This window comes from Salinivibrio sp. IB574 (genome assembly GCF_001996205.1).
GTDB classification, from domain to species: Bacteria; Pseudomonadota; Gammaproteobacteria; order Enterobacterales; family Vibrionaceae; genus Salinivibrio; species Salinivibrio proteolyticus.
In genome coordinates, this window is sequence record NZ_MUFN01000008.1 from 1 (window position 1) to 100,787 (window position 100,787).

90 protein-coding genes, 5 tRNA genes, 4 pseudogenes and 1 other annotated feature are annotated in these 100,787 nt (G+C 50.1%); of the genes and pseudogenes, 41 read left to right on the plus strand and 58 right to left on the minus strand.

The features are described from left to right. Both BZJ17_RS05385 and BZJ17_RS05390 read left to right on the plus strand, forming a co-directional pair. The coding region (locus tag BZJ17_RS05385) for an EAL domain-containing protein (RefSeq protein WP_131826798.1) at window positions 1-829 on the plus strand (829 nt) is incomplete at its 5' end. Window positions 830-947: 118 nt separating this feature from the next. Then, complete coding sequence (locus BZJ17_RS05390) at window positions 948-3,020, plus strand: alpha-amylase (protein WP_108743784.1); 2,073 nt, start codon at window positions 948-950, stop codon at window positions 3,018-3,020. A gap of 43 nt (window positions 3,021-3,063) precedes the next feature. On the opposite strand, the gene BZJ17_RS05395 is transcribed toward BZJ17_RS05390, so the two are convergent. The 3 genes from BZJ17_RS05395 to BZJ17_RS05405 all read right to left on the minus strand — a co-directional run bounded on the left by BZJ17_RS05395 (window position 3,064) and on the right by BZJ17_RS05405 (window position 5,383). Beyond that, window positions 3,064-3,140: transfer RNA gene (locus BZJ17_RS05395), tRNA-Pro, on the minus strand. Between the two features lie 107 nt (window positions 3,141-3,247). Further along, window positions 3,248-5,122, minus strand: coding sequence for a DUF3413 domain-containing protein (locus BZJ17_RS05400; protein ID WP_077640043.1), 1,875 nt, complete (start codon window positions 5,120-5,122; stop codon window positions 3,248-3,250). Window positions 5,123-5,164: 42 nt separating this feature from the next. Further along, window positions 5,165-5,383: a YejL family protein gene (locus tag BZJ17_RS05405; protein ID WP_069590037.1), complete on the minus strand. Its 219-nt coding sequence runs from the start codon at window positions 5,381-5,383 to the stop codon at window positions 5,165-5,167. 77 nt (window positions 5,384-5,460) lie between these two features. On the opposite strand from BZJ17_RS05405, the gene yejK reads away from it, so the two are divergent. The 4 genes from yejK to BZJ17_RS05425 all read left to right on the plus strand — a co-directional run bounded on the left by yejK (window position 5,461) and on the right by BZJ17_RS05425 (window position 9,708). Beyond that, the gene (gene yejK, locus BZJ17_RS05410; protein WP_069590039.1) at window positions 5,461-6,477 is read left to right on the plus strand and encodes a nucleoid-associated protein YejK; all 1,017 of its coding nucleotides are present in this window, start codon (window positions 5,461-5,463) and stop codon (window positions 6,475-6,477) included. A 218-nt stretch (window positions 6,478-6,695) separates the two neighbouring features. Next, window positions 6,696-7,676: a TRAP transporter substrate-binding protein gene (locus BZJ17_RS05415; protein WP_077640044.1), complete on the plus strand. Its 981-nt coding sequence runs from the start codon at window positions 6,696-6,698 to the stop codon at window positions 7,674-7,676. A 71-nt stretch (window positions 7,677-7,747) separates the two neighbouring features. Next, window positions 7,748-8,320 carry a TRAP transporter small permease gene (locus tag BZJ17_RS05420; RefSeq protein WP_077640045.1) on the plus strand — a complete coding sequence of 191 codons (573 nt, stop codon included), beginning with the start codon at window positions 7,748-7,750 and terminating at the stop codon, window positions 8,318-8,320. Then, window positions 8,317-9,708, plus strand: coding sequence for a TRAP transporter large permease subunit (locus tag BZJ17_RS05425; protein WP_077455733.1), 1,392 nt, complete (start codon window positions 8,317-8,319; stop codon window positions 9,706-9,708). The genes BZJ17_RS05420 and BZJ17_RS05425 overlap by 4 nt, the downstream gene beginning before the upstream one ends. A 106-nt stretch (window positions 9,709-9,814) precedes the next feature. On the opposite strand, the gene nhaC is transcribed toward BZJ17_RS05425, so the two are convergent. Beyond that, window positions 9,815-11,242 carry a Na+/H+ antiporter NhaC gene (gene nhaC, locus BZJ17_RS05430; protein ID WP_069590047.1) on the minus strand — a complete coding sequence of 476 codons (1,428 nt, stop codon included), beginning with the start codon at window positions 11,240-11,242 and terminating at the stop codon, window positions 9,815-9,817. A 545-nt stretch (window positions 11,243-11,787) separates the two neighbouring features. Between nhaC and asd the strand changes: the two genes are divergently transcribed. Then, window positions 11,788-12,909 (plus strand): aspartate-semialdehyde dehydrogenase, encoded by a 1,122-nt coding sequence (gene asd, locus BZJ17_RS05435; RefSeq protein ID WP_077640092.1) that lies wholly within the window; start codon window positions 11,788-11,790, stop codon window positions 12,907-12,909. A 166-nt stretch (window positions 12,910-13,075) separates the two neighbouring features. On the opposite strand, the gene sodB is transcribed toward asd, so the two are convergent. Next, window positions 13,076-13,660 carry a superoxide dismutase [Fe] gene (gene sodB, locus BZJ17_RS05440; protein WP_069590049.1) on the minus strand — a complete coding sequence of 195 codons (585 nt, stop codon included), beginning with the start codon at window positions 13,658-13,660 and terminating at the stop codon, window positions 13,076-13,078. 283 nt (window positions 13,661-13,943) lie between these two features. On the opposite strand from sodB, the gene BZJ17_RS05445 reads away from it, so the two are divergent. After that, on the plus strand, window positions 13,944-14,282 hold the full coding sequence (locus BZJ17_RS05445; RefSeq protein WP_069590051.1) for a Grx4 family monothiol glutaredoxin: 339 nt from the start codon (window positions 13,944-13,946) through the stop codon (window positions 14,280-14,282). Window positions 14,283-14,366: 84 nt separating this feature from the next. Here the strand turns inward: BZJ17_RS05445 and BZJ17_RS05450 are convergent, their stop codons facing one another. From BZJ17_RS05450 to rnt, 3 genes are all read right to left on the minus strand, one after another. Next, a complete protein-coding gene (locus tag BZJ17_RS05450) occupies window positions 14,367-15,689 on the minus strand; it encodes a Na+/H+ antiporter family protein (protein WP_069590053.1) in 1,323 nt (440 codons plus the stop codon). 313 nt (window positions 15,690-16,002) lie between these two features. Then, window positions 16,003-17,304 (minus strand): porin, encoded by a 1,302-nt coding sequence (locus tag BZJ17_RS05455; RefSeq protein ID WP_077640046.1) that lies wholly within the window; start codon window positions 17,302-17,304, stop codon window positions 16,003-16,005. Between the two features lie 481 nt (window positions 17,305-17,785). Then, entirely contained in the window at window positions 17,786-18,463 is a 678-nt protein-coding gene (gene rnt, locus BZJ17_RS05460; RefSeq protein WP_069590057.1) for a ribonuclease T, read from the minus strand. A gap of 150 nt (window positions 18,464-18,613) precedes the next feature. Between rnt and BZJ17_RS05465 the strand changes: the two genes are divergently transcribed. Beyond that, on the plus strand, window positions 18,614-19,498 hold the full coding sequence (locus BZJ17_RS05465; RefSeq protein WP_077640047.1) for an OmpA family protein: 885 nt from the start codon (window positions 18,614-18,616) through the stop codon (window positions 19,496-19,498). An 86-nt stretch (window positions 19,499-19,584) separates the two neighbouring features. On the opposite strand, the gene gloA is transcribed toward BZJ17_RS05465, so the two are convergent. The 11 genes from gloA to BZJ17_RS05520 form a co-directional block, all read right to left on the minus strand. Continuing rightward, window positions 19,585-20,001 carry a lactoylglutathione lyase gene (gloA, locus tag BZJ17_RS05470; protein WP_069590061.1) on the minus strand — a complete coding sequence of 139 codons (417 nt, stop codon included), beginning with the start codon at window positions 19,999-20,001 and terminating at the stop codon, window positions 19,585-19,587. A gap of 44 nt (window positions 20,002-20,045) precedes the next feature. Continuing rightward, on the minus strand, window positions 20,046-20,687 hold the full coding sequence (gene nth / locus BZJ17_RS05475; protein ID WP_077640048.1) for an endonuclease III: 642 nt from the start codon (window positions 20,685-20,687) through the stop codon (window positions 20,046-20,048). A gap of 12 nt (window positions 20,688-20,699) precedes the next feature. Then, the gene (locus BZJ17_RS05480) at window positions 20,700-21,401 is read right to left on the minus strand and encodes an electron transport complex subunit E (RefSeq protein ID WP_198534098.1); all 702 of its coding nucleotides are present in this window, start codon (window positions 21,399-21,401) and stop codon (window positions 20,700-20,702) included. Beyond that, window positions 21,398-22,033 carry an electron transport complex subunit RsxG gene (gene rsxG, locus BZJ17_RS05485; RefSeq protein ID WP_069590067.1) on the minus strand — a complete coding sequence of 212 codons (636 nt, stop codon included), beginning with the start codon at window positions 22,031-22,033 and terminating at the stop codon, window positions 21,398-21,400. The genes BZJ17_RS05480 and rsxG overlap by 4 nt, the downstream gene beginning before the upstream one ends. Beyond that, on the minus strand, window positions 22,030-23,109 hold the full coding sequence (rsxD, locus tag BZJ17_RS05490) for an electron transport complex subunit RsxD (RefSeq protein WP_077640050.1): 1,080 nt from the start codon (window positions 23,107-23,109) through the stop codon (window positions 22,030-22,032). Before rsxD ends, rsxG begins: the two co-directional genes overlap by 4 nt. Window positions 23,110-23,114: 5 nt before the next feature. After that, window positions 23,115-25,535 (minus strand): electron transport complex subunit RsxC, encoded by a 2,421-nt coding sequence (gene rsxC, locus BZJ17_RS05495; protein WP_077640051.1) that lies wholly within the window; start codon window positions 25,533-25,535, stop codon window positions 23,115-23,117. Continuing rightward, complete coding sequence (rsxB, locus tag BZJ17_RS05500; RefSeq protein WP_077640052.1) at window positions 25,535-26,110, minus strand: electron transport complex subunit RsxB; 576 nt, start codon at window positions 26,108-26,110, stop codon at window positions 25,535-25,537. Before rsxB ends, rsxC begins: the two co-directional genes overlap by 1 nt. After that, entirely contained in the window at window positions 26,107-26,691 is a 585-nt protein-coding gene (gene rsxA / locus BZJ17_RS05505) for an electron transport complex subunit RsxA (RefSeq protein ID WP_069590073.1), read from the minus strand. The genes rsxB and rsxA overlap by 4 nt, the downstream gene beginning before the upstream one ends. 490 nt (window positions 26,692-27,181) lie before the next feature. Then, window positions 27,182-27,257, minus strand: a tRNA-Asn gene (locus BZJ17_RS05510). 222 nt (window positions 27,258-27,479) lie between these two features. Next, a tRNA-Asn gene (locus BZJ17_RS05515) sits at window positions 27,480-27,555 on the minus strand. A gap of 140 nt (window positions 27,556-27,695) precedes the next feature. Beyond that, a tRNA-Asn gene (locus BZJ17_RS05520) sits at window positions 27,696-27,771 on the minus strand. 656 nt (window positions 27,772-28,427) lie between these two features. On the opposite strand from BZJ17_RS05520, the gene uvrB reads away from it, so the two are divergent. The 3 genes from uvrB (at window position 28,428) to BZJ17_RS05535 (ending at window position 32,583) form a co-directional block, all read left to right on the plus strand. After that, on the plus strand, window positions 28,428-30,455 hold the full coding sequence (gene uvrB, locus BZJ17_RS05525) for an excinuclease ABC subunit UvrB (RefSeq protein ID WP_077640053.1): 2,028 nt from the start codon (window positions 28,428-28,430) through the stop codon (window positions 30,453-30,455). A 305-nt stretch (window positions 30,456-30,760) separates the two neighbouring features. Continuing rightward, window positions 30,761-32,206 carry a quorum-sensing sigma-54 dependent transcriptional regulator LuxO gene (luxO, locus tag BZJ17_RS05530; protein WP_069590914.1) on the plus strand — a complete coding sequence of 482 codons (1,446 nt, stop codon included), beginning with the start codon at window positions 30,761-30,763 and terminating at the stop codon, window positions 32,204-32,206. 17 nt (window positions 32,207-32,223) lie between these two features. After that, complete coding sequence (locus tag BZJ17_RS05535; RefSeq protein ID WP_069590917.1) at window positions 32,224-32,583, plus strand: Hpt domain-containing protein; 360 nt, start codon at window positions 32,224-32,226, stop codon at window positions 32,581-32,583. On the opposite strand, the gene BZJ17_RS05540 is transcribed toward BZJ17_RS05535, so the two are convergent. The 3 genes from BZJ17_RS05540 to BZJ17_RS05550 form a co-directional block, all read right to left on the minus strand. Next, window positions 32,545-33,447, minus strand: a complete 903-nt coding sequence (locus tag BZJ17_RS05540) for a YvcK family protein (protein ID WP_077640054.1) — start codon at window positions 33,445-33,447, stop codon at window positions 32,545-32,547. The genes BZJ17_RS05535 and BZJ17_RS05540 overlap by 39 nt on opposite strands. 240 nt (window positions 33,448-33,687) lie before the next feature. Then, window positions 33,688-34,260: an LON peptidase substrate-binding domain-containing protein gene (locus BZJ17_RS05545; RefSeq protein WP_077640055.1), complete on the minus strand. Its 573-nt coding sequence runs from the start codon at window positions 34,258-34,260 to the stop codon at window positions 33,688-33,690. A gap of 190 nt (window positions 34,261-34,450) precedes the next feature. Then, complete coding sequence (locus BZJ17_RS05550; RefSeq protein ID WP_069590921.1) at window positions 34,451-34,855, minus strand: MerR family DNA-binding transcriptional regulator; 405 nt, start codon at window positions 34,853-34,855, stop codon at window positions 34,451-34,453. A gap of 586 nt (window positions 34,856-35,441) precedes the next feature. On the opposite strand from BZJ17_RS05550, the gene BZJ17_RS17185 reads away from it, so the two are divergent. The 5 genes from BZJ17_RS17185 (at window position 35,442) to BZJ17_RS05570 (ending at window position 42,149) form a co-directional block, all read left to right on the plus strand. Next, complete coding sequence (locus BZJ17_RS17185) at window positions 35,442-35,606, plus strand: hypothetical protein (protein ID WP_157893162.1); 165 nt, start codon at window positions 35,442-35,444, stop codon at window positions 35,604-35,606. Between the two features lie 645 nt (window positions 35,607-36,251). Continuing rightward, window positions 36,252-37,922 carry an ABC transporter substrate-binding protein gene (locus tag BZJ17_RS05555; protein ID WP_077640056.1) on the plus strand — a complete coding sequence of 557 codons (1,671 nt, stop codon included), beginning with the start codon at window positions 36,252-36,254 and terminating at the stop codon, window positions 37,920-37,922. Between the two features lie 121 nt (window positions 37,923-38,043). Next, window positions 38,044-38,964: an oligopeptide ABC transporter permease OppB gene (gene oppB, locus BZJ17_RS05560; RefSeq protein WP_069590926.1), complete on the plus strand. Its 921-nt coding sequence runs from the start codon at window positions 38,044-38,046 to the stop codon at window positions 38,962-38,964. A gap of 10 nt (window positions 38,965-38,974) precedes the next feature. After that, window positions 38,975-39,886: an oligopeptide ABC transporter permease OppC gene (gene oppC / locus BZJ17_RS05565; protein WP_069590927.1), complete on the plus strand. Its 912-nt coding sequence runs from the start codon at window positions 38,975-38,977 to the stop codon at window positions 39,884-39,886. A gap of 151 nt (window positions 39,887-40,037) precedes the next feature. Next, window positions 40,038-42,149: a methyl-accepting chemotaxis protein gene (locus BZJ17_RS05570; RefSeq protein WP_077640057.1), complete on the plus strand. Its 2,112-nt coding sequence runs from the start codon at window positions 40,038-40,040 to the stop codon at window positions 42,147-42,149. Window positions 42,150-42,165: 16 nt separating this feature from the next. Here the strand turns inward: BZJ17_RS05570 and BZJ17_RS05575 are convergent, their stop codons facing one another. From BZJ17_RS05575 to BZJ17_RS05595, 5 genes and pseudogenes are all read right to left on the minus strand, one after another. Then, entirely contained in the window at window positions 42,166-43,314 is a 1,149-nt protein-coding gene (locus tag BZJ17_RS05575; protein WP_077640058.1) for a cupin domain-containing protein, read from the minus strand. Between the two features lie 110 nt (window positions 43,315-43,424). Further along, window positions 43,425-44,792, minus strand: a complete 1,368-nt coding sequence (purB, locus tag BZJ17_RS05580; RefSeq protein ID WP_069587347.1) for an adenylosuccinate lyase — start codon at window positions 44,790-44,792, stop codon at window positions 43,425-43,427. A gap of 25 nt (window positions 44,793-44,817) precedes the next feature. Next, on the minus strand, window positions 44,818-45,462 hold the full coding sequence (gene hflD / locus BZJ17_RS05585) for a high frequency lysogenization protein HflD (protein ID WP_069587346.1): 645 nt from the start codon (window positions 45,460-45,462) through the stop codon (window positions 44,818-44,820). A 13-nt stretch (window positions 45,463-45,475) separates the two neighbouring features. Next, entirely contained in the window at window positions 45,476-46,348 is an 873-nt protein-coding gene (gene mnmA, locus BZJ17_RS05590; protein WP_077640094.1) for a tRNA 2-thiouridine(34) synthase MnmA, read from the minus strand. Between the two features lie 384 nt (window positions 46,349-46,732). Next, a pseudogene (locus BZJ17_RS05595) lies at window positions 46,733-47,362 on the minus strand (pseudouridine synthase); the annotation flags it as partial. Window positions 47,363-47,501: 139 nt separating this feature from the next. Between BZJ17_RS05595 and icd the strand changes: the two are divergent. Further along, on the plus strand, window positions 47,502-48,752 hold the full coding sequence (gene icd / locus BZJ17_RS05600) for an NADP-dependent isocitrate dehydrogenase (RefSeq protein ID WP_077640060.1): 1,251 nt from the start codon (window positions 47,502-47,504) through the stop codon (window positions 48,750-48,752). Window positions 48,753-48,833: 81 nt separating this feature from the next. Here the strand turns inward: icd and pseI are convergent, their stop codons facing one another. From pseI to BZJ17_RS05695, 19 genes are all read right to left on the minus strand, one after another. Then, window positions 48,834-49,880 carry a pseudaminic acid synthase gene (gene pseI / locus BZJ17_RS05605; RefSeq protein ID WP_077640061.1) on the minus strand — a complete coding sequence of 349 codons (1,047 nt, stop codon included), beginning with the start codon at window positions 49,878-49,880 and terminating at the stop codon, window positions 48,834-48,836. Next, window positions 49,867-50,442: a UDP-4-amino-4,6-dideoxy-N-acetyl-beta-L-altrosamine N-acetyltransferase gene (gene pseH, locus BZJ17_RS05610; protein ID WP_077640062.1), complete on the minus strand. Its 576-nt coding sequence runs from the start codon at window positions 50,440-50,442 to the stop codon at window positions 49,867-49,869. The genes pseI and pseH overlap by 14 nt, the downstream gene beginning before the upstream one ends. Then, window positions 50,433-51,509, minus strand: a complete 1,077-nt coding sequence (pseG, locus tag BZJ17_RS05615; protein WP_077640063.1) for a UDP-2,4-diacetamido-2,4,6-trideoxy-beta-L-altropyranose hydrolase — start codon at window positions 51,507-51,509, stop codon at window positions 50,433-50,435. The genes pseH and pseG overlap by 10 nt, the downstream gene beginning before the upstream one ends. Next, a complete protein-coding gene (gene pseF / locus BZJ17_RS05620; protein ID WP_077640064.1) occupies window positions 51,506-52,210 on the minus strand; it encodes a pseudaminic acid cytidylyltransferase in 705 nt (234 codons plus the stop codon). The genes pseG and pseF overlap by 4 nt, the downstream gene beginning before the upstream one ends. 3 nt (window positions 52,211-52,213) lie before the next feature. Next, entirely contained in the window at window positions 52,214-53,359 is a 1,146-nt protein-coding gene (pseC, locus tag BZJ17_RS05625) for a UDP-4-amino-4,6-dideoxy-N-acetyl-beta-L-altrosamine transaminase (protein ID WP_077640095.1), read from the minus strand. Window positions 53,360-53,371: 12 nt separating this feature from the next. Continuing rightward, window positions 53,372-54,367: a UDP-N-acetylglucosamine 4,6-dehydratase (inverting) gene (pseB, locus tag BZJ17_RS05630; RefSeq protein WP_077640065.1), complete on the minus strand. Its 996-nt coding sequence runs from the start codon at window positions 54,365-54,367 to the stop codon at window positions 53,372-53,374. A 173-nt stretch (window positions 54,368-54,540) separates the two neighbouring features. Further along, window positions 54,541-55,164 carry a bifunctional phosphoribosyl-AMP cyclohydrolase/phosphoribosyl-ATP diphosphatase HisIE gene (gene hisIE, locus BZJ17_RS05635; protein ID WP_077460403.1) on the minus strand — a complete coding sequence of 208 codons (624 nt, stop codon included), beginning with the start codon at window positions 55,162-55,164 and terminating at the stop codon, window positions 54,541-54,543. Continuing rightward, window positions 55,161-55,637 (minus strand): HisA/HisF-related TIM barrel protein, encoded by a 477-nt coding sequence (locus tag BZJ17_RS05640; RefSeq protein ID WP_077640066.1) that lies wholly within the window; start codon window positions 55,635-55,637, stop codon window positions 55,161-55,163. The genes hisIE and BZJ17_RS05640 overlap by 4 nt, the downstream gene beginning before the upstream one ends. Then, entirely contained in the window at window positions 55,619-56,356 is a 738-nt protein-coding gene (hisA, locus tag BZJ17_RS05645) for a 1-(5-phosphoribosyl)-5-[(5-phosphoribosylamino)methylideneamino]imidazole-4-carboxamide isomerase (protein WP_077640067.1), read from the minus strand. The genes BZJ17_RS05640 and hisA overlap by 19 nt, the downstream gene beginning before the upstream one ends. A gap of 6 nt (window positions 56,357-56,362) precedes the next feature. Continuing rightward, on the minus strand, window positions 56,363-56,962 hold the full coding sequence (hisH, locus tag BZJ17_RS05650) for an imidazole glycerol phosphate synthase subunit HisH (protein WP_077480805.1): 600 nt from the start codon (window positions 56,960-56,962) through the stop codon (window positions 56,363-56,365). Beyond that, window positions 56,962-58,044, minus strand: coding sequence for a bifunctional histidinol-phosphatase/imidazoleglycerol-phosphate dehydratase HisB (gene hisB / locus BZJ17_RS05655; protein WP_241836766.1), 1,083 nt, complete (start codon window positions 58,042-58,044; stop codon window positions 56,962-56,964). The genes hisH and hisB overlap by 1 nt, the downstream gene beginning before the upstream one ends. Continuing rightward, a complete protein-coding gene (hisC, locus tag BZJ17_RS05660; RefSeq protein ID WP_108743785.1) occupies window positions 58,041-59,093 on the minus strand; it encodes a histidinol-phosphate transaminase in 1,053 nt (350 codons plus the stop codon). Before hisC ends, hisB begins: the two co-directional genes overlap by 4 nt. 2 nt (window positions 59,094-59,095) lie before the next feature. Beyond that, window positions 59,096-60,319, minus strand: a complete 1,224-nt coding sequence (gene hisD / locus BZJ17_RS05665) for a histidinol dehydrogenase (RefSeq protein ID WP_077640070.1) — start codon at window positions 60,317-60,319, stop codon at window positions 59,096-59,098. Window positions 60,320-60,325: 6 nt separating this feature from the next. Then, window positions 60,326-61,222 (minus strand): ATP phosphoribosyltransferase, encoded by an 897-nt coding sequence (hisG, locus tag BZJ17_RS05670; protein WP_077640071.1) that lies wholly within the window; start codon window positions 61,220-61,222, stop codon window positions 60,326-60,328. Window positions 61,223-61,256: 34 nt separating this feature from the next. Beyond that, window positions 61,257-61,395, minus strand: a sequence feature (His leader region). Window positions 61,396-61,556: 161 nt separating this feature from the next. Continuing rightward, window positions 61,557-61,763, minus strand: a complete 207-nt coding sequence (locus BZJ17_RS05675; protein ID WP_077640072.1) for a hypothetical protein — start codon at window positions 61,761-61,763, stop codon at window positions 61,557-61,559. Window positions 61,764-61,844: 81 nt separating this feature from the next. Beyond that, on the minus strand, window positions 61,845-62,321 hold the full coding sequence (locus BZJ17_RS05680) for a YchJ family metal-binding protein (protein ID WP_077640073.1): 477 nt from the start codon (window positions 62,319-62,321) through the stop codon (window positions 61,845-61,847). A gap of 29 nt (window positions 62,322-62,350) precedes the next feature. After that, window positions 62,351-63,085: a UDP-2,3-diacylglucosamine diphosphatase gene (gene lpxH / locus BZJ17_RS05685; RefSeq protein ID WP_077640074.1), complete on the minus strand. Its 735-nt coding sequence runs from the start codon at window positions 63,083-63,085 to the stop codon at window positions 62,351-62,353. Between the two features lie 65 nt (window positions 63,086-63,150). Next, window positions 63,151-63,648, minus strand: coding sequence for a peptidylprolyl isomerase (locus tag BZJ17_RS05690; protein ID WP_069587326.1), 498 nt, complete (start codon window positions 63,646-63,648; stop codon window positions 63,151-63,153). Window positions 63,649-63,739: 91 nt separating this feature from the next. After that, window positions 63,740-64,297 (minus strand): MarR family transcriptional regulator, encoded by a 558-nt coding sequence (locus BZJ17_RS05695; protein ID WP_077455431.1) that lies wholly within the window; start codon window positions 64,295-64,297, stop codon window positions 63,740-63,742. A gap of 238 nt (window positions 64,298-64,535) precedes the next feature. Between BZJ17_RS05695 and cysS the strand changes: the two genes are divergently transcribed. After that, entirely contained in the window at window positions 64,536-65,933 is a 1,398-nt protein-coding gene (cysS, locus tag BZJ17_RS05700) for a cysteine--tRNA ligase (RefSeq protein ID WP_077640075.1), read from the plus strand. A gap of 141 nt (window positions 65,934-66,074) precedes the next feature. Here cysS and BZJ17_RS05705 read toward each other — a convergent pair whose 3' ends face one another. Next, window positions 66,075-66,923, minus strand: a complete 849-nt coding sequence (locus BZJ17_RS05705) for an ion transporter (protein WP_077640076.1) — start codon at window positions 66,921-66,923, stop codon at window positions 66,075-66,077. A gap of 103 nt (window positions 66,924-67,026) precedes the next feature. Next, window positions 67,027-67,665, minus strand: a complete 639-nt coding sequence (locus BZJ17_RS05710; protein WP_077455429.1) for a YchE family NAAT transporter — start codon at window positions 67,663-67,665, stop codon at window positions 67,027-67,029. 582 nt (window positions 67,666-68,247) lie between these two features. Here BZJ17_RS05710 and adhE point away from each other — a divergent pair. Continuing rightward, window positions 68,248-70,956, plus strand: a complete 2,709-nt coding sequence (gene adhE, locus BZJ17_RS05715; RefSeq protein WP_077640077.1) for a bifunctional acetaldehyde-CoA/alcohol dehydrogenase — start codon at window positions 68,248-68,250, stop codon at window positions 70,954-70,956. 215 nt (window positions 70,957-71,171) lie between these two features. Here the strand turns inward: adhE and BZJ17_RS05720 are convergent, their stop codons facing one another. The 8 genes and pseudogenes from BZJ17_RS05720 to BZJ17_RS05755 all read right to left on the minus strand — a co-directional run bounded on the left by BZJ17_RS05720 (window position 71,172) and on the right by BZJ17_RS05755 (window position 79,073). After that, window positions 71,172-71,825, minus strand: a complete 654-nt coding sequence (locus BZJ17_RS05720) for an SDR family NAD(P)-dependent oxidoreductase (RefSeq protein ID WP_157893163.1) — start codon at window positions 71,823-71,825, stop codon at window positions 71,172-71,174. A gap of 264 nt (window positions 71,826-72,089) precedes the next feature. Next, window positions 72,090-72,602: a VC2046/SO_2500 family protein gene (locus tag BZJ17_RS05725; RefSeq protein WP_077640079.1), complete on the minus strand. Its 513-nt coding sequence runs from the start codon at window positions 72,600-72,602 to the stop codon at window positions 72,090-72,092. A 116-nt stretch (window positions 72,603-72,718) separates the two neighbouring features. Further along, window positions 72,719-73,726: an alpha-L-glutamate ligase-like protein gene (locus BZJ17_RS05730; protein WP_069591045.1), complete on the minus strand. Its 1,008-nt coding sequence runs from the start codon at window positions 73,724-73,726 to the stop codon at window positions 72,719-72,721. Window positions 73,727-73,766: 40 nt separating this feature from the next. Further along, window positions 73,767-75,272 (minus strand): annotated as a pseudogene (locus tag BZJ17_RS05735) (inactive transglutaminase family protein); the annotation flags it as partial. A gap of 9 nt (window positions 75,273-75,281) precedes the next feature. Then, a complete protein-coding gene (locus BZJ17_RS05740; protein ID WP_232112024.1) occupies window positions 75,282-76,073 on the minus strand; it encodes an ATP-dependent zinc protease in 792 nt (263 codons plus the stop codon). Between the two features lie 295 nt (window positions 76,074-76,368). Then, window positions 76,369-77,340, minus strand: a complete 972-nt coding sequence (gene cmoB, locus BZJ17_RS05745) for a tRNA 5-methoxyuridine(34)/uridine 5-oxyacetic acid(34) synthase CmoB (RefSeq protein ID WP_077640082.1) — start codon at window positions 77,338-77,340, stop codon at window positions 76,369-76,371. A gap of 22 nt (window positions 77,341-77,362) precedes the next feature. Further along, window positions 77,363-78,091: a carboxy-S-adenosyl-L-methionine synthase CmoA gene (gene cmoA / locus BZJ17_RS05750; RefSeq protein ID WP_077455422.1), complete on the minus strand. Its 729-nt coding sequence runs from the start codon at window positions 78,089-78,091 to the stop codon at window positions 77,363-77,365. Window positions 78,092-78,194: 103 nt separating this feature from the next. Further along, window positions 78,195-79,073, minus strand: a complete 879-nt coding sequence (locus BZJ17_RS05755) for a DUF72 domain-containing protein (protein ID WP_077640096.1) — start codon at window positions 79,071-79,073, stop codon at window positions 78,195-78,197. 271 nt (window positions 79,074-79,344) lie between these two features. Here BZJ17_RS05755 and aspS point away from each other — a divergent pair, with 271 nt between their 5' ends. From aspS to nadA, 17 genes and pseudogenes are all read left to right on the plus strand, one after another. Next, entirely contained in the window at window positions 79,345-81,120 is a 1,776-nt protein-coding gene (aspS, locus tag BZJ17_RS05760) for an aspartate--tRNA ligase (RefSeq protein WP_077455421.1), read from the plus strand. A 198-nt stretch (window positions 81,121-81,318) separates the two neighbouring features. Continuing rightward, on the plus strand, window positions 81,319-82,065 hold the full coding sequence (locus BZJ17_RS05765) for a YebC/PmpR family DNA-binding transcriptional regulator (protein ID WP_069591057.1): 747 nt from the start codon (window positions 81,319-81,321) through the stop codon (window positions 82,063-82,065). Continuing rightward, window positions 82,066-82,587, plus strand: coding sequence for a crossover junction endodeoxyribonuclease RuvC (gene ruvC / locus BZJ17_RS05770; protein WP_069591060.1), 522 nt, complete (start codon window positions 82,066-82,068; stop codon window positions 82,585-82,587). Between the two features lie 404 nt (window positions 82,588-82,991). Then, complete coding sequence (gene ruvA / locus BZJ17_RS05775; protein ID WP_069591062.1) at window positions 82,992-83,621, plus strand: Holliday junction branch migration protein RuvA; 630 nt, start codon at window positions 82,992-82,994, stop codon at window positions 83,619-83,621. 3 nt (window positions 83,622-83,624) lie between these two features. After that, complete coding sequence (gene ruvB, locus BZJ17_RS05780; protein WP_069591064.1) at window positions 83,625-84,638, plus strand: Holliday junction branch migration DNA helicase RuvB; 1,014 nt, start codon at window positions 83,625-83,627, stop codon at window positions 84,636-84,638. A gap of 487 nt (window positions 84,639-85,125) precedes the next feature. Then, window positions 85,126-86,709 (plus strand): cytochrome ubiquinol oxidase subunit I, encoded by a 1,584-nt coding sequence (gene cydA, locus BZJ17_RS05785; protein WP_198532181.1) that lies wholly within the window; start codon window positions 85,126-85,128, stop codon window positions 86,707-86,709. 11 nt (window positions 86,710-86,720) lie between these two features. Beyond that, window positions 86,721-87,857 (plus strand): cytochrome d ubiquinol oxidase subunit II, encoded by a 1,137-nt coding sequence (gene cydB / locus BZJ17_RS05790; RefSeq protein ID WP_077640083.1) that lies wholly within the window; start codon window positions 86,721-86,723, stop codon window positions 87,855-87,857. A gap of 15 nt (window positions 87,858-87,872) precedes the next feature. Then, window positions 87,873-87,980 (plus strand): cytochrome bd-I oxidase subunit CydX, encoded by a 108-nt coding sequence (cydX, locus tag BZJ17_RS05795; RefSeq protein WP_069591070.1) that lies wholly within the window; start codon window positions 87,873-87,875, stop codon window positions 87,978-87,980. Next, a complete protein-coding gene (locus BZJ17_RS05800; RefSeq protein ID WP_157893164.1) occupies window positions 87,973-88,269 on the plus strand; it encodes a cyd operon YbgE family protein in 297 nt (98 codons plus the stop codon). The genes cydX and BZJ17_RS05800 overlap by 8 nt, the downstream gene beginning before the upstream one ends. A gap of 252 nt (window positions 88,270-88,521) precedes the next feature. Then, window positions 88,522-88,935, plus strand: a complete 414-nt coding sequence (gene ybgC / locus BZJ17_RS05805; protein ID WP_077640097.1) for a tol-pal system-associated acyl-CoA thioesterase — start codon at window positions 88,522-88,524, stop codon at window positions 88,933-88,935. Continuing rightward, the gene (tolQ, locus tag BZJ17_RS05810) at window positions 88,925-89,611 is read left to right on the plus strand and encodes a protein TolQ (protein WP_069591074.1); all 687 of its coding nucleotides are present in this window, start codon (window positions 88,925-88,927) and stop codon (window positions 89,609-89,611) included. Before ybgC ends, tolQ begins: the two co-directional genes overlap by 11 nt. Before the next feature lie 3 nt (window positions 89,612-89,614). After that, complete coding sequence (gene tolR, locus BZJ17_RS05815) at window positions 89,615-90,061, plus strand: protein TolR (protein ID WP_069591075.1); 447 nt, start codon at window positions 89,615-89,617, stop codon at window positions 90,059-90,061. 9 nt (window positions 90,062-90,070) lie between these two features. Then, window positions 90,071-91,114 (plus strand): cell envelope integrity protein TolA, encoded by a 1,044-nt coding sequence (gene tolA / locus BZJ17_RS05820; protein WP_077640085.1) that lies wholly within the window; start codon window positions 90,071-90,073, stop codon window positions 91,112-91,114. A gap of 103 nt (window positions 91,115-91,217) precedes the next feature. Next, window positions 91,218-92,564: a Tol-Pal system beta propeller repeat protein TolB gene (tolB, locus tag BZJ17_RS05825; protein ID WP_077455468.1), complete on the plus strand. Its 1,347-nt coding sequence runs from the start codon at window positions 91,218-91,220 to the stop codon at window positions 92,562-92,564. A 50-nt stretch (window positions 92,565-92,614) separates the two neighbouring features. After that, the gene (gene pal, locus BZJ17_RS05830) at window positions 92,615-93,133 is read left to right on the plus strand and encodes a peptidoglycan-associated lipoprotein Pal (protein WP_069591079.1); all 519 of its coding nucleotides are present in this window, start codon (window positions 92,615-92,617) and stop codon (window positions 93,131-93,133) included. 34 nt (window positions 93,134-93,167) lie between these two features. Further along, window positions 93,168-93,896, plus strand: a complete 729-nt coding sequence (gene ybgF / locus BZJ17_RS05835) for a tol-pal system protein YbgF (RefSeq protein ID WP_077640086.1) — start codon at window positions 93,168-93,170, stop codon at window positions 93,894-93,896. Window positions 93,897-94,173: 277 nt separating this feature from the next. Beyond that, a pseudogene (gene nadA / locus BZJ17_RS05840) lies at window positions 94,174-95,070 on the plus strand (quinolinate synthase NadA); the annotation flags it as partial. 169 nt (window positions 95,071-95,239) lie between these two features. Here the strand turns inward: nadA and BZJ17_RS05845 are convergent. Continuing rightward, window positions 95,240-95,818, minus strand: a complete 579-nt coding sequence (locus BZJ17_RS05845) for a UPF0149 family protein (protein ID WP_077640088.1) — start codon at window positions 95,816-95,818, stop codon at window positions 95,240-95,242. Between the two features lie 257 nt (window positions 95,819-96,075). Here BZJ17_RS05845 and BZJ17_RS05850 point away from each other — a divergent pair. After that, window positions 96,076-96,163: transfer RNA gene (locus tag BZJ17_RS05850), tRNA-Ser, on the plus strand. A gap of 142 nt (window positions 96,164-96,305) precedes the next feature. Here BZJ17_RS05850 and BZJ17_RS05855 read toward each other — a convergent pair. Then, window positions 96,306-96,749, minus strand: a complete 444-nt coding sequence (locus BZJ17_RS05855) for a hypothetical protein (protein WP_077640089.1) — start codon at window positions 96,747-96,749, stop codon at window positions 96,306-96,308. 188 nt (window positions 96,750-96,937) lie between these two features. On the opposite strand from BZJ17_RS05855, the gene BZJ17_RS05860 reads away from it, so the two are divergent. The 3 genes and pseudogenes from BZJ17_RS05860 to BZJ17_RS17395 all read left to right on the plus strand — a co-directional run. Then, entirely contained in the window at window positions 96,938-99,250 is a 2,313-nt protein-coding gene (locus BZJ17_RS05860) for a S8 family serine peptidase (RefSeq protein ID WP_077640090.1), read from the plus strand. Window positions 99,251-99,290: 40 nt separating this feature from the next. Next, window positions 99,291-99,794 (plus strand): hypothetical protein, encoded by a 504-nt coding sequence (locus BZJ17_RS05865; RefSeq protein ID WP_077640091.1) that lies wholly within the window; start codon window positions 99,291-99,293, stop codon window positions 99,792-99,794. Window positions 99,795-100,451: 657 nt separating this feature from the next. Continuing rightward, window positions 100,452-100,787 (plus strand): annotated as a pseudogene (locus tag BZJ17_RS17395) (glycosyltransferase); the annotation flags it as partial.

Consider the following 100,787-nt stretch of genomic DNA (forward strand, 5'->3'; position numbering starts at 1 on the left):
CAACACGTATGCGTTTTATAATGATGCGCTAACCGTCGAAGCCAACAATAAATTGCGCTTAGCGGTCGAGCTACGGCAATGCGTGCAAAACGAAGAGCTTGAGCTTTTCTATCAGCCACAAGTGGATCTTGTGACCGGCAACATTATTGGTGTTGAGGCGCTGCTGCGTTGGCACCATCCTGAACGAGGCGTGCTCTCGCCGTTTCATTTTATTGATGTGGCTGAAGAGCGCTCGATTATTCACGATATCACCCAGTGGGTGGTGGAAACTGGGTGTCGTCAGTTAAAACAGTGGCAAGATTCGGGTCTGATGGTCTCGTTGGCGGTAAATATCTCACCACGCAATCTAGCGGATATTACCTTTACGCAGGTCGTGGCTGAAGCACTGGAAAAAACGGGCGCCGATCCGCGCTTTCTCGAGTTGGAGATCACCGAAAACACCCTAATTGAAAATCAAGCCAGTGCACTGAAAGTGTTGGAGCAGTTACGAGAAAAAGGGGTGGGTATTGCGATTGATGACTTTGGGACTGGGTATTCGTCGATGGCCTATTTAAAACGATACCCGATCTCTAAGTTGAAAATCGATCGACACTTTATCAAAGATATCCAAAGTGAAGCACCGGATGAAGAGGAAGTGGCGATCGTGTCTGCGATGATCGCAATGGCCGATAGTCTCGGCATGGGCGTAGTGGCAGAAGGGATTGAAACCACTCACCAACAAGCGATATTGCGTGAGCTGGGCTGTACCTTCGGACAAGGCTTTCTGTATAGCCGACCTGTGCCCGCAGACGAGATCGCCGAGCTATTCGGCATTGATGAGAGTCTATGAAAACCGATTAACTCCGCCCTCTCTGGTTAGCCCTCACACTTTTAGGGCTGAGCGCCAAGAATGATGTTATCACCTTGCTGTTTTTTTACCCTAGTAGAAAATGGCAAGGAGCACGATCATGATCCCCTTATTTTCTTGGCGGCGCATTGCGCTGGCTGTGGCGGTTGCTTGTTCAGCCTCGGTGTCTGCAGCGCCACATATCACAGTTTCAACGTCAACCACGCAAACGGATGGGCCGCTTACTGACCAGCATCCCACTGTGTTCTCATTGGGTAAAAACACTTACAAGGTCTCGGTCAGTGGGCTTGACGGTGAATGCGACGCGACCTCACCGAGCCGCGTCAAATTCAACACGCCAATTCCTTTATCGTGCCACGCGGAGAGCCACTTTGAGGTTAATATTCGCTTTGCCGGTGACTATGGTTTCTATTTCGATCCTAGCACCCACACACTGAGTATTAAGCGAGAACCTAAAAAAAACGCGACTGTGTTTAAACGGCCTTTGCCTGATGTGCAATGCCCAGTTTATCGCGGTGGCCCTGTCACCCTTACTGTTGGTGAGGCATTCGCCGATGGCACACTATTGAAAGAGGCGCTCAGCGGTCAGGTTGTACGTGTTCGCGACCATCAGGTGACGCTGACACCAGCATCAAATAGCGGTGGATTGATATTATTAGCGCCGACCGAGCGCGAACCTCAGGCATTTACCTACCGCAATGCCAATATCTACTTTGTGATGGTTGATCGCTTTCACAATGGCGATCCAAGCAATGATCACAGCTACGGTCGCCACGCCGATAATCAACAGAACATTGGTACCTTCCATGGTGGTGATTTACAGGGGGTACTCGAAAAGCTCGATTATATTCAATCACTGGGTACGGATGTGATTTGGCTGTCACCCATTGTCGAGCAGGTACACGGCTTTGTTGGGGGCGGCAGTAAAGGCGCGTTTCCTTTTTATGCTTATCACGGCTATTGGGCGCGAGACTTTACGCAAGTAGACCAAAACTTTGGCGATGATGCGGTGCTGAAAAAACTGGTAGAGGCCGCACATCAACGTGGCATGAAGGTCTTTCTTGATGCAGTGGTTAACCATCCTGGTTACGCCACCTTAGCTGACTTACAACAAGATGGCATTGAGGTGGTGAATGCGGACGCGTTACCAACGCAATGGCAAGATTGGCACCCCAAAAAAGGGCAAAGTTGGCATGATTTTCACCAAGCGGTGGATTATCAAAGCGCAAACTGGCAGCACTGGTGGGGTAAAGATTGGGTACGTGCGGGACTACCGGGCTACGATGCACCCGGATCGAGCGATCAAACCCTGACTTTGGCAGGGCTTCCTGACTTTAAAACTGAATCGACTCAGTCAGTGACGCCGCCTCAGTGGTTGCTCGATAACCCTGGCACACGTGTAAAAGCCCAAGATGGCTATACGGTTAGCGATTATTTACTTGAGTGGCAAACTCAGTGGGTTGAACGCTTTGGGATAGATGGGTTTCGCGTCGATACGGTTAAACATGTCGATGGTGAGATCTGGCGAGCGCTCAAACAGAAAGCCAGTGCCGCTTTGGCATCGTGGCGACAGAAGCATCAGCAGTCCGGCGCGCCTTTTTGGATGATGGGAGAAGTGTGGGGCCACAGCGCCTATCGCAGCCCGTATTTCGATCAAGGTTTTGATGCGCTCATCAACTTTGACCTGCAAAAACAGATGGACAAAGGTGCGTACTGTCTTAGCCAAATGGAAGACACTTATCATGCTTACGCCCAAACCATGCAAAACGAAGCGGATTTTATTCCAGTGAGCTATATGTCGTCACACGATACCGAGCTGTTCTTTAGCCGCTTCAAAGATATGGCGATGCAACGCGGCGCGGCTAATGCACTCTTGCTCACACCGGGGGCTATTCAAGTGTATTATGGCGATGAGGTTGGGCGAGACTTGGGTCCCTATGGAGACGACTTCCATCAGGGCACGCGATCTGACATGGTGTGGTCACGTACTCCAGAGCAACAGCGTTTGTTAGCCCATTGGCGTAAGGTGGCTCAGTTTAGACAGCAGCATCCCGCCGTAGGCGCAGGGGTACATCGGGCCATTGCCCAAAACAATGCTTATGTCTTTTCCCGACAGCTAGGCGATGACACCATTGTTGCCGCCTTTGTCGGTCGAACTACACGCGAACCGTAGAAATGAAAAAGCCCGCCACTCAGAGAGTGGCGGGCGAGAAGATTGGTCGGTCTGACTGGATTTGAACCAGCGACCCCTGACACCCCATGACAGTGCGCTACCAGGCTGCGCTACAGACCGACTAAGCGCTATATTACGAATCACCTTCACAGCTGTCAATTACTCAACGGCATTGTTTTCCTGTTTTTCAATCGTTTGGCTATTAATGCGCCACTTCGTGATTGAAATTAACGGTCATGCTCTTCTGGGTGATAGAAACGCTTCAATTCATGCATGACTTGCATCAATACAGACAGCTGCGGTTTACCTTCCGGCAAAGGGGTATAGTGCTTGTCATACACTTTATAGTTACCGAATTTGTCTACCACCGTGGTCTTTTGTGGCTGCACGACCACGATATCACGGCTATCTCCAGCAATAACCCATTTACGCGGGCGATTTTTCAGCTCGAACAAATTGGTCCCACTGCTGTAGTTTTCAGCGGGTGAGCTCACTGACAGCATGGACTCCATCAAGGTGGGGGCCACATCTAGGTGACTGCTGTAATGGGTAATTTGTTCTGGGGCTTGGTTTGGCCAATGCATGACCAAGGGCACTTGCAACTGATAACGGCTGTAATTGGTATTGGAACCCCATGTATTTAAACCTGTTTCGTTAAACTCCATACCATGGTTGGACGTAATCATAACCACTGTGTTTTCGAGCTGTCCCGATTGTTTCAAGTCTTCCAATAAAGCGCCAAGCTGATCATCGATATAGTGCGCGGCATTGTTGTAGCTGTTTTTCAATACCAGCGCCGTTTGGGTATCGACGCCGGCCATCGCGCTATCTAATGACGGCTGGAATGGTTGTGGATAGTCACCGCTTTGCTCGTAGTCACTCACGGTAGCGAGCTCCAGATAACCAAACCAAGGCGATGTATCACGCGCCGCAAGCCATTCTTGCATCTGAGAGACCGCTTCGGCATCGGCTTGCCAAGCGGGGAGCTCGGGCAGATCATCGCTTTGTAAGTCGGCGCTAAAGATACTTTGGTAATAAATTGGATTGGTAAAACCATCGCCACTGAATAGTCCAATCTGGTAGCGACGATTATTCAATGTATTCATGAGTACCGGACGCAGGCCTTCCGTGCGTGCACTTTGTGCATAGCTGCCAGGAAGACCATAGAAGAGCCCAAACAGCCCAGCCATGTCGTCATTGCTGCTGCTGAAGTGATTTTTAAACCACAGGTTCTCATTGGCAAACTGGTAAAGATGCGGCATGGTCACTGGGTTGAGCATGTCGGCGCGCAGCCCCTCGATCATTACCATCAATAGGTTTTTCTGATATTTACTCGCATCCGGTGCAAACGCGAGAGGCTCTAGGGGATAGCGAATGACTTCGCTATTTTCCTGACCCCGCTGTTCGCGGAGACGTTGGTATTCTTGCCTATCCAGCAAGCCATATTTTTCCATAAAGGTCTTCGCTGTCATTGGATAGGAGACAGGGAAGGTCGAGCGTTGCGCAGTCACGGGACTATAGATAAATGCGTCGGCCCAAATATGGATCAGATGGCTAGAAATAAAGCAGATTGCAAACACGGTCGCGACCGGGATCCCGATGCGCTTGCGCGTCAGTTTACGAAGTTTACGCCACACCCATTCTGACATGATTAATTGGAGAATAAAGATAGCTGGCACGGCAACAAAGAGGTATTGCCAGTGTGCATTCATGTCAGTTTTTTCGCCGCTTAACAACAGCTCCCACACCAAGGGGTTAAGATGGAGGTGGAGGGTTTCGTAGGCATAAATATCGAGCAGCAACACCATCATACCCGTGGTCGCCACCAGTACGGCAAACAAGCGCATTAAGCGCTGTGAGGGAATGATAAAACTCGCCGGGAAGATGATCAGTATGTACAACGCAAACACAAGAAAGCCAAAATGGCCGACCCAGTTAAAAATCAGGTACGTTTGTCCTAACAGTGTTTCGGGCCATCCTGACTGGCTGATATAGCGTGTGCCAAGCAACATAGCGGCAATGATGTTAAAAAAGCTAAACCAATGCCCCCAGCTAATCAGCTGAGATACTTTGTCACGATACGATGTTCCGCTATCAACCATACGTCTTTATTCTTCTCTTTTAAGATGCTGCTGCACGGTGCGTTATTGTTTGTCGATAGAAGACAACAACGCTTGGGCGAATTTCTCGGCAAAAGCCTGACGTTGCGCGGCAGGAATATTCTGATTCAGGATATTGGTGGCGACGTTACCGACCACCATGAGCGACAAATCTGTTGACGCATCGTGTTGTTCTAACACATTGACAACATCACTGATGATGCGTTCCACTTGTTTGTCGTCATACTTTGAAGTTACAGGCATAAATTCGTCTTGTCGTAATAAAACTAAAGCTGCGTATAATAACCCACACTTTAGTCTTACTGAAAATCTTTTCAATCATGAGCCTCACGCTTTCTAACGTAATATTGCATCAAATCGTTAAGCAAGATGATGATTCGCTTAACGTTCATCTTCGTGACGGACCGTTACCGCTCAACGATCAAACTGACAATCTGATGGCCGATGTACATCGGGTATATCACGCAAAAGCAGGCAAAGGGTTTGCTTTATTTGACACTGACAGTGAATTTCAGCAGTGGTTAAAGGAATATCGTGACCAAGCCCTCGACTTTCGCACTTTTTCTGAAAAAGCTGTCGAACGTTTGCGTAATGAACTTGCTAAGTACCCCTTTGCCGACAGCGGTACATTAATCATGGCGCATTATCGTGCGCTTGCGACCGATTATCTGTTTATTGGAGTGGTCGAATCTAAGCACAGTTTGCGGGTGACGGATGAGCTTGACGTCAATGCGACTGAGTACCTTGACGTGAGTAAGATGGATATTGCGGCGCGCATCGATCTCTCCACATGGGAGACTGACGCAGACTCCAACCGATATTTGTCCTTCATCAAAGGCCGAGTCGGACGCAAAATTGCTGACTTTTTCCTCGACTTCTTGCAAGCGCAAGTGGGCATGGACAGTAAACAGCAAAACCAAGTGTTGATGCAGGCCGTGGAAGATTACTGCGATGATGCGCGTTTGGAAAAAGAAGAAAAGAACGCGTATCGCAAGCAGGTCTTTGATTATTGTAATGATCAACTTAAATCAGGCGATGAAGTGGTAGTGAAAGAGCTTGCTCAAGAATTACCGCCAACACCTGACGGTGTCGATTTCTACCAGTATGCCAATCAACAAGGTTATGAGCTTGAAGAGCAATTTCCTGCCGATCGGACGACCATGCGTAAACTTACCAAATTTGTAGGGGCTGGTGGCGGCTTATCGGTAAACTTCGATGCCATGCTGTTAGGTGAACGCGTCTTTTATGATCCAGAGACCGATACCCTGACTATCAAAGGCACCCCGCCTAATCTGCGTGATCAACTGCAGCGACGATTAACCAGTCGCGACGACTAATCATCAAGACCAAAGTGATCGATGAGGCTAATTAGTAATGGGTGAATTTTCACCCATTTCTTTTTGGTCCGATCCCGTTTTCGTCGATTCACGCTGAATTGTTCCTTCTTCCTTGTTCACAGATTGACCTTGAGTGCCTAAAACGTAAATGAAACGTTATTTAAACGTCACTCAAATGTCATGAGTGACCTCACTGGCACAAGGAAAGAGGTTGAACAATGAAAAAGCTGACATTGTCTGCAATTGCACTATCGGTCACGTTAGCGAGTGCAGCTCACGCTGCTCCTGAAGTGATTAAGTTCTCCCACGTAGTGGCAGAAAACACGCCCAAAGGACAAATGGCGCTGCATTTCCGAGATCTTGTCGCTGAGCGTATTGGTGACAAATACGAAGTGGAAGTGTACCCAAACTCACAATTGTTTGGTGACGGCAAGGAGATGGAAGCGCTCCTACTTGGTGATGTCCAGTTTATTGCCCCTTCTTTATCTAAATTCTCCAAGTACACCAAAAAACTCCAAGTCTTCGATTTGCCATTTTTGTTTGAGGACATGGAAGCGGTTGACCGTTTTCAGCAATCAGATGCGGGGCAATCGTTGCTGCAGTCGGTCAAAGGTAAAGGCATGATCGGGCTGGGCTATTTGCATAACGGCCTCAAGCAATTGTCTGCCAGTGAGCCACTGCGGGTACCGAGTGATGCGTCTGGTAAAAAATTCCGTATCATGAGCTCGGATGTGTTGGCGGCACAATTTGATGCGGTAGACGCGGTGCCGCTTAAAAAGCCCTTCTCAGAAGTCTTTACCCTTCTACAAACCCGAGCCATTGATGGCCAAGAGAATACCTGGTCAAACATTTATTCGAAGAAGTTCTTTGAAGTTCAGCCTTATATCACAGCCTCAAATCATGGTGTGCTTGATTACATGGTTACCACCTCGGCGGAATTTTGGATGCAACTCCCAGATGCTGACCGTGAAGTGCTGAAAAAAGCGTTGGATGAGTCAGTGGCTTATGGCAATCAAATTGCGCAACAAAAAGCAGATGATGACCGCCAGAAGATCATTGACTCAGGACGCAGCCAAATTCTCACTTTGACCGATAAAGAGCGCGGTGAGTGGGTCGAAGCTATGCAGCCAGTGTGGCAGCAATTTGAGGATGAGATTGGTGCTGACTTGATTCAAGCGGCGGTACAAGCCAATCAATAATATCTAGCCGGGGATACCCCGGCTTTTGTTTTATCTCCGGTCTGACCGGGTTCATCCGTAGGGAGTGTAGGATGATCAAGTTCTTGCATCGATTCGAAGAAACCGTCATTGGGCTACTGCTGGTGGCGACGACCTTGTTGGTCTTTGTGGAGGTGGTGCTGCGTTTCTTCTTTAACGAAGGCTTACTTTGGGCACAAGAGGCCACCTTGTATTTATCGGCCTGGATGGTGCTGATTGGCGCGTCATGGGGGATCCGAGAAGGCGCGCATATTGGGGTAGATGCCTTGGTGAAAACCTTTTCACCGTCACTGCAAAAGACAATGACCTTAATTGCACTGGCGCTCGCCATGGTGTACTGCGTGCTGTTTTTCTATGGCAGTTGGGTTTACCTGAGCAAGATGAAGCTGATTGCGATTGAAATGGAAGATATTCCGATAGAAAAGTGGAAAGCCATGCTGTGCTTGCTGATCGGGTTCGCTTTGCTTGGACTGCGCATGATCACTGTGGCTATCGAAGTCATTCAAGGCAAGCGTCTGGGTTTTGGCTTTGCTGATGAAGCGAAGGAGAGCATGCATCTCGCTGAAGAAGGTGTTGAGGGTATGCCAACACGCCGCCCAGTGGAAGGCAAGGAGGAATCAAAATGACCATTGCGGTTTTGTTTGGGTTATTGTTTTTGTGCATGTTCATGGGCATGCCCATTGCCATTGCGCTGGGGTTATCGAGTGTCAGTACTATTTTGCTGTTCTCCAATGATTCCCTGGCCTCGATTTCTCTGAAACTTTTTGAAGCGACGACGCACCATTACACGCTGTTGGCGATTCCTTTTTTCATCCTCTCTTCTGCCTTTCTCTCAACTGGAGGAGTGGCGCGTCGGTTAATTAATTTTGCGGTTGATTGCGTTGGCCATGTACGTGGTGGATTAGCGATGGCATCTGTTATGGCGTGCATGCTGTTTGCAGCAGTCTCTGGTTCATCGCCTGCAACGGTTGCAGCCATTGGCTCGATTGTGATTGTTGGGATGGTAAGAGCAGGCTATCCAAAAGCGTTTGCCGCTGGGGTAATCGCCAATGCGGGCACCTTGGGGATATTGATCCCACCGTCAATTGTGATGCTGGTATATGCGGCGGCAACGGAAGTGTCTGCCTCGAAGATGTTTATGGCAGGCTTTATTCCGGGCTTAATGATGGGCGGGATCCTGATGGTCGCGATTTACATTGTCGCACGCATTAAAGGTTTACCCTCGCAACCTTTCCCAGGCGTTAGCGCAGTGCTTGGCTCAGGGGCGCGAGCGATGGGCGGACTCATGCTTATCATCATTGTGTTGGGCTCTATCTATGGTGGCATAGCCAGCCCGACTGAAGCGGCTTCAGTTGCGGCTGTGTACGCATGGTTGGTAAGTGTGTGGGGATACCGTGATATCGGACCGCTGAAAGACACCCCGTGGCGTGTTGAGGGCGAGTCATCAATTCGTGCTTGGGGGCGTAATATCGTCCAGCTGCCGTGGGTGATGATACGATCGGTAACCGATAAAGAAGTGGCCCATGTGGTAAAAGATGCCGCCAAGGTTAGCATTATGCTGCTCTTTATCATTGCCAATGCGATGTTGTTTGCTCATGTTCTGACCACTGAGCGTATTCCACATACCATTGCTGAAAGCATTGTGGCATGGGGGCTGCCTGCATGGGGCTTTTTAATCGTGGTCAATATTCTGCTATTGATTGCGGGAAACTTTATGGAACCGTCGGCGATTTTGTTGATTATGGCGCCGATTTTGTTCCCTATCGCCATGCAGTTGGGCATCGACCCCATTCATTTGGGGATCATTATGGTGGTCAATATGGAAATCGGGATGCTGACCCCACCGGTTGGGCTAAACCTATTTGTGACGGCGGGGATTACTGGTGAGTCCATTGGTTGGGCAATCAAGGCGGCGCTGCCTTGGCTAAGCTTGCTACTGGTGTTCTTAATGCTGATTACCTACATTCCGCAAATTTCGCTCTTTTTACCTGAGTACCTCGATTCATTGCGCTAGCGAGAGTTGAGTACTTGGTATGCAAACAAAGAAGGCGCCGATTCGGCGCCTTCTTTATCTTCAGATTGCCCGCGGCGAGCGTGCTTCGCCGCGTGACAAAAAAAGATTATGCTTTCTCTGCTGCAGGCGTCATGGTTTCCGCCGCAGTTTGTTTGTCATCTACTTTGTCAACAAACCATCCCATGTAGCTGGTTACGATGGTGACAGCGATACACACAAAGCTTAACCACATGAACGGGGCGTAAGACAGGGTTGCAACACCCAGAATGCTGGCCATGTAGATACCATTATCACTCCACGGCACCATGCCTGATGTCAGCGTGCCGCCGAACTCAGCATTTCGCGATAGGTTTTTGCGTTGATAACCTAAGCGGTCGTAGTTTTTGGCACAGATTTTTGGTGTCAGAATCAGTGATACATACATCGCTGAGCCAAAAATGTTCCCCATAAACGCCGTACCAATGGTTGAGGTGGCGAGGCTACCTGCGCTGTTAACGCGACGCTCAAACAGATTTGCGATGGTATGTAAAACGCCAACTTTTTCCAGCAATCCGCCGAAACCAAGACCAAACACGATCACCGCAACCGAGCCCAGCATCGATTCCATGCCGCCACGGTTTAAGATGGCATCAATAAAATCGACGCCCGAGGAGATGTGAAAAGGCGCCCACGCGGTGTTGATTGCCTGCACGGGAGTCATGTCTTGCAGCATCACAGCCCATACAATACCCAGTAACGAGCCAAAGCTAATCACAGGGAACGAGGGTAGACGCATCGCAAGCAATACCAATACCGCCAAAACTGGAATGAAAGAGAGCGGGGTGATGACAAATTGATCTTCCATGGCCAACATCACGGTCTCAACTTGGCCCATGTCCACGTTGCCCGCGTAGTGCCACCCTACAGCGGTAAAGAGGATACCGGTGATGATGTAGCTGATCAGTGCAATAGGCAGCATGCCTTTAATGTGCTCAACGATCTCAACGCCTGACATTGATGAGGCCAAAATCACCGAATCTGAGAGCGGCGACATTTTGTCACCAAAGTAACAACCAGAAAGCACGGCGCCTGCGGTCATGGGGGCAGGAATACCCAACCCTTGTCCAATGCCCATCATGGCGATGCCGGCTGTACCTGCCGAGCCCCAAGAGGTTCCGGTAGCCAATGCGGTGAGGGAACAAATCAACATGGTCGCAAGAAGGAAAATAGAAGGGTGAATTGCTTTTAGACCATAGAAGATAATGGTTGGAACGATACCGCCTGCAATCCATGTACCGACTAAGGCACCGACCGAAAGCAGAATAAGCACAGCGCCTAAACCATTTGAGATCCCTTTCGTGGCAGCAGCCTCAAGGTCTTTATATTGATGACCGAGTTTTAGGCCTAATACCATGATCACGAACCAGCCGATAAACAGGGCCAATTGGATCGGGAGATCGAGTTTTGCCGTAAATGAAAACGCTAGCGCGAGAAATATACCGAGCGAGAGAATCACTTGAAAGACTGATGGCAGTCTTGCTTGTTGTGTTGTCATAACCTTAACCTTCTTCACGTCGCACTCCTTGCAAAGCCGTGGGGCGAACGTATCGACATCATTATTGGAAGGTGGACCTAATGTGATAACGCGACTACTCCCTGCGCAATTTACCCCCTTTAACCAGGGCTAAACTCACATCACTCTCCGTGTGTCAGTATCCTATTCCGTTTGTGAGGCGACATACTCTAGCTAACACCACAAAGAGATGGGAAACATTTTTGCCAGTAATGTGAGTCTTCCGCGAATTAGGTTGCGATTACCGTATTCAGGTTAACCCTGGGGAAAGAGTTGGTTTTAAATTGATTAAAATACGGTTTTCATTTTGTTGCCGGCTGTATGTTTTTTCGTCGTGCATACGTTAAATGTCTTCATACACGTCTGTCTGGATTCCTTTGGTTTGATGAGGAATTGAACAGTTAACGACCTTGACCTGACTATCGTAAATCGACGTGTTAGTATCAAAAGCGTTTTTTCACTGACCGAACCGTGCTTATCTGGTTAAGCGTTTGGTTCAGTCACACAACATGGAGTGTGAAATTATGATGCGAGTAGGTTTAATTGGCTGGCGTGGCATGGTGGGATCTGTGCTGATGCAGCGTATGGGAGAAGAAAAAGACTTTGACCATATTGAGCCTGTCTTCTTCAGCACCTCACAAGTTGGCATCGCGGCCCCGAATTTCGGCAAAGATGCGGGCATGCTTAAAGATGCTTACGACATTGAGGCCCTCAAAACCCTAGATGCTATTATCACCTGCCAAGGCGGGGATTACACCAACGCGGTTTATCCTAAGTTGCGTCAAGCTGGCTGGAAAGGCTACTGGATTGATGCAGCCTCATCATTGCGAATGGCAGATGATAGTATCATCACCTTGGATCCGATTAACTTTAAACAGATTCAAGCGGGGATCCACGGCGGTACACGCACCTTTGTGGGCGGTAACTGCACCGTTAGCTTAATGCTAATGGGCCTAGGCGGTCTTTACCAATCAGGTTTAGTCGAGTGGATGACGGCACAAACCTATCAAGCCGCGTCTGGCTCTGGCGCCAAGCATATGCGCGAGCTGATCAGTCAAATGGGCGTGATTAACGATGCCGTTAACACCGATCTGGCAAGTCCCGCGACTTCGATTCTCGACATCGACCGTAAAGTCGCCCAGACCCTTCGCTCCGATGATTTCCCTGCCGATAACTTTGGCGTGCCACTAGCGGGCTCACTGATCCCTTGGATTGATGTGAAACGTGATAATGGTCAGAGCAAGGAAGAGTGGAAAGCGACTGTTGAAACCAACAAAATCTTAGGTCTACAAGACAATCCAATCCCTATCGATGGCACTTGCGTACGTATTGGTGCAATGCGTTGTCACAGCCAGGCCCTAACGGTGAAGCTTAAAAAAGCGGTACCAATGGATGAAATCGAAGAGATGATTGGTTCGCACAATGATTGGGTGAAAGTGGTACCTAATGAACGTGAAGTGACCATGACTGACTTGAGCCCAGCGAAGGTGACAGGCACGTTATCGATCCCAGTAGGCCGCCTACGTAAACTGGCAATGGGTGATGATTTCCTCAACGCCTTTACGGTGGGTGACCAACTGCTTTGGGGGGCGGCTGAGCCACTGCGTCGCTCGCTGCGCATTATCTTAGCGGAAACCGCGCAAGATTAATGATGACTATTTCGCCAAACCAAGCCGCCTATTTGGGCGGCTTTTTATTGCCCATCATTTAATGGTCGTCGCCGGTGAGCTTTAGCCATTGTGTAATGATGAACACGAACCACAAAAAAGGAGGCGATAATCGCCTCCTTTTGACTGGGTATGTGACGTTACGTCATTAAGCGGCGAAGTTTTTCGCGACAAATTCCCAGTTGATCAGTTTCCAGAACGCAGCCATGTAGTCTGGACGTACGTTACGGTAATCGATGTAGTAAGCGTGTTCCCAAACATCAACAGTCATCAGTGGCGTTTCACCGTCGTGAGTCACTGGTGTTTCAGCATTTGAGGTGTTCACGATTGCCACAGAACCGTCCGCTTTTTTGACCAGCCAAGTCCAGCCAGAGCCAAAGTTGTTCACTGCTGAGGTAGTGAACTGAGTTTTGAACTCTTCGAAAGAGCCAAACGCTTTGTTGATTGCGTCTGCTAGCTCACCAGTTGGCTCGCCACCGCCGTTCGGGCTTAGGCAATGCCAATAGAAGGTGTGGTTCCACACTTGAGCTGCGTTGTTGAAGACACCGCCTGAAGAGGTTTTGATGATGTCTTCAAGTGATTTACCTTCGAATTCAGTCCCTTCGATCAGACCATTCAGCTTAACCACGTAAGTGTTGTGGTGTTTGCCATAGTGATACTCGAGGGTTTCTTTTGAAATGTGTGGCTCTAGCGCGTCTTTCGCGTAAGGCAGTTCAGGTAGTTGGAATGACATTGCTTATATCTCCGTTTTTATATGGGGAGTGCTTCCTGTAGTCCGACACCGACAGTATCTAAAGAGGGAATGCTCTCAGCTGATACCACTGTAAAACATTACCTCATGGCGGTGTGGCTACTCTTTTTCGTTTTGCTCCGCCTAGTTTAGCAAGTTTTTACTTTATTAAAAGGATGGCGGCAAAATTTTTGTTGCTAATCCCACAATGGATTTAGGCATTTTTTTCCAATCGGTTAGCAAGTAGAATCAAGGGTAAGACTCAAAGACAGTGTTCGAGGAAGCAATGGAAACGATTGATAAGATTAAGCAGCAAATCGAAGAAAATGCGATTCTGCTGTATATGAAAGGCTCTCCTAAGCTGCCAAGTTGTGGTTTTTCATCACAAGCATCACAAGCGCTGATGGCATGTGGTGAAAAGTTTGCTTATGTAGACGTACTCCAAAACCCAGATATCCGCGCTGAACTACCCGTTTATGCCCAGTGGCCAACCTTTCCACAGCTTTGGGTTGAGGGTGAATTAGTCGGCGGTTGTGACATTATTTTGGAAATGTTCCAAAAGGGTGAGTTACAGCCACTCGTCAAAGAAGCGGCAGAGCGTCGTGACGCGAGCGAAAATGAGTGATTGAGAAGACACTCATTCGCTGAAGCATGCAAAAAGCCACGTTGATAAACGTGGCTTTTTTATCGCTGACAGAGGCCTTTGCGATTACAGCACCATCGCCGCTAACCAGCCAAAGGCAATCAGAGGTAGGTTATAGTGGATAAAGGTAGGAACCACTGTATCCCAAATATGTTCGTGCTGTCCGTCGGCATTGAGCCCTGATGTTGGACCTAACGTCGAGTCGGATGCCGGGGAGCCCGCATCACCAAGCGCGGCAGCCGTGCCGACCAATGCGATAGTCGCCATTGGTGAGAAACCAAACGCCAAAGACAATGGCACATAGATGGTTGCGATAATCGGAATGGTCGAGAACGATGAGCCAATGCCCATGGTCACCAACAAGCCAACGACCAACATCAGAAACGCGGCTAGCGGCTTGTTGTCGCCAATTGAGCCAGATAAGGAGCTGACGAGCGATTCAACCCCGCCGGTGGCCTTCATCACTGCCGCAAATCCCGCTGCCGTAATCATGATAAAGCCGATCATGGCCATCATATGGACCCCTTTGGTGAACACATCTTGGGTGTCTTTCCAGCGGATCACGCCGCCAAAGGTGAATACCATAAAGCCGGCTAATGAGCCCACAATCATTGAGCCCGCCATCAACTGAACGCTTAGAGCGGCGACAATTGCGACGCCAGCGACCCAAAGATTTCGTGACTCAACCTGATTGTTTTCAGGTTCGGCATCGAGAATTGCGCCTTCCTGATACTGCCGTGGCTTGCGATAGCTAATAAAAGTGGCGATCAGTAAGCCCACGACCATGCCAGCGGCGGGAAGCAACATTGCAGTTGGTACTTGAGCAGCAACCACATCGAGGCCATTTTCATTCAGGTTTTTGAGCAAAATGTTGTTCAAAAAGATGCCACCAAAGCCAACGGGTAATACCATATACGGCATAATTAAACCGAAGGTCAGCACACAAGCCACCAAGCGGCGATCGAGCTTTAAGCGTTGGAACACATGCAGTAACGGTGGGATCACAATAGGAATAAATGCAATGTGTACGGGGATCGCGTTCTGAGAAGAAATGGCGAGTAAGCCGAGTAAAATTAAGACAAGATACTTGAATGTGGTTGTCGCAGCGTCGGTTGGGCGTGCATTGAGTTTACGGATCACCGCATGGGCGAGCACATCTGTTATCCCTGAGCGGCTAATCGCCACGGCAAATGTGCCAAGCATGGCATAACTTAGAGCAATAGTGGCGCCGCCACCTAGTCCACCTTCAAAGGCGCTGATGGTGTCTGACAAGCTCAAGCCGCCAACCAATCCACCTAAGACGGCGCTAAATGTCAACGCAACCACGACATTGACGCGCATTAGCGCCAGTGCCAGCATGACACAGACCGAAATAACTACCGGGTTCATGAAAACTTTCCTGTTATGGGCATTGTGACTGCAGCTATGCTGCGGGGTCTATCTATGGTTTTGTAATTAAGCCACCCAGTTTGCGCAAAAATTTGTCTGTGTCGAGGGGGAATCGACTTTTTTTGTTATTTTATTTCATCAAAAAAAGTGAAGGTCGCTAAAGCGCTAAAAAATTGGCTTGCCAGTTTACTTGATTGTCTACCTATGCGGCAGGTTGATTGATGCAGCAGAAAAGGTTTTTATTATTTCGACATGAACAAAAAAACGGCCAACATAAAGCTGGCCGTTTGATACGAGTATTTACTGATTGAGGTTAGAACAAGTAGTTCAACTGCAACCCGTAGATATACGCGTCACCACCGGCTGAGAAAGCAAAGCCATCTTCGCTCCCGTCTACTTGGTCACCATCCAAGTATGCAAAACCTGCATCGATAGAGAGATTATCGTTTGCGGTGTACGTCGTGCCCAGGCTCCACCAGTGGCGATCAGAATCTGGGATACTCAGTGTGCGATCCTCTGCACTGACAGGGCTCTCATCATAAGCATAACCCGCACGGAACGCCCAATGTTTATCCATGGTATAGGTAGCACCCAGCGCATAGCGCCAGCTATTATCCCAGTTTTCATCTTTCTGTAAGCACTGCCCAGCGGTACCATCATTACAGTTGGACGCGGAGCTGGTTGCTTTTAGTTCTTGGAAGCTATCCCAGCCGATATACATGGCACTGTAATGAAGGGCAATCTGTTGATTTAACTGATGGAAGCCTGAAAACTCAATGATCTCGGGAAGGTTGAGTTCAAGCTCCCCTGATACGGATTGCCCAGGCTTGCCTACAGAAGCGGTAGCTAGCCCTTCATAGTTGCCCTCAAGGGTAATATCAGACTGTGAACGATAAGAAAGTCCGAAACGATTATCTTCGTTAACTTCCCATAAAGCGCCGAGGTTCCAGCCAAACCCCCAGCCATCACCTTTAAGATGCGCGATGCGATCCGTTGGTGACGTAATTCCAGGTATCATACCGGCAGCAGCACCGGCAAACCGATTTAATTCTGCATCCGCATAAATTGCACTGATACCAGCACCAACACTCCATTGATCGTTGAGTTTATAAGCGATATTAGGGTTAAAGTTCATCGTGACGAGTGCTGTATCCCCTGCACCGACGCCAGCCGCGAAATCTTTCGGGTATTCAGTAGATAGGCCAAAATTAGAGAAAGCGGAAAAGCCAACCGCAAGTTTATCATCGATAGGGTGAATCAAATGAAAGCTAGGCACATACTCAGTCGGTGCAATGTCTTGTGCTTCAGTAGAGAGGCCAGAAGCTTCCAACATTGCTTTTGATATAGCGCCATTGCCGGCGCTTTGAACATCCGCATGGACATCAGGAGCGATAATGCTTAAGCCACCCGAAAACGCGGTGGTATTGAAGCGGGTTAGGGCGGCAGCATTTCGTGCGCCGACTGCTGCATTATCCGCAATCGCGGCTTCACCTGCAAAGGCTCGCCCCAAACCGGATACCGAGGTTTCTGACACTTGGAAGCCGGCACTATGAGCTTGCACGGCTAGCAAAGATAAACTGGTTGCCACTAGCGATTTTTTAAATAGTGATGACATAGCGCGCCTCACTCCTTGATTAATTTAGCTTCTTGTCCTTTGGGGCCGCCCCCTTCCGCGCCCATGTTCTCTGAGCTACAAAAGTGGTCGGATGTTATTCACGACTAATAGTGGCACCGATTTGCTATTTGTTAAAGGGAGGTTTCAAAAGGGAAAACTAAGTGATATGCGATAACTGTTAGCATGCGTTTGTATTGGACGTTTTAAGTAAAAACTCTACTCAGTGATTTAGTGAAATCTTTATTGATTTTACGCCTTTTTTCTCGCTGTGCTTTGTTGCGCATGCTTTGTGTGCCTGTTTAAGTTCTCTCTGTGGAAGTGTTTAGGTAAGGTGATAATTAGATCGCAAAAATGTGACGCCAAACATATTGTTAACAAACTGAGTAGGGCGTATTTAAGGCTTAAGAGCGCAGAGTCGAGGGAAGGTGTCTGAGTGAAAAAAGCGACCCGATTGGGTCGCGTCATGCATGGATTAATAATCTTATGTCTCCGATGTGGTCGATGCGTCGCTGTTCTCGGGCGTGATGGCAAGTGGCCAGCCGCCTAGGCGTTTCCAGCGATTAACTATCTCACAGAAGAGCTCTGCGGTGCGCTCAGTATCATAAAGGGCGCTATGTGCTTCTTTATTATCGAATGCTATCTCAGCGGCTTGGCAGGCTTTTGCTAATACCGTTTGCCCGAGCGCAAGCCCACTGAGAGCTGCCGTATCAAATGTCGCAAAAGGATGGAAAGGGTTGCGCTTTAATTGCGCGCGTTCAGCGGCGGCCATGACGAAGCTGTGATCAAAGTTTGCATTGTGGGCGACCATGATCGCGCGCTGGCACTCTGCCGCCTTTTGCTCTTTGCGGATCAGCTTAAAAATTTCGCGCAGTGCTTCCCCTTCATCAACCGCGCCACGCAGTGGGCTAAATGGATCACGAATACCGGTAAATTCGAGCGCCGCAGGCTCAAGGTTTGCGCCTTCAAATGGCGTGACATGAAAGTGAATAGTTTTATCTTTGGTCAGCCAGCCTTGTTCATCCATTTTTAGGGTGACGGCGCAGATTTCTAACAAAGCATCGGTTTTTGCGTTAAATCCTGCGGTTTCTACGTCCACAACAACAGGAAAATAGCCGCGGAAACGGGCTTTAAGACTATTTGGATCGAGATCTTGGCTCATGCAGTCGTCACTTTACTGGGAAGAATAAAAGCGTGATTATCGCAAATCGCGGCGTTAAGCTAAAGTCGGCGTGACTCACGTCGATATCTTAAGTTACACACTGCGCTAAAGCGTAAAGAGAGTATGATGCGAAAATCGGTTTTTAGGACAATGAGTCGCCCGTCGGTGCTCGGGATAGTGTTTGCAGTCAGCGGCCTATGGTTGGCGTCACCGGTGTGGGCGAACAAGCTTTACGTCGCGCCATTAGGGGCGTCTAATTGGACGGTCACGATAGATACGCCGATTGAGTGTCGCTTGGAGCACACCATCCCTCGCTATGGGCAAGCATCATTTACCTCTCGCGCCAGTAAAGAGATGAATTTAGACTTTGAGCTGGATATGCAACGTCCGATGGGAAAAACCGCAGATGTTTCTTTGCTCTCTATGCCCGCAGACTGGATGCCTGGTGAGCCGGCGAAATATATGGATCAACTGAAGTTCTTCAAGCAATTTGATGGTTATGTTGGCGGACAAACGGCGTGGGCGATGCTCAGTGAATTAGAAGATGGGCGCTTCCCTACCTTTAGCTTTCGAGATTGGCAACGACAACAGCAGCGTGTTGATATTGCGCTGTCTGCAGTGGCGTTTGGTGCGCCATATCATGAGTTTAGCCGTTGCTTAAATAGCCTACTGCCGTATGCGTTTGAAGATATTTCATTTACGGTGCTGCGGTATCAGGAAAACAGTGATGAACTGACGAAAGCGAGTATGCACCGCCTGACACAGATTGCAGAGTTTGTTCGTTACAGTGACGATATCGATCTTATCCTTGTGGCAACGTATTCGGACTCTCGTGGGACACGTGCCGCTAACCAGCAAATGTCTGAACGGCGAGCCAAAAAGCTACGCGACTATTTTACGTCTCTTGGACTTCCTGAAGATAGGATTACGGTGGAAGCCTATGGGGAGCGACGTCCAATTGCGGATAATGAAGACCCGATTGGGCGAAGTAAGAACCGACGCGTGGTGATCTCTTTGGGACGGACCTTGCTGTAGCCCTGATTGAATGTCAAAAAGCCCAGCATGACTGCTGGGCTTTCGATTCTCACCACGGTCTAAGTCGTGGTAATTAACCGCGTGAGTTAGCCGTTTAGGCCGGCAGACGCGCTTTTGTTCTGGATCAGCTCGAGCTTGTAACCGTCTGGGTCAGTCACAAAGGCAATTTCAGTACTGCCACCTTTTACTGGGCCTGGCTCACGGGTAATGTTTCCACCAGCCTGACGGATTTGCTCACAGGTCGCGTAGATGTCGTCGACACCAATAGCGATATGACCAAATGCGTTGCCATGATCATAGTCGCTCTCGCCCCAGTTATAAGTGAGCTCAATCACCGCCCCTTCAGATTCATCACTGTAGCCGACAAAAGCCAAGCTATATTTGTATTGCTCATTTTCATTGGTGCGCAGTAGGCGCATTCCCATCACCTCAGTGTAGAACTTGATGGCACGATCAAGGTCTCCTACACGGATCATGGTATGTAAAATTCTGCCGTTCGACATGACGTTGCTCCTTTTTTCGTTTACCAGTCACTAACCTGTAGCGGTTAGCTTTCGGGGTAGACTTTCTCTTTGTATTCACACAGATCTTCAATGATGCAACTCCCGCAGCGCGGCTTGCGCGCTAGGCAGGTGTAGCGTCCATGCAGAATAAGCCAATGATGAATATCAACTTTGAATTCTTTTGGCACCACCTTGAGCAGCTTTTCTTCTACGTCGTTCACATTTTTGCCCACAGCAAACTTGGTGCGATTGGAGACGCGGAAAATATGYGTATCGACCGCAAWAGTGGGCCAACCGAATGCCGTATTGAGCACCACGTTGGCCGTTTTACGACCGACACCGGGTAGGGCTTCCAAGGCTTCTCTGTTTTCAGGCACTTCGCCTTGGTGCTTTTCGACCAAGATACGGCAGGTTTTAATCACGTTTTCTGCTTTTGAGTTAAACAGTCCGATGGTCTTGATGTACTGTTTAACGCCTTCAACGCCTAAATCCAATAACCCCTGTGGTGTATTGGCTACCGGGTAGAGCTTTGCCGTGGCTTTATTCACGCTCACGTCTGTTGCTTGTGCTGAGAGTAACACTGCAATAAGCAACTCAAAAGGGGTTGACCAGTTCAACTCCGTTTGAGGATTAGGGTTATTGTCTCTCAGTCGTTCTAGTATCTCTTGACGCTTTTGTTTGTTCATCGTGCTACTCAGTTACTGATTCCCTGTGATCCGCGCGCGCTCGATAACAGGTTTTTGGTCTTTTTCTGTTTTGCTGGCCAAGTGCTTATCAATAATATTTTTCAGCGCAATGAGAAACCCGACCGCAAGGAAAGCGCCGGGGGGCAAAATGGCGAGCAAAAAGCTGGTGTCAAATTGAAAAATCTCAATCCTGAGCTCAGCGGCCCAGTCCCCGAGCAATAGGTCAGCACCATCAAATAAGGTGCCATTGCCCAAGATTTCGCGGATGGCGCCAAGAATCACGAGAGCGGCGGTCATTCCTGTTCCCATCCAAAAGCCATCACTGATTGATAGTCCTACAGGATTTTTAGAGGCGAAGGCCTCTGCACGACCAATAATGATGCAGTTGGTGACGATTAACGGGATAAAAATCCCAAGCGATTGATAAAGGTCAAAAGCATAGGCATTCATCACCAACTGAACACAGGTTACCAAAGAGGCAATAACCATCACGAAAATCGGGATGCGGACTTCTTTGGGCACCCAATCACGAATGACAGACACAATAAGGTTTGAGCCGACGAGGACCGCGAGGGTGGCCACTCCCAAACCGAGAGCATTAGTAACGGTTGCTGATACCGCCAACAGCGGGCATAGACCTAACAGTTGCACGAAGGCCGGGTTGTTGCTCCACAAGCCGTTTTTCATCAACTCTTTATGGGCGGCGTTCATCATTGACCTCCACAATTAATCGGCTGATTGATCAGTACATCTTGATTTTGGCTGACATACCAAGCAGCCTTTTTCACCGCTTTAACCACGGCTCGAGGCGTGATTGTCGCACCGGTAAATTGGTCGAATTGTCCTCCATCTTTGCGCACAGCCCAACGATTATCGTTCTCTGCCGTCACTTTTTTACCCGCAAAGCTTTGCACCCAATCTGAAACACGAATATCGACTTTATCACCCAGCCCGGGTGTTTCGTTGTGGGCAAGAACACGCACACCCAGTACATTATGACTGGTGGCGTCCATCCCAATGAGCACGCTAATCGCGCCATTGTAACCATCGGGAGCAATGGCTTGGATGGCCACTGCGGTGACTGTGTCATTTTGGGTGGCTACGTAAAAAGGCTGTGCTTCGTCGGTGCCTAGTGCATCGGCATTTTGAATCAAACGACAGGTCTTGTGTAAGGCGTTGTCGTGCATTGACTCAGGGATCACTTGGTTCAGAGCCTTCGCCAATTGTCTTTGTTGTTGCTCTTGAATCGTGTCTTCGGTGAGCGTATGCGTAATAGCAACTAACGCGGTGGAGAGCAGTGCCGCTATCGCAAGGATCCCACCGTGTTTGCGAATGGTTTCAATCATGATTGTGACTTCTTCTCTGCACGTTTATGGGTGTGGCCATAGGTACGTGGCTTGGTGTAATAATCAATCAAAGGGACGCACAAATTGGCAATAATCACGGCGAAAGCGACACCGTCTGGGTAACCGCCCCAAGTACGAATTAAGAAAACCAATACCCCAATAATACCGCCAAACCACAAACGCCCTTTATCGGTGGTGGAGGCAGAAACAGGATCCGTGGCGATAAAAAACGCCCCGAGCATGGTTGCACCCGATAAGAGGTGAACGAGCGGAGAGGCTAACTGGTCGGGCGCAATCAAATGGCCGAGTAACGCGCTGGCCAGCAAGGCGGATAGCATAGCAACTGGAATATGCCAGTTGATGATACCGCGTTGAATCAGCACCAATCCGCCCAACAAATATAGGGCATTTACCCATGCCCAACCTTCGCCAGCAATGGCACTGAAAATAGGCTGTTGAAGCGCTTCGCTGACCGTTTTACCCCCAGCGAGTGCTGTTTTAATCGTATCGAGTGGCGTGGCCATAGTGATGCCATCAGCGGTCATGCGTAATTGGTTAACGCTAAAGCCGTCTAAGGTGAAACCACTGAAAATTGCAGATAACGCATCGCCTAAGGTGAGTGGATAGGCGGCGAGACTCTCTGGCGGAAGCCAAGTGGTCATTTGAACAGGAAATGAGATCAAAAGTACCACATAGCCAACCATGGCAGGGTTGAATAGATTCTGCCCCAAGCCGCCATAAATATGCTTCGCTACAACAATTGAAAACAGCGTACCAATCACGATGACCCACCAAGGCGCGAGCGATGGAATGGCCACAGCGAGCAGAAATGCGGTGAGTAGCGCACTATTATCACGCAAATAAGCAAGCGGGGAGCGTTGACGAAGTCGCATAACGACCGCTTCAGCTGCCCATGCTGTCGAGATGGCAAGTGCCAACTGAATGATGACTCCCCAACCAAAGAAGTACCACTGGGCCGCCAAACCAGGTAGCGCACACAGAAGGACTGTAAGCATGATTTGTCTGGTTGAGCGCTTGTTGTGGGCGTGCGGAGAGCTAGCAATAAAAAACGCCACGGCAATTATTCCTTATCTTCACTGGTTTGTTGGGCAGCTTTTTTCGCTTTAGCGCGCGCAACGGCGGCTGCGACAGCTGCTTTCTTGTCATTTTGTGGCTCAGCGGATGGTGTAGGCGCTTGATGACTCGCCTCACTATCCGTTGATTCTTGCTGTGCTGCTTTACGGGCTTTAGCACGGGCGACGGCTGCGGCTACTGCAGCTTTTTTATCACCCGCATCAGTGCCGTCTGGTGTCGCGGAAGCGGGTTCCGCAGGCGCATCGGATTGCTCAGCCGCTTTGCGCGCTTTGGCACGGGCGACGGCCGCGGCTACTGCAGCTTTTTTATCACCCGCATCAGTGCTGTCTGGTGCCGCGGAAGCGGGTTCCGAAGGCGCATCGGATTGCTCAGCCGCTTTGCGCGCTTTGGCACGGGCAACGGCCGCTGCGACTGCAGCTTTTTTATCACCCGCATCAGTGCTGTCTGGTGCCGCGGAAGCKGGTTTCGCAGGCGCATCGGATTGCTCAGCCGCTTTGCGCGCTTTGGCACGGGCGACGGCCGCKGCSACTGCMGCTTTTTTATCWCYTGCATCGGTGCTGTCTGATGTCGCRGAAGCTGGTTTCGCAGGCGCATCGGATTGCTCAGCCGCTTTACGCGCTTTGGCGCGGGCGATTGCAGCGGCGACTGCATCTTTCTTTTCGCTGCTTTGATCTGCCTCTACAGAAGTTGCGGCTACTTTTGCTGCTTTTCGCTCGCGAGCTTGCTGCTTGCGAGCCTCTCGCAGCTTCATCATTTCGCTATTGTCGGGCGATTCTTGTCCCGCTTTAGCGGCTTCCGCTTGTTTTGCTTTGGCGCGAGCAATGGCTGCAGCTACGGCAGGTTTTACGTCACTGTTTTGCTGGGCGGCTTTTTTCGCTTTAACACGTTCAACAGCGGCTGCGAGTGCATCATTGTTGCCTGCATTCTGCTGAGCGGCTTGCTTACGCCGTTCTGCAGCTTGGCGGTGTCGCTCTTCTCGCTCTTGCTTTTCGCGCTCCATACGTGCTTTTTTAGCCTCAAAGCGCTGACGTGCGCGCTCGGCGGCTTCTTTCTCTGCTTCTATTTCACGTATTTCAGCTTTTGCTTGGCGATAGTATTGCACCAAGGGGATTTCGCTTGGGCACACGTACGCACAAGCTCCACACTCGATACAGTCAAATAAATCGTAATCTTGGCATTTGTCGTAGTCTTGATCTTTGGCGTACCACTGCAATTGCTGAGGAAGTAAATTAACAGGGCAGGCATCAGCACAGGCGCTACAGCGAATACAGGCCATTTCCTGTTGAGCTGGGGCGATTTCTCGGCGAGTGGGGACCAATATACAGTTAGTGGTTTTGGTCACAGGAACCTCGTCATGAGGTGCCGTAAAGCCCATCATTGGGCCGCCGATAATCACACGGGGTAATTTTTTATCTTGCTTGTAGCCATGCTGGGCAAGCAAAAACGCAATGGGTGTGCCTAATAATGCCCAGCGGTTCTGCTGCGTTTGTAACGTTTTCCCTGTAAGGGTGACCACACGTTGAATCAAGGGCTCGCCATCGATCACCGCACGCTTAATCGCGTAGGTCGTTCCGATGTTTTGCATCAGCACACCAATACTGGCGGGGAACGCTTTGGCGGGCACTTCCTTACCCGTGATCAGTTTGATCAGTTGCTTTTCACCGCCTGATGGATACTTGGTGGGCACTACTTGAATTAAGATCTCTTGCTCAGCTTGTGCTGCCGCTGCTTTTAATGCTGCGATGGCCTCGGGTTTATTGTCCTCAATGCCAATGACGGCAAGTTTGGGTTTGACAATATGCATGAGGATCTGGGTGCCGGTGATGATTTCGTTGGCACAATCTTGCATCAAACGATCATCTGCCGTGATGTAAGGCTCGCACTCTGCCGCGTTGATAATCAGGATCTCGGTGCGGGCGACGCCACTTTGTAGTTTGCGTGCAGTCGGGAAGCCTGCGCCTCCCATGCCGGCAATGCCCATGGCACGAATATGGTTGATGAGCTGTTCCGGAGCTTGTTCGCGGTATTGACGTAAATGTGGCTTTGGTCCCCAAATATCTTTGCCATCCGGTGCGATAACCACACATTGATCCGATAAGCCCGATGGATGCGCGATGGTTCTGTCTTCAATCGCGATCACTTTTCCTGACGTTGGGGCGTGGATGGGAACGCATTGCTGCATATCGGTTTCGGTCATTGGCTGGCCGGCTAAGACCTGATCGCCAACCTTAACCAGCAGTTTACCTTTGCTGCCAATGTGTTGTTTAAGCGGTAGCACCAAGGTTTCTGGCATGGCTACCGGTAAAATGGCGCCATGATTGGACTGTTTTTTGTTTTCAGGAGGATGAATGCCGCCATGGAAGTCCCAAACTTGGCCGTGTTTGATTTGCTCAATAAGGCTTAACATCAAGCTTGTGCTCCCTGTTTATTTGTTACGTCAACCACAGGAATTTGTTCCAGTTTCCACTTCCAAGTTTCCGGTGTGTCTTGTACCGGAATCATTTCAATACAATCCGTGGGGCAAGGGGCTACACACAGGTCACATCCGGTACAGTCTTGCTCGATAACGGTATGCATCGCTTTTGTACTACCCACGATGGCATCCACTGGGCAGGCTTGGATACACTTGGTGCAACCAATACAGTCTTCTTCGTGGATAAAGGCGACTTTTTTGACGCTTTTTTCTTCGTCATGCGCAAGTTCTGTTGCTTCGACACCCATCAAGTCGGCTAGGTTCTCAATGGTTTGTTGGCCGCCGGGCGGGCACTTATTGATATCGTCGCCGTTTGCAATGGCCTCGGCATAGGGACGGCAGCCCGGATAGCCACATTGGCCGCATTGGGTTTGGGGTAAAATCGCGTCAATTTGATCCACGATTGGGTCCGCATCCACTTTAAAGCGGATCGACGCAAAACCGAGGATGGCACCAAAGATGGCTGCCAGTGCCGCAATAACCATAACGGCAATAACAATTCCACTCATGACAACTTCACCAATCCTGTAAAGCCCATAAAGGCGAGAGACATTAACCCGGCCGTGATCATTGCCACTGAGGCGCCGCGAAATGGAGCGGGTACGTCAGCGGCCGCAATACGCTCACGCATGGCGGCAAAAAGCACCAGCACCAGCGAGAAACCACAAGCTGCACCGAACCCATAGATGATGGATTCGATAAAACTGTGTTGTTGCTTGATATTAAGCAGCGCGACCCCAAGAACGGCGCAGTTCGATGTAATCAAAGGCAGGAACACGCCAAGCAAGCGGTACAGAGTGGGACTAGTTTTGTGCACTACCATTTCGGTAAATTGCACAACGACTGCGATGACCAAGATAAAACTCAGCGTTCGCAGATAACCCAGTTCAAGTGGGACCAGTATATAGGTTTCAACCAAATATGAGCTCACCGAGGCAAGGGTCAGCACAAACGTCGTTGCCAGACCCATACCTATTGCAGTTTCCAGTTTTTTTGAAACGCCCATAAATGGACACAGGCCCAAAAACTCCACCAGTACGAAGTTGTTGACCAATACCGTGCCCACTAAAAGCAACAAATACTCAGCCATGCTGTTTAATCATTTAATGTTTTTGTGATCTGCCTATTATCGGCCTTTGGCGCGGCTATAACAACCGCTGTAAAGCAGGGTTTTTGTGTTGGCTCGTGTAAGGACTACGTAACGGACCACCACAACGCTTACTTGAGGGTAGTGGATGGAACAATAAGACGATCAGTTTTGTGGTGATGCAAAAAAGCGCAGCGGCTTGGAGAGTGATTAAGAAAGACCTGCGACATAATCTGCGCAGCAGATAGGGTAAATACTTAGAGACAATATCGATGCGATAAGGAAAGTGGCTCCCCCTGCGGGAGTCAACGGGGACGCCTAGTCCTGCGACATAATCTGCGCAGCAGATAGGGTAAACACTTACCGACAATATCGGTGTGATAAGGGAGGTGGCTCCCCCTGCGGGAGTCAACGGGGACGCCTAGTCCTGCGACATAATCTGCGCCGCAGACAGGGTAAACACTTAGAGACAATATCGATGCTATAAGGAAGGTGGCTCCCCCTGCGGGACTCGAACCTGCGACATACGGATTAACAGTCCGCCGTTCTACCAACTGAACTAAGGGGGAACAGATTTTTTGAAATTGGCTCCTCCGATTGAACTCAACGGGGGCGCCTAGCCCAGTGACATATTCCGCATAGCGGAACGGTTAGCTTGCATAACTAAGTCTGTCATCGGACACAAAATTGGCTCCCCCAACTGGACTCAACGGGGGCGCCCAGCCCAGTGACATATTCCGCATTGCGGAACGACTAGCTTGAATAACTAAATCTGTCATTGGACACAAAATTGGCTCCCCCAACTGGACTCGAACCAGTGACATACGGATTAACAGTCCGCCGTTCTACCAACTGAACTATGGGGGAATTGCTTTTCAAGAATAACTTCCACCATATGGTGAAAAGTGGTTCCCCTTTGGGACTCAACGGGGACGCCTAGTCCTGCGACATATTCTGCGTAGCAGAAATGATACAGGCAATGCGAAACGCATAATTTCTCACAAAAGTGGCTCCCCCTGCGGGACTCGAACCTGCGACATACGGATTAACAGTCCGCCGTTCTACCAACTGAACTAAGGGGGAATTGCCTTGAAAGCGGGGCGAATCTTAGCGAGCAGATTTAGGGGTGTCAACGGGATGCAGTGAAGAATTTTGACCTTTTTGACTGAGTGTTGAAAAGGTGAACGCTATATGTTGACAATTCGTGCAAAACGGCAAGTTTTCCATCTTTGGCTTGTATGGTATGTCTTGACTGGTGAGAAGGCAGAGTGCACAAGGCTTCTACGGAGTTACCCACAAATTCTGTGGATAAGTGTGTGTGCAGATCTTGAGGAAGTCACTATGGTGTTGATTTTATGCGTGCGGCGAAAATCAATCCATTTATATTTTTTGGTTAAGGTAATGAAAATTGGTGTTTTTTTCCTAAGAATGAACGTTGTGAGAGTACGGCCTGATGTATGCTTATGCACAGTATGAAAAACAAGCGATAAGTGAATAGCGGGGATAGATTATCGAAAAAAGGCGGTGACTTCGCCTAGATATTGGCGTTTTGAAAGTGTCTTTAGCGGGGATTTCCTAAAGCGGAAAGACAGTCTATCTAGGTCGTTTTTTAAGGTCAACGTTTATGGATAAAAAAGATCGATTTGTCGTTCGCTTTGGTAAAATGGCTCGACAGATTGACTCGATAAAGTGAGTCCGGACAATAGCGTGATTGGCTTGTGGCCCAAAAGGATAGCTTGATGAGTAAAACATTTTCTCTTCGTTCTTCGTTCCAACCATCCGGTGATCAACCTGAAGCAATCCATAAATTATGTGAGGGGTTGGAAGCTGGGCTTGCACATCAGACCTTGTTAGGGGTCACGGGGTCGGGAAAAACCTTCACCATGGCGAATGTGATTGCAGAGCTTAATCGTCCGACCATGATTCTTGCCCCTAACAAAACATTAGCGGCGCAACTTTATGGCGAGATGAGAGAGTTTTTCCCTGATAATGCGGTTGAGTATTTTGTTTCCTACTACGACTACTATCAGCCGGAAGCCTATGTACCCTCTACCGATACTTTTATTGAGAAAGATGCATCAATAAACGATCACGTAGAGCAGATGCGACTCTCTGCAACAAAAGCGCTGATGGAGCGACGTGATGTGGTAATCGTGGCCTCTGTGTCAGCTATTTATGGTTTGGGGGATCCCGATTCCTATTTAAAAATGATGCTGCATATTCGCCGAGGCGACTTGCTTGATCAGCGTACTATCTTAAAGCGGCTCGCCGAGCTTCAGTATACGCGCAACGATCTCGCGTTTGAGCGAGGCACATTTCGGGTGCGCGGTGAAGTCATTGATATTTTCCCCGCCGAGTCTGATCAAGATGCCATCCGCGTTGAGCTATTTGATGATGAAGTTGAAACCATTAGCGTATTTGACCCCTTAACTGGCCAAGTCAGTGCCAGAGATATTCCGCGGTGTACGATTTATCCCAAAACGCACTATGTCACACCGCGAGAGCGGATTTTGGATGCGGTCGAGAAAATCAAAGTCGAGCTTGCTGAGCGGAAAAAGTATCTACTCGACAATAACAAACTTCTCGAAGAGCAGCGCATTACTCAGCGGACGCAGTTCGATATCGAAATGATGAACGAGTTGGGTTATTGCTCAGGAATTGAAAACTATTCGCGCTATCTGAGTGGACGCGCTGAGGGTGAGCCGCCTCCGACGCTGTTCGATTATCTGCCTGCCGATGGACTGTTGATTATCGACGAGTCGCACGTGACTGTCTCTCAAATCGGGGCAATGTTTAAAGGCGACCGCTCAAGAAAAGAAACCCTGGTAGATTATGGCTTTAGGTTGCCATCAGCACTCGATAATCGCCCGCTAAAATTTGATGAGTTTGAAGCTCTGGCACCGCAAACGGTCTATGTCTCCGCAACGCCGGGTAATTATGAGCTTGAGAAGTCCGCGGGAGATGTGATTGATCAAGTAGTGCGTCCTACCGGACTGATTGACCCTGAGATTGAGGTACGGCCTGTCGCGACGCAGGTCGACGATTTGCTTTCCGAGGTTCGAGCGCGCCGAGAGCGCGATGAGCGGGTGTTAGTGACCACGCTTACCAAACGCATGGCCGAAGATCTGACTGAGTATATGCAAGAGCATGGCGTTCGCGTTCGGTATCTTCATTCTGATATTGATACGGTGGAACGTATGGAAATCATTCGTGACCTACGCTTGGGGGAGTTCGACGTATTGGTCGGGAYCAACTTGCTTCGTGAGGGGCTCGATATGCCAGAAGTCTCTCTGGTTGCTATTTTGGATGCCGATAAAGAAGGCTTTTTGCGCTCTGAGCGTTCTTTGATTCAAACCATCGGGCGGGCGGCGCGTAACCTCCACGGTAAAGCGATTTTATATGGCGACAGTATTACAAAGTCGATGAAACGGGCGATTGACGAAACCGAACGACGTCGAGCTAAACAAATTGCCTATAATAATGAACATGACATCACCCCGCAGAAATTGAACAAAAAAGTCATGGATGTGATGGAAATGGCGGCGGGTAAACGCGTGAAGAAAGGTAAGCCAGCCATGAAGTCGCTTCGCGCTGTGGCAGAGCCGGATGCAGATTATACACTGCAATCGCCTCAAGCCATTGATGCTCAGATTAAGAAGCTGGAAGGACAGATGTATGAAGCGGCGCAAAACTTAGAGTTCGAAAGCGCGGCACAATTACGCGATCAAATTCAAGTGCTGCGAGAGCAGTTTATCGCGAATAGCTAAATAAAAAAAAGCCAACCTAAAACGACAGGTTGGCTGTAGTGTTTCAGTGAGCATGTACTCACAAACAACGTCAGTTGGCTAGGTGACCCCAAAAGGGTCATCCTCTGTTATGCATTCAGCGTGCCAACTATTATAATGCGGCTTTACATGGACAAACCGTGTGGTTTTAGTGAGTTGTTATCATTAAACTGCAAATGTGATTGCATAATGCAACGCATTTCGCATACGCTCGCGCAATTATTATGAGCGTGACGCATAACAATTTCATCGATTATGGGATGCGAGACGCCACCCTCGGAGGACAAATGCCAACACTATCACACAGTAAACGCATACTGATGGTAGAAGACACCGCGTCAGTGGCTGCCCTTTACAAATCTTACCTAAACCCACTTGATGTGGAGGTAGAGATCGTTGGGACGGGTCAGGAAGCGCTGAATTTCTTTGCACAACAGGGTGATCAGCTCGCGCTAATTATACTCGATCTTCGTTTACCGGATATGTCGGGGATCGACGTATTGGCTCATGTCCGTGCGAACGCGCCAAGTTTACCCGTGATCATTATGACCGCGCATGGGTCTATTGACGCGGCGGTGGATGCGATGCGCAATGGCGCCAACGATTTTCTGATCAAGCCGTGTGAAGCAGATCAACTTAGGGTGACGGTGAATAAATCACTCAAGCCAAAAGTAGCGAGTCAATCCCAGTCTGAACGGCAAGAGGGAGAATATCATGGCTTCATCGGTCGCAGTTTACCCATGCAAGCGGTCTATCGAGTTATAGAATCGGCGGCGCCCAGTAAAGCCACCGTCTTTATTACCGGGGAAAGTGGCACGGGTAAAGAAGTGTGTGCCGAAGCCATCCATGCGGCAAGTACGCGCAGCAATAAACCCATTATTGCCTTGAACTGTGCGGCGATTCCCAAAGACTTGATTGAAAGTGAGCTATTTGGTCACGTGAAAGGCGCGTTTACAGGTGCAGCGGCTGAGCGTGATGGGGCAGCGGAGTTAGCGGATGGCGGCACCTTGTTCTTGGATGAGATTTGCGAAATGGATTTGGATTTGCAATCCAAATTGCTGCGATTTATCCAAACCGGCACGTTTCAAAAAGTCGGCTCTTCCAAGGTAAAAAAAGTGGATGTCCGTTTTGTGTGCGCCACAAACCGGGATCCTTGGTTAGAGGTTCAGCAAGGAAAGTTTCGTGAAGATTTGTACTACCGACTCCATGTGATCCCTCTCGCGCTTCCGCCATTAAGAGACAGAGGCAGTGATGTTCTAGAAATTGCCAATGCTCTGTTGGCGCTGTTTTCTGCCGAGGAAGGGAAAGACTTTTGTCGCTTTAATGACGCCGTTGTAAAACAACTGCTTGAATATGATTGGCCCGGAAATGTTCGCCAACTTCAGAACGTAATCCGCAATATAGTGGTGCTGCACAATGGTGAGGAAGTCACTGCCGAAATGCTTCCACCTCCTTTCGCGCGCGCATCTGGTGTCGAAATTGCATCGTCCCATCCGAACACTCGGTCAGAGGTGGCACTGCAAACGTTGACGGCACGCGAACAGAGTGATGATAACCTGACTGCAATCAGTAAATCGGATATCGAACCGCTGTGGAAAACGGAAAAACGTGCCATTGAAGTTGCGATTGATGCCTGTAATGGCAACATTCCGCAAGCAGCAGGATTATTGGAAGTTAGCCCCTCGACCATTTATAGAAAATTACAAGCTTGGCAAAAAACTGCGGCGAATTAATGATAGGAAGCGGATGTATGGCCACCACAGTGAACACTGAAACATTACGTCGACTGGCTTTGGAAGTAGGGGAAGATACTGTCACCGTGCTTTTAACGGTATTCAGCGATGAGCTTTCCCAATATCATTCTCAGCTTTCAGGCTCACCGTCGATTGAACAGGTACGAGAAATTAGTCATGCGATTAAAAGCAGCGCCGCTAGCTTTGGCGCAGACGATTTAGCGGAAATGGCCCGTGAGTGCGAATCTCGTGTCCGTCAAGGACAAGATGAGTGGATGTCACACCATTTGGACGAGCTGACCGATATGCTACGCGGCACAGCCTCGACTTACCGAGACTTAGCTGTTGAGCAGGACTTCATCAATAGCTTGACGTAGCTTGTCTCTGTCATGACGCCAACTGTGATTTGAAGAGGCCAATTGGGCCTCTTTTTGTTGATAACGCTCAGCTAAACTCGCCTCTGCCGTTTCACCCAACACCCAGTCGATTTCTCGTCCGCCCATCGCTCGTTCACACCATGTCAGCATGGTTGCCAAGGGCATCGCGCCGGCGGGCCCCAACTCTTTACCTAGGTTACGAATAAAGACGATTTTGGCTTGGCTCTGTTTGAGAGCGCGACTGAGTTCAGGAACCAGTAATGGGGGCATGACGCTGGTCAGAAAGCTTCCTGGTCCGAGCAAAATGACATCCGCCAACTCAATCGCTTCGACGGCCTCGCGTGTCGCAGGCACTGTCGGTGATAAGAATAGTCTTGATGGTGGTTGAGGAAGCTCATCAATATGGGTTTCTCCAGCCACCGTCTCCCCATCGGCGGTCAGCGCAGCGAGATCAGAAGGGTGCTCTGACATAGGGAGAATATGTGTTTTTACATTCAGCAAATCACGGATCAACTGAATGGCTTCGAGCGGACGAACCGACAGGTTATCTAATGCGGTTAGGATCAAGTTCCCGAGGTTGTGACCGTTTAATTCCCCTTTACCTTTAAAACGGTACTCAAAGAGCATGGAGCCGACAGACGGTTCCGTGATGAGTTGATTAAGACAGTTACGCATATCTCCCCATGCGATCCCGCCTTGGCAAGCACGGATACGGCCCGTCGAGCCGCCATTATCTGTAGTGGTGACTATGCCTGTGACACGACTGCCATGCTCGCTTAGCGCCGACAGCACGCGACCAAGTCCGTGTCCGCCACCAATGGCGACAATGCGGGTTGTTCGATCAGAAAGAGGCGATAAGGTCATGAGTAACCGTTCGATGTGCTATGTACGTAAACGCCGAGTTTACTGAATAAGTGACCGAAAGTGTAAAAGTCAGAGCAGGGTTTTGTGAATTGGCAATAAAAAAGGGTAACTGTGGTGGTTACCCTTGCCTATAAAATCACCAAATCAAGTGAATAGGCCAAATCGCAAGGCAGCACTAAAAATAGGGGGATAAAGGGGTGACGCTCGAAACGTCACCGCTTTTCCGTTTGTTTGGCCGCGTTAATGCGGATCTTGCATCATGCTAAGAAGGTAATCCCGCGTGGTGCCACAAGAGTTGTTGGCCATCAGCTGCTGTTTCTCTGTAGTAGGAAGTGGCAGCAATTCGAGCCAACGCTGGCACAGCCAGCTCAGGTTAGAAAACTCGGTTTGGCGGTGCATTTTTTGCAACTCTGGATACCGTTCAAACATCGACTGTAATCGCTCGACAAGGGGTTGGCTTTGGTCGTCTACTTGACAATCGGGCCAGCGAGGCAGTGCACGCACAGAAGCAAACAGCATCTCGCTCTGTTGTTGGTTAAAAGTTTGGATTGAAAAACGTGCAGTGCCGCGGGCGGTGACAACTAAACATCCATCTTCCTGGCTGGTGGTGAAGTCTTCGATATCGACAAAGGTGCCAATATTGGTGTGTTGCCATTGGCTGTTGCTGTCCGCCATACACACGCCCAACGGTAACCCATGCTTCATGGCGAATACGAGCGTATTCAGCGCATTACCCGCAGGGATACGAAGCGGAATTCTACCTCCAGGTAGAATGTGGCGGTCGTTAAACAAAATCGGTGTAGATTGAGCCATAATGCACCCCCTGACGAGCAAATAAATCGGTCTAGTAATCTAGATACTGCAAAAGGGGTGCCTACTTTTCTAAATGCCTATGTATCCTAGTAAGGACAAGGGAAGCCGGTGTTTTTAAGACAAGTAGAATCGGTTTAGTCGCATTTTGCGACGCAAATGTATGAGCTTTTGTACTATTCTGCAATGACGCTTATGAAGACGGTTGGCGACTCCACTTGCTGAGTTGACGATAACACTGAGTTTCGGCGCGATTGAGCTCGTCCATGATGGCTTGGATGTCTTCTTGTTGTTGCTGCAAGCGACGTTGACGTTGCTGAATGGCTTGAATCATTTGTTGGAGTGCGCGCGGTGTGTTTTTTTCCGCGTCGTACAGTTCAAAAAGCTCTCTCATTTCTGCCAAAGAAAAGCCGAGGCGTTTTCCCCTCACAATAAGAGACAGGCGCAAATAGTCTTGATATCGATATAAGCGCTGCTGACCTTTACGCTCAGGCGCGATTAATCCTTCAGCCTCATAATAGCGAATGGCTCGATGTGACAGGCCAAAGAGTGTTGCCAGTTCAGAAATTTTGTAGCGATGGTTGACCGAGGTTGCCATGGCATCAATGTCCCTATTGTTGCACGTTGCTGCATAGTAACCGAGCTCAGCGACATCGCAAGGTATGGCGTCGGTATTTTTGGATAAAAAAATAGCCTCCAAGGGAGGCTATTAATTATTTACTTTCAATCGCAACTGTTAGCTGTCGCGTTGTGGTTTTTTGCCCTTATTTGGGTTGTAACCATGACGAACGCGCGCGCACAGTGGGCGAGAGGTTGAACCTTGTGGTCTCATTGTCAGTTGTAGCTCTTTGTCGGAAGTGAAAACTGTGATGGTGTCGGGAACAACTCACCATCACGTGTATGATGGGCTAGATGTAATCGAATAACAATCTTATTTGCTCAAAAAAGCAACGATATTGGTATTTCGTCTAAACAGAGACTTATTATCATTTAATGTTATTAAAACAATCCGGTAAGCGGTCGATAACGCGCGGTGGAGTATCCATTGACAGTGTTTTGCTTTTCCTGTGACAAAGGTGTAGCTTAAATGTTGCACAAGCGGTTTGTACTCAAACGACTTTTAGGGCTCCAATCGCCTTAGTTTGAGTGTCTGTGCCGAATGGCTACTTGTTCAGGAGGACACAATGAAGCACAAGCGCTATAGCAATAAGAAAATCAAAGAAATGATCCACGACGCAGTACCACAAATGGAAAAAGCCCGGGAAGAAGGGCGTTCTTTATACGATCAGGATAGAGACTCGGCTCAGGAGGACCATCCCGCTTTCGAAACCGATGAAGCCAAAAAATAGAGTTTGATTTCTTTGACCTAGCCAGCGAAATTCGCTGGCTTTTTTATATCTAGGCTGAGGTGAAGACTCACTGCTCCTAACTAACATATTGATGAATATGTTATTTATTTGGTCGCTCCTATCAGCGCTGAGAGCGGTTGTTTTGTGACCGTGGTACCTCTCTGACATTATGGTAAAGCGTTAGGGTTGAGTTTTATTGACAAATAGCGTTTAGTGGCATCATTTACATATGAGTAACATTTTCGGGTTTGAGTTGAGTGTGATCGTCTGCAGATAAATAGTGTCATAGCGGTTTGTCCGTTTTTCGAGCGGAATGATAGCCGCAAATGGCTAGCCAGTACGCAGAAACAGTATAAATGGAAATTTATTCGGTTTTTTTATTCTTTCTGTGAATAAAGTGCTATCTGCTCCAGCTCTTACCAGCTCAATGTTCTTATTCTATGTTTTTATCTAGTTAAATATGAGTTTTTATTGCCGTTTTATGGCAAAATACTTCAGTGTTGTGGCAAAACACAGCGCTGATTGGTAATGTTTTGCCATTAATCCGCACAGGTCGGTGAGCAATACGTGTTTAGGCACGAAGGACGCTTTATCCCCTGTGTTGATTGTCACGGATGCATATAGCGATTGTTATGGAGTTACACGATGAAGCTAAACACGATCACCCGAACCCTCTTTATGGGCGCTGGCCTATCTCTGGCTCTTACAGGATGTAGTGAACCAGAGCAAAAACAAACCTCCCAAACGAGCCCTGAAACGAAAACCGAAGCGCCTGCTGGTGAGCCGAAACTTGCTGAAGTGCAAGAGTTGGTTCGTGGTAATGGTGCAGAAGTCGCTTCACTCGACCCGCACAAGACTCAAGGCGTACCTGAATCCCACGTCATTCGTGATTTGCTGGAAGGCTTGGTTAACCAAGACGCCGACGGCAATGTGATCCCTGGGGTCGCAGAGCGCTGGGAAAACAAAGACAACAAAGTGTTCACCTTTTACTTGCGTAAGGATGCTAAGTGGTCAAATGGCGATCCTGTCACCGCACACGACTTTGAATACAGCTTTAAACGTGTTGTCGATCCGAATACCGCGTCACCATACTCATGGTATGTTGCTTATACCCATATGCTCAATGCCAAAGACATTGTTGATGGTACCAAAGACAAAGACACTTTGGGTGTGAAAGCGCTAGACGATCACACCCTGCAAGTCACCTTAGATACCGCGGTACCTTATTTGGTGAAAATGATGGGTCATACCACCATGAAGCCAGTCAACCAAAAAGTCGTTGAGAAGTATGGCGATCAGTGGACAAAACCCGAGCACTTTGTGGGTAATGGCGCCTATGTCGTGGATAACTGGGTAATCAATGAGCGCATTGATCTTAAGCGTAACGAACAGTATTGGGATAATGAAAACACGACGTTAGATAAAGTGACTTTCTTACCCATTGAAAACCAAGTTTCGGAAATGAATCGTTTCTTGGCCGGTGAGATTGATATGACGTATGAAATTCCCAACGAGCATTTCCGTCGTCTTAAACAGGAGCACCCTGAAGATCTTTCGATCGTCGGTAACCTGTGTAGCTACTATTACCTGTTCAACACTAAACGCGAACCCTTTGATGACGTTCGTGTACGTAAAGCCTTGTCTTACGCCATTGACCGTAATGTCGTGACTGACGCACTACTTGGCCAAGGCCAAAAGCCTGCTTACTTCCTCACGCCAGAAATTACAGCGGGCTTCTCACCAGAGTTACCGGCTTATGCGAAAATGACCCAAGAAGAGCGTGATGCAGAAGCAAAACGTCTTCTCAAGGAAGCCGGTTTTGACGAAAGTAATCCACTTGATTTCTCATTGCTCTACAACACCAGTGAGAACCACAAAAAACTGGCCGTTGCGATTGGTCAAATGTGGAAAGACAAGCTGGGTGTGAATGTAGAACTCAATAACCAAGAGTGGAAAACCTACCTGAGCACCAAGGATGAAGGTGACTTTGATGTGGCACGCGCAGGTTGGTGTGGTGACTATAACGAAGCCTCTACCTTCTTAACATTGATGCGCAGTACCAATACATCAGGCGGTGTGCATTACGACAGCAAAGCCTACGATGCCATCATGCAAAAAGCGATGGAAACCACGGACGATGCTGAGCGTGAGCAACTGTACCTAGACGCAGAAGCGCAAATGGCGAAAGACATGCCGATCGCGCCTATCTATCAGTATGTTAAAGCGCGTCTCCTTAGCCCGAAAGTGGGCGGGTTCCCTGCGAATAACGCTGAAGAGAAGATCTTCTCTAAAGATCTTTACATTAAAGCGGAATAAACTCCTGACTCACAGCTAACTGAGGGAGTCGCCACAGGCGACTTCCTTGGCTGGCTGTCGCTGTCTGTGAGGTCTATTCAGACAGCGCTCGCTGTGATTCTCAAAACGATACGGTACAGCTATGTTGAAATTTATCGCTAAGCGAATTTTGGAAGCCATTCCAACTTTGTTGGTATTGATCACTGTTTCCTTTTTCTTAATGCGGTTTGCGCCCGGCAACCCTTTTTCAAGTGAGCGTCCGTTACCCCCAGAGGTAATGGCCAACATTAATGCTAAGTATGGCTTGGATAAGCCGGTGTTCGAACAATACACCACCTACCTTGGCAATATTTTACAGGGTGACTTTGGTCCCTCATTTAAATACATCGATTTCTCGGTGAACGAACTGATCGCGGGGGCATTTCCAGTCTCTGCCCAAATCGGCGCATTGGCGTTTTTGTTCACTTTAGTGTTTGGGGTCACGATTGGCACCATTGCGGCACTCAAGCAAAACACTTGGATTGACTATGCCATCATGTCGACAGCCATGCTTGGGGTGGTAATGCCATCATTTGTTCTCGCTCCAGTGTTGATTTATATCTTCTCGATTAATCTCGGTTGGCTTCCTGCTGGTGGCTGGCAAGGTGGTGGCTGGCAATTCATGATCCTACCCATGATAGGCATGTCGCTGCTTTACGTGGCAACATTTGCGCGTGTTACTCGAGGCAGCATGATTGAAACCTTGAATAGTAACTTCATTCGTACCGCTCGCGCGAAAGGGCTGAGCTACCCCAAAATTATTGTTAAGCATGCACTTAAGCCGGCGATGCTACCGGTTGTTTCCTACATGGGGCCTGCGTTTGTGGGGATTATTACCGGTTCGGTTGTGATTGAAACCATCTTTGGGTTGCCTGGCATCGGTAAGTTATTCGTGAACGCAGCGTTTAACCGCGACTATTCACTGGTACTGGGCTGCACCATCTTAATTGGTACGCTCACCATTCTGTTTAACGCTATCGTCGATATCCTGCTGGCGTATATCGATCCTAAGATCCGTTACTAGGGGTGACATAATGCTGACGAAAAAAGAAAATATTGACGCCCTCGAGAGCTTCTCTGAACAAGTCGATGTGAAGGGTCGAAGCTTATGGCAAGATGCTGCGGTGCGTTTTCGACGCAACCGTGCGGCGATGGCAAGTTTGGTCATCCTGTTTTTGATTGGTCTTAGTGTGATTATTGGACCACACCTAAGTGCCTATGCCTACGATGCGACCGACTGGTATGCTATCCATGCTGCGCCATCATTTGGTATGGAAGGGCATTGGTTTGGTACCGATGCGCTAGGACGTGATTTGTTTACCCGCACCATGATGGGCGGACGCATTTCAATTATGGTCGGTGTCATGGGGGCACTCGTCGCGGTGTTGATTGGTACTCTATATGGTGCCACATCAGGCTTTATTGGCGGCCGCACGGATGCTGTCATGATGCGCTTAGTCGAAATCCTCCAATCTATTCCATTCATGTTCTTCGTGATTGTATTGGTTACCTTCTTTGGCCGTAATATCGTTCTGATCTTCGTGGCTATCGGCTGTATTGCGTGGCTAGATATGGCACGTATTGTTCGTGGTCAAACCCTGAGTTTACGCAGCAAAGAGTTCGTCGAAGCCGCACACGTTTCAGGGGTGAGTACACGCCATATTATTACGCGCCATATCGTGCCAAACGTGCTCGGTATTGTTGCGGTTTACTCGACCTTGCTTGTGCCCAATATGATTTTGTTTGAATCATTCCTAAGTTTCTTGGGACTAGGGGTGCAAGAGCCGATGACCAGTTGGGGGGCGTTGTTGCAAGAGGGCTCTCAAACGATGGAACTCGCGATTTGGCAATTGCTTTTCCCTGCGGCCTTTATGGTGATGACACTGTTTTGCTTTAACTATGTCGGCGATGGTTTACGCGATGCGTTAGACCCGAAAGACAGATAAGTCATTTAGGGTTCTTACCGTAAAAAAGCAAAAATATGGGAAAGCGCAGGTTTATCGCCTGCGCTTTTTTGTTATGGTCTAGTTACAAGTGTTTCAAGGATGAGAATAGCGCTGGCGTTATGCGAGTGCGTTGTAATGACAAGGAGCTGTCATGAAATCCCTTTCGATCCAATGGAAAGTCACGTTGGTGGCTGGCGCCTGTGTCGCCATTACGGCAGCAGCGCTGCTGAGTTTTTCGTCGTACGTGAATCAGCAATTCCATCAAACCGTCAGCGCTGCGAGTACGCAGAGCTTAAAACAATCCGCACAGCGCTTAGCGACAAGCCAAGCACAAGTGCAAGCCACCCATGTTCAACGTTCGCTTGATGAGGCGGTGTACCGCGCACAAATGCTGGCCCAAAGTGTGGTGTATTTACAGTATAACGCGGAGCAAAATTTTACGGACAGTGGTGAGCTTCGCGGCTCGATTAATGAACTCGTCCGTCGCTCGGTCGTGAACTTCGACACTGTGCAAGCAGCGTTTGTCGTGTTTAAGCCCAATGCACTTGACCAAGAAGATGAGTTTTACCAATTAGACAGTGAACGCGGCGCCAATGCCGCAGGTCGCTTTGCCAGTCTATGGCAAAAGCGTGGTGACCAGTTGACGCCATCAGTGCTGAGCGAATCACAAATTAATGATACCGCCCGCACCGCCTCCGGGCAGTCCAGCAATTATTGGTATCAATGCCCGCTCAGCCAAGGTACAGCTTGTGTGTCTGCCCCCCAAAGCGATACAGAAGGTTTACATGTTACGATTTCCTCACCGCTGATGCGTGATAGTGACGTGCTCGGTGTACTGGGGATTGAGATCCAATTGAATGATCTACAAGCCTTGATTGAGCAAGCGGACCAAGCACTCTTTGACGGCCGTGGGCATATTAGTGTGATCAGCCAGCGTGGTCAGCTAGTGGCAACCGATGAGCCGAATGCATTGGGGAGTGATATCTCGCAATTGCGTTATGCACCATCTCAGCTGTCAGAGTGGATAAGCGCAGGGGACGCGAAAACGCAGTGGCAGCAAGGCCAATTAATGACCTATGTGCCGATTGCGTTACCCAGTGCAACATGGGGAGTGCTCATTTCGCTGCCGGAACAAGCATTGCTGGCGAGTGCGACACAGCTAGCGTCGCAGATAACCGCGCAACGCGCGCAAGCCGCCACAACTGAGCGTACCTTGGGTGTGATTGCCATTCTACTGGCTTTAGTCGTCGTGAGTCTTGCTGCACGGCAAATTGTTAAACCATTACGCCTTTTAGCCTCTCGGTTAGCGGAGATTGCGGATGGTGATGGCGACCTGACTCAGCGCATTATCCTCAAAAACCGCGATGAAATTGGTGTATTAGCTGGGCGGTTTAATCGCTTTCTCGATAAGCTCCAGCCCATCATGGCAAACGTGATTGATAGCGTTAAAGAAGCGGAACACACCGCTAAAGAAGTATCACGCGTGGCGGCGCAAACTCGAGATGGTAGTCGTGAACAAGTCTCAAGCTTGGACGCGGTGGCAACGGCCTCGGAACAAATGACGCAAACGGCGACGCAAGTCGCCCGCCATACCGAATCCGCGCTAAGCGCGGCCAGTGCCGTGAACACTGCGACGGAGCGTGGAGAGGCGATTGTCACAACCTCGTCTGAAGCGATGGCGCGCTTGGTCGAGACCCTCAATGGTGCCACGCATGATGCGCAAGCTTTACATAAAAGCAGCCAAGACATTACCGAGATTTTAACCGTTATTGATACCATGTCAGAGCAAACCAATTTACTTGCGTTAAACGCGGCCATTGAAGCGGCGCGCGCAGGGGAGCAGGGACGCGGGTTTGCGGTGGTCGCAGACGAAGTCCGAGAATTGGCCCAGCGAACCAACCAGTCTATCTCGCAGATCCGTACTGTTATTGACTCGCTGCAGTCAGGGGCTGACTCCGTTGTCTCTGCTATTCACGATGGTAATCAACTGGCAGATCATACCGCGGAAAAAGTGCAAGAAACCGTAACCAGCCTAGATCAAATACGTGCGGCGATGCAGGAGATGATGGATCTGAATAGTGAAATAAGTGCTGCGGCTGAACAACAAAGTGCCGTCTCAGGCGATGTCACCCAAAACGTGACGCATATTCGTCAGCGCAGTGATGAACTCTTGTCGCATGCTGAATCTACCGCCAGCATCGCTAGCCAGCTTGAAGGGTTAGCAGGCCGCCAGCGTGCGCTCACGGCCCAATTTAAAGTATAACCTTGATGAGACGCGGTTACTCTGGTGCTTCCTCGAGAGGATACCAGTAGCCGCGATTGACCCAAAGCGTGAGCATCGGCCAAAACAGGCTATTGTCAGCGGCATCGCCGAGGGTTTCCCAATCAATAAAGCGCTGATTACATAACGCTGGGGTGAGTGACTCACACCCTGCGGGTAAATTAAAGCTTTCACCGAGCATAAAAATCATTTCAGGCTGGTCTGGGTGATAAAACGCACGCAAGCCACTGAGTTTTTCTAAGCAAAGCCCATCTTGCATGGCGGCTTTGAGGCTATCAGGCTGCCACTGCGGATCGGGGCTGAGCAAGTCGAGCTCGTGTCGAGCCTGAGAGAGAAACTCGCCAATCCAGCGCTTTTTACGGGTTTCGTCGTGCATTAACGCCATCATCATCTCATCCATTTGCGCGAGATGTTGTGGATCCAATGCTGCCGGCGCGTCGGGTTGTGCTTGCATGGCTGGCCAATGGAAATGATGGTCGCCTGCTTCATCGACGATAACTTGGTCGGCATAGCTACTCAATAGCTCGCGGGCTTTTGGTGAGCGATAGCCAATTGAGTAACTGAGCGAGGGCTCTAGCGTATCCCCTTCATGCGGAAAGCCTGGTGGGATATAAAGAATGTCGCCCGGCTCTAACACCACATCGATGATGGCATCGAAGCCGGTAATTTGCTTGAGACCTGTTTCCAAATTGGCTTCTTGATACTGCCCCTTGGGCCCCACACGCCAGCGACGACGCCCTTGGCCTTGCACAATAAAGACATCATATTGATCAATATGAGGACCAACGCCGCCATGCGGTTGGGAATAGCACACCATAAGATCGTCGAATAACCACTGAGGCAGTGTCGAAAAGGCACTGGCTAACTCGCGGGCGCCCGGGTGCCAGTGGTTGGCTGCCTGAACAATCAGTTGCGCGTGAGTATCAGGAAAGTCGCTAAAACCCTCAAACGGTCCGTGGGCAACCTGCCATTGCCCATTCGCGTGTGTCACCATGCGAGAATCAATATCGGCTTCCATCGCCAAGCCTGCGACTTCCTCTGGGTCGATGGGATCCTCGAAATCTATAAAGCCTTGACGGATAACGGTAGGCGCTTGGTGCCAATAGGTGGACATAAAGTCGGCAATGGAAAATTGAAACTGATACATAGCATCACAGGTTAAGAAATTTGCGGCAGTATAACGCGCTGAGCGGGGCGGTGCGAGGGGGAGAAAAAACGGCCCCCAAATGGAGGCCGTTAGGTATGGGAGCGCTTTGCTTAAAGTTTGTCTGTGAGCTTGACCGCATCACCAATATAATTGGCAGGCGTCATTTGTTTAAGACGAGCTTTTTCATGCTCCGGCAAATCAAGGCCGTCGATAAACTGGCGCATGCCTTCACCGTCGACACGTTTCCCGCGCGTGAGCTCTTTCAGCTTCTCGTACGGCTTCTCAATCCCATAACGACGCATTACGGTTTGAACGGGCTCTGCCAGTACTTCCCAGTTTTTATCCAATTCAGCTTCGAGCGCCGCTTGGTTCACTTCCAGTTTGCTGATCCCTTTTAGGGTCGAGGTATAAGCAATCAAGGTGTAGCCTACACCCACGCCCAAGTTACGCAGCACGGTGGAGTCAGTCAGATCTCGCTGCCAACGAGAAATCGGTAGCTTTTGGCCCAGATGAGAGAAAATCGCGTTCGCCAACCCTAGGTTRCCTTCCGAGTTTTCAAAATCAATCGGGTTCACTTTATGTGGCATGGTTGATGAACCAATTTCGCCCGCAACGGTTTTTTGCTTAAAGTGGCCGAGTGCAATATAGCCCCAGATATCGCGGTCAAAATCGATCAAGATAGTATTAAAGCGCGAGACGGCATCGAAAAGCTCGGCAATGTAATCATGCGGCTCAATTTGGGTTGTATACGGGTTCCAATCAATACCAAGCGAGGTGACAAAGGCTTCGCTGTAGGCGTGCCAATCAATCTCTGGATAGGCTGAGAGGTGCGCATTGTAGTTACCGACTGCGCCGTTGATCTTACCGAGAATTTCAGTGCTCTCGACTTGTTTGATTTGGCGCGCCATGCGGTAGGCAACGTTCGCCATCTCTTTACCCATGGTCGAAGGAGACGCAGGCTGGCCGTGGGTGCGAGAGAGCATAGGCACATCACGGAACTGCTGAGCCAGATCTTTCACCGCCGCTTCCAGGCGCTTCATCTCAGGTAAGATAACGGTATCGCGGGCTTCTTTAAGCATCAGCGCGTGAGACAGGTTATTGATGTCTTCAGAGGTACAAGCGAAGTGGATAAATTCGTTAACTGCATTCAGCTCAGGGTTGTCAGCCACTTTTTCTTTTAAAAAGTATTCAACCGCTTTGACGTCATGGTTGGTGGTGCGCTCAATCTCTTTGATGCGCGCAGCGTCTTGCTCACTAAATTCAGCGGCAATGCGATCCAATAATGCATTGGCCTCATCACTAAACGCAGGCACTTCTGTGATGCTGTCAGTCGCAGCAAGCTTTTGCAGCCAGCGGATCTCGACGATGGTACGATACTTCAATAATCCAAATTCACTAAAAATCGATCGCAACGCAATCGTTTTCGTGCCATATCGGCCATCGACCGGGGAAACAGCAGTCAGCGCTGACAGTTCCATTTTTTGTCTCCTGAGTTCAATCTGATTAGGTACGGGCTAGAATGATTTTGGCCTGTTCAACCATGTTTTTACGGCCAAAGATGAGGTGTCTGCGTTTGCCGCCAACTTGGCGCCATAATACAGCACTGCGGATCCCTGACAGCAAAATGGCACGCACGCGATGTTGAACACCGGTTTGTTGTAAATGCTGAGGATCACCAGAAACTTGAATCCGTGGGCCCAGAGGGCTGATCACGTCGAGGTAAATGCTGGCAAGGTTACTGATCATCTGCTCATCGAGCAAATCGAAATGGCTGACTTGGCGCTCGATGGTTTCAATACGATCACCGAGCTGGGCCATCGCATCACGGCGACTGGCAAGCTTGCGCTCTAAAGCCAATAGGTTGATGAGATAGCGCGTCAGCTCCGTCCCATTACGGCCGTTATCGAGTTGATGGATCAGTGTTTCCAAGCCAATACGTAGGCCGCGTTCGCCATCACCTGTGATTTCCCCCGCCTCACCACGAAAGACGTCGAGGGTCGAGGAAGGGTTGGTCACAATTATGCTGCTTAAACTGGTGCGCAGCGCATCTTGGTCGCAATATCCCTGACGGGATACATCTTGCACCAACTTGGCTGCTTGACAAATGCTCGCAAAGGCGAGGGTGCGATCATAAATCGTCTCTGCCACTGATCACGGCTCCTTAAATGCGTTGCTCGATGATGCCACCGCCAAGACACACGTCGCCATCATAAAACACGGCAGATTGGCCAGGCGTAACGGCAATTTGCGGTTCATCGAAAGTAACTTTAATCGTGTCATTATCGATAGGCGTGATAGTACATGATATATCATGCTGACGGTATCGTGTTTTCACCGCACAGCGACGTGGCTCAGTGATAACTTCGCGATCGACCCAGTGCAATTGGGCGGCAATTAAGCCTTCTGAATACAAACGAGGATGGTCGTGACCCTGACCGACAATCAGTACATTGCGTGCGACATCTTTATCGACCACATACCAAGGCTCTTCGCTACCATTACCGCCTTTCATGCCGCCAATCCCCAGCCCTTTTCGTTGGCCGAGTGTGTGATACATATATAAGAAATAGCTTTGATCTTTATTGCCATCTAGGCCGCGCAACATTTGTGCTTTTTCGCCATTTTCTGGGAACGAACGGCGTACATAGTGACCCATAGCAATGTAGTCAGCGTCTAGCACTTCGTCAGCAAATTCGAGAAATGCCTTAAATTTGATTTCTTTGTTACAAAGAATGTCTGGATTAGGCGTACGGCCTGCTTTGTACTCCGTTAGGAAGTGCTCGAAAACATTATCCCAATACTCAGCGGCGAAGTTGATGGTGTGCAGTTCAATGCCTAGCTTATCGCAAACGGCTTGTGCATCGGCCAAGTCTTCTGCAGCAGAGCAGTATTCTTCGTTGTCATCCTCTTCCCAGTTTTTCATAAACAGGCCTTCGACCTGATAACCCTGTTGTTTCAACAAGTAGGCAGAAACGGACGAATCAACACCGCCGGACATTCCGACAATCACTTTTTTGCTGCTGTTATCTGACATGGTGATCACAAATGCTGCTATCAATAAACGGACGCTGAGTTTAACAGAATCCATTCGTCGGATACAGATGTGATAAGGCTCACACGTTAGCCGTTTCCCAAAGTGAGTAGATGGGTAGGTAGATGGTCGCGTGACCTGTGACCGATCCGGCATATGTTAATACTATTCATAGCAATGAGGGTTCATACTTGGGATTGGATGCGCGCCATCCTTGGCGCGGAGGGGCTGTGTGCGCAAATCGATCGATGGTGTGTTCAGGTATTCCTAGTACTCATTGCGTTTCTTCGACGGTGCGCGCTTGGACGAGCGAGTGCGCCCACGTGGTGCTTTCCCTTTTGCGCCTTTGGGTTTAGGGGTGAATTGCTCAAAGCCTTTCGGGGGAGCGACTTCACGCCACTGGCCCGGCTGTAAATCTTCCAGTTGCCACGGGCCCAGCTGAGCGCGGATCAAGCGCAGCGTCGGGTGGCCGATATGCGCAGTCATGCGGCGCACTTGCCGGTTTCGCCCTTCACGCAAAACCACTTTTAACCAAGTGGTAGGAATGTTTGCGCGATAACGAACCGGGGGATGGCGTTCCCAAACGGTGGGTGGTGCCATTTTGGTGACATCGGCAGGCAGCGTGAGGCCATCTTTTAATTCGACACCGTCGCAAAGTGCTTGGATTGCCTCTTCGCTGGGTTCGCCTTCAACTTGCACCCAATAGGTTTTGTCAGATTTGGAGGACGGCTGGGTCAGTCTTGCTTGTAAGGCGCCATTATTGGTAAGGACCAGCAACCCCTCGCTGTCCTTATCAAGCCGACCGGCTGGATAGACATCTTTGACTGATACGATGTCGGCCAGTGTGCTATCGGCGGGTTCGCCACTGAATTGCGTTAACATATTATACGGTTTGTTAACGAGAATAATGCGTGTAGTGCGTGGGGATGAAGCTTGAGTGGGCGGTGCTGTTAGCGCTTTTTTCGTTGTGTTTAAAACAGTGTTCGATGCTGGCTTGGCGCGGGGTTTCTTGGTCATAAGGACTGTCAAATAGATTAAACGGCAAATGAGACTTCCGTATTATACACGTAATAATCTGTTTGGCGTGTTGCCTGAATTCAAGTATCCTCAGTGCGCATCTTACACAAAGATAACAAATGGACGCTAGGAGATTAAAATGGAAAGTAAAGTAGTTGTACCGGCGGAAGGTCAGAAGATCACGCTCGACGGCACAAAACTGGTAGTCCCTAACCACCCAATCATCCCTTACATTGAAGGGGACGGCATCGGGATGGATGTTAGCCCTGCAATGATTAAAGTTGTTGATGCAGCAGTTGTTAAGGCCTACAACGGTGAGCGTAAGATTTCATGGATGGAAATCTACACCGGTGAGAAATCCACCAAGGTATACGGTGATGATCAATGGCTGCCTGCTGAAACACTTGATTTTATTCGTGAATACAAAGTTGCCATCAAAGGCCCACTGACAACCCCTGTGGGTGGTGGTATTCGTTCTCTGAACGTAGCCCTTCGTCAAGAACTCGATCTCTACATCTGCGCGCGTCCTGTTCGCTACTTCACTGGCGTTCCTAGCCCACTGAAAAAGCCAGAAGACACGGATATGGTGATCTTCCGTGAAAACTCAGAAGACATCTACGCGGGTGTCGAGTTTAAAGCAGGCACCGCGGAAGCGGATAAAGTGATTAAATTCCTGCGTGAAGAAATGGGCGCCAACAAAATCCGTTTCCCAGAGCAGTGTGGCGTAGGCATTAAGCCAATCTCAGAAGAAGGCACTAAGCGCCTGGTTCGTGCGGCGCTTGAGTACACCATCGATAACGATCGCGACTCACTGACTATCGTCCACAAAGGTAACATCATGAAGTTTACCGAAGGGGCGTTTAAAGACTGGGCGTATGAAGTGGCCAAAGAAGAATTTGGTGCTGAGTTGCTGGACGGCGGCCCTTGGATGACGATGAAGAATCCAAAAACCGGCAAACAAATCACGATTAAAGACTCCATCGCGGATGCGTTTTTGCAGCAAATCCTGCTGCGTCCGGCGGAGTATGATGTGATTGCCACCATGAACCTGAATGGCGACTACATCTCCGATGCACTGGCAGCGCAAGTTGGTGGTATCGGTATTGCTCCTGGTGCCAACATTGGTGACGGTGTGGCGCTGTTTGAAGCTACCCACGGCACTGCGCCGAAATACGCCGGTCAAGACAAGGTGAACCCAGGTTCACTCATTCTGTCTGCAGAAATGATGCTGCGCCATATGGGCTGGTTTGAAGCTGCTGATCTGGTGATCAAAGCAATGGAAAAAGCGATTGCGAACAAAACAGTGACCTATGACTTTGAGCGTCTGATGGAAGGTGCAAGCCTGCGTAAGTGCTCTGAGTTCGCAGATGACATGATTGCGCAAATGTAATCGCATTATCGCACGATGATAAAACCCGGCTCGCTAGCCGGGTTTTTTGTTTGTGGTCTTGGGAATAATCCACTCAGGCTATCAGTCTATATCTTCCCACGACAACGGCGTGCCTTTGGTTAACGCGCGTGTTGCGCGCTTTCCGAGCACGGCATCATAGTGTTTCGGTGCCAACCCAAAGCCCGGACGAATACTGCGCACATTATTGGGCGTCAGTGGCTCACCGGGTGCGATATCCTCACAGACATACAAAGAACGTCTAAATTGACGGTTGCTCGACTCGGCCTCTCGTGTGGTTAGGGCGCTTTCTCCTAACGCTTGCCACGCCGCGTGGGTTTGCTCACAAAGCGCACTGAGTGCAGGTGGGGTAAGCGAGAAAGCGGCATCCGGGCCTCCCGAATCTTCAGAGAGCATCACATGTTTTTCAATCACGCACGCGCCGAGTGCGACGGCTGCGATCGCGGCGGTGTTAGTCAGCGAATGATCGGATAAGCCCGCCAAGGTTTGATAGCGGGTGGCTAAGGTTGGAATGGTTCGCAGATGGCTTTGTTCAATCGGCGCAGGGTAGGCGCTGATACAGTGAAGCAACACCAGCTCACGACAGCCGTTATCACGGGCGGCCGCCACCGCCTCGGCAATCTCTGTTTCGTCAGCCATGCCGGTTGAGATGATCATCGGTTTACCGGTTTGCGCGGCATAGCGAATCAAGGGCAAATCAATCGCCTCGAACGAGGCAATTTTATAGGCAGGAGCGTTAAGATCTTCGAGCAAATCAATCGCTGAGCAATCAAAAGGAGAGGAGAATAAGGTGATGCCTTCTTTTCTGGCGTGATCAAATAACGGCTTGTGCCACTCAAACGGGGTTTGTGCCCAGCGATATAGCTGGTGGAGACTATAACCATCCCATAGTCCGCCTTTGATCTGAAACTCATCGTGGTCGCAATCAAGGGTAATGGTATCGGCGGTATAGCTTTGCATTTTGACGGCATCGGCACCGCAAGCTTTGGCCATGGAAAGGGTTTGTTTGGCAAGCTCAAGGCTACCATTATGGTTCGCCGACATTTCGGCAATGATATAGGGAGGATGCTGGGGGCCGATCAAACGGCCTGCAATCTTAATGTCGTTCATAAACCGTATCGATATTCAGTTTGGTTTGAAGGGCGCTGGCGCCTTGCTGCCACTCATCCGCGGACAAAGACAGGCATACAATCTCGACGGTTTTTCCCTCAGGCAGGGAAAAGGTGCGTTGCCGACTTTGCGGCGTTTCACGAAAGCCAAAGCGTTGATGTAGCCGAACCACCCCCTGATTATGACTGAGCACCTCACAGTTCAATTGGGTCACGCCCAAGGTCTCAAATGCTAAACTTAATGCGCCAAACTCCATGAGTGCGCCGCTGCCACGCGGTGCATCCGGAGCCGCATAAAAAGCCCAGGTCGCACTTGTCCTATTTTCGCTATCGAGGTCAAGATTGACCACGCCAAGTGGCTTGTCCGGTTGGCCGTCTACGCGTTTGTAAACGATATAGAAATAACGGTGCGTGTTGGCGAGCATATGGCTGAACCATGCTTTGTGCTCATCATGGCTAATTTCATGCTGGGTGTACATAAACTGGCGGACAGTGGGACGGTTGCGCCAATGCCATAAAGTGTCACTGTCCGCGTGACTCACCGCTTTAAAAATCAGTTGCATAAGTGATTCTCCAAGGCCGCGACCACGCGCTCTGCGCCTTTTCCATCAGTGATCGCTGGTAGGTTAGGAAGCTGATGCCAGTTTGCCGCAAGGTGCTGCAGTGCAGATGCGTAATCTTGCCAGCGGGTGTGCTCACCGCGTCCTAAGTATTGATAGCCCGGCTGTCCGGCGAGATACTCGGCCATGGCGTGTTGGTTTTCCGCCACACACACCAAGGTGCTCGGGACCCCCAAGCAGCTGCGCTCAATGGCGGTCACACCGGCCGCCCCAAACGCGTAGCGTGCCCGTGCCATGTGGGCATCAAAGTCCGACAGTGCTTCCACTACGCGAACCCCATCGGGGACAGGCGCTTTACACAATGCATCGCGGTCTGGGTTACGCCGGCCGGTGACAATTAACAGAGAGAAAGGCAATCTTTCGCGCTTCTGCTCTTGTGCTAGGTGTTTGACCGCGTCCACGAGCTTGCGGCTTTCACCGGTCGGATCCGTGCCGGAGAAAAAGGCGATCACCTTATCTTCCCGCGGCGGTGGAGACTGATGTAAGGCGGCAAATGCTGGACGCAATAGTGCATAGTCTGGCCCCAATAAGCATCGGGCTTGTGGGTTTACAAGCTGTGATGCGTAGCGCGTGGTGAGATCAGGCCAAGGATTTTGATCGAGTAAAAACGCGCAATCGTGGGGCCGATTGGCTAAATCATCGACCACCATCACCGGACAGCCCAAGTGGGCGTGAATCGATTGTTCCCAGCGGGCATCGAGGGCGTAATGATCCACCACCATCAAATCCACCGGCTGGTTAGCCACGCATGCGGTTGTATCTTCGGCATCTTGCCACTGGCTCACACCCAGCCAATCGGTGTTGCTAAGCGAGTGTTTGGGGGCAGGCAACGCCGCCACCGTCAAGCCTTGCTCTTGGCTGACCGCTATCAAGTTACCGGGTAAGTCGCGACATACCAAGGTTACCTGATGACCCGACGCTTGTAGCATGCTAGCCAACACGTGCATGCGGCTGACGTGCCCGGTGCCTATCGCTTGGGAGGCATCGACTCGAATGGCAATATGGCTCATAGCAAGGCTTGTTGCTCCAACAGTTGATACATTAGCTCAGCGCGTAGCCAGTCATCCGGTTCATCAATGTCTTGCACGCGGTAATGAGGGATCAACACGGCTTTAGAATGGGGGGCAAAAACCGGCTCGCGCGCTAAAAACGCACTTGGTGTGCCCCAGTAAAACATTCCCGCATCGTGGTACGCCGGTTGTAAGTCTTGTGAACGGGTGGTGAAGTGCTCCGGCCACAACATGCTGACACTGCCATCGGCATCGACATGAATACTGCGCTGAATTGGAAAGGCGTAGCGGGTGGCGGCAAAACTGTATTTGACGGTGTCGCCGTCCAGTAACGCTAAGCCTTGGCGCAAGTCATCCGTGGTGACAAAGGGGGTGGTAGCATACAGGCAGCACACCGCGTGCAAAGGCGTTTGCTGTGGCGACTGGTTCAGCCACTGGATCGCATGCTCAAGCACATCCAAGGTCGTGGCGTGATCACCGGCAATCTCGGCGGGACGTACAAAAGGCACTTCAGCTCCTGCATCGCGTGCCACACTGGCAATGTCGTCGCAATCGGTGGAAACCAAGACGCGATCGAATAACCCACTTTGACGTGCTGTCGCAATGGCATAAGTGATAATGGGCGCACCGTTAAACAGTTTGAGGTTCTTGCCCGGAATGCGTTTGCTGCCACCGCGGGCGGGAATAATACATACATTCATCGGTCACGCGTCCTCAATGGCTTTTTGTAGCGCAGCAATCACTGTATCTTGCTGTTGCTTGGTTAAATCGGGGTAAAGCGGCAAAGTGAGTGCGCCCGCGTAATACTGTTCGGCAAGCGGGAAGTCTCCGGGCTCGAAGCCCAGTGCCTGATAGTAAGGTTGCGTATGCACAGGAATATAGTGCACGTTCACGCCAATGCCTTGCGCACGCATTGCTTCAAAAACGGCGCGGCGTGTATCGGCGTGCTCAAGCTCAATCAAATACAAATGCCATGCTGACTCAGGATCTAAAACGGGCCGCTTGACGGGCAAATCCGCCAGTGCCTGATGGTAACGCTCGGCGAGTGCAAACCGTTTGGCGATAAAGGAACGAAGCTGGGTTAACTGTGAACGGCCAAGCGCGGCATGAATATCCGAGAGGCGATAGTTCATCCCCAATGCATGCTGCTCATAACCCCAAGGCGGTAAGCTAGCGTGGCTATCTTCTGCGTCACGGGTGATCCCGTGACTACGCAACTGACGCAGTGCTTTCGCCAATGTGGCACTTTGGGTGGTGGCAACCCCAGCCTCTCCCGCGGTAACCACTTTGACCGGATGAAAACTAAACACGCTAATATCGCTGTACTGGCATCCACCCACCGCCGCTTCTTGATAGTGGGCGCCCATCGCATGTGACGCATCCTCAATAATGGCCACCTGATAACGCTTAGCGAGCGCGGCAATCTCGGCCATTGGCGCACTGGCACCGGCCATATGCACCACCACCAGCACTTTGGGCAAGGTGTGAGTAGCGGCCGCTTGCGCTAGCTTTTTCGCGAGCTGCTGGGGGCATAGGTTACGTGTGTTCGGGTCGATATCGACAAAGTCCACCTCGGCACCACAGTATCGACCACAATTGGCTGACGCGACAAAGGTAATGGGCGAGGTCCATAAACGATCGCCTGGGCCTAGTTCTAGGGCCAGACAAGCGAGATGCAGGGCAGATGTCGCGCTATTGACAGCGACCGCATGCGCAGCCCCGGTGAGTTCGGCGACGGCGGCTTCAAAAGCCGGAACTTGCGGGCCTTGCGTCAGATAATCACTTTTTAGCACCTCAAGCACAGCGGCGTAGTCTTGCTCACTAAGATGCTGCTTTCCGTATGGGATCAACGCCATACTCCTTTACTGCTCGGCGTCGAGTTGCAAAATGGCCTCGACGGTTAACACATCTGGGTTAGTGCCTGATTGATACTCAAAGCCCTCTGGCACGGGCTGTCCTTTTTCGCCCAACGCATTTTCTCGGTAGTCATAATCGGCGTCGTAGAACTTAATGGTGGGGCAAATCACGTAATGATCGGCAAATTCGAGCGTCAGATGGGCATCGTCAGCCGGACACATCACTTCATGCATTTTTTCGCCGGGGCGAATGCCTATCACCTTGACGGGTGTGTTCGGGGCATAGGCGCTGGCGAGATCCGTCAGGCGAACTGATGGGATCTTAGGAACAAATATTTCTCCGCCATACATGCGCGAAAAGTTTTTCAGCACGAAATCCACCCCTTGCTGCAAGGTAATCCAAAAGCGGGTCATTTCAGGGTGAGTAATGGGCAAATGATCCGCGCCTTCCGCTGCCTTTTTCTTAAACAAAGGCACCACAGAGCCGCGCGAGCCGACCACATTGCCATAGCGCACCACCGAAAAACGTGTCTTTTGGCCCCCGGTCATATTGTTAGCGGCGACAAACAATTTATCTGAACACAGTTTGGTGGCGCCATAGAGATTATTGGGGCTGGCGGCTTTATCGGTCGAGAGCGCAATCACCTTTTCGACCCCGTTGGCAATCGCGGCACGAATCACATTCTCTGCGCCATGAATGTTGGTTTTGATACACTCCATCGGGTTGTATTCGGCGGCAGGTACCTGCTTGAGTGCAGCAGCATGAATCACATAGTCAATGCCTTGCATCGCTTGCATTAAACGATCGCTATCACGCACATCGCCAATAAAATAGCGCATGCAAGGGGCGTTAAAGGTTTGCTGCATTTCATATTGCTTGAGCTCATCGCGAGAAAGCACCACGAGGCGACGTGGTTGATAGCGTTCAAGCAGGGTGCGGACGTACTTTTTACCAAAAGAACCAGTACCGCCGGTGATCAGAATGGATTTGCCGTTAAACATAGGACGCCTTGTCACTAACTGTCGGGAATACAGGCAGTTTAACTGATCTGAGCAGGATTTGGCGATCTGCTACGGTGTTCTGGTGTGGGATTGGCAAAATTCACTGGATCCAAAGCGCCGAATGTGGGCGGCGCTTTGGAGGGACCATGTTTAGGTTAACACGCGCGTGGGCGTTAGCCTTGATGGCGAGAGGCGAGGACTTCGGTCACTTGATGGAGGCTGAGCTCTTGGTCTTGCAGTAATACCAACAGGTGATAAAGCAAGTCGGCGCTTTCGTTTAATAGCTCGGCCTTATCGCCTGCCGTGGCAGCGAGGGCGACTTCGACCCCTTCTTCTCCCACTTTTTGCGCGATACGCTTGGTGCCTTTGGCAAATAAGCTTGCGGTGTAAGATTCATCAGGCGCGGCGTCTTTGCGGCTGGCAAGGACTTGCTCTAGGCTCGACAAAAAGCCGGGGCCGGTGTGTGGCGGTTTATTGTCACTGTCAAAGCAGGTGGTCGTGCCGAGGTGACAGGTGGGCCCGTGAGGCGTTGCCGTGACCAACAAGGTGTCTTGATCGCAATCGAGTGCAATGTGCTCAAGGCTCAACACATGGCCGGAGCTTTCGCCTTTTACCCAAAGGCGTGATTTACTGCGTGACCAAAAGGTGACGCGACCGGTTTCGAGCGTCGCGTTCAGTGCATCGGCATTCATGTAGCCCAGCATTAACACTTGGCCGCTATCGCTGTGTTGGATAATCGCAGGCACCAAGCCGGCGTTTTTCTCCCAATCGATACGTTCTACCCATGCTGCCGTCATACTCTTACCTCGATCCCTTGTTGTTTTAATACTTGTTTTAATTCGCTTATCGCGATGATTTGCTTGTGAAACACCGAAGCGGCCAGCGCGCCATCGACATTCGCTTGTAAAAAGGCGTCGGCGAAATGGGATATTTCACCGGCACCACCGGAGGCAATCAGAGGCACCTGACAGCGCTCTCTCACCATGTTGAGTTGGGTTGAGTCATAGCCTTGGCGCACGCCATCGCGGTTCATCATATTGAGTACGATTTCGCCCGCGCCTCGCTGTTGGACTTCCTCGACCCACGCGGCGGTTTGCCAAGGCGTAGCCTGAGTGATGTCATAAAACACCAACTCGTCAGCACCTTCTTCGGCGTAGCGTTTGGCGAGCGGGACGATATCGCCGATGATTTCGTGATTGCGAAATTGCACGCCTTTAACCACTTGTCCGTCGCGGACGTCCAAACAAGGAATTATCCGTTTTGCCAGCATGCGATCGCCTCCTCTGCGCTAAAGTTGCCTTCCAGTAGAGCGCGGCCGACGATCACGCCTGCGACGCCAGTGTTGCGTAAGGCGCGAATGTCTTCGAGACTGCCAATGCCGCCTGATGATTGAAACGCAATGTTCGAATAGCGCTGACACAAGTCGCGGTAAAGCGCCACATTGCTGCCTTTTAAGGTGCCATCGCGGGAAATATCGGTGCACAGCACATGCTTGAGCCCGACGGACAAATAATCGTCGAGGAGCGCTTCAATGGTGACGCCGGAGTCTTGTTGCCAGCCGGACACCGCCACGCGTCGCGTCCCGTCGCTGTCGATATGAATGTCGAGTGCCAATACAATGCGGTCAGGGCCGTAGGTTTGCATCCAGCCTTTAACCAAATCGGGGGATTTAACCGCGGTGGAGCCGATCACTACGCGCTGCGCACCGGTGTTTAGCAGCTCAATCACGTCCATTTCGGTGCGCACGCCACCGCCAATTTGGATGTTGGCAGGCGTTGATTGCAAAATCTCGGTGATTAAATCGACCTGACGCGCGGTTGGGTCTTTGGCACCGGTTAAATCCACGAGGTGCAACCAATCTGCTCCCGCTTGATGGTAACGTGCAAACTGCTCACGCGGGTCAAAACTGTAGTCGGTTTTTTGCTGATAATCTCCTTGATAAAGGCGCACCACTTGGCCGTCTATCAAGTCGAGTGCTGGTATAATCATCCTTGCTTACATCTCCAAAAAATTCTGAATCAAACGCGCGCCCACTTTGCCCGAACGCTCGGGGTGAAACTGAACCCCGAAGTAATTGCCTTGATTAATGGCCGCACTGAACGCATGACCATAATGACATTGTGCCAAGGTGTAATCACCGACCGGCATCGCGTAACTGTGGACAAAGTAAAAGTGGCTGCCTGCGGGAATGCCATCGAATAAGGGATGGTCATTGACGGTGGCGACTCGGTTCCAACCCATATGAGGCAGAGGCTGCCCAGCGGTATCCATCAGTTTGGTCGGCGCGGGGATGTGGCCGAGGCACTCAACGGGACTATCGCCTTCATCGGAGTGCGTCCCCAACATTTGCATACCAAGACATATTCCCAGCAGCGGTTGCTCTACTTGCTTAACCAAATCTACCAAGCCGCGCTCGGTGAGGTTTTTCATCGCTTCGCTGGCCGTGCCGACGCCGGGCAAAAAGAGTTTATCTGCCCCTAGCACCACGTCCGGATCGCGGCTTAGTGTGGCTTGATACCCCAAACGCTCAACAGCAAAGCGCACTGAGGCCACATTGGCGCAGCCGGTATCGATAATGACAGTCTGTTTGCGCATTACAGCACTCCTTTACTGCTTGGCAGGGCGTCGCCTTCGACCTTGATGGCTTGACGCAAGGTGCGGCCAAAGGCTTTAAATAAGCTTTCCACCAAGTGGTGGGTGTTTTCGCCCGACACCGTCAGGTGCAGAGTACAGGCCAAGGTGTCGGTCAACGAGCGGAAGAAGTGTCCCACCATTTCGGTCGACATATCGCCCACTTGTGGCTGTGGAAAGCTGGCCTCAAATTTCAAATAGGGGCGTCCGGATAAATCCAACGCACATTGCGCCAAGCATTCATCCATCGGTAGGCTAAAGCCAAAACGGCCAATGCCGCGCTTATCTCCCAGCGCCCGTTTGAGCGCGTCGCCCAACGCGAGGGCGGTATCTTCAATGGTGTGGTGGTCGTCGATGTGCAAATCGCCTTTAACGCGAACGTTGAGCTGAAAACCGCCGTGGGTGGCAATTTGATCTAACATGTGGTCAAAAAAGCCCAGTCCGGTTTCAATGTGGCTGCCACCACTCTTATCCAAGTTTACATCCACCTGAATGTCGGTTTCTTTGGTGGTGCGAGTGACACTGGCCAGTCGCGGCTGCTGGGTGAGACGCTCGACAATCTGTGGCCAGCCCATCACGTCACGTTGATATTTGATGCCTTGTAGCGCCATATTGTTCGCTAAGGTGATATCGGTGTCGCGATCGCCAATCACCGCCGATTGGGCGAAATCAATTCGGCCTTGCTGTAGATAGTCTTTCACCAAGCCTAGTTTGGGTTTGCGACAGCTACAGTCATCGCTATCAAAGTGCGGGCAAATCAGTACGTCTTCAAAATGGATCCCTTGTGAGCGAAACAGGGCCATCATCATGTTGTGTGGCGCATCAAAGTCCGCTTGCGGGAAGCTCTCGGTTCCCAGACCATCTTGATTGCTCACCATCACCAAGGTGTACCCCGCCGCTTGCAGGCTGAGTAGTGCAGGGATCACGTCCGGCTCAAAGGCCAATTTATCCAGACGATCTACTTGATAATCTTCAGGCGGCTCCACAATTAAGGTGCCATCACGGTCAATAAATAAAATCTTGTCTTTCACAGTGGTTGTCCTTATTCACTGAGTTGCTGGCGGATAAAGGCCAGCACTTTTTCACATTCGTCACGGTTACCAATGCTGATGCGCAAGCTGTTGGCAACGGCGGTCTGACGCACAATCATGCCGGCACGCCCTAAACGTGCGAACACCGCGTCAGCGTCATCTAGCGTGATGAGCAGATAATTACCAAAGCCCGGATGCACCTCAACGCCGGGCAGCATACTGAGACCGGCTTGCAGGTAGGCACGGTTGGCGGTTAAGTCTAAAACTTGATATTTCATCCGCGCTAAACCGGCCTCGGAGAGTGCTTGTTCGGCAATGTCTGCTACGGGGACCGGCACCGGGTATGGCGGGATCACCTTGAGCATCAGGTTAATAATCGCGGGACTGGCGAGGGTAAAGCCGCAACGCAGTCCCGCCAGAGCGAACGCTTTTGATAGGGTGCGCAAAATGGCCAGATTATCAAAGCGTGCGAGCAAGTCGGTGCAGGTCGCTTCTGGACTAAATTCAATATAGGCTTCATCCAACACCACAATCGCGCGATCTTGAGTGCGGGTGAGTAGCGCTTCTATGTCGTCGCGGTTAATGAGATTGCCGGTCGGATTATTGGGGCTACACACGAAGATAAGCTTGATGCTGGCATCTGCCTCCAAGGCGGTATCAATCCCTGCCATGTCCAGCTGCCAGTCCGCGGTGAGAGGCACTTGGGTGGTGGCGATCCCTTGGTTTTCCGCACTGACCGCATACATGCCATAGGTAGGCGGGCAAATCAGCACGCTATCTTGGTTTGGCTCGCAAAAGGCACGCAGCAACAGATCAATCCCTTCATCGGCGCCACGAGTGGTGATGACTTGGTTCGTTGCTACGCTGGCATAGTCTGCATAGGCATTAATCAATGATGCCGGCTGGCAGCTGGAGTAGCGATTGAGCCCTTGTCCACATACGGTGTAAGCATTGTCAAAAGGTGATTCGTTGGCATTGAGCCAGACATCCCCGCTACCGCCGATACGGCGGGCTGACTGATAGGGAGTAAGCGCTTGTACTTGCTCACGGGCGAGTTTTTCGATGCTCATGCTAACGGGTCCTCTGAGGCTTGAGTTTGTTGTAGTTTAGTCAGACGAATTTCGACCGCTTGGCGGTGTGCATCCAAGCCTTCTGCTTCGGCAATACGCATCACCGTATAACCATAAGTGGGGAGCACGTGATTGGTGCCAGAGGCGTAATCGCCCACTGACTCGGGCGAGTATGCGCCTAAGAAAATCGAGCCAGCGTTATCCAACAGGGGCAATAAATCCCTTGGCTGTTGAGTTTGCACAATCAAGTGCTCTGGCCCATAACGGTTAGAAATCGACACGCACTGAGTGAGGGTGTCGGCAATAATAATCACACTGCTGCCCAGCGCTTGTTTGGCAATCTCAGCGCGGTTGAGCGTAGTTAATTGCTGCTGCACTGCATCCGCCACTTTCTCTGCCATTTCTGGCGCGGGGGTCACCAGCACCACTTGCGAGTCGGGGCCGTGCTCCGCTTGGCTGAGTAAATCAGCGGCAACAAAGTCCGGATCTGCGCCAGCATCAGCAATCACTAACACTTCCGAGGGGCCAGCAGGCATATCCATGGCCGCACCATTAGCGGCGAGGCTCACTTGCCGTTTGGCTTCGGTGACATAGGCATTACCCGGGCCAAAAATTTTATCCACCTTGGTCACGCTTTGGGTGCCAAAGGCCATCGCCGCCACCGCTTGTGCGCCGCCAAGGGTATAAATCTCATCAATCTCGCACAGTTTGGCACAGTATAAAATTTCATCGGCCACCGGCGGTGGGGTACACAGCACTACTTTACGACAGCCGGCAATTTGTGCGGGTACGCCCAACATCAATACGGTAGAAGGCAAAGGCGCGCTGCCACCGGGAATATACAGCCCCACGCGGTTAATCGGRCGGGTAATGGATTCACACACCACCCCTGGCATGGTTTCGACTTTCAACGGCTGCGCTTTTTGCGCACGGTGAAAGGTGCTGATGTTATCGTAGGCTTGGCGTAAGGCGAGTTTGATATCTTCTCCCAAGCGCGCTTCAGCCTCGGCCAAGGTCCCTTTGTCGAGTTTGATGCTATCCAGTTCGACACCATCAAACTTTTGGGTCAATGCTTTTAAGCTTTCATCTCCCCGCTCACGGACATCGGCGATAATCTCCGCGACGCTCGCTTGGGTTTGGGCGCCGGTTGTGATTGCAGGGCGGCGCATTAAGCCCTCTTTTTGTGACTCTCCGAGTGATTTCCAGACTACTGTACGCATGGCGACTTACTCCATCATCTTTTCAATCGGCAGGACCAAAATTGAGCTTGCGCCCAACTGCTTTAATTTTTCCATGGTTTCCCAGAACAGATTCTCAGTGCTCACAAGGTGTACAGCAACACGGTTTTTCTCGTGAGCCAACGGCAAGATGGTGGGATCTTCCGCGCCAGGAAGTAGCTCGACCACTTGCTCTAGGGTGTCGCTGGGCGCGTGGAGCATGATGTATTTAGACTCTTTGGCTTGGATGACCCCTTGCATGCGAGTGAGCAAGCGTTCAATCAATGCGGTTTTTTCCTCACTGAAGCTGCCCTCGCGCTGAATCAATACCGCTTTGGAGCGAAAAATGACTTCCGCTTCTTTCAAGCCATTGGCTTCTAAGGTGGCACCGGTTGAAACGAGGTCACAAATCGCATCAGCGAGCCCTGCACGCGGCGCGACTTCGACTGAGCCATTGAGCATACAGGTGCTAAAGCTCACACCTTGTTTATCCATGTAGGCTTTGAGGATGTTGGGGTAGGTAGTAGCGATGCGTTGGTTGGCCAGATCTTGTGGACCGTTATAGCTTTGGTCTTTATCGAGGGCGATGGAGAGACGACAGCCGCCGAAATCGAGTCGGCGCAGCAGTTGATATTGGCTAGGCTCGCCCAGCTTGATGCGCTCAAGGCGTACTTCCTCTAGTTCGTTTTCGCCAATTACCCCTAAATCAACCACGCCGTCCATGATAAGGCCCGGGATATCATCGTCACGGACCAGCAGCAGATCGAGAGGCATGTTTTCGGCGTGGACCACTAAACGTTCACCGGTGTAATTGATTTTGACCCCGCAGCGTTTAAGAAGCTCTTGGCATTCTTTGGCGAGGCGCCCCTTTTTTTGGATGGCGATACGTAGGCGTTGTGTTTGCATGTGTGCTTCCTTGTCTAAAAATGAAAAGCTAAAAAAGAAAAAACCCTCGGAAGACGGTGCTCCCGAGGGTCTGAATTTGTTAGCTGGCTAATGACCGACGGAAGCGCTTCTTACTCGTCTTCCAGTCGAAACCATTCCTCCCGAAAGACTAGTCAGGATGATGGTGGTGATGCATTGTCATTAGCGTTGAAGTCATTTTTTGATGTCCATTTACGTTGGTCAATCTCGTTTCTTTTTCGACAATATCAAAGTGAGCTTAGATTGCAACTCCCAATGTGGAGATTTTTTCACCGCCTACAGCGGTAAGCGGTGACGCCGAATCAAACGGTGGCGCCTATACGTAGACATCCAGCGAACCATCATCTTTTTTGCGTGGCGCGTTCTCTTTTTCAGTTTGTGGTGACGCATCATGATCCGATGGGTCATCCAAGCGGCGTTGTTTGCGCTCTTCAATGCTGGCCTGTTTCTTAATCGCCCAAACTTTGGTGGGTGGTGCAGAGGGCTTTCGGTACACAGGACTTAGGTTGCCAAGCCAATTCATAGTGCGTCCTCCTAGCGTCTTAATTAGAGTATCGACCAGAGAACGCAAAACTTGATTGTTTTTTGAGCAGTTTAGGGTGGGTTAGCCACAACACTTTTTAAATTTGCGTCCGCTGCCACACGGGCAGGGGTCATTACGTCCCGCTTTGACATGACCGGGGAAGACACCATCGATATATCGCCACTGAAGCTGTCCATCGATCGTTTCTTTGACAAAACGAGAGCGCTCGAACAGGCACTGGGGCTCACCGTCGGCAATAAAGTGAGCTTTGAAGGTCACAAAGCCAAGTGCACCTTGTTGCAACACCTCGCTATCGAGCACCTCGAGAGACTGCCACTGATGTTGGGTCATGGTGGTAATGTCTTCACGAAACGAGCTGGCGCCACATTCACTGTGATAGGTCGCAACAATAAAATCCACCAAGCCTTTGGGATGTGCACTATAACGAGCGCGCATCAATTGCTCAGGATGAGACGCATTGGCAGGGTTTTGGTGAATAGGGGCGCAACAGTCTTGATAGGTTTTATGACTGCAACAAGGACATAAGTCAGTTTGCATAGCTTTCTCTTCACAATAGGCTGAATGGCTTAGCGATGGGTAAAGTTGCGGGTTTGTAAGTCACACCCTTGGGCACTACACATCAAGACAGAACCGTGATCATACCAGTCGCCTAACACAATCCGTTGGTATGCGGTGCCGTGTTGATGCCATTGATGAATATGAGGGCGATGGGTGTGGCCGTGAATCATGTTAACCACTCCCGCGTTATCCAACTGGCGCTGCACTTCTTGCGGCGTCACATCCATGATGGTGGATGACTTTTGCTGGTTGGCATTGGCACTGCCTGCACGCATTTTGGCCGCAATCTTACGGCGCCATGTTAGCGGCAAGCACAAAAAGAGTCGCTGCAACCAAGGCTGGTGGACTTTGCGGCGAAACGCTTGATAGTCAACATCCTCTAAACACAAGGTATCCCCGTGTAAGATCAGGGTAGGGATGCCATATAAATCGATGCACTCAAGCTCGTTTAACAGGGTTACGCCAGTTTCCATAGCAAAGCGTTGACCAATCAAAAAATCGCGATTGCCATGAATAAAATATACCGGCACGCCGCGCTCTGTCACCGCAGAAAACGCCGCTTTAATTTGTTGGTGAAACGGGCTGTTATCATCATCACCAATCCATGCTTCGAATAAGTCCCCGAGTACATAGAGCGCGTCGGCGTGTATCACTTCCTGCTGCATAAAACGTTCAAAGCAGTCGGTAATATCAGGCCGCGTTGGGCTTAAATGGAGATCGGCAATAAAGAGGGTATGTGGCATGCGTTGGCTTTATGATGGTAATAAAAGAAAGGGTAGCCTGAGCTACCCTTGTTGACGAGTGCGGCTTAGTCTTCGATAGTCACGCTATCGATCAAGACTTCTTCAACCGGCACGTCTTGGTGGACATAACCCCAGTTACCGGTGGCAACGCCTTTAATTTTGTTCACGACGTCCATGCCATCAACCACTTCTGCGAATACACAGTAGCCCCAGCCATCTGGCGTTTTAGCTTTGTGATCGAGGAACAGGTTGTCATTAACGTTGATGAAAAACTGCGAGCTTGCTGAGTGCGGCTCCATCGTGCGCGCCATCGCAACCATACCTGTGCGGTTGCTTAAGCCGTTATCCGCTTCGTTTTTAATCGGTGCGCGGGTTGGCTTTTCTTCCATGCCAGAGGCCATGCCACCGCCTTGGACCATAAAGCCGTCAATCACGCGGTGGAACAGGGTTCCGTTGTAAAAGCCGTCACGGCAGTATTGTAAAAAGTTCTCGACCGTAGCCGGTGCTTCGTCCGCAAACATGCGTAATTTGATGTCACCGAACGTGGTATGAAGAGTCACCATGATGTAATCCTGTCATTGGCTTGGCTATAAGAAGCCAAGATTTTAGCCTAACAACGTCTCTGATCAAGCTCGATCCGTGATACAAACCGAATTAATCCATATTCTCTGGTTCAAAATGATGCAGCAAGGTCTTCAAAAGGCCGGACAATTGGTCTTGTTGTGCTTGACTCAACGGGCTCAACATTTTGTGTAAGTTATCGGTGTGCGCCACCACTGCATCATCAATCAATTGCAGTCCAGCGTCGGTCAATGAAACATAAACACCACGGCGGTCATTGGGATCTGGACTGCGTGCAACCAACCCTTTCTGCTCAAGGCGATCAATTCGATTGGTCATTGCACCTGAGGTGAGCATCAGCGATTGCAGCAGCTGGTTGGGGGTAAGCGTGTGCGGTTTGCCTGAACGGCGCAGCGTTGCGAGGACATCAAACTCCCCCGGGTTTAAGTTGAATTGATTGAACACCTGCTGAAGGCGCGGATTGATATGCCCTACCACGCGCGCCAACCGCCCGGTAATGGCCATTGGAGAGGGGTCGATATCAGGGCGCTCTTGATGCCACTGAGACAAAATCATATCGACTTTATCGGGCGAACCGAACTCGGCTGAGGATGGCGTGGCGACTTGGTGTTGCTTGGTTGATCGTGTCATGAAAATACCGTGGTTTATTTATCGGTAAAGATTCTTTACAAAAAGCTAAGCGATCTTATCCATGAGCTCAACCTCTCATGACAGTTTTTAGTAACGAGATGTGAGTGAGATCGTAGACAACAATTCGGGCAAGACAGCCTGTTGCGTGTCTGTCGTGCTTGCGTCAAGCAGGTATAAAAGGTGTAATAGTCCATTCATTCTAATTTTGTCACTATCGTAACGAGTAACCAAAACCACTATGTCGACGCCAACTAACACGTTAAAGATATACAACTCATTGACGCGAGAGAAAGAGATCTTTCAACCCATCACGCCGGGAAAAATCGGCATGTATGTCTGTGGGGTGACCATTTACGATCTTTGTCATATCGGTCATGGGCGTACTTTCGTGGCGTTTGACATGATCTCACGTTATTTGCGCCATCGTGGTTATGACTTAACGTTTGTCCGCAATATTACCGACATCGACGATAAAATTATCAAACGTGCGGCGGAAAACGGCGAAAGCTGTGAGTCACTGACTGAGCGTTTGATCAGTGAAATGCATCAAGACTTTGATGCGCTCAACATGGCACGTCCCGATATCGAACCGCGCGCCACCGACTACATTGATGAAATTATCTCGCTAGTCGAAAAGTTGATTGAGCGAGGCTTTGCTTACGTTGCAGACAATGGCGATGTGATGTTCGAAGTCGCGAAATTTGACGATTACGGCAAGCTATCCAAGCAAGATCTTGAACAACTGCAGGCCGGTGCCCGTGTTGATGTGGAAGCGGCGAAGCGTAGCCCTCTCGATTTTGTGTTATGGAAAATGTCTAAGCCGGGCGAACCAACTTGGGAGTCGCCATGGGGAGCCGGCCGTCCGGGCTGGCACATCGAGTGTTCGGCGATGAACTCCGCGATTTTAGGTGATCACTTTGATATTCACGGTGGCGGCTCTGACTTGCAGTTCCCTCACCACGAGAACGAAATTGCACAGTCTTGCTGCGCGCACAACACCCAGTATGTGAATACGTGGATGCACAGTGGCATGGTGATGGTTGACCGTGAAAAGATGTCCAAATCTTTGGGGAACTTCTTTACTATCCGCGACGTGTTGGCGCACTACGATGCCGAAACCGTGCGCTACTTCTTGCTGTCCGGTCACTATCGCAGCCAGCTCAATTACAGCGATGAAAACCTCAATCAAGCCCGTTCAGCGCTCGAGCGTCTGTACACTGCATTGCGAGGGCTCGACGAGGCAACACCAGCCGGTGGCGATGAGTACGTGGCACGCTTTGAAGCGGCGATGGACGATGATTTCAATACGCCAGAAGCCTACTCCGTGCTCTTTGATATGGCGCGTGAGGTCAATCGCTTACGCGGCGATGATATGGCAGCGGCATCCGCACTGGGTGCGCAAATGCGTAAATTGGCGTCGGTTCTTGGTTTGCTCGAGCAAGATGCCGATAGCTTCTTGCAAGGCGATGCAGGCGCGGACGATGAAGTGGCAAAGATTGAAGCCCTCATTCAAACACGTAATGACGCCCGTAAAGCCAAAGACTTTGCGGCTGCCGATGCGGCGCGCGATGCGCTCACCGCGATGGGCATTGTGCTAGAAGACGGTCCTCAAGGCACCACTTGGCGTCGTAAGTAAGCCAAAGCATAGCGCCCTCGGACGACTCACCCAAAAAACGGAGCCCCAAAGCTCCGTTTTTTCTTATCCGAATCGCATGCTTTTATTGGCACTCATGTTTTACTCGCGATAGTGGCGGTGCTATTCCAATCAAAGCAGCTGTTACAGTCCGGGTGTCACCACGCGTTTGTCGGCTTCCGGCAGCTCACTACCGCAATGCTTACAAAATGACGCATCGGATTCATGACCGCTTTTTGAACAATTCGGACATTTTACTAAGTTGCGATGCAGTGACATCTGCTGGCCAATCTCAGCGGTGATTATCCCGGTAGGCACGGCAATGATCGAGTAGCCCATCAACATGGTGAATGACGCCAAGGCCTTACCCACATCGGTTTGCGGTACAATATCACCATAGCCGACCGTGGTGAGGGTGACGATCGCCCAGTAGATGGCATAGGGAATACTGGTAAAGCCGTTTTCTGGCCCTTCAATCACATACATGAGTGCGCCGAACACGGTGACTAGAATTGCCACGGAGAAAAAGAAAATCATCACCTTGCGCGACGATAGCATCATCGAACGGAGTAAGATGTTGGAGTCTTCCAAAAAGCGCATCAACCTCAGAACCCGAAAGATACGTAAAACCCTTAGCAGGCGTACGACCATTAAATAGGTGGTGCCGGGAACAAAAATCGCGATATAGGTCGGCAAAATTGCAAGTAAATCGACGACACCATAAAAGCTACGCGCGTAAGCAGAGGGACGAGGAGAGCAGTAAAGGCGCAGTATGTACTCAATGGTAAAGATGCCGGTAAAGCTCCACTCAATCCAATACAACCAGTTGGACCACTTAGCGTGAAAGCTAGCAATCGACTCCAGCATCAGTACCACCATCGAGGCGAGGATCAGTACAATCAGCGCGATATCAAATGCTTTTCCATGCGGTGTGTCAGTGCCAAAAATGGTGGTATATAAATAGCGTTGTACTCGGTTTTGCGCGTCGGCCATAAGAGGTCCTCGCTATGAATGACCGTGATATTGGGCCGAAAAAAAACCGGCACTGCAACCTTTGCTGCGTGCCGGTTATACGTAACTGTGGCTCGGATTACATTTAGCTCAGTCCGGGGAACAACGCCCGCATTCCTGAGGCAATAAACTCAATGCCTAACGAGCCTAGAATAAGGCCCATRATCCGAGTAATGACGTTGATACCCGTTTGGCCGAGAAAGCGCACTACCGCAGGACCCACACGGAACAGTCCCCAAATGCCGGCGGCAAAGATCACTAAGGTGGCAATCAGTGTCAGCGTGCTCCACGTATCCGGGTATTGAGAGCCGTAAACAATGGTGGAGCTGATCGCGCCCGGGCCAGCCAGCAAAGGCATCGCCAGCGGCACTACACCGACTTGTTCCCGACTGATCGACTCAGACTGCTCTTGCTTGTTTTGCTTACCTTCGCCGAGCTTCCCGTTCATCATGGTAAAAGCAATACTCAGCAATAGCATGCCTCCCGCCACGCGGAACGAGTCCAGCGAAATACTGAACAAATCCAACAACATTTGTCCGGCCAGCAAGGAAACAATCAAGATGACGGCGACGGCGATCGCGGCAGTATAGGCCGTGCGATTGCGTTCTTGTTCATCGAGATGGGCGGTCAAGGTGACAAAAACGGGCATGATACCAATGGGGTTAACAGCGGCAAAAAGCCCGACAAAAAACTGTACGAAGATCATGGGGTCGAAGGCTGCCATGGCGACTCTCGTGATGCGGTGAGGAAGTCCAGTTTCTCTCGGGTTAATGGTTGCGTCAGTATAGCGAGCTCAGCCCAAAAACCAACCGCTTGAGCTTGCATTTTATGCATTTACTGATTGCGTTTCTTTAAACGGATTTGTTGATGTGCTACAGGTGGGTGGCCACTGTCACGCAACTTTCTCTCAGCAAACTATACTGAGGGTCGAGTGACGTGGACATAAATAACAACTTTAGCGGCTATTTGTTGAAAATTTCATACAACACCCGCCTTTGGCACTGAGGTGTAATGTAAATTAGATGTTGCATTGGTGAAAAAATTAGACACATACTCAGTGTGCTACAAAAATAATAAACCCAGTAACAATGGGGATTAAACGCAGAGATTATTGATATTGATTTGATAACAAATGATCGAGATCAAGTTGTTGATGCTGTGAAAATTTATACTCAGTTTTGAAAGTTATTTACTAAATGCCACGCACCAAACCGCGTCGCTAACTGTCAGAAACATCGGTTAGCTGGCCACAATGCTGCGGCAAGCAATTACTAAATGATTTTCAAATATGAACCAGGAGATGACTATGCCTGTCACTAATATTGCTGAACTCAACGCCATGGTTGAGCGTGTCAAAAAGGCACAAAAAGAATTTGCCACCTACTCACAGGAGCAAGTTGACAAAATCTTCCGTGCAGCCTCGCTTGCCGCGAACAATGCGCGTATCCCTCTGGCCAAACAAGCTGTTGAAGAGTCAGGCATGGGTATCTTGGAAGACAAGGTAATCAAAAACCACTTCGCGTCTGAGTTTATCTATAATAAATACAAAGATGAGAAAACCTGCGGCATTCTAGAAGAGAATGACGAGTTCGGCACCATCACTATCGCTGAGCCTGTAGGCCTTATCTGTGGTATCGTTCCAACCACCAACCCGACCTCTACTGCGATTTTCAAATCACTGATTTCTTTGAAAACCCGTAACGGTATTATCTTCTCGCCACACCCACGTGCGAAAAACTCAACCAATGATGCGGCTAAACTTGTGCTGGAAGCAGCGGTTGCAGCAGGTGCACCGAAAGACATCATCGGCTGGATTGACCAACCTTCAGTTGAGCTTTCTAACGCATTGATGAAGCATGATGATATCAACCTGATCCTTGCGACCGGTGGTCCAGGCATGGTTAAAGCGGCTTACTCATCAGGTAAACCTGCGATTGGTGTTGGTGCGGGTAACGTGCCGGTCGTGATTGACGAAACAGCGGATATCAAACGTGCGGTTGCATCTGTCTTGATGTCGAAAACCTTCGATAACGGTGTGGTCTGTGCATCAGAGCAAGCGGTTATAGTGATGGACGAAGTGTACGACGAAGTGAAAGAACGTTTTGCTTCTCACAAAGCCTATGTCCTGAGCAAAGCTGAAGCAGACAAAGTGCGTAAAGTTATCCTGATTAACGGTAACCTGAACGCAGACATCGTTGGCCAGCCCGCCACCAAGATTGCCGATATGGCAGGTGTGAGCGTGCCGTCTGACACCAAGGTACTGATCGGCGAAGGCCTTGAAATCAGCATTGAAGAAGAATTCGCTCACGAGAAACTCTCGCCAACCTTGGGTATGTTCCGTGCGAAAAGCTTCGAGCACGCCGTGGATATGGCATGCAAAATGGTAGAAATGGGCGGTATCGGTCATACCTCTGGCCTATACACCAACCAAGATGTTAACCAAGATCGCATCAAGTACTTCGGCGACCGCCTGAAAACAGCGCGTATTCTGGTGAACATCCCAACCACTCACGGTGGTATCGGTGACCTGTACAACTTCAACGTTGCACCATCACTCACACTGGGTTGTGGCTCTTGGGGCGGTAACTCGATTTCTGAAAACGTTGGGCCTAAACACCTGATGAACAAGAAAACTGTTGCGAAGCGAGCTGAGAATATGCTGTGGCACAAACTACCAAAATCTATCTACTTCCGTCGCGGCAGCCTGCCAATCGCGCTGAGTGATTTGGAAGACAAGAAACGTGCGATGATCGTGACTGACCGCTTCTTGTTCAACAACGGTTACTCTGACGATATCGAAAAAATGCTCAAAGCGCAGGGCATGGATGTGACCACCTTCTTTGAAGTGGAAGCCGATCCTACTTTAAGCGTGGTACGCAAAGGTGCCGACGCGATGAAGAGCTTCCAGCCAGACGTGATCATTGCCCTAGGTGGTGGTTCACCAATGGATGCAGCGAAAATCATGTGGGTTATGTACGAGCACCCTGAAACTGCGTTCGAAGAGCTCGCAATGCGCTTTATGGATATCCGTAAACGTATTTATAAGTTCCCGAAAATGGGTAAAAAAGCGGAGCTGGTTTGTGTAACGACCACATCAGGTACAGGCTCAGAAGTAACGCCGTTTGCAGTTGTTACCGACGACGAAACCGGTGCCAAATACCCACTGGCTGATTACGAGCTGACACCACAGATGGCGATTGTTGATGCCAACTTGGTAATGAACATGCCGAAGTCTCTGACTGCCTTTGGTGGTTATGATGCGATTACACACGCTTTGGAAGCTTATGTGTCAGTACTGGCAAGCGAATACTCTGACGGTCAAGCGCTACAAGCACTGAAACTGCTGAACGAGTATCTACCAGCGAGCTATGCGCACGGTGCGAACGACCCAATTGCACGTGAAAAAGTACACAATGGTGCGACCATTGCCGGTATTGCGTTTGCTAACGCCTTCTTGGGTGTGTGTCACTCAATGGCGCACAAAATCGGTGCTGAGTTCCACTTACCACACGGTCTTGCTAACGCACTGCTGATTTCAAACGTGGTTCGTTTCAACGCCAATGACAACCCAACCAAACAAACTGCGTTCTCACAGTACGACCGCCCACAAGCACGTCGTCGTTATGCAGAAGTTGCGGATCACTTAGGTCTGTCTCAAGACGGTGACCGCACAGCGCAGAAGATTGAGCGTCTCCTCGCTTGGTTGGAAGAAATGAAGTTGAAACTGGATATCCCTGCGTCTATTCAAGCGGCCGGTGTCCCAGAAGCTGACTTTATTGCCAAACTTGATGAGCTTGCGGAAGAAGCGTTCGATGACCAATGTACTGGTGCGAACCCACGCTACCCACTGATCAAAGAGCTGAAAGAAGTGCTGTTGGCTTCTTACTACGGTAAGCCATATGTTGAAGGTGAAACCTTCGAAGGCACCACGGTTATCAAGAAAAAAGATGACCAACCAGCGGCAGCGCCAACCAAAGCGGGCGCAGACAAAAAAGGTGCGAAAGCAAAAGCCTAATCGCGACGCTTTCACCGAATAAAAATCCAGACCCGCCTCGGCGGGTCTTTTTTTTGTGCGTTTAATGGCTTAGCCTGGCGGGGTGAACATACGTCTCAGCATCAGGCCTGAATCGGGATCTTGAATACGGAAAGAGACGAAATGCTTCGCTGTCGGAATACGGGAAAAGTGTAACGCCGTTCCTAGGCCCTAGGATTCTAGGACCTAGATCCCTCTCATCCACTTGCCTCTAATAATCGGCCGTTAAAAGAATCGTTGGAGACGATGTATTCCGCATTGCGAATCAGCTCGTCATCCATTCCTCCGCTTGCGCGATTCATCGTACGTCCGCGAGGAACAATACCGCCAACGCGGATTTTGAGCCCAGACAATTCTTTGGCCCACCGCTGAGTGAGCCCTCCAATCATGGCATTGGCGACGGTATCTGGGGTTAAATGATGGCCGGCAACATTAATAATCACACCGGGGCGTCCACGCTGTTGCATACAAACGGCGGCGCGTTGCACGACGACGTAATAATGTGAGGTGGAATCGGCGACCGTTTGTGGTATCTCACCCAAATTTCCATTATCCAAAAGGCTAGGCAGTATATCCCCTTGCCAATGATTGATGAGCACATCAATACCACCAAACAGTGTGACGATTTGAGCAAAGGCATCATTGATGGATTGAGGCTGATAATCAGCTAAACAGATCGGCTGGATCCGGCCGGGATAATCTCGGCACTGATCGGCGCTTAGGCGTAGCGTCGGCCACTCGGTATCAAGCAGTACGACATCGGCGCCTAATGAGCAAAAATGTTCAGCCATGGCACGCCCGGATGGCGAGCCGCCTGCTGTGATGACGACCACCGCGTTATCTATCTTCATGGTCATTTCCTCAATCACATCAATCCTTTACGAAAAATCACTGTCTCTACAATATGTTACGAATTTCATTCACGAGAAAGTGACAACTTACCCCCAGCTTGTTCAGGCGTGGGAAGTTAATACTGGTACATAAATACGCGGGGTGCGCAAAAAATGTTCAAAACAAGTGGGTAAATTGGGGATCGATTGCTCGGAATATATAGAGGATCACATTTTGGAAAAGGATCGCTATTTATCGTCGGGATCGACTTGCGATCTTGGTGGTTATGCGCTCACACGCATTTTGTCTTGGCAGTGTGCGGTGGTGAGATTTTCATACAAGGTCGTCGGGTTGAGTGAGAGTCGTGCTGACTCGCGATCTGCCAATTTACGACGCTGGTGGCCAGATAAATTATGATAGACCGCCTCATCAAATCCGTGAGTGCCTTGGGGCGGGTAGTGCATGGCAGCAGGTGCGAGCTGAAAGCGCAGATGTGCACTGGCAATCCCGCCACGGTGAAAGGCGTCAGCTTGCGCACCAGCACGAACGTAATCCTCTTCATTACTGGCAGACAACGGCTGAGGTGGGGCAAGCTGAAATTGACGACGTAAAACCTCGTCATTAATGGTCTTTTCGTCAAGCGGTGTGAGTGGTGTTGACTCATTGGCATCACCAGACATCAGCGCGAGCATCAACGCAAAATCAGAGCGACGTCCTTGCGTCACTGCATGATTCAGATTGTCTCCAAACTGCACATCACTGATGATGCGTGCTTTGTCGATGGTGTGCACTGTCACTGTGGGCGCCTTACCTTAAGTATCAAACCAATGAGCCGGTTATTTTGGTTATCGGCAAGGCGCAGAGAACTTTAGCTTTTTTTCGCCGATTGAGCGTTTTAGGGCGATTTAACCTTTTAGCTGACTTTCGCTAACCGCGGCTTCAGGGGCTGAGTTTGTTGGCCGGCAAAGTGACGCATGGAAAACGCAACGCGCGCTTCGGGTAACGGTGGATAGCGACATGGCGGTAAAGACTCGATCAACCGCAGTCGGGGCAACAAGCCACAGCCATTGGCGATTTGAATCGCAAGCCCGGGGCGGGCATTTAACTCTAACACCATTGGGCCTTTGTCTTTATCAAGCACCATATCGGTGCCCATGTAACCGAGCCCAGTCATCTCCCACGCACTGGCGGCAAGGGTGAGCAATTGCTGCCAATGTGGGACCCTAAGCGTATACAAGTCTTGGTGCGTATCAGGGTGGTGAGTGATGGGGCTGTTAAATTGCACCGCTTTTAATGCATGACCGGTCGCAAGATCCAGCCCAACCCCAACCGCGCCTTGGTGCAGGTTAGCCTTACCGTCTGACGCCGAGGTTGAGAGACGCATCATCGCCATCACAGGATAGCCTTGAAACACAATCACACGAATATCAGGCACGCCTTCATAACTAAAGCCGCTAAAGCTGTCATCGAACGCGATTAGATTCTCGACCACCGCCACATCGGCTTTACCGCCGAGGGAAAACAAGCCCGCCAATGTGTTGGTAATATGGCGCTCTACATCGTCATGACTGACTTCTTTGCCGGAGGCTTTAAAATAGCGCCCTTGGTGATTTTGCGTGATCACCATGATCCCTTTACCGCCAGAGCCTTGGGCCGGTTTAATCACAAAGCCCGGCCAGTTTGCGACCATGGCGTGAATGCGTTTAACATCCGCTTGGCTATCAATTACCCCAATCAAGTCCGGCACCGTCGCGCCGGCTTGTTGTGCAATCAGTTTGGTTTTGAGCTTATCATCCACCAGTGGATACAAGCGTCTATCGTTGTAACGACCAATATAACGAATATTACGTTGGTTCATGCCCATCACGCCCGCTTCATTGAGACGGAAGGGTGACGCCAGTTTAGCGAGGAGTGTTCGCATCATCACCTCCCGAGGTGGGCGCAAGGCCGAGATTTTTTTCATTAGCAGCAAGTGGGCGGAAGCGCTTCAGCTCAGAGAGGCGATAGCCCGTGTAGTTACCCAGCATTAAGATCAGGGCCAGAATCACTAACTGCACACCAATGAAATTAAAGGTCAGATGGCGAACTAACTCATTGGTCATCGCGAGATAGACCAGCACGGCGGTGAGAAGCGAGCCGCCGCCTTGAATAACCACCTCTTTAGCGCCTTCTTCTTCCCATAGAATCGACATCCGTTCAATCGTCCATGACAAGATGATCATCGGGAAGAAGGTAATGGTTAGTCCTTCGATTAGGCCGATGTGGAACGCAATCACACTGAACACGGCGATAATCAAAATCACGGTAATAATCACCGCGGAGATCCGCGCCACCAGCAATAAGTTGAGCCGGGAGAGATAACTTCGGATCACCAAGCCCGTACCGACAATCAGTACAAAGCCAACAATGCCGGTGATTAATTGGGTTTGTACAAACGCGACCGCAATCAGTACAGGCATAAAGGTGCCAGACGTTTTTAAGCCAACAATGACCCGTAAGAACACCACAATCAGCGCGCCAATTGGGATCAGCATGATGGTTTTAAACATTGCTTGCTCTTCAATCGGCAAGCTATGAATCGAAAAGTTGAGCAGATCGTCGGCGTTCACTTTGGCGGTGGTCGCCTGCTGCGGACTGATATCCTGAGAAATGATCGAGAAGTTGACATGACTGTGCTCACCGCCTGTCACTTCCAGCAAAGGACCGCCTCGTTGGTTCCACAGGAGAACGTCGTCGCGATGGCCATTTTGTCCGGTAGTGAGATCGAATAAATGCCACTGTGTGTCTTGCCACACTTGGATCATTGGTGAGATGCTTTGGCGACGGCGACCGTCTTCTAACTTCAAACCACCTACAACGCGGGCATGGATCCCTTCTAGCGCCAATGTCTTTTGAACCGCATCTGGCTTATCAAAGGCGTTAAGCAACAATGCCGCGTTTTGGCTGTCGGTGCTGTTAAATTGTTTGATCAGTTCACGGGTCAGGGTGATGTTATCCGCCGAGCGGGCGCGAGCACGATCGAGTAAGGCGAGCGCAGCGTTTTTAGCCGCATTGTCCATTACCGGGGCCGCAACGGTGTCGTGCTCCGGTGGCGTCATGGTATAGCGAGCACTGTCATCCACCAGCATTTGGTTTTTGAAATAAAGGGTTTGTTCGCCGGTGGCGGTGCGTGTTGACCATTGCGCTTGGCGGCCGTAGTCGGTATCAAGCAAAGAAAACCCATAGCCAGATGACGAGGTGCTTTCGTCAATCAAAGTCAGGCCGGGTTGGCTATCGGGCGCGGCAAGATTCACCTTCACCGGCCCACCGGTGGCATCAAAATTGATGCGTGCTTCAATCTGCCACACTTGGCGAGTTTCATCAGCGAGCCATGGCACGCCATAAACCATATGACGGTATGCGCTTAACGCAATACCTGCCAAGACCAGAAAACCGATTAAAAAGTAAAATGGAACACGTGAAACCATAAAGGTGACCTATTTTTGGTTAGCGTCGTTACTGCTAGCATCCGGTTGCGTTTCAGGCTCGTACTTGGGATGAATATGCTCTTGGCTGACATCGACCACTGCGAGATCTTTGAAGAACTCTCGGCCCAGTAGGACGGGATATTCCATGTTGGTTCGATCAGCGAGCGTAAATTGGGTTTTTTCGTGGATACTGCCGACACGGATCCAGGCTTCTACAACTGGACGACGGTCGGTTTTATCGGTGGAAGATTGGCGAATACGCACCCAGCGTTTCACCGGCATTTCCATAAACACGGGCTCGTCATTATTTTCGCTATGGTTAACGTTAAACTTCACCCAAGTATCACCATCGCGTTCAAATTCTTGAATATCCACAGCATTCAATGAAGATGTTTCTGCGCCAGTGTCGACGCGAGCTTGGAAAGTGCTTTCTACTGCGTCAAACCATACCCATTCACGGGCACCCAATAAGACTTTGTCATCGTTGACCGGGACACGAACCACTTTCTCTTTCACCTTTACTTCCGGTTTGGCATCCGCCATGTTGGCGTACACTTTCGCTTGGGTACGCTGCATCACTTTCAGTTGGCTTTCGATCGCACTGATTTTGTCAGACAGACGAGAAAGCGCATCATCATGATTCGATAATGACGTGGATAGAGTTTGCTGTTGCTGATTGGTTTGTGCGGCAACATGGTCAATTTTGTCCAATGTTTCTTGGTGTTGGTGCTGTGAGGTGAGGGTACAACCTGACATCGTTAACAAGAGCGCACTAATCAGTGAGCAGCGAAATAACATCATAATCTCCAACCGGTGCAAAAATGGCTCAGCTGCGTTTTGGTCAAGGTGCTGAACGGTGAGCGCAAATTCTAATCGATGCGGCGAAGATGGGTAGAGGGATTCTGTCAAAAGTTAGTCAGGATTGACTGAGTGATGGTTTTATCGACGTTTTCTGTCACTTTTTTCCCGTTATCTTTTTGATCTGGATAGAAAATATGGCGTGAACGGGAAAGAAAATCGAGGCGGTTAAATAATGTTCTGCTTGCTGAACGTCAAGCCAAGGTACGCCTCTTGTCAAACCAGAGGCGCACAATCATTAATCAGGGTTACGTGCGACCAAAATGGCACGTTTAGGGGCGGGATAGCCTTCTACCGTAAGATGCGGATTGGCAGGGTCAAGGTAATCGGGCAGCGAATTATGGGTCATCCACTCGGTGCTACGTTGCTCGTCAGTGGTAGTGACACACTCATCGACAATCCGAACGTCTACGAAGCCGACCTTTTCGAGCCAGACTTTCAGTGCGCGCGCAGAGGGGAAGAAATACACATTACGCATTTGCGCATAGCGGTCAGTCGGAACCAACACCGCGTTTTCATCGCCGTCGATCACTAAGGTTTCCAACACCAGCTCGCCATCTTTACGCAATTGATCTTTAAGTTGCATCAGATGATCGAGGGGGGAGCGGCGGTGATATAACACACCCATACTAAACACAGTGTCGAATGCACGCAGCGCCGGCAGTTTTTCGATTCCCAAAGGCAAAAGGTGGGCGCGTTGGTCGTTGCCCATCAAGCGACGTATGGCATCGAACTGCATCAAGAAAAGCTCTGATGGGTCAATACCGACGGTCAGCGCAGCGCCTTCTCCCAACATACGCCACATGTGATAGCCATTACCACAGCCAACATCCAAGATGTAACGGCCTTTCAGTGGCGAAATATGAGGAAGTACACGATCCCATTTCCAGTCGGATCGCCATTCGGTATCAATATCAATGCCATGAACCTGATATGGCCCTTTGCGCCACGGATGGAAGCTGCGCAATAGGTTTTCGAGCTTTTTGCGTTCACCGGACGGCAGGCTTTGGTCATCGCCAATACGTACCGCGTCTTTCAGCTCAACCGTCTCGGGCGTGGTGGTTGGGATCTTATTAAGCACCTTAATCCACTTCGGCATATCGCCATGCGGCTGGTTTTGCCACTCCGCTAATTGGGCCGGGAGAACCTCCAGCCAGTGGCTTAGGCGATTTTTGGCAATAAGCTGATAGAAGTCAGAAAAATCAAACATGAAACTACTCGTACCGGTTGGCTTACTTGATGGCTAGCATAGAGCCGAAGTTAAAACACTGGAACCACATGGCAACACTACTAAAACCGATATCACTCAATCGGGCTTTGTGGGTGCCAATACTGTCTGGACGCATAACGTTTTCAAGGGCGCTACGCTTTTGGCTAATTTCCAGCTCGCTGTATCCATTGGCACGTTTAAAGTCATGGTGTAGGTCAATCAAAAGCTCGTTGGCGGTGTCATCATCAAAGCAGTACTTTTCCGATAAAATCAGGATGCCACCGGGATTAAGCCCTTGGTAAATTTTGCTTAACAAGGCTTGGCGGTCGTCAGGACTTAAAAATTGCAGGGTAAAATTAAGCACAACCATAGACGCATTTTGGATCTCGATATCTCGAATATCCGCTTCTTTGACCTCTACGTCAGCAGCACCACGGTATGCGTTCACATGGAGACGACAGCGTTCGACCATCGCCGACGAGTTATCTACCGCGATAATCTGGCAGCTTGCGTGTTCGATATGGCGACGCATCGATAAGGTGGCCGCGCCCAATGAACAACCCAAATCGTAGATATTGGTATTTGGCTTGGCAAAACGCTGTGCCAACATCCCAATCGCCGAAATGATATTGCTATAACCCGGTACGGATCGTTGAATCATATCCGGAAAGACTTCGGCGACGTTCGCGTCGAAGGTAAAATCACCCAGTTTTTCAATGGGCGCCGCGAAAATTTTATCCTGATTAGCCATGAGAGCCCCTACAAATCAGCCAATGCCCAGCAGTAAAAGCGGCGTATTGTAGTGAATTTTTCCCCGTCTGTCTTTATTCTGCCTTGCCATTGTCCGTAGGTGATTACAGCAACGAGAACTGCTGTGACTGTGCCGCGCGTTGCACACTCGCGAGAGGGGTTGATAATTCAAGGCGTTGGTAGAGCGCTGCGGCAAGCGCAGGAGCCTGATCATTATCTGAAGTGTGGATCATTAAATAAGGTGTTTTCCCTTCATTCATCCAGTGCTGCAATTTGGCGATCCACGGCGTAAAGAACGCGGCATTTTCATCGAGAGAGGGGTGACCGATAAAGCGCACCATGGGCGCTTCATGGGTAGCGATCGCATGAACCGGCACGCGTGGCTTTTTCTGTTGTGCGTCAATAATCGCCGGCGAGTCCGGTTTGGCGGCGAACACGGGGCGGCTGTCCATGATCACCCGATTCGCTTTCTGTTCGAGTAGTAGGCGATTCAATTGACGCTCGGCGTCGCCTTTGGCAAAAAATGCTGGGTGACGGACTTCCACGCCAACCGAAAAGTCCGCGGGTAGTTGCTGTAAGAAAGTAGCCAATGCCGGCAAGCCCTCGGGACCAAAACGGGCAGGGAGTTGGATGGTCCATTGCCCCACCTTTTCATGGAGCGGCGCCATCAGGGTGATGAAATCTTGCGTCAATGTCTGTGCATGGCGCAACTGGCACTGATGGGTAATGGTTTGCGGAAATTTAAAGGTAAACCGAAACGCATCCGGCGTGGCCGCGGCCCAATTGGCAACTGACGAGCTTGAGGGTGAGGCATAAAAGGTCGTATTGCCTTCAACCGTATTAAACACCTCCGCATAGCGCGCTAAACGATCGGCCGTTTTGGTGCCCGGAGGATAAAAGTGATGTTGCCAGCTGGGGTGGGACCACTGTGTCAGCCCAAGGCGTAGGGGCGGTACGGAAACGTGATTTAACGTCAGGGACATGGCTTGGCTTTTATCGGTCAATCGAGATGGTGATAGCCTAATCGGAAGTGCGCCAAAAAACCATTCATCGGCCAAACAGAATAAAAAAGCGCGATCGCTTTACCAAGGGAGGGGCTTTTCCTTTATAATGGCAGGTCTTTGACAGTAACGGCACCAATGGGGGCGTACCGTCAGGTACGACAGACGCTGTTACCCGAATTCCCCTCAGTATTTGGCAGGCTTGTGCCCAAGGGGGCAAGCGGAATAATCAGAATCAGATCAGGAATACTCTATGCGCACCCAATATTGTGGTCACCTGAATAAAGCCCATGTCGGGCAAGAAGTAAGTCTTTGTGGTTGGGTTAACCGTCGTCGTGATTTGGGCGGATTGATTTTTATCGATATGCGAGACCGTGAAGGGCTCGTACAGGTCGTGATCGATCCTGATATGGGTGACGTTTACGAGCAAGCGAACAAGCTACGTAACGAGTTCTGTATCCAAATTCGCGGTGAAGTGCGTGCGCGTCCAGACAGCCAAATCAACCGTGATATGGCGACCGGTGAAGTTGAAGTGGTGGCAACTGGGTTAGACATTATCAACCGCAGTGCCCCGTTACCGATCGACTTCAACCAATTCATCTCTGAAGAACAGCGTTTGAAGTACCGCTATCTTGACCTGCGTCGTCCAGAAATGAGTGACCGCATCAAATTGCGTGCGAAAGCGACCAGCTTTGTCCGTCGTTTCTTGGACAGCAATGACTTTTTGGATATCGAAACGCCGGTATTGACCAAAGCAACGCCAGAAGGCGCGCGTGACTACTTGGTTCCTAGCCGTGTGCACAAAGGCAGCTTCTATGCCTTGCCGCAATCGCCTCAGCTGTTTAAGCAGTTGTTGATGATGTCTGGCTTTGACCGTTACTACCAAATCGTGAAGTGCTTCCGTGATGAAGACTTGCGCGCTGACCGTCAGCCAGAATTTACCCAGATCGATATCGAAACCTCGTTCATGAGCGCCGAGCAAGTGCGCGAAGTGACCGAGAACATGATCCGCGAAATGTGGCAGTCGCTGCTTGACGTCGACTTGGGTGCCTTCCCAATCATGAAATATGAGGAAGCGATGCGTCGCTTTGGCTCTGACAAACCGGATCTGCGTAACCCGCTAGAAATCGTCGATGTGGCGGATCTGGTCAAAGACGTTGAATTCAAAGTCTTCTCAGGCCCGGCCAACGATGAAAAAGGCCGCGTTGCCGTCATCCGTGTACCGGGTGGTGCCAGCCTGTCTCGCAAGCAAATTGACGAATACACCAAGTTTGTGGGTATCTATGGCGCCAAAGGACTTGCATGGCTGAAAGTCAATGACCGTGACGCGGGCTTGGACGGTGTTCAGTCACCGGTAGCGAAATTCCTTAATGCGGACGTGGTTGAAGGGATCCTTTCACGTACTGAAGCACAAACCGGTGATATCATCCTGTTTGGCTCAGATAAAAAGTCGGTAGTCACCGAAGCGTTGGGCGCATTGCGCGTGAAACTTGGTCTGGATCTCGAACTGACAGACACCCAAGCATGGGCACCGCTGTGGGTGGTTGACTTCCCAATGTTTGAGGAAGACGACGAAGGTAATCTTCATGCAATGCACCACCCATTCACCGCGCCAACTGACGTGACCCCAGAAGCGCTGAAAGCGAATCCGGCAGCAGCGAACTCGAATGCTTACGACATGGTTATCAATGGCTATGAAGTGGGTGGCGGCTCGGTGCGTATCCACAACCCAGAGATGCAAGCGGCAGTATTCGAAACCCTTGGTATTGGCGAACAAGAGCAGCGCGAGAAGTTTGGCTTCTTGCTGGATGCACTGAAATTTGGTACTCCACCACACGCAGGTTTGGCGTTTGGTATGGACCGTTTGGTGATGCTGCTGTCGGGTACTGAAAACATTCGTGACGTGATTGCTTTCCCGAAAACCACGGCAGCGGCTTGTTTGATGACAGATGCGCCTAGCATTGCTAACGAAGCGGCGCTTGAAGAACTGGCGCTTAGCATTACTGCGGCGGCGGAACAAAGCGAGTAACGTCATCCAGAGACGATAAGTCCGATCACGGGCAACAGCGTTTGCCCGTTGACCCCATGACTAAGCGCGATGCCTATCTCGCGGTATGGCCTTAGCATGCGGGAATTTTCATCAACGCGCCTCCGACTGCAAAGCCAAGGCGCGTTTTTTCTTATTACTCCTTTCACGTGAGGGGAGCGCAAAAAACGGAGAGTCGATATGGCAGGTCACAGTAAGTGGTCGAACATTAAACACCGTAAAGCCGCTCAAGACGCGAAGCGCGGTAAGATTTTCACCAAACTAATCCGAGAAATTGTGGTGGCAACCAAAGAAGGTGGCCCCGAAGCAGAAACCAATCCTCGCCTGCGTGCCGCGGTGGATAAAGCGCTGTCTAACAATATGACCCGTGACACCATCAATCGTGCGATTTCGCGTGGTGCGGGCGGTGATGGCGACGACAACATGGAAACGGTGATCTACGAAGGCTACGGTCCGGCAGGGACGGCGGTGATGGTAGAATGCATGACTGACAACCGTAACCGTACCGTGTCTGGTGTGCGTCACGCATTCTCAAAATCAGGTGGTAATCTGGGTACAGATGGTTCAGTGAGCTTCTTATTCGAGAAAAAAGGCGTGATCACCTACGCTTCAGGGCTTGACGAAGATGCGGTGATGGAAGCTGCATTGGAAGGGGGAGCCGATGATGTGGTGACTTACGACGATGGCTCGATGGATGTCTACACCACGCCAAATGATTTCGGCAATGTAAAAGATGCCTTGGACAAAGCGGGTTTCGAGGCAGAGCGTGCTGAAGTCACACAAGTGCCATCGACCAAAGCGGAGCTGGATGCGGACACCGCCCCTAAGCTACTGCGTCTTATCGATATGCTAGAAGACCTTGACGATGTGCAAGAAGTCTACCATAACGGTGATATCTCCGACGAAGTGGCAGCGAGCTTAAGTTAAATGGCAATCATACTGGGCATTGACCCAGGTTCGCGGATCACCGGCTACGGCGTGATCCGCCAACAAGGCCGGCATTTGGAGTACCTTGGCAGCGGCTGTATTCGTACCGACAGTGAGGATTTACCCGGCCGGCTCAAGCAAATTTATGCGGGGGTGAGTGAAGTGATCACCCAATTTCAGCCGGATAACTTTGCGATTGAGCAAGTGTTTATGGCGCGTAATGCCGACTCCGCGCTGAAGCTGGGTCAAGCTCGCGGTAGTGCCATTGTCGCTGCCGTGAATGCAAACTTACCGGTGTCAGAATATGCGGCCCGTTTGATCAAACAAGCCGTCGTGGGGAAAGGCAGTGCGGATAAAAAGCAGGTGCAGCACATGGTCACCCATATGTTGAAACTCAATGCTACTCCACAAGCCGATGCTGCCGATGCGCTTGCCGTGGCGATTTGTCATGCGCATACCTATCACACCATGATAGCGATGGCGGGCAAAGCCAGCTCTGCGCGTCGCGGGCGGTATCGATAAAAGCGCTTTTTGTTCTTGAATACAGAGCGCTTCGCTTACGGAGTACGGAAAGAGACGAGACGCTTCGCTTCTAGAGACTAGAGGCTAGAAACTGGATAAAGCAGATCATGCTCGCACTGAGGCTATTGCTTTTTCTGTACTCTGTATTCCGTCATCGGTATTCGGGATCTTGAACACAGAGCGCTTCGCTTACAGAATACGGAAGAGCAGGAAGTAGTGCCTAGGATCCTAGGACCTAGGCCCTTTTTCTGCAGGGACAGGCACGATATGCTTTTCCGTATTCCGTATTCCGTATTCCGTATTCCGTATTCCGTATTCCGTATTCCGCCCGTCGTCAATCAGACTGGATATAGATCCAGTTATTATTTATCCTTGTCGACAAAGTAAAAAACTGAGAGCACATTGTGATAGGCCGATTACACGGAACCCTGCTAGAAAAGCAGCCCCCTGAGATTTTGATTGATGTGAATGGCGTTGGCTATGAAGTGAGTATGCCGATGAACTGTTTGTATCAATTGCCCGAAGTCGGTGAGGTGGCCACTATTTATACTCATTTCGTGGTGCGCGAGGATGCGCAGCTTTTGTTTGGCTTTAGTGGTAAACGTGAGCGTGCCTTGTTTCGAGAAGTGATTAAGGCCAATGGCGTCGGACCCAAACTGGGCTTGGCGATTTTGTCCGGCATGACGGCTCACCAGTTTGTCGATAGTGTTGAGCACAACGATGTGTCTACCTTGGTCAAAATTCCCGGTGTGGGTAAGAAAACGGCAGAGCGGCTGGTGATTGAAATGCGCGATCGGTTGAAAAACTGGGAAGCGTTTGATCTCTTTACGCCTTATACCGATGCCGCCGATGGAAGCGGCGCACCGACGCGTCAGGCGCCGACCACTGTCTCATCTGCTGCTGATGAAGCAGTGAGCGCGCTGGTGGCGTTGGGCTATAAAGCCGCGCAGGCCGAGAAAGTGGTGAAACAAATCGCAACCGACGAAATGAGCAGTGAAGACGTTATCCGACACGCACTGCGTTCAATGGTGTAATCCATGATAGAAGCTGATCGTTTAATCTCCGCGCAAGCCAATCATGATCGGGAAGAAGACGTGATTGACCGCGCGATTCGTCCCAAATTATTGGACGATTACCAAGGGCAAGATCATGTCCGTGATCAAATGGAAATCTTTATCCATGCTGCACGTAAGCGACAAGAGGCGTTGGATCACCTGTTGATTTTCGGCCCGCCGGGGCTGGGGAAAACCACTTTGGCAAACATTGTCGCCAATGAAATGGACGTTAATATTCGTACCACTTCAGGCCCTGTGTTAGAAAAAGCCGGCGATCTGGCGGCGCTTTTGACCAACCTTGAACCGCATGATGTCTTATTCATTGATGAAATTCATCGCCTAAGCCCTGTGGTTGAAGAGGTGCTTTATCCGGCGATGGAAGACTACCAATTAGATATTATGATTGGTGAAGGGCCGGCGGCGCGCTCCATCAAGATTGATTTGCCACCGTTTACCTTGGTTGGTGCGACAACACGGGCAGGCTCGTTGACTTCGCCACTACGCGATCGTTTCGGGATCACTCAACGGCTTGAATATTACAATGTGCATGACTTAACGGGAATCGTAAAACGCAGTGCTCATTGCCTCGCGCTGTCGATGGAAGACGAAGGCGCAGTAGAAGTAGCACGCCGCTCTCGCGGCACACCACGTATTGCGAACCGCCTGTTGCGCCGTGTACGAGACTATGCCGAAGTGAAAGGCAGCGGCCACATTTGCGCAGATATAGCGCAACGAGCACTGGATATGCTGGATGTGGATAGCCAAGGGTTCGATTACATGGACCGTAAGCTACTCAATGCCATCATTGAAAAGTTTGATGGTGGACCGGTTGGGTTAGATAACTTAGCGGCCGCGATTGGCGAAGAAAAAGACACCATTGAAGATGTGATTGAGCCGTATTTGATCCAACAAGGCTATTTGCAGCGCACGCCGCGAGGACGCATCGCCACCCAACGCGCTTACCTGCACTTTGGCTTTGATCTACCGCAGCCCTAAAACAGGTCAAGCAAAATAATTGATAAATCGCCCTATTGGCCGCCAACCAATGGGGTTTTTTGATCTAGATTAAGGTTATGTAGCACGTGACCCCGTATTGTGGCGACAACTGCCCGTGTCAGTCGCATCGCGTGAGTGAGAGCTAGCTTCAAAGGCTGCGCCATCATCATCGCTTTTCTTTGTGGTTAATCACATTTTTATAAATTATCGTCATTAGCATGCTGGTTTTGCAGCTTGCTCGACAAACCGATAACGACAAAGTTAACGACAACACATTGTGCGTCTAACATTAGAAATAGCTTAATTAGATTTATTTTAACTATAAAGCAACGTTAGCGTTTCAAGCGTGTAACAAGCGAGCGGTTATTGAGAAAGTGTGTGTGGCTTTCCCCGCGTCAGCAGTGGTGACAACTGCGCGCAGGGTGAGAAAGAAAAACGAACGATACCTCGTATCGGCACCGAGAAACGGTGTGAAGGAGTGACCATGATTACCGATATCGTCGATTTATCGCGGCTGCAGTTTGCGCTGACCGCGATGTATCACTTCCTGTTTGTTCCCTTAACACTCGGCATGGCATTTTTGCTGGCCATCATGGAATCCCTGTACGTGATGACCGACAAGCAAATCTACAAAGACATGACCAAGTTTTGGGGCAAATTGTTTGGTATTAACTTTGCGCTCGGTGTGGCAACAGGCCTCACCATGGAGTTTCAATTTGGTACCAACTGGGCGTACTACTCCCACTATGTAGGAGATATTTTTGGGGCCCCACTTGCCATTGAAGGACTGATGGCCTTCTTCCTTGAATCCACTTTTGTGGGCCTATTCTTCTTTGGTTGGGACCGGCTCAGTAAGCGCCAGCACCTGATGGTGACTTGGCTGGTGGCCTTAGGCTCAAACTTTTCTGCGCTTTGGATCTTGGTGGCTAACGGTTGGATGCAAAACCCAGTCGGCGCTGAGTTCAATTTTGAAACCATGCGTATGGAAATGGTTAGCTTCGCCGAGGTGGTCTTTAACCCCGTCGCCCAAGTGAAGTTTGTCCACACCGTCGCGGCTGGTTACACCACCGGCGCGATGTTCGTATTGGGCATCAGCGCTTACTATCTGCTAAAAGGGCGTGACTTGGCGTTTGCTCGCCGCTCGTTTGCGATTGCCGCGTCGTTTGGTATGGCGGCTATCTTGTCAGTGATTGTGCTGGGTGATGAGTCTGGCTATGAGCTTGGCGATGTACAAAAAGTGAAGCTGGCCGCCATTGAAGCGGAGTGGCATACCGAAGAAGCGCCGGCGGCGTTCACGGTACTCGGTTTGCCGAATCAAGAAACCATGCATACTGACTATGCGATTAAGATTCCGTATGTGATGGGCATTATCGCCACTCGCTCGCTGGATAAAGAAGTGACAGGTCTGCGTGATTTGGTGACTGAACACGAGCTGCGTATTCGTAATGGTATGGAAGCTTATGCATTACTTGAAAAATTACGTGGCGGTGAGAAAACACCAGAGAACATCGCAGCCTTCAATGAAGTGAAAGGCGATCTTGGCTATGGGCTACTGCTAAAACCCTATACCGATAAAGTTGTAGATGCGACAGAAACCCAGATCCAGCAAGCCGCGCAAGACTCAATTCCACACGTTGCGCCTTTGTTCTGGAGCTTCCGCATCATGGTGGCCTGTGGGTTTGCGATGTTGTTTATCTTCGGCATGAGTTTCTGGCAAACCACCCGTCAGCGTATTGGTGAGAAGCCATGGCTGCTAAAACTGGCGATGATCGGTATCCCGCTTCCTTGGATTGCTTGCGAAGCTGGCTGGTTTGTTGCCGAATACGGCCGTCAGCCTTGGGCGGTGGGTGAGATCTTACCTGTGCACATGGCAGCTTCAAACCTGGCTGCAGGCGATATCATTTTCTCGATGATCGCTATCTGTACCTTATACAGCTTGTTCTTGGTGGCAGAGCTTTATCTGATGTTCAAATTTGCGCGTCTAGGGCCAAGTAGCCTAAAAACAGGACGCTATCACTTTGAGCAGCAAGGCAACCGAGAAGCGGACTTTAGCCGTCAGATTGAAGCATAAGGAGAGACAGCATGTTTGATTATGAAATTTTACGGCTGATCTGGTGGGTCCTCATCGGGGTGCTACTGATTGGTTTCGCCGTAACGGACGGCTTTGATATGGGCGTCGGCGCGCTACTCACGGTGATCGGTAAAACCGACAGTGAACGTCGTGTGATGATTAACTCGGTGGCGCCGCACTGGGACGGAAACCAAGTGTGGTTGATTACCGCAGGGGGCGCGCTGTTTGCCGCTTGGCCTTTGGTCTATGCAACTTCGTTTTCGGGCTTTTATGTCGCGATGATCATCACTTTGGCGGCATTGTTCTTCCGTCCAGTTGGGTTTGACTATCGTTCTAAGATTGAAGATACCCGCTGGCGAACGCTGTGGGATTGGGGCCTTTTTGCGGGCGGATTCGTGCCACCGATTATCTTCGGGGTGGCATTTGGTAACTTGCTGCAAGGCGTGCCTTTCCAGCTAAGCGATCTGTTGATCCCAACGTACACGGGCAGCTTCTTTGCGCTGCTTAACCCGTTTGCCTTGGTGTGTGGCCTAGTGAGCTTAGGTATGATTGTGTTGCAAGGGGCGACGTGGCTGCAAATGAAAACCACAGAGGCACTGCATGAGCGTGCACGTGTTGTCGCGCAAATCAGTGCATTGGCAACCACGGTTTTGTTTGTACTCGCCGGTTTTTGGATCCAACACATCGATGGTTACGTGATTGTGGGCGAGATTGCCAAACAAGCCCAATCCAACCCATTGGTTAAAGAGGTTGCGGTACAAAGTGGTGCGTGGATGCAAAACTATCAAGCTATGCCAATCTTGTGGCTTGCGCCGTTAGCCGGTGCGCTGATGCCGCTGTTGGCACTGATCGCATCGCGCGTTGAGCGCGGTGGTTGGGCGTTCCTGTTTTCAAGCCTGACCATTGCCGGTGTGATCCTGACGGCAGGCATTGCAATGTTCCCCTTCGTGATGCCATCAAGCACCTTCCCAGGCCATAGCTTGACCTTGTGGGATGCCACCTCAAGCGAACTGACCCTGTCTATTATGACGGTGGTGGCGTGTATCTTTGTTCCCTTGATTTTGTGTTACACCCTGTGGTGTTACATCAAAATGTTTGGTCGCTTAGATACCAAGTTTATCGAAGATAACAAACACTCACTGTACTGATTAAGGAGCCTGCATATGTGGTATTTCACTTGGATTCTCGGCGTCCTGCTGGCTTGCGCGTTCGGTATTATCAATGCCCTGTGGCTTGAACATACCGAGGCGATGGATAAAGACAATGAGTGATCACACTCACGCACCGAAGGGGCGGGGTTTCCCCGGCCCTTGGCGCCTGCTCTCACTTGCCTCAGCCTTGTTCTGGGGCGGTCAAGTGATGTGGCACCCTCAAGCGCTTGCCGCACAGATGGGGGGCTTTAATGTGCTCATCGGTTTGGGATTGCTATATGCAACCTGCATTGGCGTTATTCATGCGGTGGGCTTTAGTGCCCAAGGGCGCTGGAGCCAGTGGCTAACGTGGCCGCCTTTGGGGTGGCTGGTGAGCATGATGCTGCTTTGGGTATGGCTGATGCGTTAACTAGCGTTCTACATACGTTTAAGCAAACGTGGCATCGGCGTCAAGGTGCGTAAAGTGACATCCAAATGACAAAAGCACCCAAGTGGTGCTTTTTTCTGCATTTAAGTGCCGAAAAAGCGCGAAAGTTTGGGGCATATCACTTCTCTTGGTAAGAATTGTTCAGAATCCGAGACTCGTATCGTGCGAGCATTTCTATGCGTAAACAACTTAGGTATAGTATTTGCCTATCTCTAAGCGACAATGGGTAAAGAAATGACGGGATCTGTGCCGTTTCGCTGGCCGATTCGCATTTATTACGAAGACACCGACGCGGGTGGGGTCGTTTATCACGCTAACTACCTCAAGTATTTTGAGCGCGCGCGCACTGAACTGCTGCGCGAAGCGGGTGTCAATCAACACACACTCTTTGACGACAATATCGCTTTTGTTGTTCGCCACATGGATATCGACTTTCAACGTGGGGCGCGATTAGACGATGCCCTCGAGGTTGTCACTACAGTGTCAGGCATCGGGCGAGCGACCTTGACGTTTTGTCAAACTTTGGTGAATTCTGAGCAACAAACATTGTGTGCGGCGACGGTTAAGATAGCCTGTGTCGACCCTACAGTGATGAAACCCAAATCGATTCCAACACAGATAAAATCGGAGATATTACGTGACCGCTGAACTTTCCATTCTCGACCTGTTTTTGCAAGCAAGCCTGCTTGTTAAGGGAGTGATGTTGATATTGCTGGGTATGTCAGTGGTGTCGTGGGCGATGATTATCAAACGCTCTAAAGTCATGCAGCAGGCTTTTGGCAAAGCAGAACGCTTTGAAGACCGATTTTGGTCGGGGATTGACCTTTCTCAGCTTTTCCAAGAAGTGCAAGCACGAAAAGACGCCCTGACGGGGAGTGAGAAAATCTTCTATTCAGGCTTTAAAGAATTTGCCCGTTTGCACCGCAGCAATGGCAAAGTGCCGGAGGCGGTCATGGAAGGTACTGCACGTGCCATGCGAGTATCGCTTTCTAAAGAAGTCGAGGAGCTCGAAACGCACCTGCCTTTCCTTGCGACCGTGGGCTCGATCAGCCCTTATATCGGCCTATTCGGGACTGTGTGGGGCATTATGCACGCATTTATTGCGTTGGGCGCAGTTAAACAAGCCACTCTTGCGATGGTTGCCCCAGGTATTGCTGAAGCCTTGGTAGCAACCGCCATGGGTCTGTTTGCCGCGATCCCTGCGGTGATGGCCTATAACCGACTGACTGCGAAAGTCTCCAAGCTTGAACACAATTACATGAACTTTATGGAAGAGTTTTCAAGCATCTTGCACCGTCAAGCGTTTGCGGCAACCCAGGAGTAATCCATGGCGTACCAACCGAAACGACGCAAAATGACGGCAGAAATCAATGTGGTGCCATACATTGATGTGATGCTGGTGCTGTTGATTATCTTCATGGTGACCGCTCCCTTTGTAACGCAAGGGGTGGATGTTGAGCTACCCAAGACGGCGGAAGCGAAAACCGCCGCAGAGCTGGCTAAAGAAGAGGACAGTGGCGCGTTTATCATTGTTGAAGTAGATAAGGACGGCCAACTCGGCTTGAGTGTGAATAATGGCGACATGGTTCGCGGCTTAAGTTTGCAAGATACCTTGGTGCGCGTAAAAGCCGAGCTGCAGCTTAATCCTAATTCTCCGGTCTTAGTGGGAGGTGATGGACGCGTGCCTTACTCGGAAATCATCTTAACGCTCGATGCGCTCAATCAGGCTGGTGTGTCATCGGTAGGCCTAATGACTGAACCTTATGAGTCATAGGGAAAAGCGATGAGCGAAACAAAGAAAGTCACCCATAAAAAAGACTCGTTAGCGCCTGCGCTGGCGATATCTGCCGCGCTCCACCTTGTGCTCGTGATTGTTCTTCTCGTTGGCGCGGACTTTGGAAAAACAGCCACGCCAACCCCAAAAGCGGGGAGTACGATTGATGCGACTGTGATTGATCCTGCGGTGGTCAATGCTCAAGCACAGAAGATCCGCCAACAGCGTGCCCAAGCCAAGCAAGAAGAAGCGGAGCGACTCAAGCGATTAGAGCAGCAAGCTCAGCGTCTTGAGCAGCAACGTGAACAAGAAGAGCAGCGCTTACGCGAGGTAAAACAGCAAAAGCTTGAGGCTGAGCGCCAAGCACGTGAAGAGAAAAAACGTCTTGCCGAGCAAAAAGCCCAAGCAGAAGAGCAAGCGCGCATCGCGCGTGAAAAAGCCCAACAAGCAGAGCGCGAGCGTCAGCGTAAGCTGGAAGAAAAACGTCAGGCTGAACTCGCCGCGGAGCAGGCAGAAAAAGCGCGTCAGCAAAAACTAGCGGAACAACGCAAGGCCGAAGAGGCAGCGAAAAAAGCAGAGGCGGAGCGCCAACGCAAGCTCGCAGAGCGTAAGAAAGCGGAAGAGGAAGCCCGCAAAGCCGAGCAAGCGCGCCAAGAGGCAGAGCGAAAAGCCGAAGAGGCAAAACGCCGACAGCAAGAGCAAGAGGCGGCCTTAAACGATTTGTTCTCTGGCCTTGAATCTGAGGCCAGTCAGCGGCAAAGCGCACGCGGACAATTTATCCAAGATGAAGTGGCGCGTTATGGCGCCATTTTTACCCAAATGATCCAGCAACGCCTGCTTGTTGACGACGGATTAACGGGACAAGAGTGTGTGGTAAATATGCGCCTTTCGCCAACCGGTCTGCTTTTGGATGTAAAAGAGAAAGCGGGCAATACACGCTTATGTCGCGCAACTAAAACCGCGGTGGTATCTGTATCTCAGTTTCCCATGCCAGATGATGGTGACATTATTGCAAAACTGCGTGAGATTGAGTTAACGGTTAGACCTAACTAATTGACAGGAAAAAGACATGATGGAAGTGAGCCTAGCTGGTGGCACAAACACGATGACAAAGAGGCGTAATCAGGCCGCATGGCAGCGTGCCCTAAAGCGTGGTATGGCATTGATGGCCATGCTATTTGCCTGCCTGCTTTTAGCAACGCAACCTGCGCACGCAGCACTCAAGTTGGTGATCACTGAAGGGGTAAACTCAGCCCGTCCTATTGGCGTGATCCCCTTTCAGTGGAAAGGGCAGGGTGAATTACCGGAAGATGTGTCGGGCGTGGTTGGGTCGGATTTACGCCGTAGTGGTAAGTTCAACCCATTGTCGGTTAGTGAAATGCCGCAAACCCCTTATCGCGACAGTGATGTAGACTACAACGCTTGGACTGCGTTGGGTGTGGATTCAGTACTCACTGGTACCATCACGCCAACCGCTGACGGCCGCTATCAAATTGATTACCAGTTGATTGATATCGTCCGTGGTCAACTCACCGGCGGAGAAAGTAAAGGATTGGGCGCGGACGGCCAGCTGGTCAAAACCGACGATCATTTATTGGTAAATAACCGCGCAACCGTGAAAGCCAGCGATTTACGCCGTTATGCGCATCGTATTTCAAATATTGTCTATGAAAAGCTGACTGGCGAAAAAGGCGCTTTCCTCACACGCATCGCATACGTGGTGATTGAGGAGGAAGCCGATTATCCGTATCAGCTGCGTTTGTCTGATTACGACGGATTTAACGAGCGCTTGGTGTTGCGTTCAAAGCAGCCGCTGATGTCTCCAGCATGGTCTCCAGACGGTCGCCAACTGGCCTACGTGAGCTTTGAAAATGGCCAAGCGGAAATCTTTATCATGGATATCTACACCGGTGAGCGTGAAAAGATTTCTTCGTATCCGCGCCACAATGGGTCACCGCGTTTTTCTCCAGATGGTAGCCAATTGGCACTGGTGCTTTCGAAAACCGGCAGCCTGCAGGTGTATACCTTCGATTTGAAAACGAAGAAGCTCACTCAAATTACACATGGCCGCGCGAACAGCACCGAGCCATTTTGGGATCCAGATGGTAACTCGCTCATCTACACCTCTGACCGGGGTGGCAAACCTCAGATTTATCGCGTAAATTTAGCCGACGGGACCAGCAGACGTATCACTTGGCAGGGCAACCAAAACATGGGTGGGCAACTCACGCCAGACGGTCGCTTCTTGATTATGGTGAATCAGTCAGCGTCGGGATATAACATTGCCAAGCAAGACTTAAACAGCGGGGCGGTGCAAATTCTGACCAAAACCTTGTTGGATGAGTCGCCAAGTATTGCGCCAAATGGCAGCATGGTGATTTACAGCTCGGTATATGGACGTAAAAACGTGTTGTCGCTTGTCTCAGTAGACGGTCGCTTTAAAGCGCGGCTTCCGGCAACCAACGGGCGCGTGCGTGCACCAGCCTGGTCACCTTACTTATAAGTTTTTAATTTTAAACAACGTGCGCTAACTTTCTAGAAAAGGAAAATAGAATGCAAATCAATAAAGTACTAAAAGGTCTGGCGGTGGCACTGCCGATGTTTACCTTGGCCGCTTGTAGCTCAAGCGACAGCGCAACGGGCAGCGGTGCGGGTCAATCAACTAACCAAAACGGCACCACCGTCGTTTCTCCGGTTGACGGTCAAGGCTCAATGACTGAGCAAGAAATCCGCAACCAAGAGCTACGTCAGTCGCAAACCGTTTACTTCAACTTTGACGATTCGTCAGTTCTGCCACAATACGAAGACATGCTGGATGCGCACGCGACTTACCTGCGTAACAACCCAGCGATGGAAGTTGTGGTTGAAGGCCACACCGATGAGCGCGGTACCCCTGAGTACAACATCGCGCTGGGCGAGCGTCGTGCAGAAGCGGTATCTAAGTACCTGCAAGCACTGGGCGTTCCTGCAAGCCAGATTTCAATCGTAAGCTACGGTGAAGAGAAACCATTGGTTCTTGGCCAAAGCGAAGACGCGTACGCGAAAAACCGTCGCGCAGTATTGGTTTACTAATCCTCCCTTTGGGTGATGGATAAAAGGTATGACAATGAACAGTAACTCTGTGCGAACTCTCGCGCTGGCGTTACTGGTGAGTGTGGCAGCCCCAGTGGCTGCCGCACCTGCTCCGGTGACAGAAGTAGGGTCAGGTGGCACCGCCATTGAGCGCCTAGAGCGCATGCTGCAAGCGCGTAATCAAATGCAGCTCGATATGCAGCGTCAACTTGATCAAATGGCGCAAGAATTGAGCAATTTACGCGGTAACGTTGAACGAAATAGCTACGACATTCAACAAGTGGTTGAGCGTCAACGGGACCTCTATCGAGAAATCGATGATCTGCGCACGGCGAAATCCTCAGCGCCGAAAGAAACAAAATCCACTGATGAAAACCCGTCAGTGAACTACACCAGCGATCAAACCGAGAATGCGGCGTATGAAGCGGCCGTGAATCTGATCTTAAAAGAGAAAGACTACCAAGGGGCAACCAAAGCGTTTAATGCGTTTTTGAAAAAATACCCAGAGTCTGTCTACACCGCAAATGCCCATTACTGGCTGGGCCAGCTGTTCTTCTCCAAGCGTGACTTTGAGCAGGCGAGCAAGGAATTTACTGCCGTAAGCCAGTTTAAAGATTCCAATAAACGTGCCGATGCCTTACTCAAACTGGGTTTAATTGCTCAGAAGCAAGGCAACACAGCGCAAGCCAACCAGTATTTCCAACAAGTCATTGATACTTATCCGGATTCTACCAGCGCTAAACAAGCGAAAAATGCGATGTAGGCAATAAGGTCCTAGGAGCCTAGGGCCTTAATGAATACAGAGCGCTTCGCTTACGGAATACGGGAAAAGGCGAGACGCTTCGCTTCTAGAAACTAGAAACTAGAGACTAGAAACTAGAAAGAGCGTAGAGCGGGCCCCTAGAATGTTTTCTAGCCTCTAGCCTCTAGCCTCTAGCCTCTTTCGGTACTCCGTCCTCCGTCACCTAGAACCTCCGCCCTAGGACTCCAGCCCCACTCACGTTATACTACCCGGACTGGAAGTAAGCATGAGTAATCCCATGAGCCAAGTGATTGAAACGTCGCAAAGGGTTTATCCCTTTCCGCCGAAACCTGTGGCATTGAGTGACGCTGAGAAAAAACAACATGTTGCACGCATTAAACAACTGCTAAAAGAAAAAGATGCTGTGCTGGTCGCTCACTATTACACGGACCCAGAGATCCAAGCGCTCGCCGAAGAAACAGGCGGGTGCGTCGCGGACTCATTAGAAATGGCCCGTTTTGGCAATCAACATCCAGCCAAAACCCTGATTGTGGCTGGCGTTCGCTTTATGGGCGAAACAGCCAAAATTCTGACTCCCGAAAAAACGGTATTAATGCCTACACTGGACGCGGAGTGCTCACTGGACTTGGGTTGTCCGGCGGATGAGTTCACCAAGTTTTGTGATGCGCACCCTGATCACACTGTCGTTGTCTATGCCAATACGTCTGCCGCTGTAAAGGCGCGTGCCGATTGGGTAGTGACCTCGAGTATTGCGTTAGAAATTGTCGAGCACCTAGACAGTCAAGACAAACCGATCATCTGGGGCCCCGATCGCCATCTTGGCGCTTATATTGAAAAAGAAACCGGCGCTGACATGCTGCTATGGCAGGGGGAATGTGTGGTGCACGATGAATTCTCGGCCCAAGCGCTTGAGAAAATGAAGCATCTTTATCCAGACGCGGCGATTTTGGTTCACCCGGAATCACCGGCGAGCGTGGTGAAAATGGCCGATGCGGTGGGCTCGACCAGTCAGCTGATTAAAGCGGCGCAAACCTTGCCGAACAAAAAACTGATTGTGGCCACCGACAAAGGCATTTTCTACAAAATGCAGCAAATGGTGCCGGAAAAAGAGCTCGTTGAAGCACCCACAGCCGGCGCGGGCGCGACCTGTCGAAGCTGTGCCCATTGTCCTTGGAGGGCCTAGGCTTCTAGGTCCTAGGAAAAGACGACGGATTACGGAATACAGATTACGGAAAAAGCAATAGCCTCAATGCGAGCATGAACTGCTTTATCTAGCCTCTAGAAGCGAAGCGTCTCTTTCTGTACTACGTAAGCGAAGCGTTCTGTATTCCGTATTCTAGGACCTAGGATCTTTCCTGATCTTCCGCCAGTGCCGCACCGTGATGTGTAAGGCCACATAACATGATTGGCATCGCATTATATATTTCTTCAAACTGTGCTAACTCTTCTGCGCCTTGTGCTTCCATGGTGGATAGCGCCGTTTCTGGATCATAGAGCAAGCTGATTGACAGCACGACACCGCCGAGAAGGGCATTACTTTCGGTGTTTTCCGGCATCAAGGTTTCCCAATCATCACGCGTTAAACTCCAGCCTTGGAGCAAGCCTTCGGCAAAATCACGTGTTGCTTGGTTGACGATCTCTGCATCATCAAGGGCACAACCTTCTGGCCAGTGCCATTGTTTGTCTAACAGCTGTTGGCGCTGTTCATTCCAAATATCGACAATCAGGTTCGCGTAGTCTTCAAATTGCTCGTGATTTTCAAACGGCGCTTGTTCTTCACCGCCCCAAAGTACAGGTAGCCACTCACTCGGACTAATCACATGGGGGGCAGCCGCCATGGCGGTAACGACGCCACGGGTTTGCATCTCATTCAATAGCTTGTCGCTATTGGCATGTTGGGCAAGAAATTCAGATAAAGTCATTACAAGTCTCAGCCAGCTGTTATCGTTGATGGGTGGAGTTTAACAGTTTTCGTTCTCGCTTGCGTTGTTACATCATGGAATCCCACGTCTTTCCATTCCAAATGCGCCTGCGAATAAGCGAATTAGGGTAGATGTGGTGATAAAGCAGTCATTCGCACCGATAAAGGTGCTTAACCGGTTGACCCCAAGGCGGCAACTCACTATAGTACACCCCCGTTAGCGCAGATGGCTTTAGCTTATTAGCGCTAAAACAATATGGTGAGGTGTCCGAGTGGCTGAAGGAGCACGCCTGGAAAGCGTGTATACGGCAACGTATCGAGGGTTCGAATCCCTCTCTCACCGCCATATTAAAAGAACCGCCCTCGTGGCGGTTTTTTGCTATCTATCGTTCTCTTCTTACAACCACTCGCGTAATGCTTGTGCGCAAAATACCAATATTCATTATTACCGGAACACTTACATGTCGCGGTGATGTCTTATGCGGGTTTCAAATTTGGTTACTGTTACTCATTGGTAGTGGCTTGAGTAATGGGTTTGCGTCTCGGCACTGATTATTGATCAGTGAAAAGCGCGGTACTGGCTTAGGCTGACAGTGTGATGTAATAGGACGTAGCTCCTGAATAAACTGATCCAGCTGATTATATTCCTCAACCTGCTGTAATAGCTTGGCTTGTTCTGCTGAGCTCATCGTTTTTATGGAGTAAACAATATAGCGAGCCGGACCTTCACATGGTGAATAACCCATTGGGAAATACCGGCATTGATTGAGCGTTTCTGCGTACGTTTGATGGCTCACGGCAAGAAGCGTTTCCCTTAGGCGTTTATGCTGTACTTTAGGTGGCACACTTTCACTGACTTGGTTGTTATTAATAGCGGAATTACTCGCAGACTCTGGGTCTTTGGGTGCGATTGATTGACATCCTAATAACATAAAACTCATTAATAAAGTGAGTGTAATCGNAACCTACATAATGCATGGAATAAAACATCCTGACATCACTAAGGATACACAAAATAACAGAAAATTATTTCAAATTGATATTTTTATGTTGAGTTTTTGTTTAACGTTCCGTAGTTTGATTTTTCCTTTTACATGGAAGTAAATAATAAGGAAATAAAATGCAAAGCAACGGAATGAAACGAGGGCTGCTCGCAGTACTCGTGTTATCAGCCATTTCAGGTTGTAACATACAACAGCAAGACAAACCTGTCGTCACCATAGAGCCTCAAACGCTTGAGGCAACAGAAATGAAGCAATGGGTGGGATTGCCACTGCAAATCCTCCCTCAAAACACCACGGTAGAGGCTATAAAATTCTTCGAGAAAAATACCGAAGTGACGAAGAATACTCGCGACCAATACCTCTTCTCACACGGTCTCGTGACTGCCGATCTCACTAATAAAACGGTGCTCTATGTACCAATCAATGCCACCCAAAACCGAACAATCTCTTATGAGCTGACGACGGCAGATCAAATATTACGTGGGTCTGTCACTATTAGCGGCGACTTTAAGTCCGATCCGTTATTTTCCGAACAGTGGCATCTCAATAACACCGGTCAGACCGGTTACGCCATGCAAGCGCAAACTTATCAAGCTTGGATAGATTTACGTACGGCGCAAGGAATGAGTGAAGAGGAAGCGCGTCGCCGTTATCAATACGACCCGAGCATTCTTGTCTCTGGTGAAGACATGAACGTGTTAGCGGCACATCAACAAAACATTACCGGCCAACAGGTAACGACTGTTGTGGTGGATTCGGGAATGGCGATTGCCCATGAGGATCTGGTTGATAATGTATTGCCGAATCGTTCGATTAATTTTGTGGATGACTCTAGTGACCCAACAGCGACCGGTACCGGTGGCGACCATGGCACATCCGTCGCCGGTTTAATTGCGGCAAGAGGCTGGAACGGCTTAGGTGGACGCGGGGTCGCGCCCGACGCCAATCTGATTGGTATGAATTATCTTGAAGAACAGTCCAGCGCAAGCGAAGCGGCAAGCTATGGCATGACAGGTTCAGGGATTAGTGAAAGCGAAAACATCGCCGCGTTCAACCGCAGTTATGGTATTTCAGCGCCAGCGTTTATTCCGACAGAGACGATGGATGAAACCATGTACCGTTACCCCACAAAATATCTTCGCCAAGGCTTGGGGGCGTTGAATATTAAATCGGCAGGGAATGCCTTTGAGTCGACGCAAAGCTGGGCTGAAGGTAATCAACTTTGCGATGATGCTCAAAACGGTATTGTATCTGGACAATCACGTGTTCTTAGTTGCTACGACAGCAACTGGGATCCCGCTAATGCTAGCTTTTACACTGTGACGGTGGGGGCGACGACCACGGCAGGTAAAAAATCGAGCTACTCGACGGCAGGTTCCAGTCTTTGGGTTGCTGCGCCAGGCGGTGAATACGGTACGACAGAGCCCGCCATGGTGACAACTGATCAAATGTCGTGTCAGCGTGGTTATGCCAGTCAAGCGGCGGTCGATGAATTTGAACAATCGAACGGGGCCTTTTTGGCATCGCTTGGCGTTGAGGATTTTCACGCCCGAGTCTGGCCTTTTAATACACCGGGGACCGACCTTAATCGTGACGTGAATCCATCATGTAATTACACCAATACCTTCAATGGTACCTCTTCTGCTGCGCCGAATGTGACTGGTGTGGTTGCGTTGTTAGCGCAGGCCAATCCGCAGCTTACGTGGCGACAAATCCGTTATATTCTCGCYGCAACGTCTGACAAGATTGATGTCAACGATAAGCCTATCTCACTGTTGGTAGGGGGAGAAGACAGTCAGCGTACCGTCCCCGTTCATTTGGGATGGGTCGATAACGCAGCAGGGTTCTCGTTTAATAATAAGTACGGTTTCGGGCGTGTGAATGCCGGAAAAGCGATTGAGATGGCGATCCAGAACCCGATCAAATTACCGCCATTAGTAGAAAGTGAGTGGATTGATGTGTCCCCATCCGTGCCGCTCAGCATCCCTGATGCGGATGCAAAAGGGACCAGCTTGCGCTTTACGCTTGATGAAAGCCGTCTTGAAAGCAATCTGACCATTGAAGGACTGCAATTTGGCTTTAATATTGAAAATGCCGATTTAACCGCCGTTAGCAACGGCGACCTGACTGGAAGCACAGCCGCGTCAGATATCGCAATTAAAGTGACGTCTCCGTCGGGTACCGAAGCAATCCTCGCTACGTCGCGCACGTCTTTAGGTGCCTATCAAGGATTAGGTAACAGTGACCATCCAGGATATGCGTATCATATTAGTGGACCTATGTTGGCCAATGCCTTTTTAGGCGAAACCGTATATGGCCAATGGACGGTTGATATTGTCGATACAAATCGCGCCGATTTTGGTGAGATATACAATAATCGCGTACCCAGCCAATTGACTGCGGCACAAATTCGCGTCTATGGCCACTGATCCCATTGACAGCAACCAGATTGATAGAAAGGAGTTCATCATGAAAACAGCCGTAATGATTGTTATCACTGCAATGGGAATAAGTGGTGCTGCAAACGCAAGTGACATGGGTAGCATTCAGCAACCGGCGCAATCTTCGATTGTGCAACCTATCGAGCGTAAAGCGACCACCGCGGAGCAAGCCATTGCCGAGAAGCTCGGAGAGAATGCCACCTTATCCGATTTACCTGAACTGCAAAGTTACAAAGGGGTAAACCTAAATAACCAACCGCTGCAAGCGGGGAGTACGGTTTATAACGAAGTGACTCGCAGTGTAGGGAAAGTGACAGGTAATATCACCGTTTTGCTGAGCCATGGCTCCATTTATGACTTGGCAGAAAGCCTCAAGCTCAACGTCACCTACTTTGACGAGCGTGCAAAGTTAGGGCAGCTCAGTGCTGCGGGCCAGCATGATATCCTCGCCACCTTGGATAAAGTGCGCCAGTCTCCACAAGTTGCCTCGGCGCGCCTTGATATTGCAGAGAGCCGCAATCGTCCTCAGTGACCCTCTTTGCGCCTCAATAGGAAACCAACGGGCCATGGCGGCCCGTTGGTTGTAATGAGATTGCTGGTAATACATGGATAACAAAAAGATACCATGAACACGTATGTTGATTGGCATAGTTTGTAGTATTTTACCGTTCATGATTAATTTAAGGCGCATCTGTCGTATCAGAAACGCGACTCTAAATAAATAGTGTTAGATATCTATCAGATGTAGATATGGCGAAGGCGGTCAAGTATCGCCTCGTCGTCGCGGCCTGAGACAATAATGGCAGCGTTATAACTTATGCCTCTTACTTCAATACGAATTGACCAAAAACTGACTTGTTGCGCCATACAAAGCCCTTCACCCCACATTCATTGAGATGTAAACTACCCCCCAAAATAATATCAGCAAAGTCTCAGCACTTGGGGAGCTAACCCTAGGGCGGTAGCGTGTCAAAATCCTAGCTTTTCTTTGTTGTCACTATATTGTGAGAGCTGTTTTGTCAATGGGCTGGGTGGGTTTTTTATAATGGTTAATTACTTTTTGTGATCAATGTCACGTTCATGTGTTATTCGAGCTAGAATATACCTGAATGCGCGAAATTTATTTTTTATATAAAGCAGGAATAAAATGAGATTAATAATCTCCACTGTGTCACACAACCATGGAGAAATGATTATTGATATGGGGTCGTTAGCCAAATTGGCCCGTATGGAAAATGTCATTGTGGTATGTAGAAGTAATAGCAGGGAAGCTAACTTAGAATCCTATTGTAAGGATAATAATATAGATTATATTTATAATAAAAAAAATAAAGGATTTTCAGAAAACAATAATCTTAACTATTTGTACTATGTTAGTAAGTACGAATATGATAAGGACGATTGCTTTCTTCTCTTGAATCCAGACATTCAAATTGATGAGGAATCAATTCTTAGTTTGATTGATTTTTATAAAAAATCTAATGCATCTATCATTGCGGGCAACCTATATTTAGATGAAAACTCT

Bases quoted from the DNA above. Each gene is read 5' to 3' on its own strand.
- BZJ17_RS05390 (WP_108743784.1), top strand. From the start codon at position 948: ATGATCCCCTTATTTTCTTGGCGGCGCATTGCGCTGGCTGTGGCGGTT.
- BZJ17_RS05400 (WP_077640043.1), bottom strand. From the start codon at position 5,122: ATGGTTGATAGCGGAACATCGTATCGTGACAAAGTATCTCAGCTGATT.
- BZJ17_RS05405 (WP_069590037.1), bottom strand. From the start codon at position 5,383: ATGCCTGTAACTTCAAAGTATGACGACAAACAAGTGGAACGCATCATC.
- yejK (WP_069590039.1), top strand. From the start codon at position 5,461: ATGAGCCTCACGCTTTCTAACGTAATATTGCATCAAATCGTTAAGCAA.
- BZJ17_RS05415 (WP_077640044.1), top strand. From the start codon at position 6,696: ATGAAAAAGCTGACATTGTCTGCAATTGCACTATCGGTCACGTTAGCG.
- BZJ17_RS05420 (WP_077640045.1), top strand. From the start codon at position 7,748: ATGATCAAGTTCTTGCATCGATTCGAAGAAACCGTCATTGGGCTACTG.
- BZJ17_RS05425 (WP_077455733.1), top strand. From the start codon at position 8,317: ATGACCATTGCGGTTTTGTTTGGGTTATTGTTTTTGTGCATGTTCATG.
- nhaC (WP_069590047.1), bottom strand. From the start codon at position 11,242: ATGACAACACAACAAGCAAGACTGCCATCAGTCTTTCAAGTGATTCTC.
- asd (WP_077640092.1), top strand. From the start codon at position 11,788: ATGCGAGTAGGTTTAATTGGCTGGCGTGGCATGGTGGGATCTGTGCTG.
- sodB (WP_069590049.1), bottom strand. From the start codon at position 13,660: ATGTCATTCCAACTACCTGAACTGCCTTACGCGAAAGACGCGCTAGAG.
- BZJ17_RS05445 (WP_069590051.1), top strand. From the start codon at position 13,944: ATGGAAACGATTGATAAGATTAAGCAGCAAATCGAAGAAAATGCGATT.
- BZJ17_RS05450 (WP_069590053.1), bottom strand. From the start codon at position 15,689: ATGAACCCGGTAGTTATTTCGGTCTGTGTCATGCTGGCACTGGCGCTA.
- BZJ17_RS05455 (WP_077640046.1), bottom strand. From the start codon at position 17,304: ATGTCATCACTATTTAAAAAATCGCTAGTGGCAACCAGTTTATCTTTG.
- rnt (WP_069590057.1), bottom strand. From the start codon at position 18,463: ATGAGCCAAGATCTCGATCCAAATAGTCTTAAAGCCCGTTTCCGCGGC.
- BZJ17_RS05465 (WP_077640047.1), top strand. From the start codon at position 18,614: ATGAGTCGCCCGTCGGTGCTCGGGATAGTGTTTGCAGTCAGCGGCCTA.
- gloA (WP_069590061.1), bottom strand. From the start codon at position 20,001: ATGTCGAACGGCAGAATTTTACATACCATGATCCGTGTAGGAGACCTT.
- BZJ17_RS05480 (WP_198534098.1), bottom strand. From the start codon at position 21,401: ATGATGAACGCCGCCCATAAAGAGTTGATGAAAAACGGCTTGTGGAGC.
- rsxG (WP_069590067.1), bottom strand. From the start codon at position 22,033: ATGATTGAAACCATTCGCAAACACGGTGGGATCCTTGCGATAGCGGCA.
- rsxB (WP_077640052.1), bottom strand. From the start codon at position 26,110: ATGAGTGGAATTGTTATTGCCGTTATGGTTATTGCGGCACTGGCAGCC.
- rsxA (WP_069590073.1), bottom strand. From the start codon at position 26,691: ATGGCTGAGTATTTGTTGCTTTTAGTGGGCACGGTATTGGTCAACAAC.
- luxO (WP_069590914.1), top strand. From the start codon at position 30,761: ATGCCAACACTATCACACAGTAAACGCATACTGATGGTAGAAGACACC.
- BZJ17_RS05535 (WP_069590917.1), top strand. From the start codon at position 32,224: ATGGCCACCACAGTGAACACTGAAACATTACGTCGACTGGCTTTGGAA.
- BZJ17_RS05540 (WP_077640054.1), bottom strand. From the start codon at position 33,447: ATGACCTTATCGCCTCTTTCTGATCGAACAACCCGCATTGTCGCCATT.
- BZJ17_RS05545 (WP_077640055.1), bottom strand. From the start codon at position 34,260: ATGGCTCAATCTACACCGATTTTGTTTAACGACCGCCACATTCTACCT.
- BZJ17_RS05550 (WP_069590921.1), bottom strand. From the start codon at position 34,855: ATGGCAACCTCGGTCAACCATCGCTACAAAATTTCTGAACTGGCAACA.
- BZJ17_RS17185 (WP_157893162.1), top strand. From the start codon at position 35,442: ATGAAGCACAAGCGCTATAGCAATAAGAAAATCAAAGAAATGATCCAC.
- BZJ17_RS05555 (WP_077640056.1), top strand. From the start codon at position 36,252: ATGAAGCTAAACACGATCACCCGAACCCTCTTTATGGGCGCTGGCCTA.
- oppB (WP_069590926.1), top strand. From the start codon at position 38,044: ATGTTGAAATTTATCGCTAAGCGAATTTTGGAAGCCATTCCAACTTTG.
- oppC (WP_069590927.1), top strand. From the start codon at position 38,975: ATGCTGACGAAAAAAGAAAATATTGACGCCCTCGAGAGCTTCTCTGAA.
- BZJ17_RS05570 (WP_077640057.1), top strand. From the start codon at position 40,038: ATGAAATCCCTTTCGATCCAATGGAAAGTCACGTTGGTGGCTGGCGCC.
- BZJ17_RS05575 (WP_077640058.1), bottom strand. From the start codon at position 43,314: ATGTATCAGTTTCAATTTTCCATTGCCGACTTTATGTCCACCTATTGG.
- mnmA (WP_077640094.1), bottom strand. From the start codon at position 46,348: ATGTCAGATAACAGCAGCAAAAAAGTGATTGTCGGAATGTCCGGCGGT.
- icd (WP_077640060.1), top strand. From the start codon at position 47,502: ATGGAAAGTAAAGTAGTTGTACCGGCGGAAGGTCAGAAGATCACGCTC.
- pseI (WP_077640061.1), bottom strand. From the start codon at position 49,880: ATGAACGACATTAAGATTGCAGGCCGTTTGATCGGCCCCCAGCATCCT.
- pseH (WP_077640062.1), bottom strand. From the start codon at position 50,442: ATGCAACTGATTTTTAAAGCGGTGAGTCACGCGGACAGTGACACTTTA.
- pseG (WP_077640063.1), bottom strand. From the start codon at position 51,509: ATGAGCCATATTGCCATTCGAGTCGATGCCTCCCAAGCGATAGGCACC.
- pseF (WP_077640064.1), bottom strand. From the start codon at position 52,210: ATGAATGTATGTATTATTCCCGCCCGCGGTGGCAGCAAACGCATTCCG.
- pseB (WP_077640065.1), bottom strand. From the start codon at position 54,367: ATGTTTAACGGCAAATCCATTCTGATCACCGGCGGTACTGGTTCTTTT.
- hisIE (WP_077460403.1), bottom strand. From the start codon at position 55,164: ATGACGGCAGCATGGGTAGAACGTATCGATTGGGAGAAAAACGCCGGC.
- BZJ17_RS05640 (WP_077640066.1), bottom strand. From the start codon at position 55,637: ATGCTGGCAAAACGGATAATTCCTTGTTTGGACGTCCGCGACGGACAA.
- hisA (WP_077640067.1), bottom strand. From the start codon at position 56,356: ATGATTATACCAGCACTCGACTTGATAGACGGCCAAGTGGTGCGCCTT.
- hisH (WP_077480805.1), bottom strand. From the start codon at position 56,962: ATGCGCAAACAGACTGTCATTATCGATACCGGCTGCGCCAATGTGGCC.
- hisG (WP_077640071.1), bottom strand. From the start codon at position 61,222: ATGCAAACACAACGCCTACGTATCGCCATCCAAAAAAAGGGGCGCCTC.
- BZJ17_RS05675 (WP_077640072.1), bottom strand. From the start codon at position 61,763: ATGAATTGGCTTGGCAACCTAAGTCCTGTGTACCGAAAGCCCTCTGCA.
- BZJ17_RS05680 (WP_077640073.1), bottom strand. From the start codon at position 62,321: ATGCAAACTGACTTATGTCCTTGTTGCAGTCATAAAACCTATCAAGAC.
- lpxH (WP_077640074.1), bottom strand. From the start codon at position 63,085: ATGCCACATACCCTCTTTATTGCCGATCTCCATTTAAGCCCAACGCGG.
- BZJ17_RS05690 (WP_069587326.1), bottom strand. From the start codon at position 63,648: ATGGTGACTCTTCATACCACGTTCGGTGACATCAAATTACGCATGTTT.
- BZJ17_RS05695 (WP_077455431.1), bottom strand. From the start codon at position 64,297: ATGACACGATCAACCAAGCAACACCAAGTCGCCACGCCATCCTCAGCC.
- cysS (WP_077640075.1), top strand. From the start codon at position 64,536: ATGTCGACGCCAACTAACACGTTAAAGATATACAACTCATTGACGCGA.
- BZJ17_RS05705 (WP_077640076.1), bottom strand. From the start codon at position 66,923: ATGGCCGACGCGCAAAACCGAGTACAACGCTATTTATATACCACCATT.
- adhE (WP_077640077.1), top strand. From the start codon at position 68,248: ATGCCTGTCACTAATATTGCTGAACTCAACGCCATGGTTGAGCGTGTC.
- BZJ17_RS05720 (WP_157893163.1), bottom strand. From the start codon at position 71,825: ATGAAGATAGATAACGCGGTGGTCGTCATCACAGCAGGCGGCTCGCCA.
- BZJ17_RS05730 (WP_069591045.1), bottom strand. From the start codon at position 73,726: ATGCGAACACTCCTCGCTAAACTGGCGTCACCCTTCCGTCTCAATGAA.
- BZJ17_RS05740 (WP_232112024.1), bottom strand. From the start codon at position 76,073: ATGATGTTATTTCGCTGCTCACTGATTAGTGCGCTCTTGTTAACGATG.
- cmoB (WP_077640082.1), bottom strand. From the start codon at position 77,340: ATGTTTGATTTTTCTGACTTCTATCAGCTTATTGCCAAAAATCGCCTA.
- cmoA (WP_077455422.1), bottom strand. From the start codon at position 78,091: ATGGCTAATCAGGATAAAATTTTCGCGGCGCCCATTGAAAAACTGGGT.
- BZJ17_RS05755 (WP_077640096.1), bottom strand. From the start codon at position 79,073: ATGTCCCTGACGTTAAATCACGTTTCCGTACCGCCCCTACGCCTTGGG.
- aspS (WP_077455421.1), top strand. From the start codon at position 79,345: ATGCGCACCCAATATTGTGGTCACCTGAATAAAGCCCATGTCGGGCAA.
- BZJ17_RS05765 (WP_069591057.1), top strand. From the start codon at position 81,319: ATGGCAGGTCACAGTAAGTGGTCGAACATTAAACACCGTAAAGCCGCT.
- ruvC (WP_069591060.1), top strand. From the start codon at position 82,066: ATGGCAATCATACTGGGCATTGACCCAGGTTCGCGGATCACCGGCTAC.
- ruvB (WP_069591064.1), top strand. From the start codon at position 83,625: ATGATAGAAGCTGATCGTTTAATCTCCGCGCAAGCCAATCATGATCGG.
- cydB (WP_077640083.1), top strand. From the start codon at position 86,721: ATGTTTGATTATGAAATTTTACGGCTGATCTGGTGGGTCCTCATCGGG.
- cydX (WP_069591070.1), top strand. From the start codon at position 87,873: ATGTGGTATTTCACTTGGATTCTCGGCGTCCTGCTGGCTTGCGCGTTC.
- BZJ17_RS05800 (WP_157893164.1), top strand. From the start codon at position 87,973: ATGAGTGATCACACTCACGCACCGAAGGGGCGGGGTTTCCCCGGCCCT.
- ybgC (WP_077640097.1), top strand. From the start codon at position 88,522: ATGACGGGATCTGTGCCGTTTCGCTGGCCGATTCGCATTTATTACGAA.
- tolR (WP_069591075.1), top strand. From the start codon at position 89,615: ATGGCGTACCAACCGAAACGACGCAAAATGACGGCAGAAATCAATGTG.
- tolA (WP_077640085.1), top strand. From the start codon at position 90,071: ATGAGCGAAACAAAGAAAGTCACCCATAAAAAAGACTCGTTAGCGCCT.
- tolB (WP_077455468.1), top strand. From the start codon at position 91,218: ATGGCATTGATGGCCATGCTATTTGCCTGCCTGCTTTTAGCAACGCAA.
- pal (WP_069591079.1), top strand. From the start codon at position 92,615: ATGCAAATCAATAAAGTACTAAAAGGTCTGGCGGTGGCACTGCCGATG.
- ybgF (WP_077640086.1), top strand. From the start codon at position 93,168: ATGAACAGTAACTCTGTGCGAACTCTCGCGCTGGCGTTACTGGTGAGT.
- BZJ17_RS05845 (WP_077640088.1), bottom strand. From the start codon at position 95,818: ATGACTTTATCTGAATTTCTTGCCCAACATGCCAATAGCGACAAGCTA.
- BZJ17_RS05855 (WP_077640089.1), bottom strand. From the start codon at position 96,749: ATGTTATTAGGATGTCAATCAATCGCACCCAAAGACCCAGAGTCTGCG.
- BZJ17_RS05865 (WP_077640091.1), top strand. From the start codon at position 99,291: ATGAAAACAGCCGTAATGATTGTTATCACTGCAATGGGAATAAGTGGT.